The sequence below is a fragment of the Hydrogenophaga sp. FG152 genome (genome assembly GCF_057809615.1).
This window is the reverse complement of record NZ_JBMDKH010000022.1, coordinates 1-98,216: the sequence shown is the minus strand read 5'-3', so window position 1 is coordinate 98,216 and position 98,216 is coordinate 1. Positions and strand designations below refer to the sequence as shown.

General features: G+C 67.4%; 104 protein-coding genes. 42 read left to right on the top strand and 62 right to left on the bottom strand.

Annotation, left to right across the window (positions count from 1 at the left end):
* The first annotated feature begins 81 nt into the window (after window positions 1-81).
* The gene (locus ACODTB_RS22720; protein WP_291120124.1) at window positions 82-1,218 is read left to right on the top strand and encodes a PilT/PilU family type 4a pilus ATPase; all 1,137 of its coding nucleotides are present in this window, start codon (window positions 82-84) and stop codon (window positions 1,216-1,218) included.
* A 116-nt stretch (window positions 1,219-1,334) separates the two neighbouring features.
* Window positions 1,335-2,237 carry an NAD(P)-dependent oxidoreductase gene (locus ACODTB_RS22715; protein WP_291120126.1) on the top strand — a complete coding sequence of 301 codons (903 nt, stop codon included), beginning with the start codon at window positions 1,335-1,337 and terminating at the stop codon, window positions 2,235-2,237.
* A gap of 107 nt (window positions 2,238-2,344) precedes the next feature.
* On the opposite strand, the gene ACODTB_RS22710 is transcribed toward ACODTB_RS22715, so the two are convergent.
* The 3 genes from ACODTB_RS22710 to ACODTB_RS22700 are packed head-to-tail and all read right to left on the bottom strand — an operon-like array spanning window position 2,345 to window position 4,098.
* Window positions 2,345-3,007, bottom strand: a complete 663-nt coding sequence (locus ACODTB_RS22710) for a BON domain-containing protein (RefSeq protein ID WP_291120129.1) — start codon at window positions 3,005-3,007, stop codon at window positions 2,345-2,347.
* Window positions 3,004-3,624, bottom strand: a complete 621-nt coding sequence (locus ACODTB_RS22705) for an SIS domain-containing protein (RefSeq protein ID WP_291120132.1) — start codon at window positions 3,622-3,624, stop codon at window positions 3,004-3,006. The genes ACODTB_RS22710 and ACODTB_RS22705 overlap by 4 nt, the downstream gene beginning before the upstream one ends.
* A 36-nt stretch (window positions 3,625-3,660) precedes the next feature.
* A complete protein-coding gene (locus tag ACODTB_RS22700; protein ID WP_291120237.1) occupies window positions 3,661-4,098 on the bottom strand; it encodes a YraN family protein in 438 nt (145 codons plus the stop codon).
* On the opposite strand from ACODTB_RS22700, the gene rsmI reads away from it, so the two are divergent.
* Window positions 4,089-5,009: a 16S rRNA (cytidine(1402)-2'-O)-methyltransferase gene (gene rsmI, locus ACODTB_RS22695; protein WP_291120135.1), complete on the top strand. Its 921-nt coding sequence runs from the start codon at window positions 4,089-4,091 to the stop codon at window positions 5,007-5,009. The two genes, ACODTB_RS22700 and rsmI, sit on opposite strands and share 10 nt — an antisense overlap.
* Here the strand turns inward: rsmI and ACODTB_RS22690 are convergent.
* A complete protein-coding gene (locus ACODTB_RS22690) occupies window positions 5,003-5,365 on the bottom strand; it encodes a hypothetical protein (RefSeq protein WP_291120138.1) in 363 nt (120 codons plus the stop codon). The two genes, rsmI and ACODTB_RS22690, sit on opposite strands and share 7 nt — an antisense overlap.
* 126 nt (window positions 5,366-5,491) lie before the next feature.
* Here ACODTB_RS22690 and ACODTB_RS22685 point away from each other — a divergent pair, with 126 nt between their 5' ends.
* From ACODTB_RS22685 to ACODTB_RS22665, 5 genes are all read left to right on the top strand, one after another.
* The gene (locus ACODTB_RS22685; protein WP_488929753.1) at window positions 5,492-6,100 is read left to right on the top strand and encodes a DUF502 domain-containing protein; all 609 of its coding nucleotides are present in this window, start codon (window positions 5,492-5,494) and stop codon (window positions 6,098-6,100) included.
* 57 nt (window positions 6,101-6,157) lie between these two features.
* Window positions 6,158-6,781, top strand: a complete 624-nt coding sequence (locus ACODTB_RS22680) for a dioxygenase family protein (RefSeq protein WP_291120143.1) — start codon at window positions 6,158-6,160, stop codon at window positions 6,779-6,781.
* Window positions 6,782-6,804: 23 nt separating this feature from the next.
* A complete protein-coding gene (locus ACODTB_RS22675) occupies window positions 6,805-7,818 on the top strand; it encodes a metal-dependent hydrolase (protein WP_291120145.1) in 1,014 nt (337 codons plus the stop codon).
* 207 nt (window positions 7,819-8,025) lie between these two features.
* Window positions 8,026-9,654 (top strand): sensor histidine kinase, encoded by a 1,629-nt coding sequence (locus ACODTB_RS22670; protein WP_291120148.1) that lies wholly within the window; start codon window positions 8,026-8,028, stop codon window positions 9,652-9,654.
* A 7-nt stretch (window positions 9,655-9,661) separates the two neighbouring features.
* Complete coding sequence (locus ACODTB_RS22665; protein WP_291120150.1) at window positions 9,662-10,045, top strand: response regulator; 384 nt, start codon at window positions 9,662-9,664, stop codon at window positions 10,043-10,045.
* 7 nt (window positions 10,046-10,052) lie between these two features.
* Here ACODTB_RS22665 and ACODTB_RS22660 read toward each other — a convergent pair whose 3' ends face one another.
* From ACODTB_RS22660 to dinG, 3 genes are read right to left on the bottom strand one after another with little or no spacing between them, the layout of a single operon-like run.
* Complete coding sequence (locus ACODTB_RS22660) at window positions 10,053-11,582, bottom strand: phospholipase D family protein (RefSeq protein ID WP_488929752.1); 1,530 nt, start codon at window positions 11,580-11,582, stop codon at window positions 10,053-10,055.
* A 34-nt stretch (window positions 11,583-11,616) separates the two neighbouring features.
* Entirely contained in the window at window positions 11,617-12,087 is a 471-nt protein-coding gene (locus ACODTB_RS22655; RefSeq protein WP_291120154.1) for a CopD family protein, read from the bottom strand.
* A gap of 25 nt (window positions 12,088-12,112) precedes the next feature.
* Entirely contained in the window at window positions 12,113-14,446 is a 2,334-nt protein-coding gene (gene dinG, locus ACODTB_RS22650) for an ATP-dependent DNA helicase DinG (RefSeq protein WP_291120156.1), read from the bottom strand.
* 95 nt (window positions 14,447-14,541) lie between these two features.
* Here dinG and ACODTB_RS22645 point away from each other — a divergent pair, with 95 nt between their 5' ends.
* The gene (locus ACODTB_RS22645) at window positions 14,542-15,618 is read left to right on the top strand and encodes a patatin-like phospholipase family protein (RefSeq protein WP_291120158.1); all 1,077 of its coding nucleotides are present in this window, start codon (window positions 14,542-14,544) and stop codon (window positions 15,616-15,618) included.
* 28 nt (window positions 15,619-15,646) lie between these two features.
* Here the strand turns inward: ACODTB_RS22645 and nadC are convergent, their stop codons facing one another.
* The 12 genes from nadC to ACODTB_RS22585 form a co-directional block, all read right to left on the bottom strand.
* Window positions 15,647-16,492, bottom strand: a complete 846-nt coding sequence (gene nadC / locus ACODTB_RS22640; protein WP_291120160.1) for a carboxylating nicotinate-nucleotide diphosphorylase — start codon at window positions 16,490-16,492, stop codon at window positions 15,647-15,649.
* 32 nt (window positions 16,493-16,524) lie between these two features.
* Window positions 16,525-16,956, bottom strand: coding sequence for a hemerythrin domain-containing protein (locus tag ACODTB_RS22635; protein ID WP_291120162.1), 432 nt, complete (start codon window positions 16,954-16,956; stop codon window positions 16,525-16,527).
* A gap of 20 nt (window positions 16,957-16,976) precedes the next feature.
* Window positions 16,977-17,741, bottom strand: coding sequence for a sulfite exporter TauE/SafE family protein (locus ACODTB_RS22630; RefSeq protein ID WP_488929751.1), 765 nt, complete (start codon window positions 17,739-17,741; stop codon window positions 16,977-16,979).
* Window positions 17,742-17,767: 26 nt separating this feature from the next.
* Window positions 17,768-18,757, bottom strand: coding sequence for a substrate-binding domain-containing protein (locus ACODTB_RS22625; RefSeq protein WP_291120168.1), 990 nt, complete (start codon window positions 18,755-18,757; stop codon window positions 17,768-17,770).
* An 11-nt stretch (window positions 18,758-18,768) separates the two neighbouring features.
* Window positions 18,769-19,776 carry a PDR/VanB family oxidoreductase gene (locus ACODTB_RS22620; RefSeq protein WP_291120171.1) on the bottom strand — a complete coding sequence of 336 codons (1,008 nt, stop codon included), beginning with the start codon at window positions 19,774-19,776 and terminating at the stop codon, window positions 18,769-18,771.
* Window positions 19,773-20,945 (bottom strand): Gfo/Idh/MocA family protein, encoded by a 1,173-nt coding sequence (locus tag ACODTB_RS22615; RefSeq protein ID WP_291120174.1) that lies wholly within the window; start codon window positions 20,943-20,945, stop codon window positions 19,773-19,775. Before ACODTB_RS22615 ends, ACODTB_RS22620 begins: the two co-directional genes overlap by 4 nt.
* A complete protein-coding gene (locus ACODTB_RS22610) occupies window positions 20,945-21,478 on the bottom strand; it encodes a MarR family winged helix-turn-helix transcriptional regulator (RefSeq protein ID WP_291120177.1) in 534 nt (177 codons plus the stop codon). The genes ACODTB_RS22615 and ACODTB_RS22610 overlap by 1 nt, the downstream gene beginning before the upstream one ends.
* A 46-nt stretch (window positions 21,479-21,524) precedes the next feature.
* The gene (locus ACODTB_RS22605) at window positions 21,525-22,622 is read right to left on the bottom strand and encodes an ABC transporter ATP-binding protein (RefSeq protein ID WP_291120180.1); all 1,098 of its coding nucleotides are present in this window, start codon (window positions 22,620-22,622) and stop codon (window positions 21,525-21,527) included.
* A gap of 25 nt (window positions 22,623-22,647) precedes the next feature.
* The gene (locus tag ACODTB_RS22600; RefSeq protein ID WP_291120183.1) at window positions 22,648-24,405 is read right to left on the bottom strand and encodes an ABC transporter permease; all 1,758 of its coding nucleotides are present in this window, start codon (window positions 24,403-24,405) and stop codon (window positions 22,648-22,650) included.
* An 8-nt stretch (window positions 24,406-24,413) separates the two neighbouring features.
* Complete coding sequence (locus tag ACODTB_RS22595; RefSeq protein ID WP_291120186.1) at window positions 24,414-25,454, bottom strand: ABC transporter substrate-binding protein; 1,041 nt, start codon at window positions 25,452-25,454, stop codon at window positions 24,414-24,416.
* Window positions 25,455-25,527: 73 nt separating this feature from the next.
* Window positions 25,528-26,259 (bottom strand): class II aldolase/adducin family protein, encoded by a 732-nt coding sequence (locus ACODTB_RS22590; RefSeq protein WP_291120189.1) that lies wholly within the window; start codon window positions 26,257-26,259, stop codon window positions 25,528-25,530.
* Entirely contained in the window at window positions 26,252-27,541 is a 1,290-nt protein-coding gene (locus tag ACODTB_RS22585; protein WP_291120192.1) for a Rieske 2Fe-2S domain-containing protein, read from the bottom strand. The genes ACODTB_RS22590 and ACODTB_RS22585 overlap by 8 nt, the downstream gene beginning before the upstream one ends.
* A gap of 274 nt (window positions 27,542-27,815) precedes the next feature.
* Here ACODTB_RS22585 and ACODTB_RS22580 point away from each other — a divergent pair, with 274 nt between their 5' ends.
* From ACODTB_RS22580 to ACODTB_RS22565, 4 genes are all read left to right on the top strand, one after another.
* A complete protein-coding gene (locus tag ACODTB_RS22580; RefSeq protein WP_291120195.1) occupies window positions 27,816-28,796 on the top strand; it encodes a porin in 981 nt (326 codons plus the stop codon).
* A 163-nt stretch (window positions 28,797-28,959) separates the two neighbouring features.
* Complete coding sequence (locus ACODTB_RS22575) at window positions 28,960-29,247, top strand: GNAT family N-acetyltransferase (RefSeq protein ID WP_291120197.1); 288 nt, start codon at window positions 28,960-28,962, stop codon at window positions 29,245-29,247.
* 28 nt (window positions 29,248-29,275) lie between these two features.
* Window positions 29,276-29,569, top strand: a complete 294-nt coding sequence (locus ACODTB_RS22570) for a GNAT family N-acetyltransferase (protein ID WP_291120200.1) — start codon at window positions 29,276-29,278, stop codon at window positions 29,567-29,569.
* Window positions 29,570-29,579: 10 nt separating this feature from the next.
* Window positions 29,580-30,254: a glutathione S-transferase gene (locus ACODTB_RS22565; RefSeq protein WP_291120203.1), complete on the top strand. Its 675-nt coding sequence runs from the start codon at window positions 29,580-29,582 to the stop codon at window positions 30,252-30,254.
* On the opposite strand, the gene ACODTB_RS22560 is transcribed toward ACODTB_RS22565, so the two are convergent.
* The 3 genes from ACODTB_RS22560 to ACODTB_RS22550 are packed head-to-tail and all read right to left on the bottom strand — an operon-like array spanning window position 30,217 to window position 32,954.
* On the bottom strand, window positions 30,217-30,900 hold the full coding sequence (locus ACODTB_RS22560; RefSeq protein WP_291120206.1) for a MarC family protein: 684 nt from the start codon (window positions 30,898-30,900) through the stop codon (window positions 30,217-30,219). The two genes, ACODTB_RS22565 and ACODTB_RS22560, sit on opposite strands and share 38 nt — an antisense overlap.
* A gap of 13 nt (window positions 30,901-30,913) precedes the next feature.
* Window positions 30,914-32,443 carry a BCCT family transporter gene (locus ACODTB_RS22555; protein WP_291120210.1) on the bottom strand — a complete coding sequence of 510 codons (1,530 nt, stop codon included), beginning with the start codon at window positions 32,441-32,443 and terminating at the stop codon, window positions 30,914-30,916.
* Window positions 32,444-32,456: 13 nt separating this feature from the next.
* Entirely contained in the window at window positions 32,457-32,954 is a 498-nt protein-coding gene (locus ACODTB_RS22550; RefSeq protein ID WP_291120213.1) for a MarR family winged helix-turn-helix transcriptional regulator, read from the bottom strand.
* A gap of 96 nt (window positions 32,955-33,050) precedes the next feature.
* Here ACODTB_RS22550 and ACODTB_RS22545 point away from each other — a divergent pair, with 96 nt between their 5' ends.
* From ACODTB_RS22545 to ACODTB_RS22535, 3 genes are read left to right on the top strand one after another with little or no spacing between them, the layout of a single operon-like run.
* Window positions 33,051-34,019 carry a Bug family tripartite tricarboxylate transporter substrate binding protein gene (locus tag ACODTB_RS22545; protein WP_291120216.1) on the top strand — a complete coding sequence of 323 codons (969 nt, stop codon included), beginning with the start codon at window positions 33,051-33,053 and terminating at the stop codon, window positions 34,017-34,019.
* A gap of 29 nt (window positions 34,020-34,048) precedes the next feature.
* On the top strand, window positions 34,049-35,014 hold the full coding sequence (locus ACODTB_RS22540; RefSeq protein WP_291120218.1) for a Bug family tripartite tricarboxylate transporter substrate binding protein: 966 nt from the start codon (window positions 34,049-34,051) through the stop codon (window positions 35,012-35,014).
* A gap of 7 nt (window positions 35,015-35,021) precedes the next feature.
* On the top strand, window positions 35,022-36,359 hold the full coding sequence (locus ACODTB_RS22535; protein WP_291120221.1) for a sulfatase family protein: 1,338 nt from the start codon (window positions 35,022-35,024) through the stop codon (window positions 36,357-36,359).
* On the opposite strand, the gene ACODTB_RS22530 is transcribed toward ACODTB_RS22535, so the two are convergent.
* Entirely contained in the window at window positions 36,329-37,063 is a 735-nt protein-coding gene (locus ACODTB_RS22530; RefSeq protein WP_291120223.1) for a hypothetical protein, read from the bottom strand. The genes ACODTB_RS22535 and ACODTB_RS22530 overlap by 31 nt on opposite strands.
* A 151-nt stretch (window positions 37,064-37,214) precedes the next feature.
* Window positions 37,215-38,732, bottom strand: a complete 1,518-nt coding sequence (locus ACODTB_RS22525; RefSeq protein ID WP_291120226.1) for a hypothetical protein — start codon at window positions 38,730-38,732, stop codon at window positions 37,215-37,217.
* A 119-nt stretch (window positions 38,733-38,851) separates the two neighbouring features.
* Here ACODTB_RS22525 and ACODTB_RS22520 point away from each other — a divergent pair, with 119 nt between their 5' ends.
* The gene (locus ACODTB_RS22520; protein ID WP_291120228.1) at window positions 38,852-40,540 is read left to right on the top strand and encodes a SulP family inorganic anion transporter; all 1,689 of its coding nucleotides are present in this window, start codon (window positions 38,852-38,854) and stop codon (window positions 40,538-40,540) included.
* Window positions 40,541-40,556: 16 nt separating this feature from the next.
* Here ACODTB_RS22520 and ACODTB_RS22515 read toward each other — a convergent pair whose 3' ends face one another.
* Entirely contained in the window at window positions 40,557-41,048 is a 492-nt protein-coding gene (locus tag ACODTB_RS22515) for a DsrE family protein (RefSeq protein ID WP_291120231.1), read from the bottom strand.
* Between the two features lie 166 nt (window positions 41,049-41,214).
* Between ACODTB_RS22515 and ACODTB_RS22510 the strand changes: the two genes are divergently transcribed.
* Complete coding sequence (locus ACODTB_RS22510) at window positions 41,215-41,688, top strand: acyl-CoA thioesterase (protein WP_291120233.1); 474 nt, start codon at window positions 41,215-41,217, stop codon at window positions 41,686-41,688.
* Window positions 41,689-41,755: 67 nt separating this feature from the next.
* On the opposite strand, the gene ACODTB_RS22505 is transcribed toward ACODTB_RS22510, so the two are convergent.
* Complete coding sequence (locus ACODTB_RS22505) at window positions 41,756-42,910, bottom strand: ABC transporter substrate-binding protein (protein WP_488929750.1); 1,155 nt, start codon at window positions 42,908-42,910, stop codon at window positions 41,756-41,758.
* A 194-nt stretch (window positions 42,911-43,104) separates the two neighbouring features.
* A complete protein-coding gene (locus ACODTB_RS22500) occupies window positions 43,105-44,811 on the bottom strand; it encodes an FAD-dependent oxidoreductase (RefSeq protein WP_488929749.1) in 1,707 nt (568 codons plus the stop codon).
* Between the two features lie 53 nt (window positions 44,812-44,864).
* Here ACODTB_RS22500 and ACODTB_RS22495 point away from each other — a divergent pair, with 53 nt between their 5' ends.
* Complete coding sequence (locus ACODTB_RS22495; RefSeq protein WP_291116882.1) at window positions 44,865-45,383, top strand: MarR family winged helix-turn-helix transcriptional regulator; 519 nt, start codon at window positions 44,865-44,867, stop codon at window positions 45,381-45,383.
* Here ACODTB_RS22495 and ACODTB_RS22490 read toward each other — a convergent pair.
* Together ACODTB_RS22490 and ACODTB_RS22485 are read right to left on the bottom strand one after the other, a co-directional pair.
* Window positions 45,355-46,341, bottom strand: a complete 987-nt coding sequence (locus ACODTB_RS22490) for a Bug family tripartite tricarboxylate transporter substrate binding protein (protein WP_291116879.1) — start codon at window positions 46,339-46,341, stop codon at window positions 45,355-45,357. The genes ACODTB_RS22495 and ACODTB_RS22490 overlap by 29 nt on opposite strands.
* 255 nt (window positions 46,342-46,596) lie before the next feature.
* Entirely contained in the window at window positions 46,597-47,685 is a 1,089-nt protein-coding gene (locus ACODTB_RS22485; RefSeq protein ID WP_291116876.1) for a tartrate dehydrogenase, read from the bottom strand.
* A gap of 111 nt (window positions 47,686-47,796) precedes the next feature.
* On the opposite strand from ACODTB_RS22485, the gene ACODTB_RS22480 reads away from it, so the two are divergent.
* The 4 genes from ACODTB_RS22480 to ACODTB_RS22465 all read left to right on the top strand — a co-directional run bounded on the left by ACODTB_RS22480 (window position 47,797) and on the right by ACODTB_RS22465 (window position 50,004).
* Window positions 47,797-48,723 carry a LysR substrate-binding domain-containing protein gene (locus tag ACODTB_RS22480; RefSeq protein WP_291116873.1) on the top strand — a complete coding sequence of 309 codons (927 nt, stop codon included), beginning with the start codon at window positions 47,797-47,799 and terminating at the stop codon, window positions 48,721-48,723.
* A 123-nt stretch (window positions 48,724-48,846) separates the two neighbouring features.
* Window positions 48,847-49,206, top strand: coding sequence for a hypothetical protein (locus ACODTB_RS22475; RefSeq protein ID WP_291116869.1), 360 nt, complete (start codon window positions 48,847-48,849; stop codon window positions 49,204-49,206).
* Between the two features lie 109 nt (window positions 49,207-49,315).
* Window positions 49,316-49,588, top strand: a complete 273-nt coding sequence (locus ACODTB_RS22470) for a hypothetical protein (RefSeq protein ID WP_291116867.1) — start codon at window positions 49,316-49,318, stop codon at window positions 49,586-49,588.
* Window positions 49,585-50,004: a hypothetical protein gene (locus ACODTB_RS22465; RefSeq protein WP_291116864.1), complete on the top strand. Its 420-nt coding sequence runs from the start codon at window positions 49,585-49,587 to the stop codon at window positions 50,002-50,004. Before ACODTB_RS22470 ends, ACODTB_RS22465 begins: the two co-directional genes overlap by 4 nt.
* On the opposite strand, the gene ACODTB_RS22460 is transcribed toward ACODTB_RS22465, so the two are convergent.
* Window positions 49,973-50,368: a RidA family protein gene (locus ACODTB_RS22460; RefSeq protein ID WP_291116861.1), complete on the bottom strand. Its 396-nt coding sequence runs from the start codon at window positions 50,366-50,368 to the stop codon at window positions 49,973-49,975. The genes ACODTB_RS22465 and ACODTB_RS22460 overlap by 32 nt on opposite strands.
* Window positions 50,369-50,514: 146 nt before the next feature.
* Between ACODTB_RS22460 and ACODTB_RS22455 the strand changes: the two genes are divergently transcribed.
* Complete coding sequence (locus tag ACODTB_RS22455) at window positions 50,515-51,456, top strand: LysR family transcriptional regulator (RefSeq protein WP_291116858.1); 942 nt, start codon at window positions 50,515-50,517, stop codon at window positions 51,454-51,456.
* A gap of 93 nt (window positions 51,457-51,549) precedes the next feature.
* Window positions 51,550-51,897, top strand: a complete 348-nt coding sequence (locus ACODTB_RS22450) for a DUF1428 domain-containing protein (RefSeq protein WP_291116855.1) — start codon at window positions 51,550-51,552, stop codon at window positions 51,895-51,897.
* Between the two features lie 104 nt (window positions 51,898-52,001).
* On the opposite strand, the gene ACODTB_RS22445 is transcribed toward ACODTB_RS22450, so the two are convergent.
* The 4 genes from ACODTB_RS22445 to ACODTB_RS22430 form a co-directional block, all read right to left on the bottom strand.
* A complete protein-coding gene (locus ACODTB_RS22445; RefSeq protein ID WP_291116852.1) occupies window positions 52,002-52,697 on the bottom strand; it encodes a Bax inhibitor-1 family protein in 696 nt (231 codons plus the stop codon).
* 57 nt (window positions 52,698-52,754) lie between these two features.
* Window positions 52,755-53,513: a TerC family protein gene (locus tag ACODTB_RS22440; protein ID WP_291116849.1), complete on the bottom strand. Its 759-nt coding sequence runs from the start codon at window positions 53,511-53,513 to the stop codon at window positions 52,755-52,757.
* 80 nt (window positions 53,514-53,593) lie between these two features.
* Window positions 53,594-53,956, bottom strand: a complete 363-nt coding sequence (locus ACODTB_RS22435; RefSeq protein ID WP_291116846.1) for a hypothetical protein — start codon at window positions 53,954-53,956, stop codon at window positions 53,594-53,596.
* 40 nt (window positions 53,957-53,996) lie between these two features.
* Window positions 53,997-55,199, bottom strand: a complete 1,203-nt coding sequence (locus tag ACODTB_RS22430; RefSeq protein ID WP_291116843.1) for a Bcr/CflA family efflux MFS transporter — start codon at window positions 55,197-55,199, stop codon at window positions 53,997-53,999.
* Between the two features lie 509 nt (window positions 55,200-55,708).
* Here ACODTB_RS22430 and ACODTB_RS22425 point away from each other — a divergent pair.
* The 6 genes from ACODTB_RS22425 to ACODTB_RS22400 are packed head-to-tail and all read left to right on the top strand — an operon-like array spanning window position 55,709 to window position 61,880.
* The gene (locus ACODTB_RS22425) at window positions 55,709-58,657 is read left to right on the top strand and encodes a monovalent cation/H+ antiporter subunit A (protein ID WP_291116840.1); all 2,949 of its coding nucleotides are present in this window, start codon (window positions 55,709-55,711) and stop codon (window positions 58,655-58,657) included.
* Entirely contained in the window at window positions 58,657-59,001 is a 345-nt protein-coding gene (locus ACODTB_RS22420) for a Na+/H+ antiporter subunit C (RefSeq protein ID WP_291116838.1), read from the top strand. Before ACODTB_RS22425 ends, ACODTB_RS22420 begins: the two co-directional genes overlap by 1 nt.
* 8 nt (window positions 59,002-59,009) lie before the next feature.
* On the top strand, window positions 59,010-60,719 hold the full coding sequence (locus tag ACODTB_RS22415) for a monovalent cation/H+ antiporter subunit D (protein WP_291116835.1): 1,710 nt from the start codon (window positions 59,010-59,012) through the stop codon (window positions 60,717-60,719).
* Window positions 60,716-61,207, top strand: a complete 492-nt coding sequence (locus ACODTB_RS22410; protein ID WP_291116832.1) for a Na+/H+ antiporter subunit E — start codon at window positions 60,716-60,718, stop codon at window positions 61,205-61,207. The genes ACODTB_RS22415 and ACODTB_RS22410 overlap by 4 nt, the downstream gene beginning before the upstream one ends.
* Window positions 61,204-61,482: a K+/H+ antiporter subunit F gene (locus tag ACODTB_RS22405; protein ID WP_291116828.1), complete on the top strand. Its 279-nt coding sequence runs from the start codon at window positions 61,204-61,206 to the stop codon at window positions 61,480-61,482. Before ACODTB_RS22410 ends, ACODTB_RS22405 begins: the two co-directional genes overlap by 4 nt.
* Window positions 61,479-61,880, top strand: a complete 402-nt coding sequence (locus tag ACODTB_RS22400) for a Na+/H+ antiporter subunit G (RefSeq protein ID WP_291116825.1) — start codon at window positions 61,479-61,481, stop codon at window positions 61,878-61,880. Before ACODTB_RS22405 ends, ACODTB_RS22400 begins: the two co-directional genes overlap by 4 nt.
* Window positions 61,881-61,900: 20 nt before the next feature.
* Here the strand turns inward: ACODTB_RS22400 and ACODTB_RS22395 are convergent, their stop codons facing one another.
* The 4 genes from ACODTB_RS22395 to ACODTB_RS22380 form a co-directional block, all read right to left on the bottom strand.
* Window positions 61,901-62,434, bottom strand: coding sequence for a MarR family winged helix-turn-helix transcriptional regulator (locus ACODTB_RS22395; RefSeq protein WP_488929748.1), 534 nt, complete (start codon window positions 62,432-62,434; stop codon window positions 61,901-61,903).
* Window positions 62,435-62,506: 72 nt separating this feature from the next.
* Window positions 62,507-62,764, bottom strand: coding sequence for a VF530 family protein (locus ACODTB_RS22390; protein WP_488929747.1), 258 nt, complete (start codon window positions 62,762-62,764; stop codon window positions 62,507-62,509).
* Window positions 62,761-63,708 (bottom strand): glutathione synthase, encoded by a 948-nt coding sequence (gshB, locus tag ACODTB_RS22385; RefSeq protein ID WP_488929746.1) that lies wholly within the window; start codon window positions 63,706-63,708, stop codon window positions 62,761-62,763. Before gshB ends, ACODTB_RS22390 begins: the two co-directional genes overlap by 4 nt.
* Window positions 63,709-63,720: 12 nt before the next feature.
* On the bottom strand, window positions 63,721-64,923 hold the full coding sequence (locus tag ACODTB_RS22380) for a benzoate/H(+) symporter BenE family transporter (RefSeq protein ID WP_291113790.1): 1,203 nt from the start codon (window positions 64,921-64,923) through the stop codon (window positions 63,721-63,723).
* 160 nt (window positions 64,924-65,083) lie between these two features.
* Between ACODTB_RS22380 and ACODTB_RS22375 the strand changes: the two genes are divergently transcribed.
* Together ACODTB_RS22375 and ACODTB_RS22370 are read left to right on the top strand one after the other, a co-directional pair.
* Window positions 65,084-65,446, top strand: a complete 363-nt coding sequence (locus ACODTB_RS22375; protein WP_291113787.1) for a CesT family type III secretion system chaperone — start codon at window positions 65,084-65,086, stop codon at window positions 65,444-65,446.
* A gap of 7 nt (window positions 65,447-65,453) precedes the next feature.
* The gene (locus ACODTB_RS22370; protein ID WP_291113784.1) at window positions 65,454-65,756 is read left to right on the top strand and encodes a hypothetical protein; all 303 of its coding nucleotides are present in this window, start codon (window positions 65,454-65,456) and stop codon (window positions 65,754-65,756) included.
* A 3-nt stretch (window positions 65,757-65,759) separates the two neighbouring features.
* On the opposite strand, the gene ACODTB_RS22365 is transcribed toward ACODTB_RS22370, so the two are convergent.
* Entirely contained in the window at window positions 65,760-67,628 is a 1,869-nt protein-coding gene (locus tag ACODTB_RS22365; RefSeq protein ID WP_291113782.1) for a potassium transporter Kup, read from the bottom strand.
* 133 nt (window positions 67,629-67,761) lie between these two features.
* Entirely contained in the window at window positions 67,762-69,054 is a 1,293-nt protein-coding gene (gene gshA / locus ACODTB_RS22360; protein ID WP_291113779.1) for a glutamate--cysteine ligase, read from the bottom strand.
* A 119-nt stretch (window positions 69,055-69,173) separates the two neighbouring features.
* On the opposite strand from gshA, the gene ACODTB_RS22355 reads away from it, so the two are divergent.
* A complete protein-coding gene (locus ACODTB_RS22355) occupies window positions 69,174-69,461 on the top strand; it encodes a hypothetical protein (protein ID WP_291113776.1) in 288 nt (95 codons plus the stop codon).
* 3 nt (window positions 69,462-69,464) lie between these two features.
* Here ACODTB_RS22355 and ACODTB_RS22350 read toward each other — a convergent pair whose 3' ends face one another.
* From ACODTB_RS22350 to ACODTB_RS22320, 7 genes are all read right to left on the bottom strand, one after another.
* Window positions 69,465-69,740 carry a DUF2277 domain-containing protein gene (locus tag ACODTB_RS22350; RefSeq protein ID WP_291113773.1) on the bottom strand — a complete coding sequence of 92 codons (276 nt, stop codon included), beginning with the start codon at window positions 69,738-69,740 and terminating at the stop codon, window positions 69,465-69,467.
* Between the two features lie 26 nt (window positions 69,741-69,766).
* Complete coding sequence (locus ACODTB_RS22345) at window positions 69,767-70,267, bottom strand: BON domain-containing protein (RefSeq protein ID WP_291113770.1); 501 nt, start codon at window positions 70,265-70,267, stop codon at window positions 69,767-69,769.
* An 18-nt stretch (window positions 70,268-70,285) separates the two neighbouring features.
* A complete protein-coding gene (locus ACODTB_RS22340) occupies window positions 70,286-71,566 on the bottom strand; it encodes a glutamate-5-semialdehyde dehydrogenase (RefSeq protein WP_291113767.1) in 1,281 nt (426 codons plus the stop codon).
* A gap of 44 nt (window positions 71,567-71,610) precedes the next feature.
* A complete protein-coding gene (locus tag ACODTB_RS22335) occupies window positions 71,611-71,922 on the bottom strand; it encodes a single-stranded DNA-binding protein (RefSeq protein WP_291113764.1) in 312 nt (103 codons plus the stop codon).
* The gene (locus ACODTB_RS22330) at window positions 71,919-72,398 is read right to left on the bottom strand and encodes a hypothetical protein (protein WP_291113761.1); all 480 of its coding nucleotides are present in this window, start codon (window positions 72,396-72,398) and stop codon (window positions 71,919-71,921) included. Before ACODTB_RS22330 ends, ACODTB_RS22335 begins: the two co-directional genes overlap by 4 nt.
* Before the next feature lie 39 nt (window positions 72,399-72,437).
* On the bottom strand, window positions 72,438-72,911 hold the full coding sequence (locus ACODTB_RS22325; RefSeq protein WP_291113758.1) for a CreA family protein: 474 nt from the start codon (window positions 72,909-72,911) through the stop codon (window positions 72,438-72,440).
* Window positions 72,912-72,983: 72 nt separating this feature from the next.
* Complete coding sequence (locus ACODTB_RS22320) at window positions 72,984-73,787, bottom strand: IclR family transcriptional regulator (protein WP_291113755.1); 804 nt, start codon at window positions 73,785-73,787, stop codon at window positions 72,984-72,986.
* A gap of 110 nt (window positions 73,788-73,897) precedes the next feature.
* On the opposite strand from ACODTB_RS22320, the gene ACODTB_RS22315 reads away from it, so the two are divergent.
* From ACODTB_RS22315 to ACODTB_RS22305, 3 genes are read left to right on the top strand one after another with little or no spacing between them, the layout of a single operon-like run.
* Window positions 73,898-74,911 carry a TRAP transporter substrate-binding protein gene (locus ACODTB_RS22315; protein ID WP_291113752.1) on the top strand — a complete coding sequence of 338 codons (1,014 nt, stop codon included), beginning with the start codon at window positions 73,898-73,900 and terminating at the stop codon, window positions 74,909-74,911.
* A gap of 5 nt (window positions 74,912-74,916) precedes the next feature.
* Window positions 74,917-75,366 (top strand): type II 3-dehydroquinate dehydratase, encoded by a 450-nt coding sequence (locus tag ACODTB_RS22310; RefSeq protein ID WP_291113749.1) that lies wholly within the window; start codon window positions 74,917-74,919, stop codon window positions 75,364-75,366.
* A gap of 29 nt (window positions 75,367-75,395) precedes the next feature.
* Window positions 75,396-76,079 (top strand): DUF4286 family protein, encoded by a 684-nt coding sequence (locus ACODTB_RS22305; protein WP_291113746.1) that lies wholly within the window; start codon window positions 75,396-75,398, stop codon window positions 76,077-76,079.
* A gap of 233 nt (window positions 76,080-76,312) precedes the next feature.
* On the opposite strand, the gene ACODTB_RS22300 is transcribed toward ACODTB_RS22305, so the two are convergent.
* Window positions 76,313-77,203, bottom strand: a complete 891-nt coding sequence (locus ACODTB_RS22300; RefSeq protein ID WP_291113743.1) for a class I SAM-dependent methyltransferase — start codon at window positions 77,201-77,203, stop codon at window positions 76,313-76,315.
* 127 nt (window positions 77,204-77,330) lie between these two features.
* Here ACODTB_RS22300 and ACODTB_RS22295 point away from each other — a divergent pair, with 127 nt between their 5' ends.
* A complete protein-coding gene (locus ACODTB_RS22295; protein ID WP_291113740.1) occupies window positions 77,331-78,014 on the top strand; it encodes a winged helix-turn-helix transcriptional regulator in 684 nt (227 codons plus the stop codon).
* A gap of 8 nt (window positions 78,015-78,022) precedes the next feature.
* Here the strand turns inward: ACODTB_RS22295 and ACODTB_RS22290 are convergent, their stop codons facing one another.
* The 6 genes from ACODTB_RS22290 to ACODTB_RS22265 all read right to left on the bottom strand — a co-directional run bounded on the left by ACODTB_RS22290 (window position 78,023) and on the right by ACODTB_RS22265 (window position 83,580).
* Window positions 78,023-79,546: a tripartite tricarboxylate transporter permease gene (locus ACODTB_RS22290; RefSeq protein ID WP_291113736.1), complete on the bottom strand. Its 1,524-nt coding sequence runs from the start codon at window positions 79,544-79,546 to the stop codon at window positions 78,023-78,025.
* Window position 79,547: 1 nt separating this feature from the next.
* Window positions 79,548-79,994 (bottom strand): tripartite tricarboxylate transporter TctB family protein, encoded by a 447-nt coding sequence (locus ACODTB_RS22285; protein ID WP_291113728.1) that lies wholly within the window; start codon window positions 79,992-79,994, stop codon window positions 79,548-79,550.
* 4 nt (window positions 79,995-79,998) lie between these two features.
* Window positions 79,999-80,994 (bottom strand): Bug family tripartite tricarboxylate transporter substrate binding protein, encoded by a 996-nt coding sequence (locus ACODTB_RS22280; protein ID WP_291113725.1) that lies wholly within the window; start codon window positions 80,992-80,994, stop codon window positions 79,999-80,001.
* Window positions 80,995-81,116: 122 nt separating this feature from the next.
* A complete protein-coding gene (locus tag ACODTB_RS22275; RefSeq protein ID WP_291113722.1) occupies window positions 81,117-82,529 on the bottom strand; it encodes a sensor histidine kinase in 1,413 nt (470 codons plus the stop codon).
* Window positions 82,526-83,194, bottom strand: a complete 669-nt coding sequence (locus ACODTB_RS22270) for a response regulator (RefSeq protein WP_291113719.1) — start codon at window positions 83,192-83,194, stop codon at window positions 82,526-82,528. Before ACODTB_RS22270 ends, ACODTB_RS22275 begins: the two co-directional genes overlap by 4 nt.
* Window positions 83,195-83,256: 62 nt before the next feature.
* The gene (locus ACODTB_RS22265) at window positions 83,257-83,580 is read right to left on the bottom strand and encodes a hypothetical protein (RefSeq protein ID WP_291113716.1); all 324 of its coding nucleotides are present in this window, start codon (window positions 83,578-83,580) and stop codon (window positions 83,257-83,259) included.
* Between the two features lie 493 nt (window positions 83,581-84,073).
* On the opposite strand from ACODTB_RS22265, the gene ACODTB_RS22260 reads away from it, so the two are divergent.
* Window positions 84,074-84,841 (top strand): DUF2971 domain-containing protein, encoded by a 768-nt coding sequence (locus ACODTB_RS22260; RefSeq protein WP_488929745.1) that lies wholly within the window; start codon window positions 84,074-84,076, stop codon window positions 84,839-84,841.
* 1,016 nt (window positions 84,842-85,857) lie between these two features.
* Here ACODTB_RS22260 and ACODTB_RS22255 read toward each other — a convergent pair.
* Complete coding sequence (locus tag ACODTB_RS22255; RefSeq protein ID WP_488929744.1) at window positions 85,858-86,856, bottom strand: hypothetical protein; 999 nt, start codon at window positions 86,854-86,856, stop codon at window positions 85,858-85,860.
* Between the two features lie 34 nt (window positions 86,857-86,890).
* A complete protein-coding gene (locus tag ACODTB_RS22250) occupies window positions 86,891-88,291 on the bottom strand; it encodes a Kelch repeat-containing protein (RefSeq protein WP_488929743.1) in 1,401 nt (466 codons plus the stop codon).
* Window positions 88,292-88,573: 282 nt separating this feature from the next.
* On the opposite strand from ACODTB_RS22250, the gene ACODTB_RS22245 reads away from it, so the two are divergent.
* Both ACODTB_RS22245 and ACODTB_RS22240 read left to right on the top strand, forming a co-directional pair.
* Window positions 88,574-89,665, top strand: a complete 1,092-nt coding sequence (locus ACODTB_RS22245) for a type IV toxin-antitoxin system AbiEi family antitoxin (protein WP_488929742.1) — start codon at window positions 88,574-88,576, stop codon at window positions 89,663-89,665.
* A 3-nt stretch (window positions 89,666-89,668) separates the two neighbouring features.
* A complete protein-coding gene (locus tag ACODTB_RS22240; RefSeq protein WP_488929741.1) occupies window positions 89,669-90,586 on the top strand; it encodes a hypothetical protein in 918 nt (305 codons plus the stop codon).
* A 77-nt stretch (window positions 90,587-90,663) separates the two neighbouring features.
* Here the strand turns inward: ACODTB_RS22240 and ACODTB_RS22235 are convergent, their stop codons facing one another.
* From ACODTB_RS22235 to ACODTB_RS22210, 6 genes are all read right to left on the bottom strand, one after another.
* Window positions 90,664-92,118, bottom strand: coding sequence for an aldehyde dehydrogenase (locus tag ACODTB_RS22235; protein ID WP_488929740.1), 1,455 nt, complete (start codon window positions 92,116-92,118; stop codon window positions 90,664-90,666).
* A gap of 27 nt (window positions 92,119-92,145) precedes the next feature.
* Window positions 92,146-92,964, bottom strand: a complete 819-nt coding sequence (locus ACODTB_RS22230; RefSeq protein ID WP_488929739.1) for an ABC transporter ATP-binding protein — start codon at window positions 92,962-92,964, stop codon at window positions 92,146-92,148.
* The gene (locus tag ACODTB_RS22225) at window positions 92,961-93,761 is read right to left on the bottom strand and encodes an ABC transporter ATP-binding protein (protein ID WP_488929738.1); all 801 of its coding nucleotides are present in this window, start codon (window positions 93,759-93,761) and stop codon (window positions 92,961-92,963) included. Before ACODTB_RS22225 ends, ACODTB_RS22230 begins: the two co-directional genes overlap by 4 nt.
* Complete coding sequence (locus tag ACODTB_RS22220) at window positions 93,751-94,779, bottom strand: branched-chain amino acid ABC transporter permease (RefSeq protein ID WP_488929737.1); 1,029 nt, start codon at window positions 94,777-94,779, stop codon at window positions 93,751-93,753. The genes ACODTB_RS22225 and ACODTB_RS22220 overlap by 11 nt, the downstream gene beginning before the upstream one ends.
* 1 nt (window position 94,780) lies before the next feature.
* Complete coding sequence (locus ACODTB_RS22215) at window positions 94,781-95,683, bottom strand: branched-chain amino acid ABC transporter permease (RefSeq protein ID WP_488929736.1); 903 nt, start codon at window positions 95,681-95,683, stop codon at window positions 94,781-94,783.
* Window positions 95,684-95,789: 106 nt separating this feature from the next.
* On the bottom strand, window positions 95,790-96,986 hold the full coding sequence (locus tag ACODTB_RS22210) for an amino acid ABC transporter substrate-binding protein (protein WP_488929735.1): 1,197 nt from the start codon (window positions 96,984-96,986) through the stop codon (window positions 95,790-95,792).
* A gap of 195 nt (window positions 96,987-97,181) precedes the next feature.
* Between ACODTB_RS22210 and ACODTB_RS22205 the strand changes: the two genes are divergently transcribed.
* Window positions 97,182-98,135, top strand: a complete 954-nt coding sequence (locus tag ACODTB_RS22205) for an AraC-like ligand-binding domain-containing protein (RefSeq protein WP_488929734.1) — start codon at window positions 97,182-97,184, stop codon at window positions 98,133-98,135.
* Window positions 98,136-98,216: the final 81 nt, after the last annotated feature.

Here is a 98,216-nt window from a genome sequence, read left to right as displayed (position 1 = left end):
GGTCGCTGCCCCCCAAGGGGGCTGGCCTTGCTTGGGGCGGCCCTGCGCGGCGGCCGTCACTGCTGATCAAAGGACACTCTCATGGAACGCGACCAGGCATCCAAATTCATCAACGACCTGCTGCGCCTCATGCTCAGCCGCTCGGGCAGCGACCTGTTCCTGACCGCCGATTTTCCGCCAGCGATCAAGGTCGACGGGTCGGTCGTCAAGGTGTCGCCGCAGCCCTTGAACGCCACGCACACGCTGGCGCTGGCGCGCGCCATCATGAACGACAAGCAGGCCGCCGAGTTCGAGCGCACCAAGGAGTGCAACTTCGCGATCTCGCCGCCGGCCATCGGGCGCTTCCGCGTCAACGCTTTCATCCAGCAGGGCAAGGTTGGCATGGTGCTGCGCACGATTCCCGCCGTGCTGCCCACCATCGACAAGCTCGGCCTGCCCCAGGTGCTCAAGGACGTGGCGCTCTCCAAGCGCGGCCTGTGCATCCTGGTCGGCGCGACCGGCTCGGGCAAGTCCACCTCGCTCGCGGCCATGGTGGACTGGCGCAACGAGAACACGCATGGCCACATCATCACGGTGGAAGACCCGATCGAGTTCGTGCACCCGCACAAGAACTGCGTGGTGACGCAGCGCGAAGTGGGCCTGGACACCGACAGCTGGGAGGCCGCGCTGAAGAACACGCTGCGCCAGGCGCCCGATGTGATCCTGATGGGCGAGATCCGCGACCGCGAAGCCATGGAGCACGCGATCCAGTTCTCCGAGACCGGCCACCTGTGCCTGGCCACGCTGCACGCCAACAGTGCCAACCAGGCGCTGGACCGCATCATCAACTTCTTCCCCGAAGAGCGCCGTGCCCAGCTGCTGATGGACCTGTCGCTGAACCTGCGCGCGCTGGTCTCCCAGCGCCTGGTGCCACGCCAGGACAACAAGGGCCGTCACGCGGCGGTGGAGATCATGCTGAACTCGCCGCTGATCTCCGACCTGATCTTCAAGGGCGATGTCGCTGAGATCAAGGAGATCATGAAGAAGAGCACCCAGATGGGCATGCAGACCTTCGACCAGGCGCTGTTCAACGCCTTCGAGGCCAACCTCATCACGCTCGAAGACGCGCTGCGCAACGCCGATTCGCTCAACGACCTGCGGCTGCAGATCAAGCTCAACAGCCAGCGCGCCAAGTCGCTGGACCTGGCGGCGGGCACCGAGCACCTCACGATCGTGTAAAAACACCCCCGCGCCGCGCCGCGCTGGCGCGCGTCACCCCCTCAAGGGGGCAATGTCTGCGGCCCGGCAAGGCCGGTTCCGCGACATTTCTTGAACCCCGCACGAAAGACCTCTTCATGAGCAGCATCGCCGAACGCACCTACGAACCCACCCCTGCGCGCAAGGTCGCCTTCATCGGCCTGGGTGTCATGGGATACCCCATGGCCGGGCATCTGGCGCGCGCCGGCCACGCTGTGACGGTCTACAACCGCTCCAGCGCGAAGGCGGCCGCGTGGGTGGCCGAGTTCGGCGGGGCGCACAAGCCGACGCCGCGCGAGGTCGCCCAGGGCGCGGACATCGTGTTCGCCTGCGTGGGCAACGACGACGACCTGCGCTCCATCGTGCTCGGTGCCGACGGCGCTTTCGCGGGCATGTCGCCCGGCGCCGTGTTCGTGGACCACACCACCGCCTCGGCCGACGTGGCGCGCGAGCTGCATGGCGCGGGCAAGGCATTGGGCATCGCTTTCGTGGATGCCCCCGTCTCGGGTGGCCAGGCGGGCGCGCAGAACGGCGCCCTGACCGTGATGTGCGGTGGTGAGGCAGCCGCGTTCGACGCCGCCAGGCCGGTGGCCATGGCTTTCTCGCGCGCCTTCACCCGCATGGGCGAGAGCGGTGCTGGCCAGCTCACCAAGATGGTCAACCAGATCTGCATCGCCGGCCTCGTGCAAGGCCTGTCCGAAGCGATCGCCTTCGGTCAGAAGGCCGGTCTGGACATGACCCAGGTGCTGGACGTGATCGGCAAAGGCGCGGCCCAGAGCTGGCAGATGGACAACCGGGGCAAGACCATGGTGGCCGACAAGTTCGACTTCGGCTTTGCCGTGGACTGGATGCGCAAGGACCTGGGCCTTGTGCTGGACGAAGCCAAGCGCAACGGCGCGCGCCTGCCGGTCACCGCGCTGGTGGACCAGTTCTACGCCGACGTGCAGGCCATGGGCGGCCAGCGCTTCGACACCTCCAGCCTCATCAAGCGGTTGAGGTAGCCCCCCCCGCGCCGCCTTCGGCGTCACCCCCCAAGGGGGCAACACGTGCGGCCCGTCAAAGCCGGTTCCGCCGTGTTCTGGAAGGGGCCACGCCTCTTCGAGCGGCGTTATTTGGCGGGATTCGCCGGTGCGGGCGGCTTGGCGGCGCCGATGTTGGCGAGTTCCTGCTCGGAGATGATTTCGAACACGCGCACCACGCGCGAGACGTTCTGCGTGTTGCGCGCGATGTCGGTGGCGCGATCGGCCTCGCGTTGTGTCACGCGGCCCATCAGGTACACCGTGCCACGCTCGGTCACCACCTTGAAGGCGCTGGCCGAGAGGTCCTTGGCATCCACCAGCGAGGCCTTCACCCGGCCGGTGATCAGCGTGTCGCTCGCGCGCTCCTTGAGCGAGGGGCTGTTGGTCACGCCCAGCTCGTTGATGACCTCGCGCACGTTCTCCACGCCGGACACGATCTGCGTGACCTTGCTCTTGATCGCCTCGCTGGAGGCCTCGCCGGTGATCAGCACGCGGCGGTTGTAGCTGGAGAGGTTGTAGCGCGCATGCGCGTCGCCCAGCTCGTCCTTCAGGCGGTTGGACGCCCGCAGCTCGATGCCCTGGTCGTCGAGCTGCGCGCCCGAGGTGCGGCGGTCCACCGCGACCAGCGCGGTCACGGCCGCGCCGCCCACCACCAGGGGCGCGCAGGCGCTCAGTGTGGCGCCCAGGGCGGCCACGGCGAGCGCGGCAGCGGCGATGCGGTGAAAGGAAGGGGTGTTCTTGATCTGGCTCATGAGGCACTCTCCATAGGGGTGTTGGACTCGTCGGGCAGGCCCAGCAGCTGGGCGTCCACGCCGTCGCAAATGCAGTGCAGCACGAGGTGATGCACTTCGAGGATGCGGGCCGGCAGCTCGTGCGGCACGCACAGGTGCACGTCGGTGTCGCGCAGTTGCATCGAGAGGCGGCCGCCGCGCGCGCCGGTGAGCGCCACCACGACCATTTCGCGCTCGTGCGCAGCCTCCACCGCCGCCAGCACATTGGCCGAATTGCCGCTGGTGGACAGCGCCAGCAGCACATCGCCGGCCTGGCCGAGCGCGCGCACCTGGCGGGCGAACACCGCGCGGGCATCGAAATCGTTGGCAATGCCGGTGAGCACCGCCGCGTCGGACGAGAGCGAAAACGCCGCCAGCTCGGGCCGCTCGCGTTCGTAGCGGCCCACGAAGCTGGCCGCGAAGTGCTGCGCGGCCGCGGCCGAAGCGCCATTGCCGCAGGCCAGCACCTTGCCGCCGCCCGTGACGCTGGCCAGCACGGCCGCGATGGCCGACTCCACCATCGGTGCCAGGGACTGGGCGCACTGGTACTTCAGGTCGGCGCTGTCGATGAACTGTTGCTGGATGCGTTGCAGAAGCATGGCGCGATCATAGCGGTGAGGGGTGTATCCATTTGCTCAGAATGCCACGGAGGCATCGAAGGCGGCGCGCAGCCACTCGATGCGCACCGGCGTCGGCGCGTCGAACGCACCATCGATCAGCACCACATCGAAGCGGCATGCAGGCTCTGAGCCGAGCCGCAGCAAAAAGTGCCGCGCCGCGAACACGATGCGGCGTTGTTTCAACCCGGTGATGCTGGCGCCGGCCCCACCCTGGCGCTGGCTGGCGCGCTGGCGCACCTCAACGAAGACCAGCGTGCCATCGGGCTCGCGCATAATCAAATCGACTTCGCCACCGCCCCGGCCCGGGGTCCTGAAGTTGCGCCGCACCAGCGCCAGGCCATGGCGCCGCAGGTGGACCAGGGCCGCATCTTCCGCGGCGTCGCCCCGGTCCTTGGTGGTCTGTTTCGCCGCGCCGCTCTCCGAGGGCGCTGCCTGTTTTCTGGATGTCCACATTGTCTGCAAGCACTCCATCCCTGTTGGCCGCCGCCCGTGACGCGGCGGGGCACCAGCATTATCCGCAGGGCGCGCTCTACATGGTCGCCACCCCCATCGGCAACCTGGCCGACATCGGGCTGCGCGCGCTGCAGGTGCTCTCGCTCGTGGACACCGTGGCCTGCGAGGACACACGCCACACCGCCGCGCTGCTGCAGGGCTACGGCCTGCACAAGCCGCTGCTGGCGCTGCACGAGCACAACGAGGCCGAGGCCGCGCAGACCGTGGTCCAGCGCCTGCAGGAAGGCCAGCGCATCGCCTACGTGAGCGACGCCGGCACGCCAGGCGTGAGCGACCCGGGCGCGCGCCTGGTCGCTGCCGTGGCCGCCGCCGGCCTGCGCTGCCTGCCGATCCCCGGCGCCAGCAGCATCACCGCGCTGCTCAGCGTGGCTGGGCACAGCGGCTGGGACGGCCGCTTCGTGTTCGCCGGCTTCCTGTCGCCCAAGGCGGCCGAGCGCCAGCGCGAGGTGCAGCAGATCGGCGCCGATGCGCGTGCCTGCGTGCTGCTGGAGGCGCCGCACCGCATCGAGGCCCTGGCCAAGGAACTGGCCATGCTGGGGCAGCGCACCCTCACCGTGGGGCGCGAGCTGACCAAGCAGTTCGAGGAGATCGCGCCCATGCCGGCCGAAGCCTTCCCCGGCTGGCTGCAGGCCGGCGCGCACCGCACGCGCGGCGAGTTCGTGTTGATGGTGCACCCGCTGATGGCCGAGGCGGCCGAAACCGGCGCGGTGGGCGCGGCGGCGCTTCGCACGCTGGACCTGCTGCTGGCCGAACTCCCGCTGAAGACCGCCGTGCGCCTGTGCGCGGAGATCACCGGCCAGCCGCGCAACGCCCTGTACGAGGCCGCGCTGGCCCGGCGGGCCGATCAGTAGATCACGCGCGCCGTGTGGTCGGGGCCTGATCGGGAACCCGGTTCGCGCGCTGAGGGCGGTGCGTCGGGCACCTCGGTGGCCTCGACATCCACCACATCGCCCATGGGCCGGCGCACGCCGCCCGTGCCACCTGGCCACACGCCCTGCGTGTAGCGCTGCGAGGTCTGGCGAAAGCGGCTGAACACCACCGCCGGGGCGGGCTTGCGGCCGGTCACCAGCGACCAGAGCGAGACGCCGACCACCACCACCAGGGACGCCAGCAGCAGGCTGAGCACGAAGACCAGGGCGGCCAGGGCCAGCGCCAGCCGGATCACGCCACGCAGCACGCGGCCAAAGAAGTCGAAGAGTCCGTTCATGGATGAGAGAGCCTCCTGGCCCCGAGGGAGTTCCTGAACTGGCGCAAACACCAGGCGTGCCACCCGGCATGGGGCAAACAGCGGGCAGATGGGGGCATTCTGGCGGTTTGCAAGCCACCTCGCGGTATGCTCCCGCGTGTGAAACCGATCTACCAGTACTTCTTCCGCGGCCTGATCACCTTCCTGCCGGTGGCGCTCACGGTCTACGTGCTGTACCTGTTCATCGTCTGGGTGGAAACCATCGCCATGTGGGCGATCCGACCGCTGGTCGGCGACTTCTACCTGCCTGGCCTGGGCATCGTGATCGGCGCGGCCATGATCTTCGGCCTGGGTTTCCTGATCTCCCAGCCCGTGACAGCGCGCATGCTCTCCTGGGTGGAGCTGCCGTTCACCAACCTGCCGGTCGTCAAAAGCATCTATTCCTCGCTCAAGAGCTTTGCCGACTACTTCGCGCCCAACAAGAAAGACGCGCAACAGCAGGTGGTGATGCTGAAGATGCCGGACAATGAGATGACCATCGTCGGCCTGGTGACGCGCCAGAACATGGCCGGCCTGCCGCCAGGGCTGGCCGAGCTGGACCACGTGGCGGTCTACCTTCCCATGGGCTACATGATCGGCGGCTACACCGTGTTCGTGCCGCGCAGCTGGACCACGCCGATCGACATGTCGGTCGAAGAAGCCATGCGCGCCTCGCTGCTCGCGTGGATGGCCTCGGTCAGCCGCAACCCGCCCTGAGCGGAACTTGCGCCGGGGTGGCGCTTCCAACCAGACTGCCGTCGCCTGGAGACCTGCATGCCCACCCTGCCCCGCCGCCGCCTCCTCATCGCCAGCGCCGCCGCCGTGGCCGCGCCGGCCTGGCTGTCACCCGCCCTCGCGCAGGGCAAGGCCTTGCGGCCCACGCCGAGCCAGACCGAAGGCCCGTTCTACCCCGTCACCCTGCCGACCGATTCGGACGCCGACCTGCTCCGCAACGGCAAGGCGGTCTACGGCAAGGGCCAGCCCACCTGGGTCGACGGCACGGTGACCGACCTGTCGGGCGTGCCCGTGGCCGGCGCGGTGGTGGAGATCTGGCAGTGCGACCACGAAGGCCGCTACCACCACCCCGGCGACGGCGGACGGGCCGACCCCGCGTTCCAGGGCTTCGGCCAGGTCACCGTGGGCCGCGACGGGCGCTACCGCTTCCGCACCCTGAAGCCCGTGCCCTACACCGGCCGCACGCCGCACATCCACGTGAAAGTGCGGCTGGACCGCCAGGAACTGCTCACCACCCAGCTGTACGTGGCGGGCGACCCCGGCAACGAGCGCGACGGCCTCTGGCGGCGCATGAACGAAGAGGCCCGCGCCGCGGTCACCGTGCCCTTCACCCCCGGCAGCGACGGCCTGCGCGCCACTTTCCCCATCGCCGTGCAGGCTTGAAGCCGGGCGGCTAAGCTCGCCGCATGGATTCATTGACCCAGATTGCCCTCGGCTCGGCCGTGGGCGTGGCCGTGATGGGCCGGCGCACCGCCGCGTGGAAAGCCGCGCTGTGGGGCGCCGTCGGCGGCACCCTGCCCGACCTGGACGCCTTCATCAACCACGGCGACGCCATCCTCAACATGACGCGCCACCGCGCCGAGAGCCACGCGCTCTTCGTGCTCACGCTGGCCGCGCCGGTGCTGGCCTGGATCGTTTCGCGCGTGCACCGCGAGGCCGCGCTGTTCAGGCGCTGGTGGCTGGCGATGTGGCTGGTGTTCATCACCCACCCGCTGCTCGACACCATGACGGTCTACGGCACCCAGCTTCTGCAGCCGTTCAGCGATTACCCGTTCGCCGTGGGCAGCGTCTTCATCATCGACCCGGCCTACACCCTGCCGCTGATCGTGGGCGTGGTCGCGGCGCTGCGGCTGAAGTCCGCGCGCGGTCTGGCCTGGAACACCGCCGGGCTGGTGCTCAGCACGCTCTACCTGGCCTGGAGCGTGGGCGCGCAGCAGCACGTCACGCGGGTGGCGCAGGCGTCCCTGCAGGCCGACGGCATCGCGGCCGAGCGCCTGCTGGTCACGCCCTCGCCGTTCAACACCGTGCTCTGGCGGCTGGTGGCCACCACGCCCACCGAGTACCGCGAGGGCTTCTACTCGCTGCTGGACGACAGCCCGCGGATCACCTGGACGGTGCATGAGCGCGGCGCGGACCTGATCGCGCAACATCGCAACGAGCCCTACCTCGCGCGCATGGCGGCCTTCACCCACGGCTTCTACAGCGTGTCGGCCACCGAGGGCCATCTGTTCGTGACCGACCTGCGCATGGGCCAGGAGCCGCACTACACCTTCCGCTTCGACCTGGGCACCGACACGGAGCGGGCCAGCGGGGGCCACCGCCCCACCCTGAACGGCTCGCGCCCGGACCTCGCGACCGCGCTGCCCGGCCTGTGGCACCGCCTGCTCGGCAACCGCCCGCCCTCGCCACCGGGCAACTGACAAATATGCACCATGTTCGGGCAGTCTCCAAGAGTGAAGGTCCTGATGACGCAAGCGGGACGGGCGCGCAGCATGAACCGATCTGTGATTGAACACGGAGGCGAGAGAGAACCAGGCGCCAGAGACATCGAAAGCCATCCGCAATGCGCGATTCCTGGGCGGGCACCGGCGTGGTGTCTAGTCAAATCACACCAATGAAGAAGAAGAATGAAAGTTGCCCCGCCCACGCCCTTCGAGGCAAAGCGCCTTCAACGCTTGCGCGAACTCGGAATCATGGACACCTTGCCCGATGCGGCATTCGACGCCATCACCGAGTTGGCCGCTCAGATGTGCGAGTCGCCCATCGCCCTCATCACGCTGGTGGACGAAGACCGACAATGGTTCAAATCCAAAGTGGGCCTTCGGATCACGCACACCGCACGAGAATTCGCCTTCTGCGCGCATGCCATCCTCATGCCGGAGGATGTCATGCTCGTCGAAGATGCGCTTCGCGACGAAAGATTCTTCGACAACCCACTGGTCACCGGTGACCCGAACATCCGGTTCTACGCGGGTGCACCGATCGTCACTTTGGATGGCCATGCGCTGGGGACAGTCTGCGTCATCGACCACGCTCCGCGACAGCTCTCAAAGCGACAGATCGGCGCACTCCAGACCATGGCGGCGGCGGTCCGAAACCTGATCAACCACTCGAATGCCATCCTGGAATCGGTTTCGGATCAGGCGAATCGCTGGCACCAGCAGCAAACCGTGATGCAAGCGGTCGGTGCGGCGGGCATCGATCTCAAAGCCTATATCGACAAGGACCACACCTATCAGTATGTGAACCGCACCTACCTGGACTACTGGGGACTCAGCCGCGACCAGATGGCCGGATTGAAAGTGGAAGAGCTGCTGCCCAAGGGGCTTTACGAGTCCGTTGTGGCGCGCCAGCTTGACCACGCGTTGGAAGGCACGGAGGTGCGATTTGAAACAGTGATCGAGTTCTCCAAAGCCGGCCCTCGGCATGTGCAGGTCACCTACATTTCGGATCGAAAAGACGGCAAAGGCGCTCCTGTGGGCGTCGTGGCCAGGATCCAGGACATTGAAGACATCAAGGAACGGGAAAAGCAACTCGAAGCCACTGTCGAGCTGTTGGAACAAAAGACGCTGCAGCAGCAGAAGTACTTCCACATGTTGTCGCACGACTTGAAGGAGCCGTTGAATGCCATCCGAAACTTCATGGGGCTCATCAAGATGGAGTGCGAAGAGCTTCTGCCGCAGGACAGTCTGCACCATGTAGACAGTGCCATCCAGGGGAGCGAACGAATGCGCGCCCTGATCGATGACTTGCGGCGCTTCATGGAGATCGAGTCATATCAGATGGAGATTGAAGAGGTGCGGCTGAACGAAGTTGTCGATGAGGCCTGGCTCGATCTGAACGCCGTTGCGCGGCGACAGAACGCTCAGCTCGCGGTTGCGAGGTTGCCAGTGATTCAAGGGAGCGCCTCATTGCTGCGCATCCTGTTTCAGAACTTGTTTTCCAATGCAATCCGGTACGCGCGCGAGGGCGTTGCACCACAGGTCGCGCTCTCAAGCGAAGCAGAAGACGACACGCTGCTCGTGCGCGTAACCGACAACGGTATTGGCGTCCCTGTCGAATACCACGAGGAGATATTCCTGCCCTCAAGACGCCTGCACTCCCGAAGGATCAGTCCGGGATCCGGGCTCGGACTGGCCATGTGCAAGCGCATCGCGGAAATGCATGGTGGATCGATCACCGTGCAATCGACCGAAGGCGCGGGAAGCACCTTTCTGCTGGAACTCCCTGGCGCCATTCGCCCCTGTCAAGATTGAACGAACCATGCCCCCCATCGAGCGCATCGTCCTGGTTGACGACAACGATCTGGACAACAGTTTTCACACCATCATTCTGAAGAAGGCGGGATTTGCCGGCGAGCTGGCGGTTCTGGAGTCCGGGGTTCAGCTCGTTGACGTCATGCGGCGAGAAACGCAGCCAGTGCCAACCCTCTTGTTCATTGACATCAATATGCCGGTGCTCAATGGCTTCGAGACCATCAAGAAGTTGGTTGAACTGTCACTGCTGAACGGCGAAATTCAGACTTACATACTGAGCTCCTCGGATGCGGCCTCGGACATGCAGATGGCGAGATCTGTGCCTCAGATTAAGGGCTTTCTCGTCAAGCCGCTCAACGTGGAGGACGTGCGGCGCCTTCTGGCCGCATGACGCGCGGCTAGAGCAGCCACTCGATCGGCAACACCGACAACAAGCCGATCCAGGCGCGTTGCCCCAGTGAGCTGCCCGGCTCGCGGGTGTGGCGGATCTCCTGGCCGTCGCGGCGTTCGATCCACACCAGATCGCCCTGCTCATCGAGCCGCACCGCGTACGCCGTGGCCGGCACCTCGCGGTCGAAGGCGTCTGCGACCGCGCGCGCCATGGCCGGGCTGTCGATGATGAACCCCAGCTCGGTGTTCAGGTGCGCCGAGCGCGGATCGAAATTCATCGACCCCACGAACACGCGCTCGCCATCGAGCGCGAAGGTCTTGGCGTGCAGGCTGGAGCCCGAACTGCCGAACACGCCCGAGCGGCCCATCACCACCGCGCTGCGGCGCATCTCATACAGCTCGATGCCGCAGCGCAGCAGGTCCTGGCGGTAGCGCGCGTAACCCGAGTGCACGGCCGACACGTCGGTCGCCTCCAGCGCGTTCGTCAGGATGCGCACGCGCACGCCCCTGGCCGCGAGGCGCTCGAAGACCGCCACGCCGGCCGCGGTGGGCACGAAGTAGGGCGAGATCAGATCGAGCGAGCGCACCGGCGGGCGCGCCAGCACCTGGGCCAGCTGGTGGGTCACCAGCCCTTCCTTCTCGGCCAGGCCCAGGCCCTTGCGGGGATCGTCGCTGACCATCTCCACGCGCGCCCACTGGGGCACGATGCCCCCCGTGAGCAGGTCGGACACGAAGCGCGACCCGCGCAGGGCCTGCAGGTAGCGCGTGGCGCGCGGATCGCGCTCGGCCTGCGCCACGGCGTCCGGTGCCGCCACTGCGGTCCCGGCCGGGACGATGCGGTCGATCGGGTAGGCCGAGGCGCTGGCCCAGTAGCGGTCGAAGTCGGTCGACAGCTCGGGCACCACCGCCCCGGTGGCCAGCACGTCGAGATCGGCGAACAGCACGCCATCGGTGGCGCCGAAGTACTCGTCGCCCACGTTGCGCCCACCCATGATGGCGGCCTGGCTGTCGGCGACCAGCGCCTTGTTGTGCATGCGCCGGTTGGCGCGGCTGAAGTGCGTGAGGTAGCCCAGCGCCTTGGGCTGGCGGATGGAGAACGGGTTGAACAGCCGCACCTCGATGGCCGGGTGCCGGTCCAGCGCGAGCAGCTTGCCGTCCATGGCCACGCCGTTGTCGTCCAGCAGCAGGCGCACGCGCACGCCGCGGTCGGCCGCCTCGCGCAGCGCGTTGAGCAGGAGGTTGCCGGTGATGTCGTCGCGCCAGATGTAGTACTGCACGTCCAGCGTGCGCTCGGCCGCGCGCACCAGCAGCACGCGCGCCGCGAACGACTCCAGCGCATCGGCCAGCGGCAGGATGCCGGACTCGCCGGGATGGGCCTGCGCGTCCGCGCTCAGCACACGGCCCAGCGCCGTGGCAGCGGCCTCGGCCGGCGCCAGGGCCCGGGACTCGGTGCGCCCTTCCAGCGGAGGCAGGGCACAGCCCTGGAGCAGGGCAGTCAGCAACGCCATCATCCACCCCCCTCGTTGGAAGATCCTCATGGAAGGCACGCTCATGACAGCGCGGCGGAGGCGTTCAGCCCATCAGCAGCGTCACGCAGACGATCACGATGCCGATGCACAGGTTGACGAACACCCAGCTGCGGATGGAGGCCATGGCCGCGCCGGCGGCCGGCCAGTCGCTGGCGGCCACGGTGCGCGTGAGGCGCTTGAACAGCGCGAAACGGATGTGGCCGAAGATGGCGATCATCACGATGCCCAGCGTGGCCATGATGGTCCAGTCCAGCGGCATGTTGAAGGCCAGGCCGGCCTGCACTGTCTCTTTCGCCACACGACCGATCATCCACAGGCCGGTGACCAGGACCACCAGCGAGGCCCACAGCACCACCGAGAAGAAGCGCTGCATCACGGTCTGCAACAGACGCAGGCGCACCGGCGGCTCCAGCGCCTGCACCGAGGGGCGCAGGAAGAAATGCGCGAAGGCCATGCCGCCCACCCACAGGATGACGGCCAGCACATGAACGAGTTTGAGGGCGGAGAAGATCATGCGCAGGGCTTTCTGTGTGGGTGAGTCAGGCTTCGGTCAGCACGCCGTCCACGCGGCGCTGCAGCCGGTAGGGCGGCAAGCCCTTGAGCATGCGCCGTCCGTAGGACTGGCGCAGCAAGCGGGCATCGTAACAAACGACCACCGCCTCGTCGGCCTCGGTGCGCAGCGCGCGCCCGGTCCATTGCAGCAGGCGCGCGCCGGTGGCGGGCACCACGAGTTCGCTGAACGGGTCGCGGCCCTGGCTCTTGAGCCAGTCGGCGCGAGCCTGGCCCACCGGGTCGCTCGGCGAGGCAAAGGGCAGCTTGGTGATGAACACCCATTCGCACAACTCGCCGGGCAGGTCCAGCCCCTCGCCGAAGGACTGCAGGCCGAACAGCACCGAGGGCTTGCCCTCGGCCACGCGCTCGGCATGGCGGCGCAGCAGCACGGTTCGCGAGGCCTCGCCCTGCACCAGCACGCGGTCGCGCAGTGCGCCTTGTTCGCCGCGCTCCAGCAGGCCCTGTGCCTGGCGCATCTGCGCGCGCGAGGTGAACAGCACCAGCGCGCCGCGCTCGACCTCGCGCAGGTCGGCCATCAGCAGGGCCAGCATTTCGCGCGTGTAACCGTCCACGTCCTTGGGGTCGGCGGTGGTCTGCACCACCACCAGGCGGCCCTGGCGCGCGTGGTCGAACGGGCTCTGCACCTCGCGCGCGGCCACCGCGCCGTCCCAGGCCAGGCCGGATTCGTGCAGGAAGTGGTCGAAGCTGCCACAGGTGGTGAGCGAGGCCGAGGTGACCACCGCCGCGCGCACCTGGTTCCACAGGTGGTTGCGCAGCAGGCTGCCCGGCTGCAAGGGGCAGGCGTGCGCGGTCAGTGTGACCAGGCCATGGCTTACGCCGGCCTCCAGCCACTTGGCCAGGGGCGGCTGCCCGTCGCCCGCCGCCTGCTGCCAGTAGCTGGCGGTCTCCTGCGCGCTCTGCAGGCGCGGCGCGAGCACGCCCAGGCGGCTGTAGAGCTTGGCGCAGCGCGCCGCGTCGCCCGGGTTCTCGCGCGCATTGGCCTTGAGCTGGGTGGCCAGCGCCTCGAACACCTTCAGCAGGCTGCTGGCGTTGGCGTGCAGCTTGCCCACCACCTCCTGCCACTCCGCCGGCAGCACGCCGCCTTCGAAGCGGTCCACCACCGGTGCGCCAGCGTCGTTGAAAGAACCGCCCCCCGCGCGCGCGGGCGAGCGGCCGGCGGACCGGCCGGTGAGGTCCAGCCAGGCCGGCAGCGAGCCGATGCGCTGCATCGCCAGCCGCGCCAGCTCGGTCTGCGCGCTCTTGAGTTCCTTGGTGAACGCGGCCACATCGATGGTGGGCTTGTGGTCGATCGCCGTGGCCACCTCGTCCACGGCGCGCGGCAGCTTGTCCAGCCAGTGGCCGCGCATCAGGTCCATGGAGGCGGTGAACTGCCCCTGCGCCACCGAACCCAGGTGGTGCGCCTCGTCGAACACGAGGTAGCAGTCCTGCGGCGCGGGCAGCGCGTGCAGGCCCAGGGTGGAGAGCAGCAGGTCGTGGTTGACCACGATCACCTGCGCCTGAGCCAGCCTGGCGCGCGCCTGGTAGTAGCTGCAGCTGTTGTAGCTGGGGCAGTGGCGCGCGGTGCAGGTGTGGCGCTCGGCGGCCACGGGCGCCCACAGGCTGCCGTCGGGCGGGTCATCCAGCCGGTCGCGGTCGCCGTCCCAGCTGCCACCGTCCAGCGCGTTGGCCCAGGCGGTGTACTGCACGCCACGCTCCTGCCAGCGCGCCGCGGCGGCGGCCGAGGCCACGGCCTGCGCCGCCAGCCCGGCCGCGCTGGTGTCGGCGGCGGCGCCGTCGTCGCTTTCGAACAGGTCGGCGCTGGCCGCGTCGCCGCCACTCAGTTGGTCGAGCTTCAATCGGCACACGTAGCGCCCGCGCCCCTTGGCCAGCGCGAAGCTGAAGGGCTGCGGCAGCGTGGCGGCCAGCGCCGGCAGGTCCTTGGCGATCAGCTGCTCCTGCAGCGCCACCGTGGCGGTGCTGATGATCACGCGCTTCTGCTGCGCCAGCGCGAGCGGAATCACCGTGGACGCATAGGCCGCCGATTTGCCCACGCCGGTGCCCGCCTGCACCACCGCGATGCCGCGCGCGGGCAGCGCCGCGTCGCTCGCCACCGCGCCGTCGCCCAAGGTCACCCCCGAGAGCGTGTGCGCGATGTGGGCCGCCATCTCGCGCTGGCCCGGCCGCGCGCGGTAGCCCGGCGCGTGCGCCACCACGTGGTCGAACGCGGCCAGCGCGATCGCCTCGCGCGCCAGCGGGCCGGCCACCGGCGCGGCGGATGCGCCGGTGTCGGCGGAAGAGGGCTCAAGGGTGGGGGTGGACATGCGGACGCGAAAGCAAACGCCAATTGTCCCAGACCAGGCCCGATGTCACCCGGCCATGGTGCAATGCACCCCCCTCCCCCCTGACAATGCGATCCATGGCCCAGAACTCCCGCCCCGGCAAACACCCGATCGACCTCGCGCTGCAAGGCGGCGGTTCGCACGGCGCCTTCACCTGGGGTGTGCTCGACCGCCTGCTGGAAGACGACACGCTGGAGATCGCCGCCGTCAGCGGCACCAGCGCGGGCGCCATGAACGCGGTGGCCCTGGCCTCGGGCCTCATGGACGGCGGTCGCGAAGGCGCGCAGCGCGTGCTGCGCCAGTTCTGGACGCGTGTGGCCGAGCTCTCGCCCTTCCACCGGCTGCAGACCAGCCCGATCGGCGTGCTCATGGGCCCGGCCACCGACTGGCTCGCGCCCTGGCTCAAGCCCTGGACCGAGCCGCTGCAGCAGGCGGCCGATGCCTTCGGCCACACGCTCTCGCCCTACCAGCTCAACCCGCTCAACCTGAACCCGCTGCGCGACATCCTGGTCGAAACCATCGACTTCGACCGCGCGCGCCGCTGCCACAAGACGCAGCTCTTCATTGCCGCCACGCAGGTGCGCACCGGCGCGCTGCGCGTGTTCGGCCAGCAGGAACTCACGGCCGACATGGTGCTGGCCTCGGCCTGCCTGCCGCTGCTGTTCCAGGCGGTGGAGATCGAGGGCGAGGCCTACTGGGACGGCGGCTACGCGGGCAACCCCACGCTGCTGCCGCTGGTCAACGAGACCCGCGCCGACGACCTGCTGCTGGTGCAGATCAACCCCACGCAGCGCGAGAGCGTGCCCACCAGCGCGCGCGACATCCTCGACCGCATCAACGAGGTGACCTTCAACGCCAGCCTGGTGAAAGAGCTGCGCACGCTGGCGCTGCTCAAGCAGGTCATCGGCGAGCAGCGCTCGCCCGGCAGCCCCGCGCTGTTCCAGCGCGTGCAGCGGCTGCGCGTGCACCTGATCGAGGGTGGCGACTCGCTCGCGGCGCTGGGCGCGGGCAGCAAGACCAACACGCAGTGGGCCTTCCTCTCCAATCTGCATGCCATGGGGCGCGAAGCGGCGGACCGCTGGCTGCATGCGCACCGGCGCGACCTGGGGCAACGCAGCACGCTGGACCTGGGGCCGGTGCTCAAGGACGTCTGAGCCCCGCGCCCCGCCAAGGGGGCCGGGCTCAGGCCGTGAAGCGCATGGAGAAGTCGGCGGCGATGACGTCCTTGACCAGCGCGCCCACCGAGATGCGGTCCACCCCGGTCTCGGCATAGGCGCGGATGTTCTCCAGGTTCACACCGCCCGAGACCTCCAGGCTGCATCGGCCGCCGGCCATCGCCACCGCGCGGCGCACCGAGTCCAGCGGCATGTTGTCCAGCAGCACCATGGTCACGCCGATGGCCAGCGCCTCTTCCAGCTGCGCCAGGGTTTCCACCTCGACCTGGATGAAGCTGGCCTGAGGCGCCAGCGCCTGGGCCGCGCGGAACGCGGCCGAGAGGCTGCCGGCCGCGTGGATGTGGTTCTCCTTGATCAGCACCGCATCGAACAGCCCCATGCGGTGGTTGTGCCCGCCGCCGCAGCGCACGGCGTATTTTTGTGCCTGGCGCAGGCCAGGGATGGTCTTGCGGGTGTCGAGCACGCGGGCGACTGTGCCCTGCACCCGATCGACGTAGACCGCCGTCCGGGTCGCGATGCCGCTGAGGAACTGCAGGAAGTTCAGGCAGGTGCGTTCGGCGGTGAGCAGTTCGCGCGCGCCACCCTCGACCTCGAAGATCGCCTGCCCGGGTTCACAACGCCCGCCGTCGGGCACCCGCCAGGTCACCGTGGCAGCCGGGGCCAGCTGGCGCAGCGTGGCCCGCACCCAGGGTTCGCCGCAGATCACGGCGGCCTGCCGGCAGATCACGACGGCGCGCGCGCGCCGGTCGCCGGGCACGATGCCGGCAGAGAGATCGCCCGCGCCCACGTCCTCGGTCAGGGCGCGTTGCACGTCGGCGTCGATCTGGGTGGGGGAAATGTCGAGGTCCATCATCGTCGGCAGAGAAGGGAGAGAGAAAAAAGGGGCTAGGAACGGCGCCGCAGGACCACCGGCTTGCCGCCCAGCTGGGCCTTGCACATCCAGTGCGCCAGGGCGGAATCGAGGTGGGTGGCGTGGCCGGGGAACCAGTCTTCCAGCGCATCGGCCAGGCGCCGACAGGGCGCCACATCGCCCTGCAACAGCAGGGAGCGCACCTCGGCGGCTGAGCGGAGCACGGCCGCGTGCTCGTCCACATGGCACTGGCGGGGCGGAAACCCGCTCTCTTCCATCCAGCGGTCCTCCTCGCCGAAGTGCTCGGCCAGGTGATCAATCATGGCGTCCAGCGCCACCAGCAGGATCTCGTCGGGCGCGCGCTGCAGATCGCCCAGGCAGGTCACGAATTCCTCGTGCCGGCGGTCCATGGGCAGGTAACCGAGCAGGAGCTCGTCGCTCCAGGCCAAGGGGCCCTGTTCGGGCATGGGCGGGTGAGCGTCCTGGTTCACTTGAACAGCAGCACCGTCGCCAGCACCGTCAGAAAGGCCAGCAGCAGCGCGCGAAAGCGCGTCTCGCTGAGCCGGTAGCGGATCTTCTTGCCCAGCGCGAGCCCGAGCAGCATGGGCAGCACGGTGGCGCAGGACACCAGCAGCTCGAAGGCGCCGAAGCGGCCGTACCAGATCATGGCCGAGTACATGAACACCGAACCGAAGAGGTAGATGACGCTGATGCTGCCGATGAACTCCTCGCGCTTGAGGTTCAGCGCCATCAGGTAGGTGATGAGCACCGGGCTGGTGAGGGACGACACCCCGCCCATCACACCGGCCGTGATCCCGGCCAGCACGCTGGCCGCGGTCTCGTGGCGCGGCGCGATCCGCACGTTGGACCGGGTCGCCATCAGCAGCACGGAGACCAGGATCGCGCAGGCGAACATCACGTTCATGTGGTCGGCCGAGAGGCTGGAGGTCAGGCGCACCGTGAGCACGACAGACAACAGCTGCGACACGATGAGCCAGCGAAAGCGCTTCACGCTGTAGATCGGCGAACCGCGCTCGATGGTCTGGACCACGTTGGACCACAGCACCGGCACCACCATCAGGCCGATGGCCTGGGCCGGTGGCACGAAGAGGGACAGCATGGGCACGGCCAGCATGCCCATGCCCACGCCCATCGCGCCTTTGACGATGCCCGCCGCCAGGACGATGACCGCCCCCGCCAGCAGGAACGCCAACCACGCGGCGGGCTGGAATTCACCCATTCGATGGACCATGGCAGGCTGCGGCGGCGCGGGCGGCCTCAGATGCTGTAGCTCTCATAGGTCGAGGGGTGGAACAGCTCGGCGAGCTCGACCTTGCGGGCCGACAGGCCTTGCGCATGGTGGTGGTGCAGGAAGGCTTCGAGGGTCCGCGTGTTGGGCGCCACGCCGTACGACCAGAAATCGCTGCCCAGCAGTTCGCGAGCGGCCTTGAGCTGCTCTTCGACGAAGGGCAGCGTGACCTTGGTGGCCGAGGTATCGGCCAGCAGCTCCAGCGCCCGCGCCTTGGATTCACCGAAGGCCTTGTACAGCGCGGCGGGCAGCCAGGGGTGCTGCTGCACCAGCTCCTTGCGCACACCGACCACGTGCATGATGGGGAAGATGCCGGTGCGCGCGTAGTAGTCCTTGGCCGCGGCGGTGGGGTCGTCGAACAGCCAGCCCACCTGCGGGTTGGTCAGGGCGGCGCCACTCGGTGGGCGCGGCGCGATGAAGGCGTCGATCTCGCCCTGGTCGAGCAGGTCGGAGATGGTGCGGCCTTCGGGCGCACTGGTCACGTTGACGCCGGGCGGCAGGTTCAGCTTGATCTTCTCGGGGCGCCCCGGGGTGTCGATGCCACCGCGCACCCAGGTCACGTCCTGCGGCTGGATGCCGTAGTCGTCCTGCAGGATCGAGCGCGCCCAGACAATGGCCGTGAGCTGGTACTCGGGGATGCCGATGCGGCAACCCTTGAGGTCTTCGGGCCGCCGGATGCGGTCCTTGCGCACGTAGATCGAGGTGTGCCGGAAGGCGCGCGAGAGGAAGACCGGAATGGCGACGTAGGGGCTGTCGCCGGCCGAGTGCTTCACAAGGTAGCTGGAGAAGGACAACTCGGTGACGTCGAAGTCGCGGTTGCGCATGGCGCGGAAGAACATCTCTTCCGGGCTGAGCAGCATGTAGACGGGATCGCAGCCGTCGATCTGGACGCGGCCGTCGAACAGCGCGCGGTTGCGGTCGTAGTCGCCCATGGCGACGGAGATTTGCAGTTGGGACATGGTGGGGTTTCTCAGAGGTCGATTTCGATCACGGCGCTCTTGGCGCGGGAGACACAGATCATGATTTCGCTGTCATGCTGGTCTTCGTCCAGCACGTAGTCACGGTGGTCGGCCACGCCCGACACGAGCCGGGTGCGGCACGAGCCGCAGGTGCCGCTCTCGCAGGAGCTGGGCACCAGCACCTGGGCTTCGCGCAGCACGTCCAGGATGGTCTTGCCGCAGGGCACGTCAAACACCTGGCCGGTCTTGCAGAGCCGGACCTTGAACGGGAGGTCGGTGTGCGCCTCGGAGACTTCGCTGGTGCCGAAGTCCTCGAAGTGCACGGTGCCAGCCGAGCGGCCCCGCGCCAGTTCCTTCACCGCGTCCATCAGGCGCCGCGGGCCGCAGCAGTAGACGTGGGCGTCCGCGGGGCAGGCCCGCATCGCGGCCGCGAGGTCGAAGCGGCGGGCCGGGTCGGCGTGGTTGTGGTGCACGGTGGTGAACGGGGCCAGGTCGGGCGCCTGGAGCTGCTCGCGGTAGGCCGCCGACTCGGGCATCTGCGTCAGGTACAGCAGCCGGAACGCCACGCCGCGCTGCTGCAGCGCGCGCGCCATGGACAGGATGGGTGTGATGCCGATGCCGCCGGCGATCAGCCAATACGCGGGGGCGCCCGCCACCAGGGGAAAGTAGTTCGCGGGCGGCGACACCGGGAGCGGGTCGCCGACCTGGACCTGGTCCACCAGGCAACGGGAGCCACCCAGGCCCTGCGCCTCGCGCTTGACCGCGATGCGGTAGGCCGTGGTTTCGCCCGGGCGGTTGCAGACCGAATACCGCCGCGTCAGGCCGTTGGGCGTGAGCAGCGTGATGTGCGCGCCGGGCTCGGCCGGCGGCAGCGCACCGCCGCCGGGCCGCGCGAGTTCGAACTCATGCACATCGCTGGCGATGCAGCGCTTGCCCACCACCACCAGGCTCATCCAGCCGCTCTCGGTGGGGGTGAGGGTATCCGGGGCCGTGGCGACGGCCAGATCTTCATTGCTCATGCGGGCACCGCTCTCTGTTCGTTCAAATCCACTTCGGTGGCCTGCTCGGAGGACGCGATGGCCGCCAGACACACCTCCAGATTGGCCAGGCCCCACTGGCCGTCATGCACCGCCGGCGCGCGGCCCCGGATCGCCTCGGCGAACTCGGCCACCACGAGGTCGCGCGGCGTCCTGTCGGTGGGGAAACGGAGTTCCTCCACGCCGTCGCGGTCGTACACGAACAGGCCCTGGGGCGATTGCCGGATGTCCCCACCCTCGCAGCTCACCAGCGTGATGCCGAAGAAGGGGTGGAACGGCGCCTGGTCCGGGATCACCTTGCCGGCGCGCGCCTGCTTGGCCTGGCGTTCGGCGGCGGCATCGCGCGCGCCGCCCTGGCCCCGGCGCTGGACGGCCCAGCCCTGCTCGGGCGCGGGGAACCCCCATTCCGACAGGCCCCCGAGAATCTCGGTGGTCTGGAAACCACCGTAGCCGTTGTACACGGCGGTCGCCACGGCGCCGTTCTCGAAATCGAGGTACACGCAGTGCGCGCCGATGGCACGGCGCTGCGGGTCGAGGTCGAAGGCGCGGGCCCGCACGCGGCGCACCTGGCCGCCGCACAGCAGGCGCAGGATGTCGAACTGGTGCGAGCCCTGGCGCAGGGTGACACCGCCACCCTGGCGCGTGTCCAGTTCGTCGGGACGGCGCGGCCGGTAGATCCAGTCGGTGAAGCACCAGTTGTGCGCCATCCGCACCGCACCCAGGCGGCCCGAGTCGATCACCTCGCGCATCCGGTGGATGGGCAGGTCGTAGCTGTGGGAGTGGCCCACCAGCAGCGTCACGCCACGCTCGCTCGCGGCCCGCACCATGGCGCGGGCATCGTCCAGCGAGGTGGCCATCGGCTTCTCGACCAGCACGTGCAGGCCGGCGTCGATGGCCTGCAGCGCCTGGGCCGTGTGGTATTCCGTCGGCGAGGCGATGCACACCGCGTCCAGCGCCGGGCCCTCGGCCAGCAGCTGCGCGAGCGAGGCATGGCCCGGCAGGCCGTGGCTCGCCTGGGCCGCCGCGCGGGCGCGTTCGTCGGGTTCGACGAAGGCCACGAGCTCAAATTCCGGGTGCCGGCCCAGTGCAGGGACGAAGGCCAACCCGGCATTGCCCATTCCGAGCATGCCGATGCGAAGGGGCGTGGGCATCAGCTGTCTCCGTCCAGACCCACGTCGTCTTCGCTGTCCACCTGCCGGGCGGCGTCCCGGCTCAGGTTGTCGATGATGGCCAGCAGGGTGCGGCGCGTCGTGGCGAGGTCCTCGGCCGGCACCCCGGCCGAAGCGATGGCGTTGACCTCTTCCGCGCAGATGACGATGGCCGAGCGCAGCGCCACGCCCTTGGGCGTGAGGAAGACCCGGTTGTTCTTCTTGTTGCCCGGCACCTTCTGGCGGAAGACATAGCCCAGCGCCTCCATGCCCTTGAGAGCGGTGATGGTCGAGGGCTCGGTCACGCCGGCCTGCTCGCTGAGCTGGCGCTGCGTCAGGCCGTCGCCGCGCCACAGGATGCGCAGCAGGGTCCAGTGGCCGTAGAGCACGTCGTGCTGCTTCAGGCGGCGCGACAGGCTGCTGGAGGTGCAGCGGAACGCGGTCTTGACCAGGTGGGCCAGGCGCTCGTCGTTAAGCACCCCGCGCCAGTCGGCGGCAATGGCTTCTTTTTCCCTGTTGTTTTCTGCTTGAGACATGGCGATCGGTTGGCTTGAGGCGGGTCGGGTCGGGTGGATGAAAGCGTCAGTCCGGGCTGATGCAGATGCATTTTTCGGGGTTGATCCTGACATACAGGGACTCGCCCACCATGGTCTTGAGCGAGGGGTGCGCGCGCGCCATCAGGGAACGGTCGCCGAGTTTGACCTGAAAGTCGATGAATTCGCCCAGGAACACCTTGGCGTCGACCGTCGCGGCCAGCACGTTCTCGCCGACGGGCGCCAGTTCGCTGAGCTCCACGTCCTCGGGGCGCACCGAGAGCAGCACCCGCGCGCCCACGGGCAGCTTTTCGTAGGCGGTGACCCGCAGCACGCCGATGCCGGTCATGACGTCGCACAGGTTCTCGCCCACCCAGGCCCGCACGTCCCCTTCGATGAAGTTGGTCAGTCCCACGAAGTCGGCCACGAAGCGGTTGGCCGGGCGCTCGTAGATGTCGCGCGGCGAGCCGATCTGGCGGATGCGGCCCTCGCTCATCACCGCGATTTCGTGCGACAGCGCCAGCGCCTCGCTCTGGTCGTGCGTGACGTAGATGGTGGTCAGGCCGAGTTCGCGCTGCAGGCGCTTGAGTTCGAAGCGCATGCGCTCGCGCAGCTTGGCGTCCAGGTTGGACAGCGGCTCGTCGAGCAGCAACAGCTCGGGCTCCATGGCCAGCGCGCGCGCCAGCGCCAGGCGCTGCTGCTGGCCGCCGGAGAGCATGGTCGCCTCGCGGTCCGCGAAGTTCTCCAGGCCCACCACCGTCAGCACGCGCATGACCTTGTCCTCGATCTCGCGGCGGTTGAATTTCTTAGAGCCCACCTCGAGCGGGAACGCCGCGTTCTGGAACACGTTCATGTGCGGCCAGATCGCGTACGACTGGAACACCATGCCGAAATTGCGCTTGTTGGGCGCGATGAAGACGCCGGTGCTCGAGCAATAGACCGGCTGGCCATTCACCGTGATCTTGCCCGACACGGGTTTCTCCAGGCCGGCCACGGAGCGCATGGTCGTGGTCTTGCCGCAGCCGCTGGGCCCGAGCAGGGTGAACAGTTTGCCCCGCGGCACCTCGATGGAGATGTCCTGCGCCGCCTTGACGATGCGCCCGTGGCTGTCCTTGTATTGCGTGTTGAGGTTGCTTACGCGCAGCATGTGCTTGTCTCCTGTTGCTTGTTCATCAGATTTCCTTCACCCCGAAGCGGCGTCCCACGTACTGGGCCAGGACGACCAGCATCAGCAGGGCCAGGATGAACACCACGCCCAGCGCGGACAACTCCACGAACTGCCCGTTCTCCCACAGCTCCCAGATCACGATGGCGATGACCTCGTTGCCCGGGCTGTACAGCAGGATGGAGGCGGAGAGCTCGCGGATCGAAACGATGAAGACGTAGATCCAGCCGGCCAGCAGGCCCGGCTTGAGCAAGGGCAGAAGGATGCGGTAGAACATCGTGCCCCAGCCCGCGCCGCTCATCTGGGCCGATTCCTCCAGCTCCTTGTGGATCTGCAGCATCGACGTGCTGTTGTAGCGCATGCCGTAGGGCATGAACCGCGTCACGTAGACGATCAGCATGATCCACAGCGTGCCGTAGACGCCGATGTTGAAGTTCAGGTAGAAGACCATCACCGCCAGGCCCAGCACCAGGCCCGGGAACACCAGCGGCAGCGAGGCCACGTTGTCCAGCAGCCAGCGGCCGGGCAGCTTGGTCTTGATCACGATCCAGCAGACCACCGAGGTCATCAGCATCACGATGGTGGCGCTGCCGAAGGCCAGCACCAGGCTGTTCCACACCGAGTTGGCGATGGTGGGGTGGTCCCAGAGGAAGCGGTAGGCATCCAGGCTCATGTTGCGCGCCGCTTCCATGGAGGGCACGGCGTAGTAGCTCTGCAGCGACGACCACAGAAGCACCAGGAAGGGCAGCAGCACGATCAGCGCGAAGTACAGGATGAACACCGCGGCCGTGACATAGCGCCAGGCGCCCAGGTCCACCACGCGCGGGCGGAACCCCTTGCCCGTGACGGTGGCGTACTTGCTGCCCTTGCCGGTGAGCCGGGACTGCAGGTAGATGCCCGCCGTGGTGATGAGCAGCAGCGTGGTGCCGTACGAGGACGCCAGGCCCACCTGGCTCGGGTACTGGTGCACCGCCTGGTAGATGGCGGAGGTCAGCACCTGCATCCCCACCGGGATGCCCAGCAGCGCGGGCACCTCGAAAGCCTCGATGGCGCGCACGAACAGGATCAGCATCGAGGCGAAGATCGCCGGCCAGGTCAGCTTGAGCGTCACGCGCCAGAAGATCTGGCCGATGCTAGCGCCGCTCATCAGGGCCGACTCCTCCAGCGAGGGGTCCATCGAGCGGAACGCCGCCGTCATCATCAGGAAGGCCATGGGCGAGTAGTGCAGGCCTTCAACCCAGATCATTCCCCAGATCGAGTACACGTTGACGAACACGTGGTCGGTGGCGAACCAGCTCTGCAGCAGCAGGTTGATCAGGCCGATCTTCGGGCTGCCCAGCAGAATCCAGGAGATCGTGAACATGATGCCGGGAATGATCAGCGGGATGATCGAGAGCGCGAAGAACAGCTTCTTGAAAGGCGTGTTGGTGCGCTCGTTCATCCAGGCCAGCATGCCCCCCACCCCAAAGGCGAACACCGCCGTGCCGCTGGCGAACACCAGCGAGTTGCCCATGAGGTGCAGGGTCTCGGTCGAGCCGTAGGCCCGGGCGTAGTTCTCCAGCGTGAAGCGCGAAGCCTCGCCCGCGGTGTCCGGCGTGAAGAAGCTCTGCCAGATCAGGAAGCCCAGCGGCATCAGGGCCAGGTAGGCCACCGCCAGCAGGCAGGCCCCGATCACCAGCCACTGCATGTTCAGCGCCCCGCCCAGCCTGCGCCAGGGCGGGACCCTGGCCGGGTGGGCACCGGCGGCATTCAGCGAAGTGCTCATGTCGGTGGTCACTTGGCTTTCTTGACGATCATCTCGTCAAAGGTGGTCAGCCAGGCGTTCTGCATGTCGATGGCCTTGGCCGGGTCGATGTAGCGCAGGGCGTCGTCGCGCAAGGGATGGGGCAGCTTCTTGTGCGTGGTCACGTAGCTGAACTCCTGCAGGACGCGCTGCCCCTCCTCGCTCACGATGAAGTCATAGAACAGGATGGCCGAGGCCGGGTTCGGCGCCTTCTTCAGCAGGGCCACCGTGCTGGGCTGGGCGATCACGGGCTTGAGCGTGAAGCCTTTGATGGGCGCGCCCTTGGCCTTGAGCTGCTCGGGGTTCCAGTTGTAGACCGTCAGGGCCAGCGGCACCTCGCCGGAGGCGACCATGGTGGTCAACAGGGAATGGCCCTTGCGGGCGGAGATCCCGTTGGTGGCCACGATGTTCCGGAAGATCTCGCGGCCTCGCTCCTCGCCCATCTCCAGCAGCAGGGTGCCGAACCAGCCATGGTTGTTGGCCTCGATGCCCAGGCGCCCTTTCCATTTCGGGTCCTGCAGGTCCTCGTAGCTCTTGGGCAGCTCGGCTTCCGTGATGCGGTTGGTGTTGTAGGCCGCGGTCCAGACATCCAGGGTGACGCCGACCCATTCGCCGTGCGCCGGCGTGGCCTGAGGGATCAGCTCCGCCGTGAAGGGGGAGCGCACGGCCTGCAGCAGCTTCTCGCGGTGGGCCGCCTCGTTCTCGGGCGCGTTGTTCTGGACGATGTCCACCTCGAAGCGGTTGCCGCGCGACTCCGTGATCACGCGCTGGAGAATGGCCTCCGAGCCCGCGCGCCAGGCGCGGGTCTTGATGCCGTACTTCTTGGTGAAGGCCGCCATCACGTTGGTGAGCGCGGGATACGAGTGGTACACCGTGATCCCGTTCTCCTTCTTGGCGGCCTCCACCAGGCGCGCCTGCCGGTCCGGGCCCTGGTACAGGGCCAGTTCGCTCACGCTGCCCTGGGCCAGGGCACCCTGGGCACCGAGCACGACGAGGGCGCTCGCCATCACGTTCTTCAGAATCTTCTTCATTGCTGTGTCTCCTTCATCATGGGGTCCAGGCGGTGTACCCGGCGCGGCTCGCAACGGCTGGATGGCTCGCCTCTCAGCTCTTCTGGCGGATGGCGCGCCGTCGCAGGTATTCAAAGTTGATCGTGTATTGCTCCGTCTTGGTGATGGTGTCGTGCAGGCGCTCGATGCATGCCCGGTCGAACTCGGCCCCGGCGGCACCGGCCGCGTCGGCCAGCAGCTGGATCTCGCAGGCGTTCTCCAGCAGGATCGCCAGGATGGTCGACTCCTCGACGCTGGCGCCCACCACCGCCACGCCATGATTCCTCATCAGCACGGCCTTGTGGGGCCCCAGGGCTTTGGCCACGCCGGCCCCCATTTCGTGCGTGCGGATCAGCTCGATGGTGTCGGTGTACACCGGCAGGCCATCCAGGAACGCCACGCTGGGCTGGCTGATCGGCCGCATGGCCCGCCCGGTGGCCGAAAAGGCCACGGCGTGCGTGGGGTGCGTGTGGATCACGCTCATGACATCGGGCCGCGCCTTGTAGATTTCGGAGTGGATGTACACCTCGCTGTGCTTTCGCCCACCGCCCCCGATCTTCTCGCCATCCAGGTTGCAGATGACGATGTTCTCGTGGGTGATCTCGTCGAAGCCGAAGCTGTGCGGCTTCATGTAGAAGTGGGTCGGGTCGCCGGGCACGCGCACCGACACGTGGCCGCGCGTGAGGTCGCCCTGGCCCGCGGCCTCGAGGATGAGCCCCGAGTCGATGAGCACCTGCCGGGCGTCTTCCGCGCTCAGGCCGCCTCGGGTCTGCGCCGGGTTAGCCATGCTGCGCTTCCAGTGCGGCTTCGGTCGCGTCCCGAAGCCTGGGGTTCTCGAACACGTTGACCAGGTCTTGCGCGATGGGCGAGTACTTGGCGTGGGTGCGCAGCATGAAGCTGGCGAAACCGTCGCTGTTGTGGTGCTTCTTCTTCTCGTTCGGCAGGTCGATGCAGGCGTTGCGCGCGGCATCGCGAACGATGCCGATCGGGTCCTGGCCCTGCTGCATCTTCTTGATCTCGCGCCGCAGCACGCGGCGGTAGGTGGCAATGCCCTTGTCCGACGCGCCCAGGTTCTCCAGGGTGCGGTCGGCGATCGCGCCCTGGGTGATCCAGGCCATCATGTCCTGGCCGTCCACGTTGTCCACGATGAACTCGCCTTTGTCGTCCTTGAAAGGCACGTCGTAGGTGTGCACCTTGTCCAGCAGGCGCTGCGGCACCGAGGCGCCCTCGGGCGGCACGTAGGCGTTGTACCAGAGGTGCAAGGTGTTCTCGTCGTCCATCGGCACCCGGATCTGGAACGAGAAGTAGCGCGACTTCTCGTCGCCATTGCCCACGGCCAGCATGTTCGGGAACACGACCGGATGGCCAATGCGCCAGTCGTCGCCGTCCTCCGAATGCCCCTCCAGCAGGCGGTGCTTCGTGATGCCGAACTCGAACTCGCGGAAATCGATCTTCACGTGGTGGGCGCTGATCGCGACCTTGATGCCCTCCTGCTCCTTGAGGAACTCGTAGTGGTGCCCGTGCAGCCACTCGGTGTGGATCGGATCGAGCGAGTTCTCCATCACCTGGAGCCAGTTCACCGGCAACTCCGCGCGGCCCAGCATGCGGATCGTGCCGCCGGCGACGAAACCGTCGAAACGCGGCAGCAACGGCGCGGGCTGGGGTCCCAGGTAGGCGAACACCAGCCCGCCCAGCTCCTGCACCGGGTAGGCATCGATGGCCACCTTGTCGCGGAACGCGCAGTTGTCGACCTCGTTCGGCTGCTCGATGCACTTGCCAGCCACGTCGAACTGCCAGCCGTGGTACGGGCAGCGGATGCCCTCTGCGGTGGGGATGCCGTGCAGGAACGACGCACGCCGGTGGGGGCAGCGCTCCGCGATCAGGCCCAGTTCGCCCTGGCGGTTGCGGAACAGCACCAGGCGCTCGCCCAGCAGCCGCACCGGCCTCGTCCACCTCCCATCCATGTCGGCCACCGCGCAAATCGGGTGCCAGTACCGCCGCATCAGTTCGCCCATGGGGGTGCCTTTGCCCACCTGGGTCAAGAACTGGTTGCCTTCAGCCGTTTCCATCGCTCATCTCCTATCGAGGGGTTTCGTCAGATTTTCGAAAAATACTTAGCCATCTAGTATTTGTTGGCCGCCAGTGTAAAGGCGCCACATCCCCTGAATCAACGCCATTTTTGAGCATTTTTTTAGGGGTTTACCCTGATGATTTTAAATACACCGGGTATTTTTACTTAGATAGAAAATTTTGTTCTTCTGCCTACAATCCGCCCGCCTTCCGCACGGTGTGGAAGGCGGGGGCCCTGACGGGCCCCGACCGAACCACAAGGAGATATCCCTCATGAAAAAGAGCTTGATGGCTCTGGCCGTCCTGGCCTGTACCGGCAGCGCCATGGCGCAAACGAACGTCACCCTCTATGGCCGCATCGATGCCTCGCTGGGGGCGACGAAGCTCAACGGCGTGAGCACCACGCAGCTCTACAGCGGCAACCTCACCAACAGCCGCTGGGGCATGCGCGGCAGCGAAGACCTGGGGGGCGGACTCAAGGCCATCTTCCAGCTCGAGACGGCGTTCAACGCCGACGACGGCACTGGCCCGGGCGGCTTTTCGCGCCAGTCCTGGGTCGGCCTGAGCGGCGGCTTCGGCTCGGTCCGCATGGGCAAGGCCGACAGCATCTACAAGGACATCTTCGACCTGGGCAACACCTACAACATCTCGGCCGACTCGCAGTTCAACTCCGCCGTCGAGGCCTACCGCGCGGGCCTGGCCGCCTACGTCGCCCGCCCGAACAACCAGATCCGCTACGACTCGCCCAGCTTCGGCGGCTTCAGCGCCGGCCTGACCTACGCGCTCGATGAGGACGTGGCCGGCACACCGAAAGTGACCGCCATCGGCGCGCGCTACCGCGCCGGCAACCTCGACCTGGGCGTCGCCCACCAGGACGAAGACCAGCCGCTGCTGGTCAATGACCGCCAGCACACCACCGTCGGCGCCACCTACAACTTCGGCCCGGCGCGCCTCTCCGCGCAGTACCAGAACGTCAAGGCCGGCGACAACCGCAAGGACAACGAGATGGCGCTGGGCGTGAGCGTGCCGCTGGGCAACCTGGAGCTGAGCGCCGGCTACTCGCGCAGCAAGGCCAAGAATGCCGCGGGCGCCACCAGCGGCAAGGGCGCGGCCTTCGCCCTGGCCGCGACCTACGCCCTGTCCAAGCGCACGCGCGTGTACGGCGGCTACCTGGACGGCGAAACCGAGAACGCCGCCGGCGTGACCACCCGCGACTACCGCGTGTACGCCGTGGGCATCCGCCACGATTTCTGAGCGCGCGCCCATTCCAAGGCTTCAAGCCTGCCGGCCCTCACGGGTTGGCAGGCTTTTTTTCGACCCACGCCGAGGCGGCGGTGCGCCCGTCAGTGTCCGCCGACAGACAGGTGATTGGCTCGGGTGGTAGCCTGACGGCTGCAACCTTCACCGGAGAACCGCCATGGAACACGCCATCGAACACGAAGAAAGCGGCTCGCGCGGCGCCTTCCACATCCTGCGCAGTGGCCAGCGCGTCGGCGAGATGACCTACAGCCGCACCAACCCCTCGCTGGTGGTCGTGGACCACACCTACGTAGACCCGAGCCTGCGCGGCCAGGGGGTGGCGCAGCACCTGCAGGACGCGCTGGTGGCCTGGGCCCGCGAGACGGGCAACAAGGTCGTGCCCGTCTGTTCGTACGTGAAGGCCCAGTTCAACCGCGATCCGTCGACCCGCGATGTCCTGGCCTGAGCGCCACTTTCAACCCCTCCTCCCATCCATGACCACGCATTCCATCCAACACCAGGAACAGGACGCCACCGGCGCCTTCTTTGTCCAGCAGGGCGGTCAGCGCCTCGCGGAGATGACCTACAGCCGCACCAACCCGACGTTGATCATCATTGACCACACCCACGTGGACGAGAGCCTCAAGGGCCAGGGCGTGGGCCGCCAGTTGCTCGACGCGCTGGTGACCTGGGTGCGCGCGACCAACACCAAGGTGATCGCGCTCTGCCCGTTCGCGAAGGCGCAGTTCGACAAGGACCCGTCGATCCGCGACGTGCTTCGGGCCTGAAGGAGCGGGCGTGGTCCCGCTGCTGTACAGCTACCGCCGCTGCCCCTATGCCATGCGCGCGCGCATGGCGCTGCTGCGGGCGGGCATCGAATTCGACGCGCACGAGATCGTGCTGCGCGACAAGCCGGCCGAGATGCTGGCGCGCTCGCCCAAGGGCACGGTGCCCGTGCTTGTGCGGCCCGATGGCGAGGTGCTGGAGCAAAGCCTGGACATCATGCAGTGGGCCCTCTCGGCGCACGACCCGTCCGGCGAGTGGACACGCGCGCAGCAGCCTGAAAACCTGGCGCTGCTGTCCGCCTGCGACGGCCCGTTCAAACGCCACCTGGACCGCACCAAGTACCCCGAACGGTTCGACGGCGCCGACCCGGCATCGCACCGCGCGCAGGCCGTGGAGGTGCTGCTGCGCCCCCTGGACGCCCGCCTGCAAAAGGCCGCCCAACTCGGCGGCGACGGGCCCTGCGCCACCGACCTCGCCATTTTTCCGTTCGTGCGCCAGTTCGCCGCCGTGGACCCCGTCTGGTTCGAGCAGCAGCCCCTGCCCGCGCTGAAGGCCTGGCTGGCCGGGTGGCTGTCACATCCTCTCTTCACCGCCGCCATGGCGAAGCTGCCCAGCGGGCAGGTGGTGCGGTTCCCGCCCTGGCCCGCGCTCAAGCCGCCACCAGCAGGCCCCGCAGCAACTCGCTGACCCCATCCCACACGATCTGCACGCCCAGGCAGAGCAGGATGAAGGCCGAGAGCCGCAGGAAGATCACCGTGCCGGCTTCGCCCAGGGGTTTGAGCAGGCGATCGGCGTAGCGGAACGCCAGGTAGAGCAGCACGCCGATGACGAACAGCGCCAGCACACCGCCGCCCATGCGGGCCAGCGAGAGCGCGAAGCGCTGGTCGTGCAGGGCCACGCCCACGGTGATGGCCGCCGCGATGGAGCCCGGGCCGCAGCTGATGGGAAACGTGAGCGGGTAGAACGCCTGCCGCCGCGCCTGCTCGGGCGTAAACGCCTCGGCCAGTTCGGCTCGGCTGTCCTGGGTGGCGTGGCCGGCGTTGAGCAGGCGCCAGGCCGAGGCCGCCACGATGAGCCCGCCGCCCACGCGCACGATGGGCAGGGAGATGCCGAAGAAGTCGAGCACGTAGGAGCCCACCAGCATGGAGCCGATCATGAGCGCGAACATGTTGCGCGCGATGCGCCGCGCCAGCAGCGCGCGCGTGGACGGTGAGGCGCCTTCGGTGAGGCCGAGGAAGATGGGCGCGGTGGCCGCCGGGTTCAGGATCGGCAGGATGGCGGCGAACACGAAGAGAAAGCTCTTCCCGAGCGCCAGCAGAAGTTCGAGGGTCATGCGCCCGATTGTCTCAAGGCGCGCGCGGCGGCTCCACCAGGTCGCGCATCCGCCGGCGCAGCGCCCGCTCGCGCCGCTGCTCTTCGTCCCAGTCGTCGCGCACGCCGCGCCACAGGGCGACGGCCATCAGCACGATCACCACGGTGAAGGGCAGGGCGAACACGATGGTGGCGGTCTGCACGGCCTTGAGGCCGCCGGCCAACAGCAGGCTGATGGCAATGCCCGAGATCAGCAGGCCCCAGGCGATCTTCACGCGCGCGCCGGGGTTCTCCTCCCCACCGGTGCTCATCATGCCCAGCACCAGCGTGGCCGAGTCGCCCGAGGTGACGAAGAACAGCAGCACGAGCACGGTGGCCACACCAGACATCAGCGCGCTCATGGGCAGCGCCTTGAACATCGCGAACAGGGCGGTGGAAACGTCGGCGCGCACCGCGTCGGCCACCGGCACGCCCTGCATGATCTCGAGATGCAGCGCGGTGCCGCCGAACACCGAGAACCAGACGAAGGCCGCCAGGCTGGGCGCGAGCATGGTGCCCAGGACGAACTCGCGGATCGTGCGGCCGCGCGAGACGCGCGCGATGAACAGGCCCACGAAGGGCGACCAGCTCACCCACCAGGCCCAGTAGAAGATGGTCCAGCCGCCGACCCAGGTGCTGTCGCGAAACGGTGTCATGCGCAGGCTCATGCGCACCAGCTCGCTGACGTAGCTGCCCAACGTGGAGGTGAAGGCATCGATGATGACCACCGTGGGGCCGACCACGAACACCACCAGCGCCAGCAGGGCCGCAAGCATCAGGTTGATGTTGGAGAGCCACTTGATGCCCTTGGTGACGCCGCTGACGGCCGAGGCCAGGAACAGCACGGTGGTCACCACGATGATGCCGACCTGCTGCGCTTCACCCACCGGCAGGCCCAGCAGCGCGTGCAGGCCGCTGTTGATCTGCAGCGCGCCCATGCCGAGCGACGCCGCCACACCGAAAGCGGTCGCGATCACCGCGAGCACGTTCACCACCGGGCCGAGCCGCTGCAGCGGCGCCCAGGGCAGGGCCTGCACCGCCGTGCTCACCAGCGCGGTGCCGCCCTTGCGGAACTGGAAGAAGGCGATCGACAGCGCAACGATGCTGTAGACCGCCCAGGGATGCAGGCCCCAGTGGAAGAAGCTGTAGCGCATGGCCGCGTTGGCGGCCTCCGGCGTGCGCGCCGCGATGCCCGGCGGCGGCGTGCCGTAGTGCGAGATCGGCTCGGCCACGCCCCAGAACACCAGGCCGATGCCCATGCCGGCCGCGAACAGCATGGCGAACCAGCTGCCGATGGAGAACTCGGGCTCATCGTCCTCGCCACCGAGCTTGAGATCGCCATAGCGGCTGAACGCCAGCACCAGCGCGAACACCACCAGGCCCAGCACCACCCACAGGTAGAGCCAGCCGAAATCGCGCGTGATGACCGCGAGCGCACCCTGGAACAGCACGTCCAGGGCATCGGGGGCGATGACGCCCCACAGAACGACGGCCAGGATCACGCCGGCCGAAACGATGAGTTGCATGAATGGGTCCTCCTCAATCTCCACCGTCCTGCGGTGTCGGGGTCTCGGGCCTGGCCGCCACCATGCGGGCGGCCTGGACCTGCAAGGCATCCACCATGGCGTCGAGCTGTTCGAGCTGCGGGCCATCGAGGTCGGCCACCAGTTCGCGGTTGATCGCCGCCACGCGTGGGTAGATCGCACCATACAGCCGCCGGCCCTCGTCCGTCAGGAAAACGTGCACCTCGCGCCGGTCCGACGGGCGAGGCTGGCGCACCACGAGTTTCTTGGCCACCAGCGTGCTCAGGGTGCGCGAGGTGCGTGCGCGGTCGAGCATGGCGTGTTCGGCCAGCTGGGACGAGAGGGCGCCCTCGCGCTCGGCCAGGAAGGACAGGATGCGCCACTCGCGCCGCGTGATGCCGAATTCGCTCTCGCACATGTGCACCACCAGCCGCCCGGCGGTGGTGTGGATGCGGTAGAGCCGGTACAGCAGCAGGTCGGCCTGCCGCTGCGGTGCCGTGATTCGGTTGCTCATCAGGGAAAACACCCGCAATGATTGATTTCTGCAATTGATTGTCGCTGCATAGGATGCTGGGTTGCTCGGGAAAATTTTCCCCTCTGGAGACCCACCATGATTCCCCGCCGACGGCTGCTGTTGTCCCTCACCGCCGCGCTGGCCGCGTCCACCGCCCTGCCGGCCCACGCCCAGCCCCTCGAAGGCCCCCTGCGCGTGGTGGTGCCTTACGCGCCGGGCGGTTCGTCCGATCGCGTCGCGCGCCTGGTGGCCGACAAGCTCGGGCCCAAGCTGGGCCTGACCGTGGTGGTGGAAAACCGCACCGGCGGCGGCGGGCGCATTGCGGCGCAACAGCTCAAGGCCACGCCGGCCAACCAGAACGTGCTGCTGCTGGCCAACCCGGCGCTGATGCTGGTCGCGCCGCTGGTGTTCAAGGACGCGGGCTACGACCCCGACAAGGACTTCCAGCCGGTGTCGCAGGCCAGCAGCTACGAGTTCGCGGTGGCGGTGGGCGCGGGTGTGCCGGTGCGCGAACTCAACCACCTGCTGGCCTGGCTGCGCGCCAACCCCGAGCAGGCCAACTTCGGCGTGCCGGCCACTGGCAGCCTGCCGCACTTCTTCGGCCTCATGGTGGGCGAGAAGGCCGGCGTGAAGGCGCAGGTGGTGGGCTACCGGGGCTCCGGCCCGTTGCTGGCCGACCTGATGGGCGGTCAGGTGCCGGTGGCCTGCGACACCTTCGACACGCTGCTGCCGCAGCACGAGGCCGGCAAGATCCGCATCCTCGCCGTCTCCAGCGCCAGGCGCTCGCCCTTCGCGCCCGCCATCCCCACCTTCAAGGAAGCCGGACTGGACCTTGGGGCCGAGGGCTGGAACACCTTCTTCGCGCCCGCCAGCATGCCCGCGGCCCGCGCGGCGCAGTTCGGCCAGGCGATCCGCGAGGTCATGCAGGACCCTGAGACCGTGCGCCGCTTCAACGACGCGCGCCTGGGCCCGGTGGCCAGCACCCCCGAGCAGACCCGCCGCATGCTCGCGGCCTACCGTGCGCAATGGGCCCCCGTCGTGCAGACGTCCGGCTACCAGCCCTGAGCGGCTTTTTCCTCTCTCATTCACGTTCCATGAAGATCACCGTTCTCCGCCTTGCCCTCGCCCTGCTCGCGGCCACCGCCGTTTCTCTCGTCCACGCCCAGGACAGCTACCCGAACAAGCCGGTGCGCTTCGTCACCAACTTCCCCGCCGGCGGCCCCGCGGACTTGCTCGCGCGCTCGGTCGCCGCCGTGCTGCAGGAGACGCTCAAGCAGCCCTTCGTGGTGGAGAACAAGGCCGGCGTGGCCGGCAACATCGGCGCGGCCGAGGTGGCGCGCGCGCCGGCCGACGGCTATACCGTGCTGTTCGGCATCGACACCACCTTCACCGTCAACCCCCACCTCTACGGCAACATGCCGTTCAAGCGCGGCGACCTCAAGCCCCTGGTGGTGATGGCCTCTTCCGGCCTGCTGGTGGGCGTGAACCCGGCCACCGGCATCAGGAACCTGACCGGCATGGTCGAGGTGGCCAAGACCAAGGGGCTGAATTTCAGTTCGGCCGGCAGCGGCAGCCCGGGCCACCTCGCGGTGGAGGTCATCAAGGAGGCCACGCAGGCGAAGATCACCCACGTGCCCTACCGCGGCAACACGCCGGCCGTCACCGCCGTGCTCTCGGGCGAGGTCGATGGGGGCGTGCTCGCCACGCCCGGCATGCTGCCGCACGTGCAGACCGGCAAGATCACCGCGCTGGCCGTCACCAGCCGCCAGCGCTCGCGCCTGGCGCCCGAGCTGCCCACGGTGGCCGAAGCCGGCCTCAAGAGCCTGGAGCAGGAGGTGCTCTACATCGTGATGGTGCCCGCGGCCATCCCCGACGCGGTGGCGCAGGCGCTGCAGAAGGGCATCGTGGACGCGCTCAAGCGGCCCGACGTGCAGGCCCGCATGACCCACCTGGACCTGTTCTTCGAAGGCCTGACCGGCGCGCAGGCCAGCCAGCGCCTGGACGCGCTGTACAACCGCTACGGCCCGATCGTCAAGGCCACCGGGATGAAGGTGGAGTGAGCACGCCATGACCTCAACACAGCAGCGCCCCAACCTCATCTACGTCGTCTGCGACGACCTCGGCTACGCCGACCTCGGCTGCTATGGCGGCCGCGAGGCCGACTTCGGTGCCGTCTCGCCCCACATCGACCGCCTGGCCGCTGGCGGCGTGAAGTTCACGCAGGGCTACGCCAACTCGCCGGTGTGCTCGCCCACCCGCTTCGCGCTCATCACCATGCGCTACCAGTACCGGCTGCGCGGCGCGATGGAAGAGCCCATCAACAGCCGCAGCAAGGGCAGCACCACGCTGGGCCTGCCGCCCGAGGTGCCGACCCTGCCTTCGCTGCTGAAGAAAGTGGGTTACCACACCGCCCTCATCGGCAAATGGCACCTGGGCTACCCGCCCTCGTTCGGGCCGCGCCGCTCGGGCTACGACGAGTTCTTCGGCATCATGGCCGGCGGCGTGGACTACTTCACCCACTGCTCGTCCAGCGGTGAGCACGACCTCTACATCGACGAGCAGGAGCACCACGAGGTGGGCTACCTCACCGACGTGCTCTCACAGCGCGCGGTGGACCACGTGCACCAGCGCGCGGCCGACGCCAAGGCCGGCAAGCCCTTCCTGCTCAGCCTGCACTACACCGCACCGCACTGGCCCTGGGAAACGCGCGACGACGCGCACGTGGCCTCGGACGTGGCGAAGAACCTGTTCCACCTGCACGGCGGCGACGTGCAGACCTACCGCCGCATGATCCACCACATGGACGAAGGCATCGGCCGCCTCATGGCCGCGCTGCGCGAAGAAGGGCTGGAAGGGAACACGCTGATCGTCTTCACCAGCGACAACGGCGGCGAGCGCTTCTCGGACAACTGGCCGCTGGTCGGCGGCAAGATGGACCTCACCGAAGGCGGCATCCGCGTGCCCTGGATCGCGCACTGGCCCGCCGCCATTCCGGCCGGCACGGTGAGCACCCAGCACTGCATGACCATGGACTGGTCGGCCACCCTGCTCGAAGCCGGCGGCGGCCAGGCCGACCCGGACTGGCCCCTGGACGGCGTGAGCCTGCTCAATGTGCTGCGCGATCCCGCGCAGCGCTTCGAGCGCCCGCTGTACTGGCGCATGAACCACCGGGGCCAGCGCGCGCTGCGCGAGGGCGACTGGAAGTACCTGCAGGTGGATGGCCACGAATACCTGTTCAACATCGGCAAGGACGAGCGCGAGCGCGCCAACCTCGCCGCGCGCGAGCCCGAGCGGCTGGCGCGCATGCGCGAACAGTGGGTGGCTTGGGACGCCAGCGTGCCGCCGATCCCGGTGGACGCGACGGTGAGCCTGGGTTATTCGGCCAAGGACATGCCGCAGCGCTGAACCGGGGTGCCGGGCTCCTGCGATGGGCTGAACAGATCCAGCTGCCAGCTTGCCTCATTGGCGATTCGAGACAACACGTCGCGGATGCAGGGGTACGCTTCCTCGGACAGCAAGCCCATGAGCCGGCTGATGCGATGAACGCAGTCACGAAGCTGTTCACCGCCCAGGGGGCCGAGCTGGAGCACGGCCATGTCCACCACTTCGATGCGATCCAGCGGCCCGATGGAGGGATCGTGGCACAACGCCTGAAACTCCACTTTGAACCCGTGGGACAGCCAGGATTCCTCCTGAGCCTGCGCATGTTCCTTCAGGTGCGCCAGCAGGGTCTGGAGCCGGGCGATGATCGCCTCGGGGGCGTCGTCCGTGCGCGAACGGTCGGCCCGGAAGAATGCATGCACGGCCACCCCGGTGGTGCAGGCCCGGGGCCATGGCGATGCCAGGTGCATCACCGACGGGGGGAGCGACTCGCCCCGACCGGTCAGGAACCGGGCAATCGACCGCCATTCGCCATCAGGAATGCGGCCCTCTCCGTGCTGGCGCATCACGGCACTCAGGAAACCCCGAAGGTCGTCATTGGCCAGGAGAGGGTCTGCCGGATGTGGCGGCGCGAACGTCGAGCACAGTTTCATGCCCGTGGAGGGACCGGCATCGGCCTGCGAGGGGGCAAAGCTGCCGTGAAAACGGGTGATGAGGCTTGAGAACATGGCGCGACTCCTTGTGGCTGTCGACGGTCACACCCGTAGAGTGACCGTCTCTCGCCCCGCTGTTCGCGCCGTGTGTCCGCCTGCATCCCATCGGGAACGAAGCCCGCGATCGCCTCCACGAACCGCAGTGCCCGTCGAAGGAACGCGACGGTTATTCCTCGCTCTGGCGCTGCATTTGAGCGAGAAATAGCTGGCCTAAGGGGGTATCCTGCATCCGGGTTCCATGAGCCAGACACGCCATCAGCATCGTGTATTCCTGACACAGCGCCTGGTCCTTCATCAATTGCCGGTACCCTTTGCTGTCGGAGCGACCAAACAAGCGGGCAGGCACCTTCTGGCAGTCAAGAAGCGCACGATGCAAGCGCTTTCCTTGATCGGGGCTGAGCCCGGGTGCGTGACGCGCGAGCAATCGGAGGTAATTCCGGAACGCCGAGCGCTTGTGCACGATGGAAAAGGCCGAACTGATCGGCGACTCCAGCAGGCGCCGCAAGAGCGGCGGTTTGTCGCCATTCGCGGACACCAGCAGCGCATGGCGCTGAGCGTCATCCAGCTCAGACTCATTGAGCCGACTGGTCACGGCGCGAACTTCCGCGGAGATCTGCGTGTACACCACGTCCCGGTCCGAACTCCCCGGCAATTGGGCATTCTTGAGGAGCGTCTTCAGCGCCCTGTACTCGTGGTAAAGCGCCCGGTCCTCCATCAGCTGGTTGTAGCCGGCGCTGTTGCTGTCCCAGAACTTGCCTTTGACGGTCTGGGAAAGGTGCAGGTACTGGTGCAGCCTCTGCAGTTGCGAAGCCGTCAGCCGAGGCGCGTGTTCCTTCAACCGCGCGACGTAGGCCCTGAACGCATCGCGCTTCCGAGCGAGTTCTTCGGCATTCCCGGTGCGCTCCCCGATCCGTTTCCGCAACTTCGGGCTGGTTTTATCATCCGTCGGAGTCAAAAGACGAAGAACCTGCTCGGACGTCAGTTCCGGGTCCTGCAATGCCTCGGAGACAGACACAAGCTTCTTGGCCTCAGGGTCTGGCACCTTGACGAGCGGCTGTGGAACGGCCTTGGACTCGCTCGACTCACCGGAGGCCTCGCCGGTCGAGGCCTGATACGACTCTTCAGGCGCTTTCGCGCTCCCCGTGCAACTCGAGTTCAGATCCTGCGGAATCTTCTCGAGCGCGCGGACATACCGAATACCCTCATCCGTTGCCTCATCCGTTGCCTCAACCGTTGCGGCACCTTCCCCGTGGGCTGCAAGACTCACCAGCAACTCCCGCAGCGTCACCAGCTTGTGGTGGTCGTGTCCCGCGATCCCGTCATTGCGCAACAGCGAACGAAGCACCTCCTTGCTCTTATCGGTAATGCGAATTTTCTCTTCAGGCAACCCCCAGAGAAAGGAAGGAAAGTAGTCGCGTGAATCCACCAAGTACACGGCCAGGTCCTCGTACCGACTCTCATTGACGGTGCGCAGAAGATGGAGGACGGCAGAGTCGCCGATCAGACGGCGTTGATCCTCCGCGGAGGTCTCGTCCCATTGCTTCTTCAATTCATGCGAAGGATCAGCGAAGGATTGTTGGAAGGGTTGACGGTCGGGTGAGAAGGACACATTCACGTTCTGACTCCTTGGCAAACGGGCAATGAAACAAAGCCAAAAAGTGACGAGCCCCACCACAAAGTTCATGCCGTGGCAGGCGGACGCCTCCTGCGAGACGCCCGCCTGCCGAGGCCATTTCACCCCTCATTGGCACGAACCGGCCTTCCATGCCAACAGGGCGCCCTCAATTCAGTACGATCAGCGCCATGTCCACCCGCCTTCAGCACCTGTTTCCCTTCCTCCGCTGGCCACGCCCTGACGCCACCCTGCTGCGCGGCGAGGCCATGGCCGGCCTCACGGTCGGCCTCATGGTGATCCCGCAGGGCGTGGCCTATGCCGCGCTGGCCGGCATGCCGCTGGTCACGGGCATCTACGCCTCGCTGCTGCCCGCGCTCATCGCGGTGCTGTTCAGCGCCTCACCGCGCCTCGCGGTCGGCCCCACCGCGCTCACCTGCCTGCTGGTGGGCGCCTCGCTCAGCGGGCTGGCCGAACCCGGCAGCGCGCAATGGGTGGCGCTGGCGGTGTGGCTCGCCCTGCTCACCGGCCTGCTGCAGATCGCGCTGGGCTTCGCGCGCTTCGGCTGGCTGCTCAACCTGGTCAACTCACCGGTGCTCATGGCCTTCACGCAGGCCGCGGCGGTGCTCATCATTGCCTCGCAGCTGCCGGCCCTGCTGGGCTTCGGCGCCTGGGACACGCTGCTCTCGCAACCCCAGGTGCACTGGCCGGCCCTGCTCTTCGGTGTGGGCAGCCTCGCGCTGCTGGTGCTCGCGCGCCGCTGGCGGCCGGGCTTTCCCACCGTGCTCACCGTGGTGGTGGCGAGCGCGGCCATCAGCTACGCCGTCGGCTTCGAGGCCCAAGGCGGTGCGGTCATCGGCTCCCTGCCGCAGGGCCTGCCCGCGCTCTACTGGCCGGGCTGGCCGGGCTGGGCCACGCTGGGCCAGCTGGTGGTGCCCACGCTGGTGATCACGCTGGTGAGCTTTCTGGAAACCGCCTCCAGCGCCAAGGTGGACAACGGGCAGCGCGGCCAGCGCTGGGACCAGGACCAGGACCTGATCGGCCAGGGCCTGGCCAAGCTGGCCTCGGGCCTGAGCGGTGCGTTCCCCACCAGTTCCTCGTTTTCGCGCTCGGCGCTCAATCTGTACGCCGGCGCCAAGACCGGCTGGGCCACCATCTTCTCGGTGGTCGTGGTGCTGATCGCCCTGCTGCTGTTCATCCCGCTGCTGCACCACGTGCCGCTGGCGGTGCTGGCCGCCATCGTGCTGGTGGCGGTCATCGGCCTGATCAAGCCGCGCGCGTTCACCCAGCTGTGGAAACTCTCGCGCGTGGAGACGGTGATCGCCGGCATCACCTTCGCGGTGACGGTGCTGGCCGCGCCGCGCCTGTACTGGGGTGTGCTGGCGGGCGTGCTCATGGCGCTGTCGCACTTCCTCTACCTGCGGCTGCACCCGCGCATCATCGAAGTGGGCCTGCACCCCGACGGCAGCCTGCGCGACCGCCATCTCTGGAAACTGCCGCCGCTGGCGCCGCGCCTGTATGCGCTGCGCATGGACGCCGCCCTGGACTTCGCCACCGCCAACGGCTTCGAGCGCGCGGTGTCCGAGCACATCACCGCCCACCCCGATACGCGCCACGTGATGCTGATCGCGCACCCGATCAACTGGATCGACGCCACCGGCGCCGAAGCCTTCGGCCGCCTGCGCGAACAGCTCGACGACCAGCGCATCGAACTGCACCTGGTCGGCATCAAGCTGCCGGTGGAAAACGTGCTGCGCCTGGCCGGGCACCTGGAAGCGGGCCCGCGCCTGCACCTCTACCGCACCGAGGCCGACGGCCTGCGCGCGGCCGATGCGCTCACCGAGGCGGCGCCCACCATGCAGGACGCCGCCCCGGCCTGAGCTGGCCGTCCGTGGCTTACTGCAGTTCGATCGTCTGCTTCACGAGCTCCTCGCGCGTGAGGCGCGGGAAGCTCTCGGCGTACATGTAGCTGTAGCCCTCGTTCTGCCACTTGGCTAGGTCGATCACGGCGGCCGGCACGACGGTGATCACGTCGTAGAACTCATCGGGCTTGTAGCCGCGCGAACGCGCCGCGTTGCTGCACACGCGGATCGTCACGCCCGCGTCCTTCAGCGCCTTGAGTTCCTCGTACATGTCGGGATAGGCCGCGCGGTTGAGGCGGGAGAAGGCGTGCAGCTCGTTGCCGTGCGCCACGATCACGATGTGCGATCGGGCCGGGTCGCCGTATTCCTTGATCGCGCGCAGGTGGTTCTTGATGTAGCCGAACGCCGCCTTGCCTTCGAGAGGCTTGGCGAAGTTGAAGTCGTACAGCGCTTTCTGCGGCGCGTAGCGCGTGCCGTCGAAAGACGAAGGGTCCTGGGGGCCGGCCCAGGCGGCGGTGCTCAGCAAGGCGGCGAGCGCCAGCGGGACAAGACGGGTGTTGATGATGGTCTCCTGTGTTGGGGGGAGCCCGAGGTTAGCCGGAAAATCCGGATATTCGAAACAACTTCTTTAATGCCGGCAGAATCACCCGCCTGCGCCCCGCTCTTGCGCCAACCGACCCACGGACCGATTCATGGAACTGCCCCGACACCAACTCAGCATGACGGTGCTGATGACCCCCGACACCGCCAACTTCTCGGGCAAGGTGCACGGCGGCACCGTGCTCAAGCTGCTCGACCAGGTGGCCTTCGCCTGCGCCAGCCGCTACGCGGCGTCCTACGTGGTCACGCTCAGCGTGGACCAGGTGATGTTCCGCCAGCCGATCCAGGTGGGTGAACTGCTCACGTTCCTCGCGGCCGTGAACCACACCGGCACCTCGTCGATGGAGGTCGGCATCAAGGTGATCGCGGAGAACATCCGCACCCAGGCGCAGCGGCACGTGAACAGCTGCTTCTTCACCATGATCGCGGTGGACGACCACGGCAAGCCCCGGGCCGTGCCGCCGCTCGAACCCGGCACGCCCGACGAGCACCGCCGGCACGCGGCGGCCACGCTGCGCAAGACCATGCGCCAGGAAATGGAGCAGCGCTACGCGGCGATCCGATGAGCCCGGACTGACTTGATCCAGGGCATCAAGGGTCCGGCTTTGCAGGCCCGAGCAGGGGTGTCTCCCTTTACGTCCGCACTTTGCCGTCGCCGGTGAGCATCGACAGCTCGGCGAAGCTGGACGCCACGTGGTCGTTCGGGCCCAGCGAGACCTGGAAGCCACCGAAGGATTGTTCGCCGATGGCCTCCATGCCGTTGATGAAGCTGTCGCGCGTGACCCGCGAGCCCGCGCGGCGCAGGCCTTCGCTGAACAGCTTCGCCGCGAGAAAGCCTTCCATGCTGGAGAAGTTGGGCTGCACCTTGTTGCCGCCCTTGCCGATGGCCTCGATGAACTCGCGCGCGATCGGGCGCGACGCGCTGTACGGCGTGGGCACCACTTGCGAGACCACCACGCCCGCGCCGTCCTTGCCCAGCTCGTCGGCCAGGGCCTGCGTACCGACGAAGGACACGTTGTAGAAGGTGCCACCGTAGCCGGCCGCGCGCGCGGCACGGATGTAGGCCGCGCACGACTTGTAGGCGCTGATCTGCACCACCGCGTCGGGCTTGGCCGCGTTGATGGTGGCCACGGCCTGCGCCACATCCACCGAGTTGCGCTCCACCGTGGCCGTGGCCACGGGCTTGAGGTTGCGCGCCGTCAGCGCGAGCACCGTGCCATCGAGGCCGGCCTTGCCGTAGGCGTCGTTCTGGTGGAACACCGCCACCTTGTTCAGCCCGAGGTTGGTGAGCTGGCGCACGATGAGCGCGGTCTCGTCGTTGTACGAGGCGCGCAGGTGGAAGGCGAGCCGGTTGAACGGCTGGCGCAGGCCCATGGCCCCGGTGAAGGGCGCGATGAACGGGGTCTGCGCCTTGGTCGCCAGCGGCAGCGCGGCCAGGCTGGTGGGCGTGCCGATGTAGCCGAACAGCGCGAACACCTCGCTGGCCAGCAGCTTCTGGGTGTTCTCGGCGCAGCGGTCCGGCTCGTAGCCATCGTCGAGCTGCACGATCTCGATGCGCTGGCCGTTCACGCCGCCCTGGCCGTTGAGCTGGTCGAAAAACAGCTTGGCCCCGGCATGGAACTGGATGCCCAGCTGCGCCGCCGCGCCCGTGAACGCGGCCGACTGGCCGAGCACGATGCGGTTGCCCGACTGCGCGCGCAACGCGGGCGCGCCCAACACGGCGGCACCGGCCACGAGGCCGTTGAAGTGGCGGCGCGAAAGGCCGGGCATGGGCGGGGAGGACTGCATGTGGGACTCCGTTTATAGGTATCGAACGGGGGCCTCACACCAGGCGCGACCCCACGTTCCATCCTATCGAGTACCCCTCCCGGGTATGCCTTCACCGGGCGCTCGGATTCAACCGCTCATCGATTCCGGCGCCCCGGCGCCCTCAGGGGGGCAGGCACTGGCGGGGTTGGCGGCAATGCCCGCGCGCAGGGCGGTCACGTTCCCCCCATCGTCCGCGCCCAGATGGCGCAGGCGTTCTCGGGTACGACCGCGCCGCGCCAGGCGATCACCTGATCCGGCCGCACCAGCAGCAGGCCTTCATCCAGCAGGTCGCCCACCTTTTCCGCCTCCAGCAGCAGCACGGCCACGTCCAGCCCCGCCGCGCGGCCCGCCTCGGCCAGGCGCGTGGCCTCGGCCCCTGCGTGGGCCGGCGCCAGCACCGTCCATTCGAAGCCCAGCAGGTCGTACAGCGAACGCCCGCCTTCCAGCCAGCGGTGAGGCAGGCGCCCGCCCGGCTGGGTGGTCGGAACGTAGGCGTTGGCCTGATCGGACGGCACGCGAGCCGGATCGCCGAACACGATGGGCGAGGCATCCACGCGCTCGCCAAAGGTGACGCCGGGGATGTTGAACTCGCGCCGCACGTGCGCGCCCAGCACCTCGCTGGCCTGCGCGCGCAGCGCATCGCCGGCGGCGCCCTCGGCCTCGAGTTCGGCCGTCACCTCGAACAGGCCCACCGAATCCGCGAACTCGCGCGCATAGGCCGTGTTGCGCAGGCCGATCGGGCGGCGCTCCTGCTCGTAGCTGTCCAGCAGGGCGGCCCGCGCCTGGCCCTTCACCACCGCCGCGAGCTTCCAGCCCAGGTTCACCGCATCGCCCACCGCCGTGTTGTAGCCCAGGCCGCCGGTGGGCGTGAACAGGTGGGCCGCGTCGCCCGCAATGAACACGCGCCCGCGCTGGTAACGCTCGGCGACCAGCGAATGGCCCGCGATCCACACGCCGGTGGAGAGCACCTCGAAGTCGATGTCCATGCCGCTGGCCTCGGCGAAGATGCGGCGTGCGTCGTCATGCGTCCAGTCCTCCGGCTTCTCGTGCGGGTGCACGGCAGCGTGGAACGCAAACTCACCGCGCCCGTCCACTGAGGCCATGAACACGCGCCGCTCGTGGTTCACCGAGACGTACATCCAGGCGATGTCGTGGGGATACCGTTGGTAGAACGCTGGCGCGCGCAGGTAGACCGCGAACATCTTGCCGCCCATGAACTGGCGCTGCAGGCCAGTGGCGCCGCCCATCTCGATGCCCAGCGCGCCGCGCACAGCGCTGCGCGCGCCGTCGGCGCCCACCAGGTAACGCGCCCGCACCGTGACCGCGCCACCGCCCGCCGCGGGCGCCACCTGCGCCACCTGCGCCACCACCTCGTCGCCGGTGTCGTCGAAGGACAGCAGCCGCCAGCCAAAGCCGATGCGCCGGCCGGTGCGCTGCTCGGCGTGCTCGCGCAGCACGGCCTCCACGTACTTCTGCGACACGCGGTGCGGCAGCTCGGCCGCGCTCCACGAACCGGCCAGGGACTTGATCTGCTCGGTGGCCTGCGCGGCGGTGGGCAGGCGCAGGCGCGCCAGCTCGTGCCGAGCAAACCGGGTGAAGTAGGCGATGTCGGTCGGGTGGTCGCCGGGCAGGCCCAACGAGCGGATTTCCCGCGCGATGCCGATGCGGCGGAAGTGCTCCATGGTGCGCGCCTGCGTGGCATTGGCCTGCGGGTTGAAGGCCGTGGTGGCCTTGGGGTCCACCACCAGGCACGGTACATTGCGCAGGCCGAGCTCGTTGGCCAGCATCAGCCCGCAAGGGCCTGCACCCGCGATCAGCACGTCCACCCGAAGCTCGCCACCTTCGGCCTGCGCCTGTTCCAGCGTCAAGAATTCCGCCACACCCGTCTCCATCGTCGATTTAATTAGGCAACCTAAGCAAATCCATTGTACGCATGAAAACCGAAACCCCTCAACCCCGGCGCCGCGCGCCCGATGCCTGGCGCCTGGGCAACGCGGGGCGCGTGCTGGGCAACGCCGTCACGCGCTTCGAGTCGCGCGTGCTCGAACTCATGGCCGCCGCCGGCCATGCCGACACCCGGCTCTCGCATGTGAACCTGACGCGCCACCTCGATCTGGAAGGCACCCGCATCACCGAGCTGGCGCGCCGCGCCCGCATGACCAACGCCGCCATGACCGAGCTGATCGACCAGTGCGAAAGCATGGGCCTGGTGGTGCGCGAGGCCGACCCGGCCGACAAGCGGGCCCGCACGGTGCGCTTCACCGAGGCGGGCCGCGAGTGGCTCAAGGCCTTCGGTCTGGCCGTGAAGAAGGCCGAGCGGGAGATGCTGAAAGAAATCGGCCCCGAAGCGGCAGAGGTGCTGCTTCAGGGCCTGGCGCGCTACGGCGGCACGGTGGAGTCCATCCGCGTGGCGGATGCACCGCTCAGTCGATCACCACGTTCGCGTCCTTGACGAGCTTGCCGAACTTCTCGGTTTCGGCCTTGATGGTCTGGGCCATCTGCTCCGGGCTGTCGCCGATCGGGTCGGCGCCGATGTCGGCCATGCGCTGGCGGAACTCGGGCGACTTGATGATCTTCACCATCTCGCTGCTCAGGCGCGCCTGGATGTCCTTGGGCGTGGCCACCGGGGCCAGCACGCCGAACCAGGTGCCGATGTTGAAGCCCTTGAGCCCCGCTTCGTCCAGCGTCGGCACGTCGGGGAGCGCGGGCGAGCGCGTGGCCGTGGTCACGGCCAGCGGGCGCAGCTTGCCGGCCTTGATGTGCGGCAGCACCGGCGTGATGGTGTCGAACGTCATCAGGATCTGACCGCCGAGCAGGTCGGTCGCCAGCGGGCCGCTGCCCTTGTAGGCGATGTGCGTGAGCTTCGCGCCGGTGTTGTTCTGGAACTGCGTGCCGATCAGGTGCTGGGCCGTGCCGTTGCCGTTGGAGCCGTAGTTCGCCTTCGCGGGGTCGGCCTTGAGCAGGGCCACGAGTTCGTTCACGTTCTTCGCGGGCGTGGTGGCGTTGACCACCAGCACGTTGGGCACCATGGCGATCGTGGTGAGCGGCGCGAGGTCCTTCTGGAAGTCGTAGGGCAGCTTCTTGTAGACGCTGGTCGCGATGGTGTGGTGCACCGCGCCCACCAGCAGCGTGTAGCCGTCGGGCCGGGCCTTGGCCACGAAGTCCGCACCGATGGTGGCGCCCGCGCCCGGCTTGCTCTCGATCACGACCGGCTGCCCCAGGCTCTGCTGCAGGCGCTCGCCCAGCGCGCGGGCCAGCACGTCGGTGGTGCCCCCGGCCGGGAACGGCACGATGAGCGTGATGGGCCGGGCGGGCCAGGCCTGGGCCATGGCGCCGGTCACGGTCATGGCGGCGGCGAAGGCCAGGCCTTGACGGACAAGGCGACGCGGAATGGTTCGGATGTTTTTCATGCTTGTCTCCATAAGGCACGGTGTGCCTGTGTATCGCCGGACGAACTGCCCGGTCGTTGCGCGGAATGCGCGAAATCTCACAAAGAAACCCCTGCGTTTCACCCAGCCGGCACGGGCCCCGCACCGCACGGCGACAACGCCACCAGAGGCATCAAGGGTCCGGCTCCGCCGGCCCGAGATGCCGTTCCCCCTCGAAGCGCCGAAGGCGCACCACGGAGGGGGGAAGCCGCGCAGCGGCGCAGGGGGGTGTCCATGTCAGGCGGCTTTTCGCTGCAGGCTGGCGGTGAGCAGCGCACACACGGCCTGCGTGACCTGCACGGTGGTGGCCTTGCCGCCCAGGTCGCCGGTGTGCAGCGCGGGGTTGGCCGTGACCTGCTCGATGGCCTGCATGAGGCGCTGCGCGGCGTCGAATTCGCCCAGGTGCTCGAGCAGCATCACACAGCTCCAGAAGGTGCCGACCGGGTTGGCCAGGCCCTTGCCCATGATGTCGAAGGCCGAGCCGTGGATGGGCTCGAACATCGAGGGGTAACGGTGCTCGGGGTCGATGTTGCCGGTGGGCGCGATGCCCAGGCTGCCCGCCAGCGCGGCGGCGAGGTCGCTCAGGATGTCGGCATGGAGGTTGGTCGCGACGATGGTGTCCAGCGTGGCGGGGCGGTTCACCATGCGGGCGGTGGCGGCGTCCACCAGCTCCTTGTCCCAGGTCACGTCCGGGAACTCTTTTGCGATCTGCACCGCGATCTCGTCCCACATCACCATGGCGTGGCGCTGCGCGTTGCTCTTGGTGATCACCGTCAGCAGCTTGCGGGGCCGCGACTGCGCCAGCTTGAACGCGAAGCGCATGATGCGCTCCACGCCGACGCGGGTCATCATGCTCACGTCGGTGGCCGCCTCGATCGGGTGGCCCTGGTGCACGCGGCCGCCCACGCCGGCGTATTCGCCCTCGGAGTTTTCGCGCACGATCACCCAGTTCAGGTCCTCGGCCTTGCAGCGCTTGAGCGGTGCGTCGATGCCGGGCAGGATGCGCGTGGGGCGCACGTTGGCGTACTGGTCGAAGCCCTGACAGATCTTCAGGCGCAGGCCCCAGAGGGTGATGTGGTCAGGGATGTGCGGATCGCCCGCGGAGCCGAACAGGATCGCGTCCTTGCCGCGCAGCGCATCCAGGCCGTCGGCCGGCATCATCTCGCCGTGCTGGCGGTAATAGTCGCCGCCCCAGCCGAAGTCCTCGAACTGGAAGCGGAAGGTGTGGCTGGTGGCGGCCAGCGCCTCCAGCACCTGCTGGCCGGCGGGCACGACTTCCTTGCCGATGCCGTCTCCGGGAATGGTTGCGATGGCGTAGGTCTTCATGGTGTCTCGTGTGGGAGGTGGGTCGATGGATGGACTGTAGGGATTCGACAGGCCGCTGAAACACCGCTAAAGTGAATCCATCGTTAACCCCAATTCAACAATGAGAAGCCCATGAGTTCCGCCATTCAGCCCGCTGACCTGGGTTTCTTCTCGGTGCTCGCCAGCGCCGGCAGCCTGAGCGCGGCCGCGCGCGAGCTCGGCGTCACTACCCCGGCGGTGAGCAAGCACCTGGCGCAGATGGAATCGCGCGTGGGCGTGGCCCTGCTCAACCGCACCACGCGGCGCATGAGCCTCACGCCCGAAGGCGAGGTGTATCTGCAGCACGCGCGCCGCATCCTCGGCGAGATCGACGACATGGAAGAGCTGCTCGGCGTCTCGCGCTCCACGCCCACCGGCCTGCTGCGCGTCAACGCCACGCTGGGCTTTGGCCGCAGCCACGTGGCGCCGCTCATCTCGCGCTTCGTGCGCAAGCACCCGCAGGTGGAGGTGCAGCTGCAACTCTCGGTCAATCCGCCTCCGCTCACCGACGACGCCTTCGACGTGTGCATCCGCTTCGGCGCACCGCCCGACTCGCGCATGATCGCGCGCCAGATCGCGCCCAACCGGCGCCTGCTCTGCGCCTCGCCCGCCTACCTGGCCCGACACGGCGTGCCCAAGGTGCCGCACGACCTCACCCGACACAACTGCATCGGCATCCGCCAGGGCGAGGAAGCGTATGGCGTGTGGCGCCTCTCCAGCGGGCGCGGAAAAACGGTGAGCACCGAGGCCGTGAAGACGCGCGGCAACCTGACCACCAACGACGGCGAGATCGCCGTCAACTGGGCGCTGGACGGCCATGGTGTGCTGATGCGCGCCGAATGGGACATCGAGCGCTACCTGCGCAACGGGCGTCTGGTGCAGGTGCTGCCGCAGTACTTCACGCCCGACGCCTCCATCCACGCGGTCTACCCGCAGCGCCACCAGCTGGCTGCGCGCGTGCGGGCCTTCGTGGACTTCGTGGCGCTGGCCTTCACGCAGCAGGCCGCGGTGAGCAAGTAGGCGAAGAGGCGCGCGGCAAGTTCCTGGGGCGGTCCGATGCGGCGCCTCCCCCATGTGTGCATCGGCTTGCGGGCCGGCGCGCATAGACTGCCTGCACCTCCATCCAACGGGAAGGACCACGCCATGGTGGCCAACGCGAACGCCGACGACATCCCCCCTGAACTGGCGCGGGCCATCCAGCAGACGCAGGTCGAGCGCGAGCGCGTTCGCCAGGCGCACCCCGAGCTTTTTGCCGCGGTGTCGGGTGCCATGTTCCGCCGCGATCCCGTCGAGATCAACTACCACTTCAACACCGACGAGTACGACGCGGAAGCGGGCACGGTGATCCCGAGGCTGCAGGACTGCCAGTCCGCCCAGGAGGTCGCCGCCGTGCTGCACGAGGAGTTCGTGCGCTGGTTCGGCACGGAGACGGCCGGGCCGCGCGAGCGCTATCACGAACTGTCGCAAGACATCTGGGCGCTGTGGACGGCGCCCACGACCTGACCGGCTGCACGGCCGTGAGGGTATCCAGCGGACGGCATTGCCTATATTCTTCGTCAGGGCCCGGCCGCGCCGCCGCCCGACTTCCCTCTCAACAAAGCAGGAGACCCACATGATCGACAAGGCTCAGGCCGACATGGCCAAAACGCTCTGGGAACAATCCAAGGCGGCCGCCCAGCAGGCCCACGAAGCTTGGTGGATGGTGCTGAAGTCCCAGAAGGCGCTGCTGGACTCCATGCGCGGGGTGGGCATGCCGTTCGAGGTGGCGGCGGACCAGTTCGAGAAGCTGATGCAGTTCCATGCCGAGCAGCACAAGGCCGCGCTGGACTACATGGACAAGATGTCCGTCGACTACGGGCGGGCCGTCGCCAAACAGAAGAAGTGACGCGGCCCGCCCTGCGGGCAGCGTCCATCTCCGTCCTCACCCTGCTGCTGCTCGGCGGTGGGTGGCCCACCCAGGCGGCGGAGCATCCCACCGACCTGCGCCGGTTCCTGGAGCGGCGCGAGGAATGCGACCACTGGCGCGGTGAAGCAGGCTACGACAAGGCGCGGCAGGCCGACATCGACCGTGGCGTGTGCCGCACCTGCACGGGCACGGACGCCGAACTCGCGCGGCTCAGGAAGAAGTACCGGGCCAACCCCGGCGTGATGGACCTGCTGGATGAGCTGGAGGACCGGATCGAAGGGCCCGACAAGGCCGCCGCGACACGCTTCTGCCGCCGCATCCAGCCACAGAAGCGGCCGCAGAACGACCGGCCGTTCAGTCCCCCTAGCCCTGCGGCAACCGGGCGATCACCTTGATCTCGAACTGGAAACCGTAGAGCCAGGTCACGCCGACACCGGTCAGCGTCGGATGCGGCGCTTCGCCCCAGTATTCGGGCACGATGCCCCAGACTTTCTCGAAGTTCGCTTCGGGATCCACCAGGAAGACGGTCACGTCCACCACGTCGTCGAAGGAGCAGCCGGCGGCTTTCAGGATGGCGTTCAGGTTGTCGAACGCACGGCGGACCTGCGCGTCCAGTTCGGGCTCGGGTAATCCGTCTTCCCGGCTGCCGACCTGCCCCGAAACGAACAGGAAGCCGTTGGAGCGGATCGCCGGTGAATAGCGGTTTCTCTCGTAGAGCGCCTGCCGCCCGGCGGGAAAGACAACGTCGCGTGGGGCCATGGGTGGAATTCCTTCTTGAAGGGGTCGAAGCGACCCGTTGATGCGATGAAGGGACTTTAGGGACGTCGGTCACGCAGATAAACAGGCCAGGCCAACAATCACTGTTTGCACAATCCAAACAATCTTTGGACCGTCAAGGAGCCTCGATGGACCGTTTCGATGCGATGCAGGCGTTCGCGCGGGTGGTGGAGACAGGCAGCTTCACCAAGGCCGCCGAGACGCTGCGCGTGAGCAAAACCAGCGTGACGCAGCTGGTGCAGCAACTGGAAGCCCGCTTGCGCGTGAAGCTGCTCAACCGCACCACACGCAAGGTCAACGTGACGGCCGATGGCGCGGCGTACCACGAACGCGTGGTGCGGTTGCTGGCGGACATGGACGACGCCGAAACGAGCCTGTCCAGCGCGTCGGCCTTGCCCAGGGGCCGGTTGCGGGTGGACGTGCCCAGCCCGCTGGCCCGCACGATCCTGGTGCCGGCGCTGCCTGCCTTCCACGCGCGCTACCCCGACATCCAGCTCGACATGGGCGTGAGCGACCGCGTGGTGGACCTGATCGACGAAAACGTGGACTGCGTGGTGCGCGGCGGCGAGCTCAGGGACCAGTCGCTGATGGCCCGCCGCGTGGGCGATCTGCCGTTGGGCGTGTACGCCGCGCCGAGCTACCTGGCCCTGGCAGGCACGCCCACGCACCCGAGGGAGCTGGACGGCACGCACCACCGCATCGTGGGTTTCATCTGGGCCCGCACGGGCAAGGCCGTGTCCTACGCCATGCACCGGGACACCGAACGCGTCGAGGTGCAGGGCCGCCACGTGCTCTCGGTCGACGACGGCAATGCCTACCTCGCCGCTGGCATCGCCGGCCTGGGCATTCTCTGGCTGCCGCGCTACATGGCGCGGCAGCCGCTGGCGCAAGGCGAACTGGTGCCCTTGTTCGCCGGTTGGCGGCTTGATCCGATGCCGCTGTACGTGGCATATCCGCCGAACCGGCACGTCAGCACCAAGCTGCGGGTGTTCATCGACTGGGTCGTCGACCTGATGGCCGAGCACGCGCCGGTCGGCGCACCCCAGAAACAGGGCGCGGACACACGGTAGGACTGTCGATCTCCCCGGGCCTGATTCGTCGTAAGGTCAGGTGAGGCGCGTGGGCGCCCGCCTTCCCTTGTTCCATACCCCAGGAGATTCAGCATGAAATACATCGATGGATTCGTGGCCGCCGTGCCCAGCGACAAGCAGAAGGAGTACCTCGAACACGCCCGCCTGGCGGCCGTGGTCTTCAAGGAGTTCGGCGCGCTGAGCGTCGTGGAAACCTGGGGCGACGACGTGCCCGACGGCAAGCTGACCTCGTTCCCCATGGCCGTGCAGCGCAAGCCGGACGAAACCGTGGTCTTCTCCTGGATCACCTGGCCTTCGCGCGCCAGGCGCGACGAGGGCATGAAGAAGTTCATGGAAGACCCGCGCGTGAAGGACATGAAGATGCCCTTCGACGGCCAGCGCATGATCTACGGCGGCTTCGAGGTGATCCTCAACGCCTGAGCGGCGGGTGCGCCCGGACGCGCCCGCAAGCCACGCGCGTCACCGCTGGGCACCACGCGCAGGGCGTGGCTGAGGAGGAGTGCACCGCCCTCAGCCCCGCCGCCTCACTCCTCGCGGCCGCCGGCGATGCCCAGCAGGGCCAGCAGGCTCTGGAAGATGTTGAACAGGCTCAGGTACACGCCCAGGGTGGCGGTGATGTAGTTGGTCTCCTCGCCGTCGCGCACGCGCTTGAGGTCGTACAGGATGAAGGCCGAGAAGATGCCGATGGCCAGCACGGAGAGCGTGATCATGAGCGCGCCGGACTGGATGAACACGTTGGCGATGCCGGCCACGAGCAGCATGATCATGCCGATGAACAGGAACTTGCCCATGTTGCCCAGGTCGCGCTTGATGACGGTGGACAGCGTGGCCATGCCGAGGAAGATCACGCCGGTGCCGGTGAAGGCGGTCATGATCAGGCCCGCGCCGTTGGCCAGGCCGAGCACCGAGCCGATCAGGCGCGAGAGCATCAGGCCCATGAAGAAGGTGAAGGCCAGCAGCACGGGCACGCCGGCGGCGGAGTTCTTGGTCTTCTCGATCGCGAACATGAAGGCGAAGGCGCCGCCCAGGAAGACGGCGATGCCGAGGAAGCCGGTGAGCGGCGCGGTGATGCCGGTGACCACGCCGAGCCAGGCGCCCAGCACGGTGGGGATCATGGAGAGCGCAAGCAGCCAGTAGGTGTTGCGCAGCACGCGGTTGCGTTCAACGGCAAGGGCCTGGCCGGCGGCGGCGGGGGAGGAGAGGTCGAGATGCGGGTTCATGGGGGTCCTTGAAAAAACAACGGATGGTTGAGTGAGTGAGAGAAGAAGAAACGGTGTTCAGCTGCCCTGGCGGGCGGCCAAGGCCTGCCGCTTGGCGCGGGCGCGGATGTTGAGCGCCTCGACCGCGAGCGAGAAGGCCATGGCGGCGTAGATGTAACCCTTGGGCACTTCGCGGTCGAAGGCCTCGGCGGTGAGCGCCATGCCCACCATGACCAGGAAAGCCAGGGCCAGCACCTTGACGGAGGGGTGGGCGTCCACGAAATTGCCGATCGGCCGGGCCGCCACCAGCATCACGCCGACCGACACGACCACGGCGGCCACCATCACGCTGATCTGGTCGACCATGCCCACGGCGGTGATGACCGAGTCGAGCGAGAACACGATGTCGATGATGGCGATCTGGCCGATGATTCCCCAGAACAGTTTGCTGCCGGCGGCCTTGAGCTCGGCGCTGTCGGTCTCCGCCGGGCCGTGCTGCTCGCGCGCCTCGACCTCGACGAAGATTTCGTGCGAAGCCTTGTAGAGCAGGAACAGGCCACCCAGCAGCAGCACGATGTCGCGCCCGCTGATGCCCTGGCCGACCACGGTGAACAGGTCGGCCGTGAGGCCCATGATCCAGCTCAGGGTGAACAGCAGCGCCAGCCGCGAGACCATGGCAAAGCCCAGGCCGAGGCGGCGGGCCTTGTCGCGCAGGTGCGGCGGCAGCCGGCCCACGAGGATCGAGATGAAGATGATGTTGTCGATGCCGAGCACGATTTCGAGCGCGGTGAGCATCGCGAACGCGATCCAGACATTGGGGTCGGTGAGCAGTTCCATAGAACGGGGCGCCAGCGGCCTGGCGAAAAAAGGGGACACCTGGGCGCCGGAGCGGCCTCAGGGCCGCGCGGCGGAAACGGTCAGGCGAGGGCGAGCAGGCTGCGGGGCGGTCGCTGGAGCCCGTCGAGCACGGGCGGCGTGAGGTCTTGCGCCGGGGGCGCCGACGGTGTGCGCAGGTGTTCGCCCGGGCCGGACGTGGCGATGGGCGCATCCAGGCACTCGGGCAGGTCGGCCTGGGCGTCGGTCGGGCCATGCCCGGGCCAGTGGTCGGCGCTCAGGCCGTCGTCGGGCGCCGGCTGGGCGGCGGTGGCCGCCACCTCGATCACCAGGCTCTGCGCAGGGCTGGCCTGAACGGCTTCCACCCCATGGGAAGGCCCGAATGCCCACGCACCCACACTCAGGAAGAGGTGCAGGGCGAAGACGGCGGCAAGCCAAGGGCGCATGGTCGGGCCAGTATACCGGCGCCCCCGTTCGGGCGTGTGATCAGCCGGCCGCCGGGCGGCTGGCCTGGCCGCGCTGCAGCAGCGCCATGGCCACCGCGGCGCAGGCCGAGAGCGCGAGCATCAGCCAGCCCAGGTTCACCGCGCCATCGTGCGGCACGAGGCCCACCACGAAACCGCCCACCGCACCCATGAGCTGCTGCATCAGGCCGGCCACGGCGGCGGCCGCGCCCGCCAGCGCCGGCAACAGGCCCACGGTGCCGATGAGCGTGGGCGGCACCAGCAGGCCGTGCCCCATGCCCAGCAGCAGCAGGGGCAGCGAGAGCGCCAGCGGCGTGTCCACCCCGGCCAGCGCGAGCGCGAGCATGAGGCCGATGCCCAGCAGCGAGCTGCCCTGACCCAGGCGCATGACGGTGCGCTCGCCGATGCGGTGCACCAGGTGGGTGGTGAGGTAGTTGCCGACGATGTAGGCCAGCGGCACCAGCATGATGTGGTACCCGATGCCCGCCGGGCCCACGCCGTAGCTGCCGAGCACGATGGGCGCGCCCGCGAGGAAGGCGTAGAAAGTGGCAGTGGTCATGGAGAGCAGGGCCACGTAGAGCAGAAAGCCCGGGGCGCGCGCGAGTTGCGCGTAGGACGAGGCCATGTCGCGCAGCCAGTGCGTCTGCTGCGGTCCGGCCGGGGCGGTGTGGTCGGGCAGGCCGCGCCAGGCGGCGATGAACAGCACGAGGGACAGCCCGGTCAGCAGCACGAAGTTGGCCTGCCAGCCCAGGCGCACATGCAGCTGCCCGCCGATGATGGTGGCCAGCGGCGGGACCAGGCCCATGGCCATGCCGATGTAGGCCATGACGCGGGTGCGCTCAGGGCCGTCGAACAGGTCCTGCACCATGGCGCGGCCCACCACCATGCCGGCGGCACAGCCCGCGCCTTGCAGCACGCGCGCGGCGGTGAGCATGAACAGTTCGCCCGCGAGGGCGGCCAGCAGCGAGCCGAGACCGCCCAGCGCGATGCCGAGCAGCAGGATCTTCTTGCGCCCGAGGCGGTCGGACAGCGGGCCGTACAGCAGCTGCAGCCCGCCGTAGGCCACCACATAACCGCTGAAAGTGAGCTGCACCGCGGCCTGGCTGGAGCCGAAGATCGCGCCCCACTCCTGCATCGAGGGGATGCAGATGGTCATGGCCAGCAGGCCGAAGGCGAGCTGGGCGACGAGGTTGGCGATCAAGGGGCCGTGGCGGGGGGCGGTCATGGGTCGGGTCTGGCGAAAGGCAACCGGGCATGGTGCCACAAAGCCCTGGCCTCTCGCCTCCTTTTGGGCGAGGTCGGGTGGTCCGGTCATTCGGTCGCCGGCCGCTCGCGGGCGCCTGCCCGGGTCCGCACACACCCCTGTGTCAACACCGTGTCGGGTCCTCGACCTCTGTGGCAACCGCGAATGGGGCCAGCGCCCGAATGCCCGAACCACCCGCCCCAGAAATGATGTTGGCAAGCAAGGCTGGTGTGCACAGGTGTGTTGCGGGACGGGGGTGGGGACCGCCTGCGCAGGCCTCCATTCGCGGTTGCCACAGAGCGTGCGTGCCAAGTCGGTGTTGATGAGGCGGCGTCGGCATGCCTGGGCAGACGCCCGCGAGCAAGGCCGGAGCAGGCGGTCCCCACCCCCGGCCCGCCGCGAAGCCGCAGAAAGAAAAAACCGCGATACAAGCCCCATGGAGGGGGAACCCTGGAGGCACTGCAAACTCATGCCACTAAACTCGAAGGCCCATGCACGTCTCCCTGATCTTCCTTGTCGCCCTCCCATTCGTGGGCAGCCTGCTCGCCGCGCTGCTGCCCGCGAACGCGCGCAACACCGAATCCACCCTGGCGGGTGCGATCGCACTTTTCTGCACCGTGCAAGCCGCGATGTACTTCCCCGAAGTGGCCGCCGGGGGCGTCATCCGGCAGGAGTTCGTCTGGCTGCCCTCGCTCGGCCTGAACTTCGTGCTGCGCATGGACGGCTTCGCCTGGATGTTCTCCATGCTGGTCCTGGGCATCGGCTCGCTGGTGGTGCTCTACGCGCGCTACTACATGTCGCCCGACGACCCGGTGCCGCGCTTCTTCTCCTTCCTGCTCGCCTTCATGGGCGCCATGAGCGGCGTCGTCCTCTCGGGCAACCTGATCCAGCTGGTGCTGTTCTGGGAACTCACCAGCCTCTTCTCCTTTCTGCTCATCGGCTACTGGCACCACCGCCGCGATGCGCGGCGCGGCGCCCGCATGGCCCTCACTGTGACCGGCGCCGGTGGCCTGTGCCTGCTGGCCGGCGTGCTCGTGCTCGGCCACATCGTCGGCAGCTACGACCTGGACGTGGTGCTGCGCGCCGGCGACGTGGTGCGCGCCCACCCGCTCTACAGCACGGCGCTCGTCCTCATCCTGCTCGGCGCCTTCACCAAGAGCGCGCAGTTCCCGTTCCAGTTCTGGCTGCCGCACGCCATGGCCGCCCCCACCCCGGTCTCGGCCTACCTGCACTCGGCCACCATGGTGAAGGCCGGCGTGTTCCTGCTGGCCCGGCTGTGGCCGGTGCTCGCCGGCACCGACGAATGGTTCTGGATCGTCACCTGCTCGGGCCTGATCACGCTGCTGATCGGGGGCTTCGCCGCCATCTTCCAGAAAGACCTCAAGGGCCTGCTCGCCTACTCGACCATCTCGCACCTGGGCCTGATCACCACGCTGCTGGGCATGAACAGCCCGCTGGCCGCCGTGGCCGCGGTGTTCCACATCATCAACCACGCCACCTTCAAGGCCTCGCTGTTCATGGCGGTGGGCATCATCGACCACGAGGCCGGCACGCGCGACATCCGGCGCCTCTCAGGCCTGGCCCGCTACATGCCGGTGACCGCCACGCTGACCGTGGTGGCCGGCGCGGCCATGGCCGGCGTGCCGCTGCTCAACGGCTTCATCTCGAAAGAGATGTTCTTCACCGAGGCGGTGTTCGTGAGCGCGGCGCCCTGGTTCCAGCGCGTGCTGCCGGTGGCGGCGGTGGTCGCGGGCATCTTCAGCGTGGCCTACTCGCTGCGCTTCACGGCGCGCGTGTTCTTCGGCCCCGACACCTGCGCCAACCTGCCGCGCGTGCCGCACGAGCCGCCGCACTGGATGCGCGTGCCGATCGAGGTGCTGGTGCTGGCCTGCCTGGTGGTGGGCATCGTGCCGCAGTGGTCCATCCAGCACGTCCTGGGCACCGCCGCGCTGCCGGTGGTGGGCGGGGCGCTGCCTGAATTCGATCTCGCGGTGTGGCACGGCTTCAACCTGCCGCTGTGGATGAGTTTCCTGGCGCTGGCCGGCGGCATCGTCCTGTACCTGCTGCTGCGCAAGCCGCTGCAGAGCGGGCGCATCGAGCGCGCGCCGCTGGTGGGCCTGTTCAACGGCAAGCGCCTGTTCCACCATGCCATGGCCCGGCTCACCGCCGCCGCCCGCAGCGCCCTGCGCCTGCTGGGCACGCGCCGCCTGCAGCCGCAGCTGTTCCTGCTGGTGCTGGTGACCGTGGTGGGCTCGGTCGCCGCGTTCCGCCTGGCGGTGCCGAACCCGTCGCTGGCACCCGGCGAGCGCACGCTGCTGCCGTTCTCACCCATGTTCGCCCTGCTGTGGGTGGTGGGCGTGGGCGCGGCCATCGGCGCGGTCTGGCAGGCCAAGTACCACCGGCTCACGGCCCTGGCGCTCATGAGCGTGTCGGGCCTCACGACCGTGATCACCTTCGCCTGGTTCTCCGCGCCCGACCTCGCGCTCACGCAGCTCTCGGTCGAGGCCGTGACCACGGTGCTGATCCTGCTCGGCCTGCGCTGGCTGCCCAAGCGACTGGAGGTGCAGGACGACAGCGAACCGCTGTGGGAGCGCACCAAGGCCAAGGCCCGGCGCTCGCGCGACCTGCTGCTCGCGCTGGCCGCCGGCGGCGGCATGACCGCCCTGTCCTATGCCCTGATGACGCGCGACTTCCCGCAGAGCATCTCGCCCTTCTTCCTGGAGCGAGCCCTGCCCGAGGGCGGCGGCACCAACGTGGTCAATGTGATGCTGGTGGACTTCCGGGGCTTTGACACCCTGGGCGAGATCACCGTGCTCGGCATCGTGGCGCTCACGGTCTACGCGCTGCTGCGCCGCTTCCGGCCCGCGCCCGAGAGCGCCGAACTCACGGCCCAGCAGCGCGCGCTCCCGGCCGACCTGGACACCGACCTCGTCAACCCGCAACTGGCCGAGGACACCGCGCAGGGCTACCTGATGGTGCCGGCGGTGCTGGTGCGCCTGCTGCTGCCGATCGCGTCGGTGATCGCGGTCTACCTGTTCATGCGCGGCCACAACGAACCCGGCGGCGGCTTCGTGGCCGGGCTGGTGCTCTCCACCGCGTTCATCCTGCAGTACATCGTCTCGGGCACGCAGTGGGTCGAGGCCAACATGCAGCTGATGCCGCAGCGCTGGATCGCCGCCGGCCTGCTGACCGCCACCGCCACCGGCCTGGGTTCGTTCTGGTTCGGCTACCCGTTCCTGACCACGCACACGGCCCACCTGAACCTGCCGCTGCTGGGCGAGATCCACGTCGCCAGCGCGCTGTTCTACGACATCGGCGTCTTCACCCTGGTGGTGGGCGCGACCCTGCTCATCCTCACCGCGCTCGGCCACCAGTCGGTGCGCGGCCACCGCCAGGCCAAGGTGGTCGAGCAGGAAACCTCAACCGAAGGAACCCACTGATGGAACTTGTCATGGCCATCGCCATCGGCGCCCTCACCACCTGCGGCGTGTGGCTGATGCTGCGCCCGCGCACCTACCAGGTCATCATGGGCCTGTGCCTGCTGGGCTACGGCGTCAACCTGTTCATCTTCAGCATGGGCCGGCTGTCGGTGGACAGCGAACCCGTGCTCACCCCCGGACTGGAAGCCACGCTGCTGCAGTACGACGACCCGATGCCGCAGGCCCTGGTGCTCACCGCCATCGTGATCGGCTTCGCCATGACCGCGCTGTTCCTCGTCGTGCTGCTCGCGCAGCGCGGCTTCTTCGGCAATGACCACGTGGACGGCCAGGGGGACGCGGAGTGACCGGAGGAATGACCCAGGCGATCACCGCGGCGCTCATGCCGCACCTGATGATCGCGCCCATCCTGCTGCCGCTGATCACCGCCTGCGTGCTGCTGTTCGTGGGCGACCGCCGGCACCGCACCAAAGCCACCATCGGCCTGAGCGCGACGCTGCTCAACCTGGCGGTGGCCGTGCTGTTGCTGATCTGGACCAAGCAGGGCGAGGGGCCGAGCGCCTTCGGCGTCTACCTGCCCGGCAACTGGGACATGCCCTTCGGCATCGTGCTCGTGCTCGACCGCCTCTCGGGCCTGATGCTGCTGCTGGCCGCGATGGTCGCCCTGATGGCGCTGCTGTTCGCGCTGGCGCGCTGGCACAAGGCCGGCGCGCACTTCCACCCGCTGTTCCAGATCCAGATCATGGGCCTGAACGGGGCCTTCCTGACCGGCGACCTGTTCAACCTGTTCGTGTTCTTCGAGGTCATGCTGGCCGCGTCCTACGGCCTGCTGCTGCACGGCTCGGGCCCCTCGCGCGTGAAGGCCGGCCTGCAGTACATCTCGATCAACCTGGCCGCCTCCTCGCTGTTCCTGGTGGGCGCCTCGATGATCTACGGCGTGACCGGCACGCTCAACATGGCGGACCTGGCCGCGCGGATCCCGGACGTGGCCTCGGCCGACCGCGCGCTGCTGCACACCGCCTGCGCCATCCTGGCCGTGGCCTTCCTCGCCAAGGCCGCGATGTGGCCGCTCAACTTCTGGCTGGTGCCGGCCTACTCCAGCGCCAGCGCGCCCTCGGCGGCGATGTTCGCGCTGCTCACCAAGGTGGGCATCTACGTGCTGCTGCGCCTGTCCACCCTGCTCTTCTCGCCCGAGGCCGGCCATTCGGCGGGCTTCGGCAGCCAGTGGCTGGCCTGGGGCGGCATGGCCACGCTGGCTTTCGGCGCCATCGGCATGCTGGCCTCGCAGCGGCCCGCGCGGCTGGCAGGCTTCTCGGTCATCGTGTCCTCGGGCACGCTGCTGGCGGTGCTGGGCTTCGCGCGGCCCGAGCTCACCGCCAGCGCGCTGTACTACCTGCCGAGTTCGACGATGGCGGTGGCCGCGTTCTTCCTGCTGGCCGAGCTGATGGACCGCTCGCGCACCGACCCCGCGAGCCAGCGCGCGCCGGAAGACGAAGAGGACCACTTGCCGTTCGCCCTCGCCGACCTGGAAATCGCCAAGACCGCCAACCTCGACGAGGACGAGGAAGTGCTGATCGGCCGCGCGATCCCCGCGACCACCGCCCTGCTGGGCCTGGCGTTCATCTGCTGCACCGTGCTGGTCGCCGGCCTGCCGCCCCTCTCGGGCTTCATCGGCAAGTTCGCCATGCTCTCGGCCCTGCTGCCGCTGCAGAGCGGCACCCCCGCCGTGAGCACCGCCAGCTGGACGCTGATCGGGCTGGTCATCACCTCCGGCCTGTTCGCCCTGGTGGCGCTCTCGCGCACCGGCATCCGGTTCTTCTGGGCCCCCATGGAACGCGGCGGCCACATGCTGCGCGTGGCCGAGTACGTGCCCATCGCGGTCCTGATCGGTCTGTGCGTGCTGTTCACGGTGCGCGGTGAAGCGGTGATGCGCTACACCGCCGCCACCGCCAGCGCGCTGTACCACCCGCGCGGCTACATCGACGCCGTGCTCTCGGCGCGGCCGCTGCCCACCGCCACCAACGCCGAGCGCCTGGGCGTGCCCGTGCCGGAGAAACAGCCATGATGCGGCGCCTGTTCCCCGCCCCCCTGTTGTCGCTCGCGCTGGTCGCGCTGTGGCTGGTGCTCAACAACCCCTACAGCCTGGGCCAATGGCTCATGGCCCTGGTGCTGGGCTTCGCCGTGCCGCTGCTCACGCAGTCGCTGCGCCCGACGCCGGTGCGCTTCAGCCACCCCTGGGTGGCCTTCAAGCTGTTCCTGCGCGTGGGCGTGGACGTGATCGAGTGGAACTGGCGCGTGCTGCGCGGCACGCTGGGCCGCGGCGATCGCATGCCCAAGGGCGCTTTCATCACCGTGCCGCTGGACCTGCGCGACCCCAACGGCCTGGCGGTGCTGGCCGCCATCATGTGCGTGATCCCGGGCACCATCTGGTCCGAGATCGCGCTGGACCGCAGCGCACTGCTGGTGCACATCTTCGACCTCGACGACGCACAGCACGAGATCGCGCTGATCAAGCAGCGCTACGAGCGTCCCCTGATGGAGATCTTCGAATGAGTCCCTTCCTCTTCGGCGCCATCGTCTTCGCGCTGGCCTGTTACGTGCTCGCCATGGCGCTGGGCTTGCTGCGCCTGTACCGCGGCCCCTCGGCGCAGGACCGCGTGCTGGCCATGGACCTGATCTACACCATCGGCATGCTGGTGCTCATGGTGCTGGCGATCCGCTACCGCAGCGCGATGTACTTCGAGGCGGCGCTGCTGATCGCCGTCTTCGGTTTCGTGAGCTCGGCCGCCATGGCCAAGTTTCTGCTGCGCGGCGAGGTGATCGAATGATGATGCCGGCCGGTGTCTCGCTCTGGGCCGAAATCCCGGTGGCGCTGCTGCTGATCCTCAGCGGCATCTTCACGCTCACCGCCGCCATCGGCGTGGTGCGCTTCAAGACTTTCTTTCAGCGCATGCATCCGCCCGCGCTGGCGTTCAGTTTCTCGGCCTGGTGCGTCACGCTGGCCAGCATCATCTATTTCTCGGCCCAGGACGAGCGGCTCTCGCTGCACGCCTGGCTGATCATCATCTTCCTCTCGCTCACGGTGCCGGTGACCACCATCCTGCTGGCGCGCACCGAGCTGTTCCGCCGCCGCATCGGCAACCCGGGCACGGGCGAGATCCCGCCTTCGCTCAGCCACGTGGTGACCCGGCCCACCGACGGCGACGAAGCGCGCGCCAGGGACTGAGCGCGGCGGGCGCGCCCGCCTCAGGCTTTCTTCTTGCGCGGGCGTGGAGCGGAGGCGGCCTCGGGCGGCTCGTACTCGTTCACGAACGGGACGTTGGCCGTGGCGCGCACCAGCAGGTCCAGCAGCGTCTCCACTTCGCTGGCCGACAGGCCCTTGAGCAGGCGGCGTTCGCGCTCCAAAGCGGCGCGGATGACCTCGTCGTGGACGGCATAGCCCTCGGGCGTGAGCGCCAGCGTGTGCCGGCGCGGGCTCTCGGGGTCTTCCTCCACCGTGAGATAGCCCTTGGTTTCGAGCTTGCGCATCTCGCGGCTGACGGCGCCCTTGTCCAGCCCGATGACCTGGCAGACGCGCACCGGCGAGATGCGGGGCTCGACCGCCAGCATGGCCAGCACGCGCCACTCGATGATGCCGATGCCGTAGCGCTGGAGGTACAGCCGCGAGGCCCCGCTGGAGAGCCGGTTGGCCAGCACCGTGAGGTGGGAGGTGACGTAACCAGCGAGGTTGAGCACCTTGCGCCCTTGTCGCACCGCCGTGTTACTGCGCCGAGTCGCCATCTTGAATCCACTTCCAGGGGTTATTGAGCCTGGGTCGTAATGTAGCGGGGATGGCGGCCCGCCAGCATCGGGTCAGCCCCGACCGGCGCGGCGCTGCTCGCGCAGCATGAACAGGTACAGCCCTTCCACCTTCTCGCGCGCCCACGGGGTCTTGCGCAGGAAGCGCAGGCTGGACGGGATGCTCGGGTCGATGTTGAAACAGCGCACCGGAATGCGCTCGCCCAGGCCGTCCCAGCCGTAGTGCTCCACCAGCGCGGTGAGGATCGCCTCCAGTGTGAGACCGTGCAACGGGTTGCGCGGCTGCTCCTGCGGTGCCGGAGCGTCGCTCATGCGAGCGCCGCCTCCAGCGCGTCGACGAACATCGCGGGCACGTCGAAACCGGTCTGCTGCTGGATCTCCTGGAAGCACGTCGGGCTGGTGACGTTGATCTCGGTCACCTTGTCGCCGATCATGTCCAGCCCCACCAGCAGCAGGCCGCGCGCGGCCAGCGTGGGCGCGATGGCCTCGGCCACGGCGCGGTCGGTGTCGCTCAGCGGCTGGGCCACGCCCTTGCCACCGGCCGCGAGGTTGCCCCGCACCTCGCTGCCCTGCGGAATGCGCGCGAGCACGAAAGGCGCGACCTGGCCACCGATCAGCAGCAGACGCTTGTCGCCCAGCACGATCTCCGGCAGGTAGCGCTGCACCATCACGCTGGTGGCGCCGCCCTGGTTCAGCGTCTCGATGATGGAGCCCAGGTTCATGCCGTCGGGCCCGACTCGGAAGATGCCCATGCCGCCCATGCCGTCGAGCGGCTTGAGGATGATGTCCTTGTGCTCGGCGTGGAAGGCGCGGATGGCCTCGGGCCGGCGCGTCACCAGCGTGGCCGGCGCGAACCGCGCGAACTCCATCAGCGCGAGTTTTTCCGGATGGTCGCGCAGCGCGCGCGGGCTGTTGAACACGCGCGCGCCTTCGCGCTCGGCCTGCTCCAGCAGGTGCGTGGCGTAGAAGAACTCGCTGTCGAACGGCGGGTCCTTGCGCATCAGCACGGCGTCGAAGCTGTGCAGCGGCTCGCGGCCTTCGCGCGTGGTGGTGAACCAGGCCTCGGCGTCACCGGTGAGCGTGACGTGGCGCACCTGCGCCGTCACCGGCTGGCCGCTCTGCCACTGCAGGTGCTCGGGCTCGCAGGCCGCCAGTGTGTGGCCGCGCCGCTGCAGCTCGCGCATCATGGCGAAGGTGGTGTCCTTGTGGATCTTGAAGGCTTCGAGCGGGTCGGCGACGACGAGGATTTTTTTCATGGCATTGTTCGTTCAGGGCTTTTTCGAGGTGAGTCCGTACTGTTGCACAAGCAGCGCGAGGGCGCCGGCGACCACGCCCCAGAAGGCCGAGCCGATGCCGCCGATGACCACGCCGCTGAGCGTGACGAGAAAGGTGATGAGAGCGGCCTCGCGGTGCGCGTCGTCCTTGAGCGCGGCGTGCAGGCCGCCACCGATGCTGCCCAGCAGCGCGATGCCGGCGATGGCCATGACCAGCTCGCGCGGGAAGGCGATGAGCAGTCCGGTGATGGCCGCGCCGAAGAGACCGATCAGCACGTAGATGCCGCCGCACACCACGGCGGCGGTGTAACGCTTCTTCGGGTCGGCATGGGCTTCGGGGCCCATGCAGATGGCCGCGGTGATGGCGCTGAGGTTGAGCGCGAAGGCACCGAAGGGCGCGAGAACCAGCGTGGCCGCGCCGCTGAGCGTGATGATCTTCGAGATCGGCATGTCGTAACCCGCCGCGCGGATCGCGGCCACGCCCGGCAGGTTCTGCGAGGCCATGGTGACGACGAACAGCGGCAGCGCCAGGCTGGTGAACGCGGCCAGGCTGAAGACGGGCAGGGTGAACACGGGCATGGCGAGTTCGAAGCTCACTGCGCCGCCATTGAACTGGCCCCGCGCCACCACGTAGGCGATGGCCACCGCCAGCGTGAGCGGCACCGCATAACGCGGCAGCAGGCGTCGGCCCAGCAGGTAGGCCAGCAGCATCAGCACCACCAGCGGCAGCGCGGTCTGCGCGGCGGCGAAGGCCTGCAGGCCAAAGCGCGCCAGCACGCCGGCCAGCAGGGCCGAGGCGATCGCCATCGGAATCTTGTTCATCACGCGCTCGAACCAGCCGGTGGCGCCCACCAGCACGATCAGAGCGGCGCTGATGAGGAAAGCCCCCACGGCATCGGCCATGGTGAAGCCGCCGGCAAGGCCCGCCGTGGCCAGCACCGCCGCGCCCGGCGTGCTCCAGGCGATCATGACGGGCTGGCGCAGCACCAGCGAGGGAATGGCCGAGCACAGGCCCATGCCCAGGCCGAGCGCCCACATCCAGGAAGTGATCTGCGCGGGGGTGGCGCCGAACGCCTGCGCGGCCTGGAAGACGATGGCCACCGAGCTGGTGAAGCCGACCAGAACGGCCACGAAGCCGGCCGTGGCGGCCGAGAGGTTGACGTCTCGAAAAAAGGAAGGCGACGCGGAGGAAGACATCGGGCGATTGTGCCGGGCGGCGACACAACGCACGGGGGCCACCGGCAATGGCCCCGAAACCCTGCTCGGCGGGCGCCGACGGAACCGAACCGCCAGGCCCCGCACTACTTCCTGACGGGTCGCGCTCGAGACGGCCCGGCCGTTCAACCAGGACCCAACCATGCGCTATGCCGCCTTGATGCACAAGCTCTTTGAGCAAACCCAGCTGGACAACTGTCAGGGCACCGCCCGGACCCCTCACTTCGAGGTGGACGGCACCATCGTCGGACTGATTCCCAAAGGCGATTCGGGTCTCGTCATGTACGTCGACCTCGGCCATCAACCCGGCAACGAGATTCAACTGCTGGAGTACAACGCCCGCGCCAATGACGAGGTGTCGGGCTGCTTCGTGGTCGTTCCCAACTCGGGAAAGGTGGCGTACCGCTTCGACGTGCCCCTGGACGCGCTGGAACGCACCCCGTCCTTGCCGGCCTGGCTGCAGGCGCGCGTCAACCAGGCCCGCACCGCGCTGGCCAGCGCCTGAGCCGCGCATGAATCCCATCATCAAGAACGCCCTCGGCTCCGGCCTCCCCGGCGTGGGCAACGCATTCGTCAGGGTCCACGTCAAGCCGTTCGCCCACCTGTTGTTCAACGAGACCAGGCGCCACCCCGAGGGTGCGCTGACGAAGACCGGCCACATCGCCTTCCAGCCCAACACCACGACGCACTGGCGCGGGTCATCGGGGACGAAAAATTCGACCTCTACTCTCTGCGAGGCGACAAGCCCATCGACAGAAGCCTGCTCACGGCCGAGGACCATCTCGGACCACCAGGCGTCCTTCCGGACAATCTGAACCCTAGATCTCCACTTTCGAGCCCAGCTCGATCACCGCGTTGCTCGGCAGGTTCAGGAACTCGGCCGCCGCGCTCGCGTTGTGGTGCATCTGGGCGAACAGCTTCTCGCGCCAGGGCGCCATGCCGCTGCCGATGGTGGGCACCACCACATCGCGCGAGAGAAAGTAGCTGGTGGTCATGGGGCCCATGTCGCAGCCGCGCCCGCGCATGGCCGACAGCGCCTCGGGCAGGTCCAGGTCGTTCTTGAAGCCATAGTTCACCACCACCTGCCAGCAGTCGTGCCCCAGCGGCTCGATCTCCAGCCGCTTGTTCAGCCCGATCCAGGGCACCTCCTGGCTGCGCACGGTCACGAACAGGTTCTGCTCGTGCAGCACCTTGTTGTGCTTGAGGTTGTGCAACATGGCGTTGGGCACGGTGCCGATGTCGGCCGTGAGGAACACCGCCGTGCCCTCCACCCGCACGGGCGGTGCGATGAACAGCGCATCGAGGAAGCTGTTCAGCTCGATCGATTCGGCGTGCTGCGCCTCGGTCATGAGCGAGCGGCCGCGCTTCCAGGTCATCATGAGCGTGAACACCGCGCCGCCGATGAGCAGCGGGAACCAGCCGCCGGCGAAGAGCTTGAGCAGGTTGGAGCTGAAGAAAGCGAGGTCGACCACGAAGAAGAAGCCGGTGGCCAGCACGCACAGCCACAGCGGGTACTTCCAGCTGTAGCGCACCACGTAGAAGGTGAGCACCGTGGTGATGAGCATGTCCAGCGTGACCGCGATGCCGTAGGCCGCCGCGAGGTTGCTGGACGACTTGAACATCACCACCGCCAGCACGATGGCGGTGAACAAACTCCAGTTCACGAACGGCATGTAGATCTGGCCGGTGTGCTTCACGCTGGTGTGCTGGATCTTCAGGCGCGGCAGGTAACCGAGCTGGATCGCCTGCTTGGTCACGCTGAAGGCACCGGTGATCAGGGCCTGCGAGGCGATCACCGTGGCCATGGTGGCCATGATCACCAGCGGCAGCAGCAGCCACTCGGGCGCCATGTTGAAGAACGGGTTCTTCACGGCCGCCGGGTCGGCCAGCAGCAATGCGCCCTGGCCGAAGTAGTTCAGCGTGAGGCAGGGCATGACGACGGTGAACCAGGCCAGGCGGATCGGGCGCTTGCCGAAGTGGCCCAGGTCGGCGTACAGCGCCTCGGCGCCGGTGACGCACAACACCACCGCGCCCAGGATGATGAAGCTGGTGCCGGGTTGCGCCCACATGAAGCGCAGCGCATGCAGCGGGCTGAGCGCGCCCAGGATCTCGGGATGGCCCACGATCTGCGACACGCCCAGCGCCGCGATGGTGAGGAACCAGGCCAGGGTGATCGGGCCGAAGAAACGGCCGATGCCGCTGGTGCCGCGCTTCTGCACCGCGAACAGCGCGAACAGCACCAGCAAGGTGATGGGCACCACGTAGTGCTTGAAGTGCGGCGAGATCACCTCCAGGCCCTCGACGGCCGAGAGCACCGAGATCGCCGGCGTGATGACGCCGTCGCCATAGAACAGTGCGGTGCCGAAGATGCCGATGGCCAGCAGCGTCTGGCGCAGCGCGGGCCGCTCCTTCACCGCCATGGAGGCCAGCGCGAGCATCGCGATCAGGCCGCCTTCGCCGTTGTTGTCGGCGCGCAGCACCAGCACCACGTACTTGAGGGAGACGATGACCGTCAGCGTCCAGAACAGGATGGACAGGATGCCGTAGACGTTGGCGTGGGTGAAAGGCACGTGGCCGGAGCCAAAGACCTCCTTCATGGCGTACAGCACGCTGGTGCCGATGTCGCCGTACACCACGCCAATGGCGCCGAGGGTGAGCGCAGCCAGTGACGATTTGGAAGCGGACACAAAACAACCCCGGCCTGTTGGCACGGGGTTCGGTTGTCGAGGGAATGCGATTGTGCGCCCGCCGGAGGGACCTTGTCTGCCGGCTCAGCGCTCTAAACAGTGGCGCCCGCGTCGAATGTTGCGCCGCAGCAACTCACTCGTAGACTTCGGCGTCCGGGTCGGTGGCTTCCAGCTCGTAGCTCGCCGCCAGCATGGCCAGGCGGCCGATCACGCCGTACATGTAGAAGCGGTTGGGCACGCTCGCGCCGGGCTTCTGGCCGGGCTGCGGCAGCTGTGCGCTCTGCTCGAACGCCAGCGGCACGTAGCTGGAGCCGGGCGCGTTGAGGTTCTCGTCCACACCGCGGTCGGCGTGCACGCGGTAGAAGCCGCCGACCACGTAGCGGTCCATCATGTAGACCACGGGCTCGGCCACCGCGCTGTTGATGCGCTCGTTGGTCAGCACGCCTTCCTGGATGATGACCTCGTGCACTTCCTGCCCGGCCTGGCCCACGGCCATGCGGGCCTTGGTCTTGGCCGAGAGGTTGTCGATGTCCTTGGCGTCGCGCACCGTCAGGATGCCCATGCCGCCCGTGCCGTTGTCGGCCTTGACCACCACGAACGGCTTTTCGTTGATGCCGTATTCCTTGTACTTGCGGCGGATCTTGCCCAGCAGCGCGTCGGTGTTGCTGCGCAGGCATTCCAGCCCGGCGTCCTCGTTGAAATCCACCTGCCCGCACTGGTTGAACATCGGGTTGATCAGCCAGTGGTCCATGCCCAGCAGCTTGCCGAAGCGCTTGGACACCTCTTCATAGGCCTTGAAATGATGGCTCTTGCGCCGCGTTCCCCAGCCACCGTGCAGCGGCGGCAGCAGGTACTGCTCGTGCAGGTCTTCCAGAATGCCGGGCACGCCCGCGCTCAGGTCGTTGTTGAGCAGGATGGTGCAGGGGTCGAAGTTCTTCAGGCCCAGGCGGCGCTTGCTGCGCAGCAGCGGCTCCAGCACCACCTTGTCGCCGCCGGGCAGCTCGATGGTGGTGGGGGCCTTGATGTCGTTGGAGAGCGAACCCAGGCGCACATTGAGCCCGGCCATGTAGAAGATGCGCTGCAACTGCGCCAGATTGCTCAGGTAGAAGATGTCGGTGGTGCTCTCGGGCACCAGCAACAGGTTCTTGGCCTCGGGGCAGATTTTCTCGATCGCCGCCATCGCCGCCTGCACCGCCAGCGGCAGCATCTCGGGCGTGAGGTGGTTCCAGCCGCCGGGATACAGGTTCGTGTCCACCGGCGCCAGCTTGAAACCCGCGTTGCGCACGTCCACCGAGGTGTAGAACGGCGGCGTGTGCTCCATCCACTCGAGGCGGAACCAGCGCTCGATCACCGGGGTGGACTCGAGGATGCGCTGCTCGAGCTCGTTGATGGGGCCGGTCAGGGCGGTGACGAGGTGCGGGACCATAGGGGGGAGGGGTATAGGCGGCTGGGGAGGCAACCAGTGTAATGGGGGCGCATGACGCCGATTTCAAGCCGTTTCCAGCGCCTGGAAGCGACCCCATGCCTGCCCAAGGGAGGATTCCGATGACGATTTTCGCCCTGATGACCGCCCTGGCCGCCTGGTTCAGCGTGTGGCGGCCACCCGAAAGCACCGGCCTGCGGGTGCTGCTGATGGGGGTGTTCCTGCTGCTGGGCGCCCTGTTCGCCCTGACCGGCGGCTTCGCCTACTGGTGGGACGGCGGCATGCGCCCAGCCCGAGCCAGCCCCTGGCTGCTCATCTGGGGCCTGCTGACCCTGGCCTCCCAGGCCGGCAACCTGCTGCGCGCGGTGTTCGAAGGAGAAGGCGGGACGGACTGGCCGGGGAGACGCTGAAGCTCAGTCGCCCGGGCCGAAGCGCACCAGCGAGCGCGCTTTCGCCTTGGCCGCCTCCACCTCGCGGTTGCGCGGCGCGGCCGTGGTGCGCAGCGAGGCCATGAGTTCGCGCGCCGTGGCCGCCACCTGCTCCACCGCGCGGTCAAACGCCGCTTCGTTGGCCTGCGACGGCACGTTGAAGCCGCTGAGCTTGCGCACGAATTGCAGCGAGGCGTCGCGGATTTCCAGCTCGGTCGCGGGTGGCTCGAAATTGAACAGGGTCTTGATGTTGCGGCACATGGTCTCTTCACTCCTGGTGAACGCCCTCAGGGGCGGTCGGCGGCGGCCCGGTAGGGCGGGCGCGCCGAGGGGTCGTGGCGGATGATCGCGCTGGCCTGCTGCACGTGCGGCAACGCCCGCGCAAAGGCCTCGGCCTGCGCCGCCACGGCCTGGCGCCTGGCACAGCCCTCGATGTACACCACACGCCCCTGCACCGTCACCCAGAGCGTGCTGTCGGCGGTGAACGCGGGGCGCCGTTTCAGGGCCTGCTGAAAGGCGGTGGCGATGTCCTGGTCGTAGGCGAAGGCGTTGGGGCGATCGCAGGCTTTCGCGAGCCAGCAGGTCGTGCCCTTCTCGGCGCGCCGGTGCGTCTGGGCCAGCCGCTCGCGCTCGGTGATGAACGGCCCCGCAGGCCGGGGGCAGTCGGGCACGGCGGCCGAGATCTGGAAGAACGGGTCGTTGAACCAGTTCTGCACCGCTTCACCCGCCACAGCCCCATCCGCATGCGCCAGGGCCAGGAATGCCAGCAGGCGCACCGGGCGTTTCACGGCCGGTCTTTCAGGGCGTCAGCCGCGCACTTCACCCTCGCCCAGCACCACGTACTTGAGCGAGGTCAGGCCTTCCACCCCCACCGGGCCGCGGGCGTGGAACTTGTCGGTGGAAATGCCGATTTCGGCCCCCAGGCCAAACTCGAAACCGTCGGCGAAGCGGGTGCTCGCATTCACCATGACACTGGCCGAGTCCACTTCACGCAGAAAACGCTGGGCGTGCACGTGGTCGGTGGTGATGATGGCGTCGGTGTGGTGGCTGCTGTAGCGGTTGATGTGGGCGATGGCCTCGTCCACGCCCGCCACCAGCTTGATGCTGATGACCGGGGCAAGGTATTCCTCCGACCAGTCGGCCTCGGTCGCGTCCTTCAGGTCCGCGCCCGGCACCGCCGCCAGGATCGCCCGGCTCTCGGGGCAGGCCCGCATCTCCACGCCCTTGGCGGCGAAGATGGCGCCGATCTTCGGCAGGAAATCGGCCGCCACGCCGCGCGCCACCAGCAGGCTCTCGGTGGCGTTGCAGGGGCTGTACTTCTGCGTCTTGGCGTTGTCGGTCACCTTCACCGCCAGCGCGATGTCGCAGGGCTCGTCCACGTAGGTGTGGCAGTTGCCGTCCAGGTGCTTGATGACCGGCACCTTGGCCTCGGCGCTGATGCGCTCGATCAGCCCCTTGCCACCGCGCGGGATGATCACATCCACGTACTGCGGCATGGTGATGAGCTGGCCCACGGCGGCGCGGTCCGTCGTCGGCACCAGTTGCACCGCGTCGGCCGGCAGGCCGGCGTCCGTCAGCGCGCGCTGCACCAGCGCGGCCAGGGCGCGGTTGGATTCGATGGCCTCGGAGCCTCCGCGCAGGATGGCCGCGTTGCCGCTCTTGATCGACAGCGAGGCGGCCTCGATCGTCACGTTGGGCCGGCTCTCGTAGACCATGCCGAACACGCCGATGGGCACGCGCATCTGGCCCACGCGGATGCCGCTGGGCATCTGCTTCATGCCGCTGATGTCGCCAATGATGTCGGGCATGGCCGCGAGCTGCTCGCAGCCCTGGGCGCAGGTCTCGATGACCTTGGGCGTGAGCTTGAGCCGGTCCACCATGGGTTCGCTCAGGCCATTGGCGCGGGCGCGCTCCAGGTCTTTCGCGTTGTCCACCTGCAGCGCGTCCACGTTGGCGCGCAGCAGCGCGGCCAGGCCGCGCAGGGCCGCCAGCTTGGTGGCCGCGCTGGCCTTGGCCATGAGCGCCGAGGCCGCCTTGGCCTGCAGCCCCAGGGTGTTCATGAGTTCGGTGGTGTTGGTCGCGTTCATCCGGGCAATTTTCGCAGAGGCGCGCGCCCTTGGGGCAAGCGGGGTCAAGCCCCGCCGCCGGGCTGGTGCGCCGACAGCACGTGGGTGGCCACCATGTCCAGGCTGGGGCGCACGATGCCCTGCTTGTCCGTCCAGACCTTGGGCGTGAGCCCGCCCGAGAGGCTGAGCGATTCGCCGTCGCGCAGCGCCACCAGCGCCTGGCCGGCCGCCTCGTCGAAGGCGATCACGTTGACGATGAACTCCTCGTCCGCCCGGTTGCGGGCCAGCACCCGGGCCACGATGTAGCCGCGCCCGGCCTTGTCCACGCGGCGGGAGGCCTCGCCCATCAGGCGCCCGGCGACCAGGCCGTCGATCATCGCGCGGGCCTCTCGAAACCGGCGGCGATCCAGGCCTGCGCGCTGTCCACGTTCAGCTTGAAGGTGGGCGGCACGGGCACGCAGGCCAACTCGGTGTCGAACTCGTCGAGCGCGCGCAGCGTGGCGGTGGCGCCCTCCTCGTCGGGCACGATGGCCAGCGCGACGCGGATGCGCTGCCCGTCCACCGTCACGGTCACGTTCTTGTTCAGCTCCGCATGCCGCTGCTGCTCGGAGCGGCGGATCACCTCTTTCGCGGTCTTCACCAGGGTGTTGAAGGCCGCGGTGTCCAGCGGCTTGGGGTTCTTCTTGTCGCGGCCCATGGTCCAGGGGCCGACCAGTGCGGGTTCGGCCCCGTTGTCCAGGTACATGGCGACGGCCCAACCGTCATCGTCGTCGTTCTTGATGACGCGGGCGGTCCAGTGTTCGTCGCTCCAGACGCGGGCTTCGTGAATGGGTTCTTGGGTATCGGATGTCATGAAAGGCAATCGGTCAAGGGCCGCAGAGGATAACGCCCGTCACTTCACCGGCATCGGCGTGGCGCGGTCCACCGCCACCACCGCCACCGAGTTCTGAGGCGAGCCTTCGATCACGCGGTCGGAGTAGGTGAGGTAGACCAGCGAATGCCGCTTGGCGTCCACCATGCGCACGATGCGCAGCCGCTTGAAGATCAGGCTGGTGCGTTCGCTGAAGATCTCTTCCTGCTCCTTGATGGGCTTGCCGATGGCGATCGGGCCGACCTGGCGACAGGCGATGGACGCCTCGGACTTGTCCTCGGCCAGGCCGAAGGCGCCTTTGATGCCCCCCGTCTTGGCGCGCGAGATGTAGCAGGTGACCCCCGTCACGCCGGGGTCGTCGTAGGCCTCGACCACGATCTTGTGGTCCGGCCCGATGAACTTGAACACGGTGTCCACCGAGCCGATCTCTTCGGCATGGGCGGCGGTGGTGGCGGCGGCGGCGAGCAGCAGGCAGGGAGCGAGGAAATGGCGCATGGAGGGCTTTCCGGTAGGGTGGCGATGCCCACACGGTAGCAGGCCGCGACATGCCGGGACACCCGACAGGCCTCAACCGGGCTCGGTCTCGCGGACGCGGTAGCGCTCGAAGATGGGCGAAGAGGTGCTGGCCAAGGCCAGTTCGGCAGCGATCGCGACCAGCGCCGGGCCGAGCTCCTTCATGCGCGATTCCGTCAAGCGGATCAGCGGGCCTGCGATCGTGATCACGCCGATGGCGGCTTCGCCCGGGCGCTGGATCGCCGCCGCCATGGCACTCATGCCTGGCGCGAACATTTCATTGATCGTGCTGTAGCCGCGCCGGCGCGTGTCCTCGAGGATTTTCGCGAGTGCCTTCACGGTGTTGGGCGCCTTGGGCCCAAACTGCTCGCGGCTGCCAAAGCCCTGGCGCGCCACGATCTCCAGCGCCTGGTTCTCGGGCAGGGTGGCCAGCCACGCATGGCCTGCCGAGCTGCACGACAGGCGCACATCGGTGCCTGCGTCCGGGTCGTAGCGCAGGCCCGCCTTGGCGCCCTGCGCCTTGGCAACGAAGGTCAGGCGCTCGCCGTCAACGATGGCCAGACGCACGAGTTCGCCCGAGATCTCGGCCATGCGGTCGATCAGCGGCTGCGCGATGTCGACGATGCCGGACCCGCTCAGGTAGTTGAGGCCCAGCGCGGCAAGCTTGGTGGTGAGCGCGTAGTCGCCGTGCTCGCGCATCTGGCGCACCCAGCCGCAACGAACAAGGTCGCTGAGCATGCGGTGGCATGCGCTGCGCGGGATGTTCAGGTCGTCGGCAATCGAGGCCAGAGGCTGGCCTTCGGGGCGTGCCGCGAGGTACTCAAGGGCAGCGAGGGATCGGTCGAGGTTGATGGCCATGGATTCCGCTATTGCAACACACGGCAAAAATGGAATAGCATTCCAACTGGAACATGATTCTCAAAATCGCCGTCCCATTCGATTCTGACGCAATTCCAAGGAGACAACACGTGAAGATCAAGGCATCGTTGGCCGTGCTGGCCACCGCTCTTTCGCTCGGCCTGGCCAGCGGGGCGGGTGCGCAGGACATCCAGGAACGCACCATCAAGTTTGGCCATCTGAACAATGCGGGCCATCCCACCAGCCTGGGCGTGCGCAAGTTCGCCGAGATCGTCGCCGCCAAGACCGGCGGCAAGATCAAGGTGCAGGAGTTCGCGTCGTCCCAGCTCGGCAACGAGCTGCAGCAGCAGGCGGCCCTGCAAGGCGGTGTGCAGGAGATGCTGGTGGCATCGACCACCTCGCTCAATGGCATCGTCAAGGAATTTGGCCTGCTGGACTTTCCCTTCCTGTTCGCGAATGAGCGGCAGGCCGATGCGCTGGTGGACGGCCCGCTGGGCAAGATGCTCACCGCCAAACTGCCGGAAAAGGGCCTGGTGGTGCTGGGCTTCTTCGATCTGGGGTTCCGCAACGTCACCAACAGCAAGCGGCCCATCACCAAGGGCGCCGATCTGGAAGGCTTGAAGCTGCGCGTGATCCCCAACCCGGTGTTCCTGGAAACCTTCAGGACATTCAAGGCCAACCCGCTGCCGATGCCGTTTGCCGAACTGTACGGCGCGCTCGACAGCAAAGCGGTCGATGGGCAGGAGAATCCCTTCGCGGTCATCGAGTCGAGCAAGTTCTACGAAGTCCAGAAGTACGTGAGCGGCACCAACCACGTCTACGCGACCAATCCCATCCAGATCAGCAAACGTTTCTGGGACCGCCTCTCGCCGGTGGAACAGAAGATTCTTCAGGAAGCCGCCACTGAAGCTCAGAACTGGCAACGAGTCATCAGCCGGGAGGTCTCAGGCAAAGCGCTGGGCGAGCTCAAGGCCAAAGGCATGATCTACAACGACATTCCCGCCGCAGAACTGGCCCGCATGCGGGCCGAAGTGCGCCCCGTCTACGACAAGTTCTCCGCCGCCTACGACCAGGCGGTCGTCACCCTCTTCAGAGCCGAACTGGAGCGGGTCTCCAAGCTCTGAACCCCATGAAAATCCTTGTCCTGCACGGACCGAACCTGAACCTGTTCGGCCGGCGCGAACCCCACATCTACGGCACCACCACGCTCGCGGAGATCAACGACCGCCTGCGTGCGCTCGCGGTGGAACTGGAGGTCGAGCTTGAGATTCACCAGTCCAACCACGAAGGGGTGCTGGTGGACCGCTTTCACGACAACATCGATGTGGCGGCCGGCGCGCTGCTCAACCCCGCGGCCCTTACCCAGCACGGCGTGTCGCTGCACGACGCGATCAAGGCCATGCCATTTCCGGTGCTCGAGATCCACATGTCGAACATCGGCGCGCGCGAGCAGTGGCGCCATCACTCGATCATCTCGCCCGCGGTCAAGGCAACGATCCAGGGCCTGGGCTGGCGCTCGTACACAGCGGGCCTGCGCGCGCTCGTCGAACTGGTGCGCGAAGCGCGCACCACCGCCTGACAGCGCGAACGGCGAAGCCAGGAAACACCATGGCGCTGCTGGGTCAAGGAGCCGTGGCCATGTGGTGGGACATTGCACCCGCCTTCAGGGCCGAGTTCGAAGACTGGCACACGCACGAGCACTTCCCGGAGCGCATGGCCATCCCCGGGTTCCACCGCGGCTCGCGTTGGGCCGCTGCCGATGGCGGCGAAGGCTTCTTCGTGCTGTACGAACTCGAGGCCTATGAGACACTGGCGTCACCCGGCTACCTTGGGCGGCTCAATGCGCCCACCCCCTGGTCCGCGAAGATGATGCCGCACCACCGCCACATGGTGCGCAGCCAGTGCCGTGTGCTCGAAAGCTTTGGCGGCGCGCTGTCGCGCCACGCGCTCACGGTGCGCCTGTCACCGAGCGACGGTGCCGCCGAGCGGCTGCGCGACCACCTGCGCACGCAGGCCAACGCGTTCAGGTCGCGCCCCGGCATCTCGGCCGCCCACCTGCTCGTCCATCAGGCGCCCCAGATCGAGACCACGACAGAGCAGAAAATTCGCGGGGGACCGGACCCTGCAGCCGACTGGATCTTCATCGTCTGCGGCTACGACCTTGCGTCGCTGCAAGCCCTGGCCGGAACGGAACTGTCCGATGCGCAACTTGCCAGCGCGGGCGCAAAAATCGGTGCGGTGCGGGGTCTGTATGCGCTCTCGCACTCCAACACCGCCGCCGACGTCGGCTGAGGGAAAAGCGCAGCCAGGTACTGCCGCCGCTTCAGCGCAGGCCGAAGAAACTCAGAATGACGCCAATGACGACAACCAGGCCCACGATGTAGATGATGGTGTTCATGAGGTGTGCTCCTTGTAGAGAAACCCCATCGTAGGAAGCCTGGATCGTCTGGCGTGTCAGCCGTCGCGATGCCACCTTGTAGGACAGCGCGCAGGCCGCCCACCGGCAGGCCGACCATGCCCCCGGATCAGCGCGTGCCCGCCCCCACCAGCATCTCGCAAGGGCCCACGAAACCACCCGCCTCGGTTTCAAAGCGGGCCAGGGCCTGCTCGATCTCCGTCCACGTGTCGGCGCGTTCGTCCTCGCTCAGGCCCGCCAGCATCTGGTGCAGGGCACCGAAGGACTCGCGCTCGAAGCGCACGCACTCGGCAGCCGTGGGAAGGTGCACGGGGGAATCGACCCTGCGCACCTCCACGTCCCGAAAACCCGCCTGCTCCAGCGTCTTCGCCAGCACGCCCTCGGCGCCCAGGGAGAACGGCCCTGGCTGCCCCGGCAGGGGCGGCGGCAGCTGCGCGCGCCGCCGGATGATGCCGACGGGCACGGCAAAGAAGGGGTTGCGCTCGGCGGTGGAATACACCACCGCAGCGAACCGCCCGCCCGGCTTCAAGGCATGGCGGATGCCGGCAAGGGCGCGTTGCTGGTCGGGGAAGTAGATCAGGCCGACGCGCGAGACCGCGGCGTCGAAAGAGGCGCCAGGCAAGAGGTCGTGGCGCTCACCATCGAGTTCCAGGGTGTCCACGTTCAGCAGGCCGGCCTGCTCGGCCGCCCGTCTCGCGTGGCGCAGGATCGCGGGGGAGATGTCGGTCGCCAGCACGTGGCCACGCGCGCCCACGCGGCGCGCGGCGACCAGGGTCTGTTCGCCCGCGCCCGCCGCCACGTCAAGCACGCGCGCGCCGGGGCCGACGGCCGCCATGTCCAGCATGGCCTCGGTCGCGGGGCCCAGCCAGCGGGCCAGCAGGGGCCCCCATCGGTCCCAGGCTTCGGCGGCGTTCTCCCACTGCGCGCGCGTGGACTGGCGGAACTTCTCGGCATCGAAAACAGCCGGGGCGGCGGGCGAGGCAATAAGGGTCTCGGTCATGGTGGTGCTCCTTGAAAAGACCGATGCGGGTTGCACGGTCGGTCTTCAAGTTAAGCCCGATGCCAGGCACCCTCAAGTCCAGAATCTGGAGTAGGCAAGCCGGCGGCACACCGATAGACTGGCCCGCATGATCGACTACATGCAGTTCTGTACCGTCGCCCGAGGCGCCGAGGTATTGGGCGAGCTGTGGACACCCCTCGTGGTGCGCGAATTGCTCTGCGGCAGCCACCGCTTCAACGACATTCACCGAGGCGTGCCGCGCATGTCGGCCACGCTGCTGACGCAGCGGCTGCGCAAGCTGGAAGAGATCGGCGTCGTCGAGCGGCGGCGCGTCGAAAAGACCTGGGAATACCACCTGACGCCCGCAGGCGAAGAACTGCGGCCGATCGTCGTCGGCATCGGGCATTGGGGCGCGCGCTGGATCGGCAGCCGGCTGCGGCACGAACAACTCGATGCGGGCTTCCTGATGTGGGACATTCGCCGCTTCGCGCGCCTGGAGGCGTTTCCCGACGGAGAACGCACCGTCGTCCACTTCCGGTTCAGCGATGCGCCGGCGGCCGAGCGGCAATGGTGGCTGGTGGTGGAGCACCACGAGGCCGACCTCTGCCGCGACGACCCGGGTCACGACGTGAGCGTGCTGGTCGACTCGACGGTGCGCGCGCTCACCGAAATCTGGACCGGTGACAGCGCCCCCGAGCAGGCCATCCAGTCCGGAAACCTCAAGGTGCAAGGCGCTGGCCGCAACGGCCAGCGGCTATGGCACTGGTTGGGGCGCAGCATGTTCGCCCCGACGCGCATGGCGCAGCGCTGAAGGCGCGGCTACTTCCCGACCGGCGCGATGTCACCGATCGGCGGCCTGCGCCGCGACCACCACCGCATCAGCACCGGCAGCAGCAGCATCAGGCCGCCACTCAGCCAGAGCCCGATGGAAATCGGGCTGGCGACCAGGATGCTCGCATCGCCGTTGCTGATGGACAGCGCGCGGCGCAGGTTCTGCTCCATCAGGTCGCCCAGCACGAAACCCAGGATCAAGGGCGCCATCGGCACGCCCTGCTTGCGCAGCAGGTAGGCCGCGAAGCCGAGCACCACCATGAGCATCAGGTCGAAGGTGGTGGCGTGCACCGCGTACACCCCCACGCTGCTCACGGCCAGGATGGACGGCACCAGGAACCAGTTGGGCACGCGCAGGATGCGCGTGAAGAGCCCCACCATGGGGATGTTCATCACCAGCAACATCACATTGGCCAGGAACAGCGAGGCGATCAGCCCCCACACCAGCGTGGGCTGCTGCGTGAACAGGGCCGGGCCCGGCGTGATGTTGTAGAGCGAGAGCGCCCCCACCATCACGGCCGTGGTGCCCGAGCCGGGGATGCCCAGCGTGAGCATGGGCACAAAGGAGCCGGTGGCGGCGGAGTTGTTGGCCGCCTCGGGCGCGGCCACGCCGCGGATGTCGCCCTGGCCGAAGGTGCCTTCCTTGTCGGTCAGCCGCTTCTCCATCGAATAGGCCATGGCACTGGCGATGGTGGCGCCCGCGCCGGGCAGCACGCCCACCAAGAAACCCAGCACGCTGGAGCGCAACGTGCCCCACCAGGTGGCCGCCATCTCGCGCAGGGTGAACAGCATGCGCCCGGTCTGCGTGATCACGCCCGCGCTGCTGTGGTGCTCCTGAAGCATGAGCAGGATCTCGCTGATGGAGAACACCCCGATCACGACCACCACGAACTGGATGCCGTCGGAGAGGTGGATGTCGCCACCGGTGAAGCGGTACACGCCGGAGTTCGAGTCCAGCCCCACGCAGGACATGGCCAGTCCGATCAGCGCGGCCACGCCCGCCTTCACCGGTGCATCGCCCATCAGCCCCGCGATGCAGGCGAACGCGAAACACATGAGCGCGAAATACTCCGCCGGGCCGAACGACAGCGCCCACTGCGCCAGCAGGGGCGCCAGCAGCACGATGCCCAGCGTGGCGATCAGGGAACCCACGAACGAACTCCACGCCGAAATCGACAGCGCCACGCCACCCAGGCCCTGGCGCGCCATCGGGTAGCCGTCGAGCGCCGTCATGATCGCGCCCGCATCGCCCGGCACGTTGAGCAGGATGGAGGAGATGCGCCCGCCGTACTCGCAGCCGATGTAAACCGCCGCCAGCAGGATCAGCGAAGTCTCCGGCGGCAGCTTCATCGCGAAGGCCAGCGGCATGAGGATGGCCACGCCGTTGATGGGCCCCAGGCCGGGCAGCAGCCCGACGATGGTGCCGATGAACGAACCCAGCGCGGCGATGACCAGGTTGACGGGGCTGAACGCCACGCCGAAACCCTCCATCAGGTGTTTCAGCACATCCATCTCACACCCCTCCCAGCCACGCGGCCAGCGGGCCGACGGGCAGCACCACGTCGAGCACCTTGTCGAACAACAGGTACAGCACCCCACCCAGCGCCGCGCCCCCAGCCAGCGTCTTGCGCCAGCTGCCGCCAAACGCCATGCCCACCGGCACCGTCATCAGCGCCGTGGCCAGCGCGAAGCCCAGCGCCTGGAACAGCGCGGCATACGCCAGGATCGCGCCCGCGCACCACAGCGTGGGCACCCAGGGCACGCCCCGCAAAGCCCCCGCACCCTGCGTGGGGCGCAACATCAGCCACAGACCCGACAGGCCCAGCCCCACGGCCAGCAGCAAGGGGAAGGCGCGCGGGCCCAAAGGCTCGTAGGAAAAGGCGGCGGTGTAGTCGCGCGCCGCCGCGGCCATGGCCACGGACGCGAGGACACACGCCGCGCCAAGTGCTCGATCGCTCATGGCCTTACTTGGCGGGCGTGGTGGCCAGACCGAACTCGTCGGCCAGCTTGCGGTAGCCCGCCACCTGCTTCTTCACATACGCGTCCAGCTCGGGGCCCGTCATCGCGAGCGGGAACAGGCCGCGCTCCGCGCGCATCGCGTTGTAGGCCGGCGTGGCCATCATCTTGTTGAAGGTGTCGACCCAGACCTTGTAATCCGCGTCGCTGACCTTGGGGCCCAGGTAGAAGCCGCGGATGATCGGCCACTGCACGTCGAAGCCCTGCTCGGTCGCGGTGGGGATGCTGGCCATGTCGCCGCTCAGGCGCTTGTCGTGCATCACCGCGAGGATGCGCACCTTCGCACCCGCCTTGATCTGCTGCTGGGCCTCGGCCGCGTCGCCGGTGAACACGTGGATGTGACCGCCCTGCAAGGCCGTGAGCGCCTCGCCCCCGCCTTCGAACGCCACATAGCGCATGGACTTGGGGTTGACGCCACCGGCGCGCGCCGTCAGCGCGGCCTTCATCCAGTCCTGGCTGCCCACCGTGCCGCCCGCGCCCAGCACCACCTTGGTGGGGTCGGCCTTCATCGCGGCCATCACCTCCTTCAGAGACTTGAACGGCGACCCTTCGGCCACCACCACCGCGCCGTAGTCCGTGCCGATGGCGGAGAGCCAGCGCACGTCGTTCTCGGTGTAGCGGCCGAACTTGCCCTGCGCCAGGTTCAGCAACGAGCCACCGGAGAAGGCGATGATGGTGTTCGCGCTGTCGGGGCGCTGGGCGATCACGGTGTTGTAAGCCACCGCACCGATGCCGCCAGGCATGTAGGTCACGCGCATCGGGTCGGCGATGAACTTGCCGTCCACCAGCGTGCTCTGCACCAGCTTGCAAGTCAGGTCGAAACCGCCGCCGGGCTTGGCGGGCGCGATGCACTCGGTTTTCTCCAGGGCGCCGGCCGCGTGCGCCGACAGGGCGCCCGTCGCGAAGGCGATCATCGCCAGAAGAAGGCGGGTGGGAAATTTCATGACAGTGTCTCCTCGGTAGGGCTGCTTGCTTGCGGAATGCCCACGCGGTCTCGGCGTGGCAGGCCACTGTAAAAAATGCGCACTTTCAAGACGCTTTCAGCGCGGCCGCGAATCCCTGAGGGTTAACCCGAAAACCCGGCGGGCAAGGCCAGCACCACCACCAGCCCGCGCCCATCGGGACCGGGCCGCACCTGCATCGAGCCCCCATGGCGCAGCGCCACCGAGCGCACGATGGACAAACCCAGCCCCGAGCCCGGCAGCTGCCGACCACCACCGCCCCGGAAGAACCGCTCCCCGGCGCGCTGCAGTTCCTCCGCCGGCATGCCCGGCCCGTCGTCCACCACGCTGAAACACACCTGCCCGCCCTCGCCGCCCAGGAACAGCGTGACGCGGCTGCCCTCGCCCCCGTGGCGGATCGCGTTGTGCAACAGGTTCGACAAGGCCTCGTTCAACAGCGCGGGCTCGCCCTGGAACGGCAGCGAGGCCATGGGCGCGTGCAGGCCCAGGTCCACCCCCTGCTGCCGCGCCACCGGCCACCAGCGGCGCATCAGGTCTTCGGCCATCACCACCGCGTCCAGCGCCTCGGGCGCGGGCGGCGCGCTGTCGGCCTTGGCCATCGCCAGCATCTGGTTGGTCTGGCGGATGGTCTCGTCCAGCTGCGAGCGAATGTCGTCCACCACCGTGCGCAACGCGGCCGGGTCGTCTTCGCGCAATGCATAAGCCACCTGCGTGGACAGCGTGGTCAACGGCGTGCGCAGCTGGTGAGACGCATCGTCCACGAAACGCCTCTGCTGCTCGCTCTGCGCGCGGTTGCGCTCCACGTGGTGGTTGATCGCGCCCACCAGCGGCAGCAGCTCGGCCGGCACGTCGTCGCTCGCGATCGGCGTGAGGTCTTGCGGCGAGCGCGACTCCACGTCCTGCCGCAGGCGCGCCAGCGGCTGCAGCGCCCAGGCGATGGTGAGGCCGAACAAGGCGCTCGCCACCACCACCAGGAAAAAGTCGCGCGCCACCGACTGCCACACCAGCGAGCGCTGGAAGTCCGTGCGCGCCTCCAGCGTTTCGGCCACCTGGATCACCACGCGTTGAGAGCCCGCCGCGCCCGCCAGCGGCGGCGACAGCTCGCGCGCGTAGCTGCCCACGCGCACCGCCTCACCGAAATACTCGCCGTCGTAGAACTGGGGCACGCCGGTTTTCAAAGGCTGGGGCGGCGCGGGCAGCCCCGGGCTGCCAATCTCCACCAGGCCGTCTTCCGAGGCCACGCGGTAATACACCTTGCCATTGGCCGTCAGCTCGAAGAACTCCAGCATGCGGTACGGCAGCTCCACACCCAGCCCGCCGCTGGCGGTGGAAATGCTCGAATCGATCGACTTCACCGCGCCCAGCAGCGAGCGGTCGTAAGCCGCGTCCGCCGCGTCACTCGCCGTGCGCCAGGCCAGCCACAGCTCGGCCGAGAACACCAGCAACATGCCCGGAATCAGCACCACCAGCAGCGCCCGCCGGATGCTCGACCGCAGCCAGCGCCGGGGCGGCTTCATGGCGCGCATTCCAGCAGGTAACCCATGCCGCGCAGCGTGGTGATGCGCACCGGCGAGTCCTCCAGCCGCTTGCGCAGGCGGTGCACCAGCACCTCGATCGCCTCGGGGTGCACATCGCTCTCGTCGGAAAACACGCGCTCCACCAGCTCGCGCTTGGACAACGGCTCGCCGCTGTGCTGGATCAGCGCGCGCATCACCGCGTGCTCGCGCGGCGTGAACGTCAACACCTCCTGCTGCAGGCGGAACTGCCGGCTCGCGCTGTCGTAGCTCAAGGGGCCGCAGGCGAAGCGCGCGTGGTCCACACCGTGCGAACGCCGGATCAGCGCCGTCAACCGGGCTTCCAGCTCCGCCAGCTCGAACGGCTTGGCCAGGAAATCGTCGGCCCCGCCGTGCAGGCAGCTCACGCGCTCCATCAACGAGTCGCGCGCGGTGAGGATCAGCACGGGCAGGCGCTGGTCCGCCTCGCGCAGATCGGCCAGCACGTCGTGCCCCTCCACCCCGGGCAGGCCCAGGTCCAGGATGAGGGCGTCGTAGCGCGTGGCCTTGAGGCTGCGGCGGACCAGGCGGCCGTCGTTCACCCAGTCGATCAGGAAACCGTTCTGCGCCAAGGCCTTGGTGAGCCAGTTGCCAAGATCGGCATCGTCTTCGGCGAGCAGTATCCGCATGGTGAGGTGTCTCCTGGATGCGGAGCAGAGGATACCCGCAGGCAGCAGCGCCGGGCCACCGGTCAGATCTCCAGGCTCGTCACCCTGTCCGTGCAGTCGTACAGCGCGTCCACGGTGAGCGACAGCACCTTGAGCTGGCGCCGCATTTCGTCGTGCAGCGTCTGCTTGAGCACGGCGCGTTGCACCTCCGGCGGTGCGGTGTTCAAAGCCAGGTGCTTCGCCGGGTCCACGGGTGGGTCTTCCAGCGAAGCGCGCGTATCCATCAGCAACGACAGCTGCGCCACTTGCTCATTGGTCTGGACAACAAGGGCGAGGAGATGGGTGAAGAGTTGCTCGGCTTGGGCGCGGGTGGATGATGCGCTGCGAGAGGTTCGGGTTTTGGCCATGGGTGAGCTCCCTGCGTTCGGTTGGTGGTGAACAACCGCCGCGCCTCACTTGTGATGAGGGCGGCGGCTCGAACGGGCGGGAAGACCGGAAAAGCCGCATGCGCGAAAAACCGGCGAGCCTCGCGGCTCCCCATCCGAGCCGCCATAAACGGACACGGACGATAAGTCGCCACTCGGCTGCGCCGAAAAAGATGCGACTTGCGTCACATCCAGCTTTTTTTCCTGGCTTCCCGGCCAGGTCGCACCTTTTTTTGGCGCGACGGCGGAGTATAGCCAGATGGATAACCCAAAAGCATTCAAACTAACCCTAGGCAGAGTGGCTACGCACCCGCAAAAGGTGCGTAAAGTGCGCCAGTCTTAGGACTTTGTCCATGGATGGCGTCGAAACGAATGGAGCGCATCACTAAGCTCGAGTAGCTTGCTGCTAGAACTCCGGCATACATGAAGTACTGTTCCGCGAGACTACGTTGCATCACTTCTTTAGAGGACTGAGATGCCCTATAAGGCCCACCACACATTCTCTGCCCCCCAAGATCAAGACCATGTCGTATGGCGGTACTTGGACCTCTCTAAATTTGCGCATGTTCTGTTCACTCGCACACTGCATTTCACGAGAATCGACCAATTCAGCGACCCATTTGAAGGAAGTGCGTCACTCTTGGCTGCAAACTCCTTAGTCGAGTTCTACAAAAATGCCGTTGAGGAAGCCAAGATTTCTGTTTTGCACCAAGAACGCCCTGAGGCCCTTAGAGCCGATTTCTTGAACACGCGCGAGTTGCGAGCCACGACGTACGCAAACTGCTGGCATTTGAGTGCTCACGAGTCCGCAGCTATGTGGAATCAATATCTCATCCACGGAGAGGGTATCGCCATCTGCTCAACCTATCGCAAACTCCAGTCTTGCTTCCAAGAAACACAAGATGATGTTTTCCTGGGAGCTATACGCTACATTGATTACGAAAAAGAGAATTTTTATGACGTTGGAAACATGTTTAGTTACGTCATGCATAAGCGCAAAAGCTTTGAACATGAAAAAGAAGTTCGAGCCGTCATCTCACGATGGGGACCTGACAATTTGCCGAACCCTAAACAAGGCATCAATGTGCACATCAATCTTGAAACTTTAATTGATAAGATATATGTGGCACCAGGGACAGGTAGTTGGCTCACGGAAACCGTTCAGGCCCTCGTGACGGCCTTTAATTTTGAATTCCCAGTTGAGCGCTCGTCCTTGCTTGACGTACCTAATTGGGACTGCTAGACAATCGTTAGGACACGATAGTCATCGAAGGGAATATCGTAGAGTTGGTGCGAGCGAAGACTGAGGAGTAGACGGACTTTACATGTCCGAGTTAAGCGTATGGTTGAGCACGAAGTACTTCGATGCGTGGAATGCGATCTGCTACGGGAGTGATCACATCCTTCTCAGCAGAGAGCAACCGGGAACCACACGAAGAAGTGACCGAAGGTTCTTCCTGGTAATGTAAATTTCGGTGGAATGCATGTTGCTGAAATTGTTGGGCGTTTGAGATGGGCACTCCAGTCTTTCGTTTCCGCGTCGAAAACGACATAGGCCTTCGCTCTCAAGACTGGCGGGTTTGGGCAACAGGGGCAGAGGTCTATGTTGCCGCTCGCGCCACTTCGCACGACTACAAAGCAAGTTTCCACTCTTCCGGGCAATGTCAGATAGGCATATCGGCCCAACTGCGCCGTAGCGTCATTGAAGATTTGGGTTGGGAAGGAAAGAGTCGCCTGTTCAGCACTTGGATTGCGCCACCACCCTCGGCACGGCAGCCGATTGTCCCGCTGTTGGAACTGATGTTCCCTGATAGTCACCTGGATCAAGTTGCGCTTAAGACAGGCCCTCCAGTGGACGTGCTGCGATCAGAGCCGGGCATGCTCACGAGCGTCGGTATCTTCAAAACAATGAGCTCAGTGGACCTTACTTTATCGCCATCCCCATCTGAGAAAAATCTTCGCGAGCTCTGCCGCGTTCCCACGGCAGATGGTCATGACATTCTCCTGTTGACCAGGCTGCTCCCGGAGTCCGATGAATACAACGCATACGTCAGAAGGCGCTTCTGGTCGAACTACCTCGCACAAGGGACAACAAGGGGACGAACATACGGTTCGAAGTTGTTCGACTCTTCGTCTCCGAACATCAGGGCCCTCGTCTGGGAAGGGCATACGGAACGCAAGTTTTGGCATGAACTCTCTGTCCGTCGCCTCTGGTCTGATGGACCATCTGAAAACACTCCGTATGAGCCGTGAAGCTCACTATTGCGCAGGCACTTCAGCTAGTCCAAGTAGCCCTCGCAGCAACAGCTTCACTGTCTGCAGAGCGGTGTCGGTGGCCACATCCAGCGCACGAGGGTCAACCACGCCCGTGTGGACCAAAGCCCCACGAAGGTCATAGGCTTGAACTACTTTTCTTGCGAGAGCCACCCGGGCAGCGCTGTCAAGGGGAACTTTGTCCAGCACAAGGCGCCGGACCCTTTGGCGAATTGATGTCTCCTTGCGAAATTCACTCTCTCGCCACAGCGACTCTAGCGCGTCGCGCGCATCTTCGTTTGGTTCGTTCGCAAGCTGTGCACCGATGGCCGATTGCAGGTCGGTCAACAACCGCACGGCCGATGCGTGCCGCTCCGTTACCGGAGCCAAAACCTCCAACACCATCATTAGCGTCAGAAACCGGGCACGCATAGACGATTCGTAGAAACTAGAGAGGTATAAGTCGATCGCGGTCACAAGATGGCCATCAAAGCCGAGGATGTTCAATCGAACATTTTCAATACCCGTAGACAAGGACCTCGATACCTGATCCCAGCCAGACGAAACACTCGCAGTGCCCCCACCGAATCCGATGAACCGAATGTTTTCCTCCGTTCGATAGATCGTGTAGCCCTCATCCTCTGTCAAACCGTGGACCGGCTTTAGGGGCTCTTCGATAGACACTCCGAAGCTTTTGGCAAGATGCCGCGCCGCGGCGAAGGGGTCTTCCGGTCTCGTAATGTCGCGACGCTCGAAGTAGGGAGCAAACGCGATGTTGTGCTCGAGCGCGAGATTCCATAGCCCACCTTTTAGTTTCGGCAGGAAAGCTTCAGCCTCCGACTCTGAGCTGAAGTCGCCGGCTTGAAAGATCAAGTAGCGCCCGCGTTGCTTCACCTTCACGCAGACGGAACCAATGTCAAGCGTCGGCTCGGATTCAAGACCGTCGATCGGAGCTTTGCCGAGCGCTCTTATAGACAGTCGAAGTGTGTAGCGAGGTGCCGACATCGGATCAATGTTGTGTGGCAGCCCAGCCCATGCATCAGGGCGTGTAGCGCTCAGTCCCATTCACCCCGCCCCCAGCACTCGTGCCGCTGACCAGCAGCACACTGCCGTCGCCCAGCAGCGCAGCAACAGCTGCTCGCCGCACGGCGGCCATGGGGGTGGCGGTGGTCCAGCGGTTGACGTCGGGGTTGTAGATCTCGGCGGTGTTCAGGTTCGTGCCACCGGCCAGCAGCACGCGCCCGTCGGCCAGCACGGTCATGGTCGGCAAGAGGCGCGTGGCGTTCATGGTGCTCGGGGTCCAGGTCGTGGTGCCCGGGTTGAAGCGCCAGGCGGTGGTGCTGGTGTCGTTGATCACCAGCACGCTGTCGTCGTCCAGTGGCGCCGCCACGTGGACGTTGCCGGCACCGCTGTAGGGGATCACCGTGGTGCTGGTGCCGTCCACCGTGTACAGCTCGGCGCTGGCAACGTAACCCAGTGAGTTGACGCCGCCCACCAGCAACAGCGTGTTGCCACCCGGCAGCAGCGCGGCCGCGTGCTGTGTTCGCGCTGCCGAGAGGGGGGTGGGCAGCTGGGTCCAGGTGCCGGTGGCCGGGTTGTACAGCTCGGCGGTGTTGTGGAACACCGTGGCGGGCGTGCGCTCGTACCCGCCCGTGACGAGCACCTTGCCGTCGGCGAGCACCGTGGCCGTTGGCCGGGTTCGTGCCGAGGTCATGCTGCCGGTGGCCGTCCAGGTGTCGGCCACCGGGTCGTAGATTTCAGCCGTGGCGGTGGTCAAGTTGCCAGCGGTATCGCCCCCAAAGACCAGCACGCGGCCGTCGAGCAGCATCACGCTCATCGGGTCCGAGCGCTCCGCCAGCATGTTGGCCGCAGCGCCCCAGGTGGCCGTGAGGGGGTCGTAGACATAGGCCGAGTCGGTGGGCCCGCCGGCGAGCTGCCCGCCGGCGACGAGGAGCTTTCCCCCTGCCAGCGGCGACAAGGTGGCGTAGTGCCGCGCGCCGGGAATGGTTGCGGTGGCGCTCCAGGCGCCCCGCCCCGTGACCGTGAAGCGCAGCTGTGTTTGCGCAGCACCTCCGCCGTTGCTCGCGGTGACGGTGTAGCTGGCCTGCCGCTGCAGGGTGGTGGGTGTGCCGGTGATGAGGCCGGTGCGGGTGTCCAGGCTCAGGCCACCGGGCAAGGCGGGGGTGGCGGCAAAGGTGGCCGTGCCGCTGTCGCCGGTGAGGCGCGCGGTGTTGGGCGTGATGGATTCGCCCACCACATAGAGCGCCTGCTCGGTGTCGTAGCTCAGGGCGGTGGGGGCCGCAGGGGCTGCGGGCGTGTGGCTGCTGCCACCGCAGGCGGAAAGGAGCGCCAGGGCGCACACGGGCAAGGCCCATGACCATGGGCGGTGCGGCCGGGCGCGCGTGGCGTTGATGAAGGGGGCGGTGGTCGCGTGGTCCATGCAATGAGGCCTCGGGTCGTGTTGCTATGCAGAATCTAGCATCGGTTGCTTAGCCAACAACCCCAAGGGCCTCACCCTGGCACCGACGACTCAGAACGGGTAGTGCCGCGGCGTGGTCTGCATCGTGATCCACCGCAGTTCGGTGAATTCGTTGATGCCAGCTTTGCCACCGAAGGGCGTCAATGCTGATTTGGAGAAAACCATCAGTTTGCTGAACAGCAAATCAATAAAAATCGCTAAACTACCGACAATTTCATTTTATTTGCTGCTCAGCAAGCGATCATGCCCTCTGCTCCAAACGAGCCCCTTATCGATCAGTTCGTCCAAGCTTTCGAAGCTGCCAGCAAGACTCGCGTCTGGAACGAGCGCCAGTTCGAAGTCCCTTTTGAGCGAACTGGAGGAGTGCGGCACCTCGACCTTCTGCTGCGCGTGGACAGTCCTCACGAAGACCTCTATCTCGCCGTGGAGATGATTCGCGAGGGCTATCCGCGGGACGTGCGCAACGCGGTGTGGCAATTGGAGGAGTACCGACTAGCCAGCCATCATGGGGCTCAAGTCGTTCCTGTCGTGCTGGCGGAGCACCTCAGCACAGGGGCGAGAGAAAGTCTGCGCCAGCGCAACGTCGCCTACTTCGATGCCAGCGGGAGCCTTTACCTGAACCACGGCCAGTGGCTGATAAACATCGAACGTGTAGGCAAGCCTGCAAGGCCACGGCGAGCAGGCTCACTCTTCACCGGTGCACGCGAGCAAGTGGTGCATGCGCTACTCCAGTCGAAGCGGGCGTGGCTAAGCGGCCAAGAGTTGGCCAAGTCCGCCGAGACCTCGACCTACACCGTCTCACTGACCATGCAGGAGTTGGAGCGCCTGGAGTGGGTGGAGTCGCAAGGCAGCGGCCGAAACCTCCGCCGGCGCCTAACGCAGCCCGGCAAGCTGCTGGACGCCTGGAGCGAGGCATGGCGCAAGCGCAAAGAGTTGCGGACTCGCTGGTACATGTACACGAGCAACCCCAACAACTTGCTCTTGGTCGTCACCGACAAATTGCATCGCACCAACTTCTCGGGCTGGGCGTTCACCGGAACGGCAGCCGCTAACGTGCTAACCCCGCTGCTCACCAGCGTCGACACGGCCGAGGTGATCATCCCCCTGGGCCAAACCGACCGCTGCGCAGAGACCTTGGCACTGAAACAGGCCGACAAGGGCTCGAACATCGTCCTCGTCGAGCGCAGCGGGGCGAGCCTCCTTTTCTGCCAGGAGCATCCTGAGCTCCCCTCCCGGTTTGCAAGCCCGTTTATCCAGTACCTCGATCTGCTGGACGGCCGCGGCCGAAACAAGGAGTTGGCCGCCCACGTCCGTGAAGTCATTCTGAAGATCTGACCAATGGCCACAACAAAACCAAAAACCGCCAATGGGTATGACGCCGACCACACCCTCGCCTGCGAACGTGCACTGGTAACGCTACTTCGAGGGTTCGGCACTCTCAAGCACACGCTGCGGTTGGTCGGCGGACTGGTGCCGCGCTATCTGACGCCAGAGAAACCACCCGACGTGCCCCCGCATGCAGGCACCACGGACGTGGACATCGTGTTGAATCTTCAGGTTCTGACGGATGACGAGGCCTATAAATCCCTTGCGACGCAACTAAAGGATCGCGGATTCACCAGACACGTGAACAAAGAAGGCAAAGCCAGCAGTTGGCGCTGGCAGCGACAGGTGTCAGAGCACGAGTACGTTCTCGTCGAGTTCCTGCGAGATGCAGATGAGAAACTGCAGGGCGGCAAGGTGGCCGCTGTCGATGGCGAAGACATTTCGGCACTTGCCATCAAGCACGCCGGTATCGTGCACGAATGGTTCGCCGAAAAGGAGATCACCGCCGAACTTCTCGACGGCGGAGGCAAGGCCACGGAGACCGTGCGCTTCGCCGACGTCATCGCGTTTCTGGTGCTCAAGTCGCTGGCATTCGACGACAGAGCGGAGAACAAAGATGCCGCCGACCTGGTCCATGTCATGCGCTACGCCGGTACCCTTGAGTGGATCGCACAACAGTTCATCGACAGGCAAAAGGCCGGCCAACACCGAGACGCCATCGCCGGTGCACTGGACGCGCTTCGGCGACGCTTCTGTGACGGCGAAGACGTCGAAGGCTATGAACGAGACGGGCCAGTGGCATGTGCGAGCTTCATGCACGGTGCAGATGCAGATGTCAGCGAACAGCGCATTCTCGAACAGCGCAATGTTTCAGGCATGGTGACGGAGTTCTTGCGCCTCGTCGAGCAGGGTCCATCAATTCATGGGTAGTGGCACACGCGAATGCGCAGACCGGCGCCCACGGCGCAGACGGCCTGTATCTAGGCCGTGCGCCGCAGGGGGCGAATTCAAAACGGATAGTGCCGCGGCGTGGTCTGCATCGTGATCCACCGCAGTTCGGTGAATTCGTTGATGCCGGCCTTGCCGCCGAAGCGCCCGATGCCGGAGCCCTTCACGCCGCCGAAGGGCATCTGCGCCTCGTCGTGCACGGTGGGGCCGTTCACGTGGCAGATGCCGGAATCGATCTTGCGCGCCACGTTGAAGGCGCGCGCGATGTCGCCGCCGAACACGGCGGAGGACAGGCCGTACTCGTTGTCGTTGGCGCAGGCAATGGCTTCTTCCACGCCGTTCACGCGCACCACGCATTTCACGGGGCCAAACGTTTCTTCGTGGTAGATGCGCATGGCGGGCGTGACGTGGTCGAGCACGGTGGCGGGCATGAGGGTGCTGTCGGCCTTGCCGCCGCAGAGCAGCTTGGCGCCTTTGGCGAGGGCGTCGTCGATGAGGGCGTTGCAGTGGTCCACCGTGCCCTGGCCGATGACGGAGCCGAGCACCACGGGCTCGGGTTTGCGCGGGTCGCCCAGCGGCAGGGCCTTGGCCTTGTCGCTGAATTTCTTCACGAATTCGTCGGCGATCTTCTGGTCCACGATGAGGCGCTCGGTGCTCATGCAGATCTGGCCGCTGTTGGCGAAGCAGCCGAAGGCGGCGCCGTTGACGGCGTCTTCGATGTTGGCGTCGTCCAGGATGACCATGGGGGCCTTGCCGCCGAGTTCGAGCACCACGGGCTTCAAGTACTTCGCGCAGGTCATGGCGATGATCTTGCCGACCTTGGTGGAGCCGGTGAAGTTCACGCGGCGCACGGCGGGGTGGGCCACCATGGCTTCGACCACCGCGCCGGCATCGGCGGGGGCGTTGGTGATGTAGTTCACCACGCCGGGGGGGAAGCCCGCGTCCTGGAAGGATTCAACGATGAGCTGGTGGGTGCGCGGGCAGTTTTCGCTGCCTTTGAAGATGACGGTGTTGCCGCAGGCCAGGGGCACGCAGATGGCGCGCACGCCGAGGATGATGGGCGCGTTCCACGGGGCGATGCCGAGCACCACGCCGGCGGGCTGGCGCACGCCCATGGCGAGGGAGCCGGGCACGTCGGAAGGGATGACTTCGCCGGCCACTTGGGTGGTGAGCGAGGCGGCCTCGCGGATCATGCTGGCGGCGAGCATGGTGTTGAAGCCGGCCCACATGCCGGTGGCGCCGGTTTCGGCGGCCACGGCTTCGATGAACTGGGGCAGCTTGGCTTCGAGGGCGTCGGCGGCCTTGAGCAGCAGGGCGCGGCGGGCGTTGGGGCCGGTTTCGCTCCAGGTCTTGAAGGCTTCGGCGGCGGCTTCCACGGCCATCACGGCGTCGGCCGGGCTGGCGGCGGGGGCGCGGGTGGCCACGCTGCCATCCAGCGGGTTGCGGCGTTCGAAGGTGGCGCCTTTTTCGGCCGTGACTTTGAGGCCGTTGATGAGCATGGACAGATCGGACATCGGGTTTTCTCCTTGGTGTTGGTGTATTCAGGTGGTGGCGGCGACGGCCTTGCGGCGTTGCACGGCGTCGGCCGCGCTGGTGGTGCCGCTGGCGGGGTCTTTGTCGGCGCCGAGGTAGGCCTCGCGGATGACGGTGGAGCGCGCGAGCAGCTTGGCCGGGCCGCTGGCGACGAGCGTGCCGCGTTCGAGCACGTAGCCCCGGTCGGCGACGGCGAGGGCCTTCTTCACGTTCTGCTCGACCATGAGCACGGTGGTGCCGGCGTCGGCGATGCGGCGCACGATGGCGAGCAGTTCATCGACCATGCGCGGCGCAAGGCCGAGCGAGGGTTCGTCGAGCATGAGCAGGCGGGGCGCGCACATCATGGCGCGGGCCACGGCCACCATCTGCTGTTCGCCGCCGCTCATGGTGCCGGCGAGTTGCGTGGCGCGTTCCTTGAGTTTGGGGAAATCGGCGAAGGCCTGTTCGAGCCGTTGGGCGCGCTCGGCCTTGGGCACGAGCCAGCCGCCGAGTTCGAGGTTTTCCGTCACGGTCATCTGCGGGAACAGCTGCCGGCCTTCGGGCACCAGGGCCACGCCGGCTTGCACGATCTCGTGCGTCTTCTCGGCGAGTTCCTGGCCGTCGAGCAGCACGGTGCCGCTGCGCGGGATGAGGCCGTTGAGGGCCTTGAGCAGCGTGGTCTTGCCCGCGCCGTTGGGGCCGAGCACGACGGTGAGGCCGGGCTGGATGTCGAGCTTGATGCCGCGCAGCACGAGGAAGGCGCCATAGCCAGCGGACAGGCCGTCAACCTTGAGGCGCGCGCGCGCGCCGCCGCCGAGTTCGAAGGGGGTGGGTCGGTACCACATCATGCGGCGGCTTCCTCTTCTTCTGCTTCGTTCATCTCGTCGCCCAGGTAGGCCTCGATCACTTCGGCGTTGCGCACCACTTCGGTGGGCGTGCCGTCGGCGATCTTGCGGCCCTGGTGCAGCACGATCACGCGCTCCACGTGGCGCAGCAGGGTGGTGACGGCGTGTTCGATCCAGACCACGGTGAGGTCGAGTTCGTCGCGCAGGCGGCGGATGAGGCGCGCCATTTCCTCCACCTCGTTTTCGGTGAGGCCGGCGGCCACTTCGTCGAGCAGCAGCAGGCGCGGGCGCGTGGCCAGGGCCATGCCGATTTCCAGCAGGCGCTGCTGCGAGGGCGTGATGGCGGCGGCGGGCAGATCGGCCTGCGCGCTCAGGCCGATGAGGCCGAGGATGCTTTCGGGCGTGCGCAGCACCCAGGGCACGGAGGCTTCTTCACCCCACAGGATGTACTTGCGCGGGCGCCGGCCGGCGAACTTGAGGCCGAAGGCGATGTTGTCGCGCACCGGCATGTCACCGAAGACGCGCGGCGTCTGGAAGGTGCGCGCCAGGCCGTTGGCGGCGAAGCGGTGCGGGCCCTGGCCGGCGAGTTCGCGCCCCTGCACCGAGAGCGCGCCGCTGGTGGGCTTGGTCACGCCCGAGATGGCGTTGAAGAAGGTGGTCTTGCCCGCGCCGTTGGGGCCGATGATGCCGACCAGCTCACCGGGCAGGAAGCGCGCGCTGACCGCGTCCACCGCCGTGAGGCCGCCGAAGCGCACGGTGACGTCGCGGGCGTCGAGCAGGGCTTGCCGTTCAGTAGACATGGCTGCGCTCCCGCTGGTCTTTCTCGCGCTGCTTGCGGCGTTTGGTTTCGCCGCTCAGGTCGTCCTTGATGTCCGCCCACCAGGCCTTGGCGTCGTCGCGCCAGGCGCGGAAGGTGTCGGCGCGCAGCGAGGCCAGGCCACCGGGCAGGTAGAGCACGGCGAGGATGAGCAGCAGGCCGAGCGACATCATGTAGACCTGCGGCACCTGCAGGCGCAGGGTTTCGGCGAGCACGCTGAAGACGATGGCCGCGATCAGCGGGCCCCAGAGCGTGGCCGCGCCGCCGATGAGGGCGATGAGCACGGTCTGGAAACCGATGAAGGGGTTGAACACGGTGTGGGGGTCGATGTAGGTCCAGCGCACGGACATGGCCGCGCCCACCGCGCCGGCCACGGCCGCCGTGAGGGCGAAGCCGGCGATCTTGACGAGGCGGGTGTTCACGCCCAGGGTCTGCGCGCGCTGTTCGTCAGCGCCGATGCCGAGCATGGCCAGGCCAAAGCGCGTGCGGCGGATGGCGATGGAGAGCGCCACCGTGCCCACCGCGAGCAGCAGCACGGTGAAGTAGATGGTGTCGCGCTCGGGCACGACCATGAGCACGCGGCCCACGGTGCCGGTGACGGATTTTTCGAAGTAGCTGATGGCGTGGCGGATGAGCTCGGTCATGCCGAAGGTGAGCACGGCGAAGTAGGTGCCGCGCAGGTGCAGCACGGCCGCGCCCATGACGATGGCCACACCGGCCGCGATGAGCGCCCCCAGGCCGATGGCCTGCGCCCAGGACACTTTCTCGAGCAGGATGGCGCTGGCGTAGGCGCCGATGCCGAAGAAGGCCGAGGTGGCGAGCGAGAGGTAGCGGGTGGTGCCGCAGAAGAGCGCCCAGCTGGAGGAGAGCGCGACGTACATCAGGCAGGTGAGCGCCATGGAGACGACGAACTCGCTGGCGAAGCCGGGCAAGGCCACGGCCCAGCCGGCGAAGCCGAAGAGGACCAGCAGGTCGCGGATGAGGAATTGGCGGGAGGTCATCTCAGGCTTTTCTTGTTTTTCTGGCGAACAGTCCTTCGGGCCGCAGCAGCAGCACGCCGATGAACACCACGTAGCTCAGCAGGGCCTTGAGCGAAGGGTTGGTGAAGTGCATGCCGAGCGCCTCGATGACGCCGAGCAGCAGGCCACCCGCGAGCGCGCCGCCCATGCTGCCGAAGCCGCCCAGGGTGATGACGATGAGCGCGGTGACGGTGTAGGGCTCGCCCATGGAGGGGCTGATGGTGTAGGCCATGGAGAGCAGGCAGCCCGCCACGCCCGAGAGGCCCAGGCCGATGCCGAACATCATGGGGTGCAGGCGCCTGGTGTTGATGCCCATGAGCTGCGCGCCGGTGGGCGACTGCATGAGCGCGCGAACGCCCTTGCCCAGCAGCGTGGTGCGCAGCAGCAGAATGAGCGCGCCCGAGAACAGCAGGGCCAGCGCGAACACCACCAGCTTGTTGACGGCGAACTGCGCGCTGCCACCCGGCAGGGGAATGGCCAGCGGTTGCGTGAGGTAGTCGTAGCCGCGCAGGTCACCGCCCCACACATAGGAGATGAAGTTCTGCACCAGGAACATGAGGCCGAAGGCGACCATGAGGCCGCGGGCCTCGAACACGTCGAGGTTGGGCGAGGTGGCGGTGAGGCGGCGGAAGCACAGCCAGTGCACCGCCACGCCGAGCGCGAACAGCAGGCCGAACGAGACCGGGATCATGAGCAGCGGCGAGAGGCCGAAGGAGGTTTGCACCATCCAGGTGAGGAAGGCCCCCACCATGAGGAACTCGCCGTGCGCGATGTTGAGGATGCGCATGAGCCCGTACTGAAGGTTCAGCCCGAGCGCGACGAGTGCGTAGATGCCTCCGGTGATGAGGCCGGAGGCGATGAGTTCTAGCCAGGCGGAAAAAGACATACGAAAGAAGAGGAAGTTGTCCAGAACGTCGCGGAACCGGCTTTGCCGGGCCGCTGACGTTGCCCCTTGGGGGGTGACGCGCCGCAGGCGCGGCGCGGGGGGTGCTCTACTTCCACGCGGGTTTGCTCGGGTTCAGCTTGGCGGTGGCGACTTTCTGCGGCCACACCACTTCGAACTCGCCGTTCTGCCACTGGCCCACGGTGCCGGGCGTGCCCACGTTCTCGCTGCCGCTGAACTTGATGTCGCCGATGATGGTTTTGTGGGTGGTGTTGGCCACGTAGTCGCGGATGGCCTTGCGGTCCAGGCCCTGGGCTTTCACGGCGTTGGTGAGGATTTCCAGGCCGGCCCAGCAGGCGCCGCTGGCCCAGCGATCGGGCTCCTTCTTCTGGCTCGCCACGTGGGCATCGAAATAGGCTTTGGCGCCCGGGCTGGTCTTGCTGTTCCACGAACCCATGCCGAGCACGCCTTCGGCGCCGGCGGGGGTCATGACGTTCTTGTAGAGCGGGAAGGCGGTGCCCACCGAGGCGTAGAAGAACTTGGGGTTGAAGCCGATTTCCTTGGCCTGGCGGCTGGCGAGGATGGTGTCGGGCGGGTAGGTGAAGCCGACGAAGGCGTCGGGGTTCTTGTCCTTGATGCTGCGCAGCGTGGGCGAGAGGTCTTTCACGCCACCGGGGTAGCTGGTTTCCTGCACGAGGTTGATGCCGGTGCCTTGCAGCGCGACTTTGAGTGCGGAGTAGTTTTCGAGGCCGAAGAGGTCGTCCACGTAGACGACGGCGACGGTCTTCACGCCATTGGCCTTGAACATGTCCACCAGCGCGTCGCACATGGGCTTGGGCTGCTGCAGCAGGAGGAAGAAGTAAGGCAGCTTCATCTCGGCCAGGCGGCGCGAGAGCGCGGTGGGCGCGAGGAAGGGGTAGCCCAGGCGGTTGGCCAGTGGGGCGACGGCGAAGTTGGCGTTGCTGCCCCAGGGCGGGAGGACGAGGTCGACCTTGTCGCTGCCCATGAGTTTTTCGTAGGTGCGCACGACGGTTTCCATGTCGCTGCGGTCGTCGCTGCTGATGAGTTCGATCTTGCGGCGCACGCCCTTCACGTCGAGGCCGCCCGCGGCGTTCTGCTGTTCGGCCCACAGCAGGTAGTTGGGTTCCTGGCTGACCTGGGCGCCGCCCGTCCACGGGCCGGTGCGCGACATGGAGTAGCCGATGCGCACAGGCGCGGGTTGCGCGAGCAGTTGGGGCGCGAAGGACATGGCGCCCACCGTGGCGGCGGCGCTTTGAATGACCAGACGGCGATTGGGATGGGCCATGGTGTGTCTCCTGGAGTTGTGGTGGACCAAGCCGCATCGTAGGGAGAACCGGGGCGCGACGCTATGCTGGCCGTGCACTGCCTGCTTGTCGGAATGTGCACGCCGATTCGGGTTAACCCTTGACCTTGCCCGCCACGCCCGGGCGGACCGCGCCCGATAATCCGGCCCATGACCGCCCCCACCCCGTCATCCACCATGACCACCGATGTCGTCGCCCCGGGCGAGCGGGCGGCGATCTGGCGCGACTGGGTGTGGACGCATTTCGGGGGCCTGGAGTCGGATCTGTATGGCGACGTGGGTTTCGACGGCCACATGCATGCCTCGCACGCGGGCGACGTGGTGTTGACCAAGCTGGAGGCGAACCGGCACCGGGTGCTGCGCAGCCCGCAGCTGGCGCGGGGCAGCGAGCGGGCTTATCTGAAGATCGTGGCGCCGTGGCAGGGCAGTGCGGGGGTGCAGCAGCACAACCGCGAGGCCTGGGTGCGGCCGGGTGGCTGGGCGATCTACGACACGACGGGCAGCTACGAGATCGCGAACCCGGAGCGGGTGGAGCATTTGATCGTGATGCTGCCGAAGGAGCAGCTGGCGGAGCGCGGCTTGCGGCTGGAGCCATTGATGGCGCGGCACGTGGGTGGCATGAGCGGGATTGCGCGGGTGGCGCTGGAGACGATGCGCACGACGTACCAGGAGCTGCCGGGGATGAGCGAGAACGCGGCGCGGGGGGCGGGTGAGCTGATCGTGGAGCTGGTGCGTTTGTCGTTGCAGGAGTTGTCGGGGCGCGAGAACGGCACGACGCAGCTGGAGGCGTTTCGCGATCGCATTCGTGAGCACATCGGGCAGCATTTGCGCGATCCGTCTTTGACCTTGGACCACATCGCGCAGGCGCTGAATTGCAGCAAGCGGCATTTGCACAAGGCGTTCAGCGCGGAGGACGATACGCTGGCGCACTACATCCAGCGGCAGCGCGTTCAGGCTTGCATGCGGGAGCTGGCACACCCCTCCCGGGCGCACCGCACGATCACGGAGATCGCGTTTTCCTGGGGCTTCAACAACGGGGCCCACTTCAGCCGCGTGTTTCGCGAGCACACGGGGCAGTCGCCCAGCGACTTCCGCGAGTCTGCCTTGCGGGCTGGGGCTTCTTCGGCTTGAGTTTTTTTGGTTGCGTTGCGTTTCTGGCGGAGACCTCGCGTCAGGCCAGTGGCGGGATCCGACTGCTCCGGCCCTGCTCGC

Coding starts and splice junctions, on each gene's coding strand:
- ACODTB_RS22255 (WP_488929744.1), bottom strand. CDS start 86,856: ATGTCGGCACCTCGCTACACACTTCGACTGTCTATAAGAGCGCTCGGC.
- ACODTB_RS22425 (WP_291116840.1), top strand. CDS start 55,709: ATGCACGTCTCCCTGATCTTCCTTGTCGCCCTCCCATTCGTGGGCAGC.
- ACODTB_RS22325 (WP_291113758.1), bottom strand. CDS start 72,911: ATGCGCCATTTCCTCGCTCCCTGCCTGCTGCTCGCCGCCGCCGCCACC.
- ACODTB_RS22530 (WP_291120223.1), bottom strand. CDS start 37,063: ATGTTCTCAAGCCTCATCACCCGTTTTCACGGCAGCTTTGCCCCCTCG.
- rsmI (WP_291120135.1), top strand. CDS start 4,089: ATGTCCACATTGTCTGCAAGCACTCCATCCCTGTTGGCCGCCGCCCGT.
- ACODTB_RS22215 (WP_488929736.1), bottom strand. CDS start 95,683: ATGTCTTTTTCCGCCTGGCTAGAACTCATCGCCTCCGGCCTCATCACC.
- dinG (WP_291120156.1), bottom strand. CDS start 14,446: ATGTCCACCCCCACCCTTGAGCCCTCTTCCGCCGACACCGGCGCATCC.
- ACODTB_RS22485 (WP_291116876.1), bottom strand. CDS start 47,685: ATGAAGACCTACGCCATCGCAACCATTCCCGGAGACGGCATCGGCAAG.
- ACODTB_RS22690 (WP_291120138.1), bottom strand. CDS start 5,365: ATGAACGGACTCTTCGACTTCTTTGGCCGCGTGCTGCGTGGCGTGATC.
- ACODTB_RS22280 (WP_291113725.1), bottom strand. CDS start 80,994: ATGAAATTTCCCACCCGCCTTCTTCTGGCGATGATCGCCTTCGCGACG.
- ACODTB_RS22240 (WP_488929741.1), top strand. CDS start 89,669: ATGGCCACAACAAAACCAAAAACCGCCAATGGGTATGACGCCGACCAC.
- ACODTB_RS22355 (WP_291113776.1), top strand. CDS start 69,174: ATGACGATTTTCGCCCTGATGACCGCCCTGGCCGCCTGGTTCAGCGTG.
- ACODTB_RS22550 (WP_291120213.1), bottom strand. CDS start 32,954: ATGAGCAACCGAATCACGGCACCGCAGCGGCAGGCCGACCTGCTGCTG.
- ACODTB_RS22540 (WP_291120218.1), top strand. CDS start 34,049: ATGAAGATCACCGTTCTCCGCCTTGCCCTCGCCCTGCTCGCGGCCACC.
- ACODTB_RS22575 (WP_291120197.1), top strand. CDS start 28,960: ATGGAACACGCCATCGAACACGAAGAAAGCGGCTCGCGCGGCGCCTTC.
- ACODTB_RS22495 (WP_291116882.1), top strand. CDS start 44,865: ATGAAAACCGAAACCCCTCAACCCCGGCGCCGCGCGCCCGATGCCTGG.
- ACODTB_RS22705 (WP_291120132.1), bottom strand. CDS start 3,624: ATGCTTCTGCAACGCATCCAGCAACAGTTCATCGACAGCGCCGACCTG.
- ACODTB_RS22535 (WP_291120221.1), top strand. CDS start 35,022: ATGACCTCAACACAGCAGCGCCCCAACCTCATCTACGTCGTCTGCGAC.
- ACODTB_RS22570 (WP_291120200.1), top strand. CDS start 29,276: ATGACCACGCATTCCATCCAACACCAGGAACAGGACGCCACCGGCGCC.
- ACODTB_RS22660 (WP_488929752.1), bottom strand. CDS start 11,582: ATGAGGATCTTCCAACGAGGGGGGTGGATGATGGCGTTGCTGACTGCC.
- ACODTB_RS22470 (WP_291116867.1), top strand. CDS start 49,316: ATGATCGACAAGGCTCAGGCCGACATGGCCAAAACGCTCTGGGAACAA.
- ACODTB_RS22350 (WP_291113773.1), bottom strand. CDS start 69,740: ATGTGCCGCAACATCAAGACCCTGTTCAATTTCGAGCCACCCGCGACC.
- ACODTB_RS22590 (WP_291120189.1), bottom strand. CDS start 26,259: ATGGCTAACCCGGCGCAGACCCGAGGCGGCCTGAGCGCGGAAGACGCC.
- ACODTB_RS22620 (WP_291120171.1), bottom strand. CDS start 19,776: ATGAGCAATGAAGATCTGGCCGTCGCCACGGCCCCGGATACCCTCACC.
- ACODTB_RS22625 (WP_291120168.1), bottom strand. CDS start 18,757: ATGTCCCAACTGCAAATCTCCGTCGCCATGGGCGACTACGACCGCAAC.
- ACODTB_RS22300 (WP_291113743.1), bottom strand. CDS start 77,203: ATGACCGAGACCCTTATTGCCTCGCCCGCCGCCCCGGCTGTTTTCGAT.
- ACODTB_RS22655 (WP_291120154.1), bottom strand. CDS start 12,087: ATGATCTTCTCCGCCCTCAAACTCGTTCATGTGCTGGCCGTCATCCTG.
- ACODTB_RS22595 (WP_291120186.1), bottom strand. CDS start 25,454: ATGAAGAAGATTCTGAAGAACGTGATGGCGAGCGCCCTCGTCGTGCTC.
- ACODTB_RS22585 (WP_291120192.1), bottom strand. CDS start 27,541: ATGGAAACGGCTGAAGGCAACCAGTTCTTGACCCAGGTGGGCAAAGGC.
- ACODTB_RS22510 (WP_291120233.1), top strand. CDS start 41,215: ATGGAACTGCCCCGACACCAACTCAGCATGACGGTGCTGATGACCCCC.
- ACODTB_RS22285 (WP_291113728.1), bottom strand. CDS start 79,994: ATGAGCGATCGAGCACTTGGCGCGGCGTGTGTCCTCGCGTCCGTGGCC.
- ACODTB_RS22715 (WP_291120126.1), top strand. CDS start 1,335: ATGAGCAGCATCGCCGAACGCACCTACGAACCCACCCCTGCGCGCAAG.
- ACODTB_RS22260 (WP_488929745.1), top strand. CDS start 84,074: ATGCCCTATAAGGCCCACCACACATTCTCTGCCCCCCAAGATCAAGAC.
- ACODTB_RS22555 (WP_291120210.1), bottom strand. CDS start 32,443: ATGCAACTCATCGTTTCGGCCGGCGTGATCCTGGCCGTCGTTCTGTGG.
- ACODTB_RS22635 (WP_291120162.1), bottom strand. CDS start 16,956: ATGCCCGAACAGGGCCCCTTGGCCTGGAGCGACGAGCTCCTGCTCGGT.
- ACODTB_RS22615 (WP_291120174.1), bottom strand. CDS start 20,945: ATGCCCACGCCCCTTCGCATCGGCATGCTCGGAATGGGCAATGCCGGG.
- ACODTB_RS22230 (WP_488929739.1), bottom strand. CDS start 92,964: ATGATGTGGTACCGACCCACCCCCTTCGAACTCGGCGGCGGCGCGCGC.
- ACODTB_RS22370 (WP_291113784.1), top strand. CDS start 65,454: ATGAATCCCATCATCAAGAACGCCCTCGGCTCCGGCCTCCCCGGCGTG.
- ACODTB_RS22220 (WP_488929737.1), bottom strand. CDS start 94,779: ATGACCTCCCGCCAATTCCTCATCCGCGACCTGCTGGTCCTCTTCGGC.
- ACODTB_RS22600 (WP_291120183.1), bottom strand. CDS start 24,405: ATGAGCACTTCGCTGAATGCCGCCGGTGCCCACCCGGCCAGGGTCCCG.
- ACODTB_RS22435 (WP_291116846.1), bottom strand. CDS start 53,956: ATGCGCCCTTGGCTTGCCGCCGTCTTCGCCCTGCACCTCTTCCTGAGT.
- ACODTB_RS22560 (WP_291120206.1), bottom strand. CDS start 30,900: ATGACCCTCGAACTTCTGCTGGCGCTCGGGAAGAGCTTTCTCTTCGTG.
- ACODTB_RS22430 (WP_291116843.1), bottom strand. CDS start 55,199: ATGACCGCCCCCCGCCACGGCCCCTTGATCGCCAACCTCGTCGCCCAG.
- ACODTB_RS22520 (WP_291120228.1), top strand. CDS start 38,852: ATGTCCACCCGCCTTCAGCACCTGTTTCCCTTCCTCCGCTGGCCACGC.
- ACODTB_RS22580 (WP_291120195.1), top strand. CDS start 27,816: ATGAAAAAGAGCTTGATGGCTCTGGCCGTCCTGGCCTGTACCGGCAGC.
- ACODTB_RS22290 (WP_291113736.1), bottom strand. CDS start 79,546: ATGGATGTGCTGAAACACCTGATGGAGGGTTTCGGCGTGGCGTTCAGC.
- ACODTB_RS22545 (WP_291120216.1), top strand. CDS start 33,051: ATGATTCCCCGCCGACGGCTGCTGTTGTCCCTCACCGCCGCGCTGGCC.
- ACODTB_RS22270 (WP_291113719.1), bottom strand. CDS start 83,194: ATGCGGATACTGCTCGCCGAAGACGATGCCGATCTTGGCAACTGGCTC.
- ACODTB_RS22505 (WP_488929750.1), bottom strand. CDS start 42,910: ATGCAGTCCTCCCCGCCCATGCCCGGCCTTTCGCGCCGCCACTTCAAC.
- ACODTB_RS22310 (WP_291113749.1), top strand. CDS start 74,917: ATGAAAATCCTTGTCCTGCACGGACCGAACCTGAACCTGTTCGGCCGG.
- ACODTB_RS22605 (WP_291120180.1), bottom strand. CDS start 22,622: ATGCTGCGCGTAAGCAACCTCAACACGCAATACAAGGACAGCCACGGG.
- ACODTB_RS22700 (WP_291120237.1), bottom strand. CDS start 4,098: ATGTGGACATCCAGAAAACAGGCAGCGCCCTCGGAGAGCGGCGCGGCG.
- ACODTB_RS22205 (WP_488929734.1), top strand. CDS start 97,182: ATGACCACCGATGTCGTCGCCCCGGGCGAGCGGGCGGCGATCTGGCGC.
- ACODTB_RS22415 (WP_291116835.1), top strand. CDS start 59,010: ATGACCCAGGCGATCACCGCGGCGCTCATGCCGCACCTGATGATCGCG.
- ACODTB_RS22455 (WP_291116858.1), top strand. CDS start 50,515: ATGGACCGTTTCGATGCGATGCAGGCGTTCGCGCGGGTGGTGGAGACA.
- ACODTB_RS22250 (WP_488929743.1), bottom strand. CDS start 88,291: ATGGACCACGCGACCACCGCCCCCTTCATCAACGCCACGCGCGCCCGG.
- ACODTB_RS22665 (WP_291120150.1), top strand. CDS start 9,662: ATGCCCCCCATCGAGCGCATCGTCCTGGTTGACGACAACGATCTGGAC.
- ACODTB_RS22525 (WP_291120226.1), bottom strand. CDS start 38,732: ATGAACTTTGTGGTGGGGCTCGTCACTTTTTGGCTTTGTTTCATTGCC.
- gshA (WP_291113779.1), bottom strand. CDS start 69,054: ATGGTCCCGCACCTCGTCACCGCCCTGACCGGCCCCATCAACGAGCTC.
- ACODTB_RS22335 (WP_291113764.1), bottom strand. CDS start 71,922: ATGATCGACGGCCTGGTCGCCGGGCGCCTGATGGGCGAGGCCTCCCGC.
- ACODTB_RS22245 (WP_488929742.1), top strand. CDS start 88,574: ATGCCCTCTGCTCCAAACGAGCCCCTTATCGATCAGTTCGTCCAAGCT.
- ACODTB_RS22720 (WP_291120124.1), top strand. CDS start 82: ATGGAACGCGACCAGGCATCCAAATTCATCAACGACCTGCTGCGCCTC.
- ACODTB_RS22460 (WP_291116861.1), bottom strand. CDS start 50,368: ATGGCCCCACGCGACGTTGTCTTTCCCGCCGGGCGGCAGGCGCTCTAC.
- ACODTB_RS22320 (WP_291113755.1), bottom strand. CDS start 73,787: ATGGCCATCAACCTCGACCGATCCCTCGCTGCCCTTGAGTACCTCGCG.
- ACODTB_RS22420 (WP_291116838.1), top strand. CDS start 58,657: ATGGAACTTGTCATGGCCATCGCCATCGGCGCCCTCACCACCTGCGGC.
- ACODTB_RS22680 (WP_291120143.1), top strand. CDS start 6,158: ATGCCCACCCTGCCCCGCCGCCGCCTCCTCATCGCCAGCGCCGCCGCC.
- ACODTB_RS22295 (WP_291113740.1), top strand. CDS start 77,331: ATGATCGACTACATGCAGTTCTGTACCGTCGCCCGAGGCGCCGAGGTA.
- ACODTB_RS22275 (WP_291113722.1), bottom strand. CDS start 82,529: ATGAAGCCGCCCCGGCGCTGGCTGCGGTCGAGCATCCGGCGGGCGCTG.
- ACODTB_RS22410 (WP_291116832.1), top strand. CDS start 60,716: ATGATGCGGCGCCTGTTCCCCGCCCCCCTGTTGTCGCTCGCGCTGGTC.
- ACODTB_RS22610 (WP_291120177.1), bottom strand. CDS start 21,478: ATGTCTCAAGCAGAAAACAACAGGGAAAAAGAAGCCATTGCCGCCGAC.
- ACODTB_RS22305 (WP_291113746.1), top strand. CDS start 75,396: ATGGCGCTGCTGGGTCAAGGAGCCGTGGCCATGTGGTGGGACATTGCA.
- ACODTB_RS22400 (WP_291116825.1), top strand. CDS start 61,479: ATGATGATGCCGGCCGGTGTCTCGCTCTGGGCCGAAATCCCGGTGGCG.
- ACODTB_RS22490 (WP_291116879.1), bottom strand. CDS start 46,341: ATGAAAAACATCCGAACCATTCCGCGTCGCCTTGTCCGTCAAGGCCTG.
- ACODTB_RS22405 (WP_291116828.1), top strand. CDS start 61,204: ATGAGTCCCTTCCTCTTCGGCGCCATCGTCTTCGCGCTGGCCTGTTAC.
- ACODTB_RS22710 (WP_291120129.1), bottom strand. CDS start 3,007: ATGAGCCAGATCAAGAACACCCCTTCCTTTCACCGCATCGCCGCTGCC.
- ACODTB_RS22235 (WP_488929740.1), bottom strand. CDS start 92,118: ATGTCCGATCTGTCCATGCTCATCAACGGCCTCAAAGTCACGGCCGAA.
- ACODTB_RS22375 (WP_291113787.1), top strand. CDS start 65,084: ATGCGCTATGCCGCCTTGATGCACAAGCTCTTTGAGCAAACCCAGCTG.
- ACODTB_RS22395 (WP_488929748.1), bottom strand. CDS start 62,434: ATGGCGACTCGGCGCAGTAACACGGCGGTGCGACAAGGGCGCAAGGTG.
- ACODTB_RS22475 (WP_291116869.1), top strand. CDS start 48,847: ATGGTGGCCAACGCGAACGCCGACGACATCCCCCCTGAACTGGCGCGG.
- nadC (WP_291120160.1), bottom strand. CDS start 16,492: ATGATGGACCTCGACATTTCCCCCACCCAGATCGACGCCGACGTGCAA.
- ACODTB_RS22670 (WP_291120148.1), top strand. CDS start 8,026: ATGAAAGTTGCCCCGCCCACGCCCTTCGAGGCAAAGCGCCTTCAACGC.
- ACODTB_RS22265 (WP_291113716.1), bottom strand. CDS start 83,580: ATGGCCAAAACCCGAACCTCTCGCAGCGCATCATCCACCCGCGCCCAA.
- ACODTB_RS22685 (WP_488929753.1), top strand. CDS start 5,492: ATGCTCCCGCGTGTGAAACCGATCTACCAGTACTTCTTCCGCGGCCTG.
- ACODTB_RS22440 (WP_291116849.1), bottom strand. CDS start 53,513: ATGGAACTGCTCACCGACCCCAATGTCTGGATCGCGTTCGCGATGCTC.
- ACODTB_RS22630 (WP_488929751.1), bottom strand. CDS start 17,741: ATGGTCCATCGAATGGGTGAATTCCAGCCCGCCGCGTGGTTGGCGTTC.
- ACODTB_RS22480 (WP_291116873.1), top strand. CDS start 47,797: ATGAGTTCCGCCATTCAGCCCGCTGACCTGGGTTTCTTCTCGGTGCTC.
- ACODTB_RS22380 (WP_291113790.1), bottom strand. CDS start 64,923: ATGTCTTCCTCCGCGTCGCCTTCCTTTTTTCGAGACGTCAACCTCTCG.
- ACODTB_RS22645 (WP_291120158.1), top strand. CDS start 14,542: ATGGCCCAGAACTCCCGCCCCGGCAAACACCCGATCGACCTCGCGCTG.
- gshB (WP_488929746.1), bottom strand. CDS start 63,708: ATGAAAAAAATCCTCGTCGTCGCCGACCCGCTCGAAGCCTTCAAGATC.
- ACODTB_RS22445 (WP_291116852.1), bottom strand. CDS start 52,697: ATGAACCCGCATCTCGACCTCTCCTCCCCCGCCGCCGCCGGCCAGGCC.
- ACODTB_RS22450 (WP_291116855.1), top strand. CDS start 51,550: ATGAAATACATCGATGGATTCGTGGCCGCCGTGCCCAGCGACAAGCAG.
- ACODTB_RS22390 (WP_488929747.1), bottom strand. CDS start 62,764: ATGAGCGACGCTCCGGCACCGCAGGAGCAGCCGCGCAACCCGTTGCAC.
- ACODTB_RS22330 (WP_291113761.1), bottom strand. CDS start 72,398: ATGACATCCGATACCCAAGAACCCATTCACGAAGCCCGCGTCTGGAGC.
- ACODTB_RS22210 (WP_488929735.1), bottom strand. CDS start 96,986: ATGGCCCATCCCAATCGCCGTCTGGTCATTCAAAGCGCCGCCGCCACG.
- ACODTB_RS22675 (WP_291120145.1), top strand. CDS start 6,805: ATGGATTCATTGACCCAGATTGCCCTCGGCTCGGCCGTGGGCGTGGCC.
- ACODTB_RS22340 (WP_291113767.1), bottom strand. CDS start 71,566: ATGAACGCGACCAACACCACCGAACTCATGAACACCCTGGGGCTGCAG.
- ACODTB_RS22225 (WP_488929738.1), bottom strand. CDS start 93,761: ATGTCTACTGAACGGCAAGCCCTGCTCGACGCCCGCGACGTCACCGTG.